This window comes from Streptomyces sp. NRRL F-5650 (genome assembly GCF_000721365.1).
Lineage (GTDB): Bacteria > Actinomycetota > Actinomycetes > Streptomycetales > Streptomycetaceae > Streptomyces > Streptomyces ardesiacus.
The window spans coordinates 172,598-287,301 of the sequence record NZ_JOGV01000016.1 but is presented as its reverse complement, the minus strand read 5'-3'; the positions used below and the strand labels follow the sequence as shown (position 1 = coordinate 287,301).

The window sequence follows — 114,704 nt, the reverse complement described above, 5'->3', positions numbered from 1 at the left end:
GCCCGGCACCTCGGGACAGCCGCCGAAACAACCCGCTCCCGAAGACGACACCCCCACCCGCCCCACGCCCGGCCAGGCCGGCAGCGGCACCCCCCACCGCTCCGAGGCCCACACCCCCGGCCCCGGCGGACCGGGACGGCCACCGCAGCGCCGGCCCGAACCCGGAGGCGGACTGCTCATGGGCCGCCCCTTCGGCGTACCCGTCTACGTCGCCCCGAGCTGGTTCCTCGTCGCCGCCCTCATCACCTGGGTCTTCGGCGGCCAGCTCGACCGCGTCCTGCCCGAGCTGGGCGCCGCCCGCTATCTCGTCTCCCTCTTCTTCGCCGTCGCCTTCTACGCCTCCGTCCTCGTCCACGAACTCGCCCACACCGTCGCCGCCCTCCGCTTCAAACTCCCCGTCCGCCGCATCCAGCTCCAGTTCTTCGGCGGCGTCTCCGAGATCGAGAAGGAAGCCGAGACACCCGGCCGCGAATTCGTCCTCGCCTTCGTCGGCCCCCTGCTCTCCCTCGTCCTCGCCGGCGTCTTCTACGCCGCCCTGCTGCCGGTCGAACCCGACAGCGTCCCCGGCGTCATCCTGGCCGGACTCATGGTCTCCAACCTCATCGTGGCCGTCTTCAACCTCCTGCCCGGCCTCCCCCTCGACGGCGGCCGCATGCTCCGCGCCGTCGTCTGGAAGATCACCGGCAAACCGATGAGCGGCACCGTCGCCGCCGCCTGGGTCGGCCGCGCCCTCGCCATCGCCGTACTGGTCGGCCTGCCGCTGGCCACCCAGTCCCTCGGCAGCAAGGCCGCCGACGACGTCGGCATGGACACCGTCATGGACGCCCTGCTCGCCGCCATCCTCGCCGCGATCATCTGGACCGGCGCCGGGAACAGCCTCCGCATGGCCCGCCTGCGCGAACACCTCCCCGAGCTGCGCGCCCGCGCCCTCACCCGGCGCGCCGTCCCCGTCCGGGCCGACACCCCCCTCTCCGAAGCCCTCCGCCGCGCCAACGCCTCCGGCGCCCGCGCCCTCGTCGTCGTCGACGCCGACGGCACCCCCGCCTCACTGGTCCGCGAGGCCGCCATCGTCGGCGTGCCCGAGCACCGCCGCCCCTGGGTCGCCGTCAGCACCCTCGCCCAGGACCTCACCGACGGCATGCGCGTCTCCGCCGAGCTCTCCGGCGAGGAACTCCTGGACGCCCTGCGCGCCAACCCCGCCACCGAATACCTCGTCGTCGAGGAGACCGGCGAGATCTACGGCGTCCTGTCCGCCGCCGACGTCGAGCGCGCCTTCGTCAAGGCCATGGCCCGGCCCTCCTGAGCGCAGCCCGCCCACAGCCGTGGTCGGCGGCCCCCGCCAGGACCGGTAGGCTGGTCACATGTCCGAACCGACCGGTGCCGCCCGCAGGCGCGGGCCCTTCAAGGTCGGGGACCAGGTTCAGCTGACCGACCCCAAGGGCCGCCACTACACGTTCACGCTCGAGGCCGGGAAGAACTTCCACACCCACAAGGGTTCCTTCCCCCACGACGAACTGATCGGTGCTCCCGAGGGCAGCGTCGTCCGCACCACCGGAAACGTCGCCTACCTCGCGCTGCGCCCCCTGCTCCCCGACTACGTCCTGTCCATGCCCCGCGGGGCAGCCGTCGTCTACCCGAAGGACGCGGGGCAGATCCTCGCCTTCGCCGACATCTTCCCCGGCGCACGCGTCGTCGAGGCCGGCGTGGGCTCCGGCTCCCTGAGCAGCTTCCTGCTGCGCGCCATCGGCGACCAGGGCATGCTGCACTCCTACGAGCGCCGCGAGGACTTCGCCGAGATCGCCCAGCAGAACGTGCAGCGCTACTTCGGCGGCCCGCACCCCGCCTGGCAGCTCACCGTCGGCGACCTCCAGGACAACCTGTCCGACACCGACGTCGACCGCGTCATCCTCGACATGCTCGCCCCCTGGGAATGCCTCGACGCCGTCTCCAAGGCCCTCGTGCCCGGCGGCATCCTGTGCTGCTACGTCGCCACCACGACCCAGCTCGCCCGGACCGTGGAGTCCATCCGCGAGATCGGCTGCTTCAACGAGCCGACCTCCTGGGAAACCATGATCCGCAACTGGCACGTGGAAGGTCTCGCCGTCCGCCCCGACCACCGGATGATCGGCCACACCGGCTTCCTCCTCACCGCCCGCCGCCTCGCCGACGGCGTCGAGCCGCCCATGCGCCGCCGCCGTCCCGCCAAGGGCGCCTACGGCGAGGACTACGACGGCCCCAACGCCGGCGGAGGCACCGGCCGCTGAAGCCGCCCCCGCACCGCGCACAACGCACCGACGCCGTGGTGGAGTTCCGGCAGCGTCCCGGAACTCCACCACGGCGTCGTCGTGTTGACCGCACCGGGCGCGCCGAGGCGACCCGCGGAAAACAGAACCAGTCCCCCCCCCGCCGTTCCCCCGCACTGTGACGTGTGGCACGATGCAGGCCACCCCCACCGGCACAGCCCTCACAGGAGACACTCCTCGTGCAGCACCCCGCCGTTCCGGACCTCTCGCACACGCACACCCGGCCCATCCACTGGGTCGCCACCGCCACGGCCCTCGCCGGCGTGGTCGCCCTCTCCTCGGTCCTGCAGCCCGACGCCGCGACAGCCGCCCAGACCGGCGGCCACACGACCGCGGCCGGACCCCGGAGCGGGCCCGCACACCTGGCGCCGCCCGACCCCGCCGCCGTTTCCTTCCCCCTGGAATGCGGCCCCGTCAAGGCCGTCGTACAGAAACAGGCCTCCGGCGACCTCGACGGAGACGGCCGCCCCGAGACCGTGGCCGTCGTGCACTGCGACGCCCCCATGGGCACCCCGCCCGACGGCGTGTACGTCGTCACCCGGAACGCCGACGACGGCAAGCCCCGCGTCGTGGCCACCCTCGTCGACCCCAAGGACCGCCGCACGGCCACCGCACTCGCGGTCCGCGACGGCGCCGTCCACGCCACGCTCCTCGGCTACTCCTCGGCCGACGTGCCCAGTTGCTGCCCCGACGTCACCGACGACGTGAAGTGGCGGTGGAAGGACGGCGCGTTCGTCAGCGACACGCCCTCACAGGCACGCACCGTCTGACCGGTGCTCCCGGGACGAACGGTGTGACACACCAGACGATCGTCACGGAGCGTGCACATCACGTTACGATTCGGTCACTCCGCGTCCGGGCCGTAGACCTCGGTCCTGTCCGAAACGCGGCGCACGTGGATGCACTCGCCCGGACACTCCTTCGCCGAATCCACCACATCCGTGAGAAGCGGCAACGGCACGGGCGTTGTCGCCCCGGGTGCCTGCAGCAGTTCGTCGCCCGCGCCCTTCACATAGGCCAGACCGTCGATGTCCAGCTCGAACACCTCGGGCGCGTACTGGGCGCAGATACCGTCACCGGTACACAGGTCCTGGTCGATCCAGACCTCCAGAGCCTCGCCGTCGACAACGGCCTCCTGCTGCACGCTCATCTCTCCTGCCGTTTCCTGCGTCGAGCCCTTCGGGAATCCGGCCAGCTCTGACGGGTGTTGAACACTTCGACCCTACCCCCGCCGGGGTTCCCTCCACGTTCCGTGGGTATTCCCCTGGCGTGAGGGAGAGCGCAAGGGTGAAGATCGGACACACCCCGACAGTCTTTGTGATCTAGGGGTTTCAATCGACACCCACCCAGGTAGGGTCTGGAAGCGTCCAGCTCCCCTTGGAGGAGGTGAGGACCGTGGCAGCCCACGACGACGACATGAACCGCGGCATCCGCCCGGGACGCGGGTCCGAGGACCCGGCCGGGCAGGTGGCCTACCTTGAGCAGGAGATCGCCGTCCTGCGACGCAAGCTCGCCGAATCTCCGCGACACACGAGAATTCTCGAAGAGCGGATCGTCGAACTGCAGACCAACCTCGCCGGCGTGTCCGCCCAGAACGAGCGACTCGCCGGCACCCTCCGTGAGGCCCGCGACCAGATCGTGGCCCTCAAGGAGGAAGTCGACCGGCTGGCCCAGCCGCCGGCCGGCTTCGGCGTCTTCCTGCAGGCGAACGAGGACGGCACCGCCGACATCTTCACCGGCGGCCGCAAACTGCGGGTGAACGTCAGCCCGAGCGTCGAGCTCGACGAGCTCCGACGCGGCCAGGAAGTGATGCTCAACGAAGCACTCAACGTGGTCGAGGCCATGGAGTTCGAGAGCATCGGCGACATCGTCACCCTCAAGGAGATCCTCGAGGACGGCGAGCGCGCCCTGGTCCTCGGCCACACCGACGAGGAAAGGGTGGTACGGCTCGCCGAGCCCCTGCGCGGCCTCACCATCCGCCCCGGCGACGCCCTCCTGCTCGAACCCCGCTCCGGCTACGTCTACGAGGTCGTCCCCAAGAGCGAGGTCGAAGAACTCGTCCTCGAAGAGGTCCCCGACATCGGCTACGAGCAGATCGGCGGCCTCGGCGGACAGATCGAGATGATCCGCGACGCGGTCGAGCTCCCCTATCTCTACCCCGACCTGTTCAAGGAGCACGAGCTGCGTCCCCCCAAGGGCGTCCTGCTCTACGGACCCCCCGGATGCGGCAAGACGCTCATCGCCAAGGCCGTCGCCAACTCGCTGGCCAAGAAGGTCGCCGAGGTCACCGGCCAGGCCGCCGGCAAGAGCTTCTTCCTCAACATCAAGGGCCCCGAGCTCCTCAACAAGTACGTCGGCGAGACCGAGCGGCAGATCCGCCTCGTCTTCCAGCGGGCCCGCGAGAAGGCCAGCGAGGGCACTCCCGTCATCGTCTTCTTCGACGAGATGGAATCCCTCTTCCGTACGCGCGGCTCCGGCGTCAGCTCGGACGTGGAGAACACCATCGTCCCCCAGCTCCTCGCCGAGATCGACGGCGTGGAAGGCCTGCAGAACGTGGTCGTCATCGGCGCCTCCAACCGCGAGGACATGATCGACCCCGCCATCCTCAGGCCCGGCCGGCTCGACGTGAAGATCAAGATCGAACGTCCCGACGCCGAAGCGGCCAAGGACATCTTCGGCAAGTACCTCACCGAACGCCTTCCCCTCCACTCCGACGACCTCGCGGAGCACGAGAAGGACAAGGCGGCCACCGTCCAGAGCATGATCCAGACGGCGGTGGAACAGATGTACGCCGAATCCGAGGAGAACCGCTTCCTGGAGGTCACCTACGCCAACGGCGACAAGGAAGTCCTCTACTTCAAGGACTTCAATTCCGGCGCCATGATCGAGAACATCGTGGGCCGCGCCAAGAAAATGGCGATCAAGGACTTCCTCGACAAGAACCAGAAGGGCCTTCGCGTCTCCCACCTCCTCCAGGCATGCGTGGACGAGTTCAAGGAGAACGAGGACCTGCCCAACACCACCAACCCGGACGACTGGGCCCGCATCTCCGGAAAGAAGGGCGAGCGGATCGTGTACATCCGTACGCTCGTCACCGGAAAGCAGGGCGCGGACACCGGACGCTCCATCGACACGGTGGCGAACACCGGTCAGTACCTGTAAAACGCGGGGCGGCTGCGGGTGCCCTCACCGGGTACCCGCAGCCGACTGTTTTCCGGAGGCCCCCGGCTGGAGCAAGGCAATGACGCAAATGATCTCCCCGCCGGCGCAAAGGCGTTCTAGGCTCTTCCTTACCGCCGAGTCGCGCAGCGCGGGGACGGGCACCGCACACGCATCGGAGCGCCAGCGGTACTTGAGCGTCGCCCACTACGGGCGCCGCCGGGCAAGGAGGGCCGCATGACCGTACGGCGAGTAATGGGCATCGAGACGGAGTACGGAATCTCCGTCCCCGGCCACCCGAACGCCAATGCCATGCTCACCTCGTCCCAGATCGTCAACGCCTACGCGGCGGCGATGCACCGGGCCCGCCGGGCCCGCTGGGACTTCGAGGAGGAGAACCCGCTGCGGGACGCCCGAGGCTTCGACCTCGCCCGCGAGGCCGCCGACTCCAGCCAGCTCACCGACGAGGACATCGGCCTCGCCAACGTCATCCTCACCAACGGGGCACGGCTCTACGTCGACCACGCCCACCCCGAATACAGCGCTCCGGAAGTCACCAACCCCCGCGACGCCGTCCTGTGGGACAAGGCCGGCGAACGCATCATGGCCGAGGCCGCCGAACGAGCCGCAGCACTGCCCGGCGCCCAGCCCATCCACCTCTACAAGAACAACACCGACAACAAGGGCGCCTCCTACGGCACGCACGAGAACTACCTGATGAAGCGGGAAACCGCCTTCTCCGACATCGTGCGCCACCTGACGCCCTTCTTCGTCTCCCGCCAGGTCTTCACCGGCGCCGGCCGCGTCGGCATCGGCCAGGACGGCCACGAACACGGCTTCCAGCTCAGCCAGCGCGCCGACTACTTCGAGGTGGAAGTCGGCCTGGAGACGACGCTCAAGCGCCCCATCATCAACACCCGCGACGAACCGCACGCCGACGCCGAGAAGTGGCGCCGCCTGCACGTGATCATCGGCGACGCGAACCTGTCGGAGATCTCGACGTACCTTAAGCTGGGCACGACGGCCCTGGTCCTGTCCATGATCGAGGACGGCTTCATCGCCGTCGACCTCGCCGTCGACCAGCCCGTACGCACCCTCCACCAGGTCTCGCACGACCCGACGCTCAAGCACCTGGTCACCCTGCGCAGCGGCCGCACACTGACCGCCGTACAGCTCCAGATGGAGTACTACGAGCTGGCCCGCAAGTACGTCGAGGAACGGTACGGCGCGGACGCCGACGACCAGACCAAGGACGTCCTCGGCCGCTGGGAGGACACCCTCAACCGGCTCGAGAACGACCCCATGAGCCTCGCCGGCGAACTGGACTGGGTCGCCAAGCGGGAGCTGATGGAGGGCTACCGCCGCCGCGACAACGTCGACTGGGACGCCCCCCGGCTGCACCTCGTCGACCTCCAGTACGCCGACGTACGGCCCGACAAGGGCCTCTACAACCGCCTCGTGGAGCGCGGCCGCATCAAGCGCCTGTTGGACGAGAACGAGGTCGAGCGGGCCCGTACGAAGCCCCCGGAGGACACCCGCGCCTACTTCCGCGGACGCTGCCTGGAGCAGTACGCGGACGACGTCGCGGCGGCCTCCTGGGACTCGGTGATCTTCGATCTGCCGGGACGGGACTCGCTCCAGCGGGTCCCAACCCTGGAACCGCTTCGCGGAACGCGTAATCACGTCAAGGAGCTCCTGGACCGCTGCCGCACCGCGGACGACCTGGTCAGGGTCCTGTCCGGCGGGTGAGGAACCCGAGCGGGTACCGGGGAGTAGACAGCCGGACGGGGTGGAATATCCCAGGTCCGGGAACCATGGAGATGGTCTCCGTACGTTGGAGGAAGTGCGGGGCCGATGTCGGACCGGACTTGTAGGGTCTGATCTTGACCGAGCAACTGTGTCGGGCGAACCGAGCGGGGTGAGGGTTATGGCGACCAAGGACACCAGCGGCGGGCAGCAGAAGGCCACGCGGTCCACCGAGGAGGTCGAGGAGCAGGCGCAGGACGCGCAGACCTCGGAGGACCTCAAGGAGCGTCAGGAGAAGCTGAACGACGACGTGGACTCGGTCCTGGACGAGATCGACGACGTACTCGAGGAAAATGCCGAGGATTTCGTGCGAAGCTTCGTGCAAAAGGGTGGCCAGTAAAGGCTTCGAGGCCGCTTTCCCTTTGAAATGACGGCAACGGGGGGTTTCGGGGTGGTTGGGTCATCGGGCGAGAAGCAGTGCACAGGCTGCAAGCGGAATCTGCCCGTGTCCGAGTTCGCCCGGGACAAGAACCGTAGTGACGGGCTGCAAGTCCGGTGTCGGGAGTGCGTGGCGAGATACAGCGCCGCGCACTACCGGCGCCGCCGTGAGGCCATGGGGCTGACCGTCCGGGAGAAAGCCGACGTCCCAGCGGGGCACAAGCTCTGTCGGACCTGCGGCGAAGTCAAGCCGCACAGCCAGTGGCACCGCAACGCGACCGCCTCGGACGGCCTGGCGACCCGCTGCAAGGCATGCCGGGCCGTCCAGGGGCGGGAAGGGCATCTGAGGCGCCACTATGGCCTGACCGAGGCCGAGCGTGACCAGTTGATCGCCGACCAGGCCGGCGTCTGCTGCATATGTCTTGCCGCTCCCGCCGCACATGTGGATCACTGCCACGAGACGGGTAGGGTCCGTGGCGTACTGTGCTTCAGCTGCAACGCTGCGCTGGGGCAGTTCAAGGATCGGCCCGATGCCATAAGGCGGGCTGCCGCTTACGTGGAGGGAATCGCGTGGAAGCCAACACTCGTAGCACCGGGCGTCTACCGGCTGCCTTCCTGACGCCCGGGTCCTCCTCCTTCATGGACTTCCTCGGCGCGCACCAGCCGGAGATGCTTCCGGGCAACCGGCAGCTCCCGCCGGTGCAGGGCGTCGTCGAGGCGCCGCACGGTACGACGATCGTGGCGGTCACGTTCCCCGGCGGTGTCGTCCTCGCCGGTGACCGGCGGGCCACGATGGGCAACATGATCGCCCAGCGGGACATCGAGAAGGTCTTCCCGGCCGACGAGTACTCCGCGGTGGGCATCGCCGGTACGGCGGGGCTGGCCGTGGAGATGGTGAAGCTGTTCCAGCTTGAGCTGGAGCACTTCGAGAAGGTCGAGGGCGCGCAGCTCTCCCTGGAGGGCAAGGCGAACCGCCTGTCGACGATGATCCGGTCCAATCTGGGCATGGCGATGCAGGGGCTGGCCGTGGTGCCGCTGTTCGCCGGGTACGACGTGGACCGGGGCAGGGGCCGCATCTTCTCGTACGACGTGACGGGCGGCCGTTCCGAGGAGCGGAACTACGCGACCACGGGGTCGGGCTCGGTCTTCGCGCGCGGTGCGATGAAGAAGCTGTTCCGTGACGACCTGACCGAGGAGCAGGCCACGACGCTCGTGGTGCAGGCGTTGTACGACGCGGCTGACGACGACTCGGCGACCGGCGGTCCCGATGTCGCCCGCCGGATCTATCCGATCATCACTGTGATCACCGAGGACGGTTTCCGCCGGCTCGGTGAGGAGGAGTCCGCGGAGCTGGCGGGTTCGGTGCTGCAGGCCCGGCTCGAGCAGCCCGACGGTCCCCGGGCCGCGCTGCTGTAGCGGGCGCGGTCTTCGTTGTCAGGTGGTCCAGTGATTTCGACAGGAAGGGACGGATAACCGGTGTCGACGCCGTTCTATGTATCTCCTCAGCAGGCGATGGCGGACCGGGCGGAGTACGCCCGCAAGGGCATCGCGCGGGGCCGCAGCCTGGTGGTGCTGCAGTATGCCGACGGCATCGTGTTCGTCGGTGAGAATCCGTCCCGTGCGCTGCACAAGTTCAGCGAGATCTACGACCGGATCGGCTTCGCGGCCGCCGGCAAGTACAACGAGTACGAGAACCTGCGGATCGGCGGGGTGCGCTACGCCGACCTGCGGGGTTACACGTACGACCGGGACGACGTGACGGCGCGGGGCCTGGCGAACGTGTACGCCCAGACGCTGGGCACGATCTTCTCCAGTCAGGCCGAGAAGCCGTACGAGGTGGAGCTGGTCGTCGCGGAGGTCGGTGACAGCCCGGAGAACGATCAGATCTACCGGTTGCCGCACGACGGTTCGATCGTGGACGAGCACGGCTCGGTCGCGGTCGGGGGCAACGCGGAGCAGATCAGTGGGTATCTGGACCAGCGGCACCGGGACGGGATGACGCTGGCCGAGGCGCTGAAGCTGGCGGTGCAGGCGCTGTCCCGCGACACCAACGGGAGTGAGCGGGAGATTCCGGCGGAGCGGCTGGAGGTCGCCGTGCTGGACCGGACCCGTCCGCAGCAGCGCAAGTTCAAGCGGATCGTGGGCGCGCAACTGTCGCGGCTGCTGGAGTCGGGGGCGGGTGCGGTCGCCGACACCGCCGAGCCGTCCGCGGCGGACGAGGCGGACACCGGCTCCGGGTCGGACGAGGAGTAGGCGCTCGTCTCAACGAGGCGGGGCCGTGGAGCCCCGTACCACCAGGCTGACCGGCAGGTCCCCCTCTTCGGGGGGCCTGCCTTCCAGTACCGCCAGCAGGGCGCGCATGCCGCGTTCGCCGAAGGCTTCCGCGTCGAGGCGGACGGTGGTGAGTTCGGGGTCGATGGCGGTGGCGAGGCCGAGGTCGTCGAGGCCGGTGACGGAGAGGTCGTCGGGGACGCGGAGTCCGGCCCGGCGGATGGCCTTGTAGGCGCCGGCCGCGAGTTTGTCGTCGTCGCAGACCAGTGCGGTGGGCCGGGGGCCGGGCGCGGCGAGGGCGGCCTCGGTGGCGGTCAGGGCGCCCTCGATGGAGATGGGGGCGTGGACGGTGCGCAGTTCGGTGCCGGGGACGTCGGTGAGCCGTGCGGCGAGTTCGCGGGCGCGTACGTCGAAGGTCCAGGAGGGGACGTCCGCGGCGAGGTGGAGGAAGCTGCGGTGGCCGAGGGAGAGCAGGTGTTCGGCGACCTGGCGGATGCCGTCGGCGATGTCGAGGTTGACCGTGGCGGCGCCCAGGCTGCCGTCGGGGTCGCTGTCGAGCATGACGAGGGGGAGCTGGTCGCCGCGGATGGCGGTGAGGGCGTCGGCGGCCATGGAGGAGGCGATGACGCCGTCGAGTGCGGCCTGTGCGGAGGCGAAGGGGTCCCGGGCGGGGCCGACGCCTTCGGGTGAGGGGTAGAGGACGACGCCGAAGCCGTGTGCGGCGGCGACTCGTGCCGCGCCGGTGTAGACCTCGGCGAAGAACTCCGTGGTGAGCGCGGGGACGACGAGCAGGACGGTGCGGGTGCGGCCGAGGCGGAGGTTGCGGGCGGCGAGGTTGGGGCGGTAGCCGAGTTCGGACGCGGCTTCGCGGACGCGTCGGGCCGTGGGTTCGGAGACCCTGCCGCGCCATTTGTCGCCGAGGACCAGGGAGACGGCTGCCTGGGAGACGCCGGCGGCCCGGGCGACGTCCCGGCTTGTGGGGCGGGTGCTGCCTCGTGCCACCGTTCGCCTGCGCTTTCGTCTGGACTGCTGAACAGGCGACATGGTACGTATGGCTGCGGACGTTATACGTAACACTTGCATGAGTGGGGACAGGGAGGCGGGTCGTGGTCGCCGGTTATCTGGGCATTCTCCGGGCGCGGCATGCCGTACGGCTGCTCGCGGGCACGCTGGTCGGGCGGTTGCCCAACGCGACCGCGGCGATCGCGATCGTGCTGTTCGTGCGGGCCGAGGGCGGTTCGTACAGCCTCGCGGGGGCGCTGGCGGCCGTGTACGGCGTCGCGAACGCCGTGGGGCAGCCGGTGCTGGGCCGGCTGGTGGACCTGCACGGGCAGCCGCGGGTGCAGTTGCCGGCCGCGGTGCTGTCGGCGCTGGCGATGGCGGCGTTCGCCTTCGCGGGCACGGGGACGGCCGTGCTGGCCTACGCGTCCGTGGGCGCCGCGGGGCTGTTCACGCCGCCGTTGGAGGGCGGGCTGCGGGCGTTGTGGCCGAGTGTGCTGGGCGAGGAGGACCAGGTGCACACGGCGTACGCGATGGACGCCGTGGCGCAGGAGGTCATGTTCACCGTGGGGCCGCTGCTGGTGACGGTGTGCGTGTCGCTGTGGTCGCCGCAGGCGGCCCTGCTGGTGCTGAACGGTCTCGGTGTGCTGGGCGCGCTGTCGGTGGTGGTGTCGCCGCCCTCGCGCGCGTGGCGGTCGGCGCCGCGGGAGGCGCACTGGCTGGGGGCGTTGCGTTCGGGCGGGCTGCTGGCGCTGCTGGGGGCCTTCCTGTTCGTCGGGATGGCGCTCGGGTCGATCACGGTGGCCTCGGTGCCGTACGCCGACGAGCACGGCGGCGACGCCGTGTACGGCTGGCTGATGGCGGCGCTGGGGCTGGGAGCGCTGGCCGGGGGAGTGGTGTACGGGGCGCGGCGGTGGGCGGGTGAGCCGGCGCGGCGGCTGCGGGTGCTGGTGGCGTTGCTGGCGGTGTGTTACCTGCCGTTGATGCTGATGCCCGGCGCAGTGGCGATGGTGCTGCTGACGGTGGTGGCGGGGGTGTTCCTGGCGCCGTGCATCGCGTGTGCGTTCGTGCTCGTCGACGTGCACGCGCCGCGTGGGACGGTGACGGAGGCGTTCTCGTGGCTGGTGACGACGTTCACGGTGGGCGCCTCGGTGGGTACGGGCCTCGCGGGGCCGGTCGTGGAGCACGGCGGGGCGCTGTGGGGGTTCGCGGTGCCGGGGGCTGCGGGGTGCGTCTCGTTGCTGGTGCTGGCGTGCACGGGGCGGGTCCTCGCAGCTCCCGCGCGGGATGCGGTGGTTGCGGCTTCATCGGAAAATGATCCAAACCGTGCCGTCGAACCCCGTTTCAGTTCGGGTCATCAGGCGTAATGTTCAGTCATGGACCGCCGCATTTTCGGGCTGGAGAACGAGTACGGCGTCACGTGCACGTTCAGGGGACAGCGCCGCCTGTCGCCTGACGAGGTGGCGCGGTACCTCTTCCGCCGTGTCGTGTCATGGGGCCGCAGCAGCAACGTCTTTCTGCGCAATGGCGCCCGCCTGTATCTCGACGTGGGATCACATCCGGAATACGCGACACCCGAGTGTGACAACGTGACCGAACTCGTCACCCACGACAAGGCGGGCGAGCGCATTCTCGAAGGACTCCTGGTGGACGCCGAACGACGCCTGCACGAGGAGGGAATCGCGGGCGACGTCTACCTCTTCAAGAACAACACCGACTCCGCGGGCAACTCGTACGGCTGTCACGAGAATTACCTCGTGGCCCGGCACGGCGAGTTTTCGCGGCTGGCGGACATCCTGATTCCGTTCCTGGTGACAAGGCAGTTGCTCTGCGGCGCCGGCAAGGTGCTGCAGACGCCGCGCGGTGCGGTGTACTGCGTCAGCCAGCGGGCCGAGCACATCTGGGAGGGCGTCTCCTCGGCGACGACCCGGTCCCGGCCGATCATCAACACGCGGGACGAGCCGCACGCCGACGCGGAGCGCTACCGGCGCCTGCACGTCATCGTGGGCGACTCGAACATGTCCGAGACGACGATGCTGCTCAAGGTCGGCGCCACCGACCTGGTACTGCGCATGATCGAGGCGGGCACGGTGATGCGGGACCTGACCCTGGAGAACCCGATCCGGGCGATCCGCGAGGTCAGCCACGACATCACCGGGCGGCGCAAGGTGCGCCTGGCCAGCGGCCGGGAGGCGTCCGCGCTGGAGGTGCAGCGGGAGTACTACGAGAAGGCCGTCGACTTCGTCGACCGCCGCGGCATCCGCACCGGCACGGTGGAGCGGGTGCTGGAGCTGTGGGGCCGCACGCTGGAGGCGATCGAGGCGGAGGACCTGGACCGCATCGACACCGAGATCGACTGGGTCATGAAGTACAAGCTCCTGGAGCGGTACCGGGCCAAGCACAACATGACCATGTCGCATCCCCGGGTCGCGCAGATAGACCTCGCCTACCACGACATCCACCGCCGTCGTGGTCTGTACTACCTGCTCGAGAGGAAGGGCCAGGCGGCCCGGGTCGCCAACGACCTGAAGATCTTCGAGGGCAAGTCCGTTCCGCCGCAGACCACTCGGGCCCGGCTGCGCGGCGACTTCATCCGGCGGGCCCAGGAGCAGCGCCGGGACTTCACGGTCGACTGGGTCCACCTCAAGCTCAACGACCAGGCGCAGCGCACCGTGTTGTGCAAGGACCCGTTCCGTTCGGTGGACGACCGGGTGGAGAAGCTGATCGCCGGGATGTGACCCCGCACGGGGTGAGAGCCGGGCTTTCCGCGCGACAGGGCGGAACGCCACACGGGCACCGTACGTTAGCCGTACGGTGCCCTTCTCACGCCGTAGAGTTGCGCGCACGCCAGCCATCAGGACCGACCCGATACCGATACGAGGCCCCCACCGTGCGCCGACGCTCACTCCTCATCGCCGTCCCCGCGGGACTGGTCACGCTCTCCGCCTGCGGTGACGACGACTCCGGCTCATCGAGCAACGCGAGCGACAGTGCGTCGCCGCAGGCGTCGGCCGGGTCCGCGCCGCCGCCGAAGATCGTCGACGGTCCGCTGCCGGCGATCACCGCGGGGACGAAGTTCGGCGAGAAGCCGACCGTGGCCAAGGGCAGCGGCGAGCCGTCCAAGGACGTCGCGGTCAAGACGGTCGTCGCGGGCGGCGGCAGGGCCGTCGCGGAGAACGACTTCATCGCGGCGGACTACCTGGGCCAGGTCTGGTCGAGCGCGAAGGTCTTCGACAACTCCTACGACCGCAAGACCCCGCTCGTCATCCAGCTCGCCCAGGGCAGCATCATCGACGGCTGGCGGTACGCGCTCACCGGCAAGAAGACCGGCAGCCGCGTCGAGTTCTCCGTGCCGCCCACGTGGGGGTACGGGAAGCAGGGCAACGAGCAGGCCGGCATCAAGGGTGACGACACGCTGGTGTTCGTGGTCGACATCAAGGACACCTTCAACGCCAGGAGCAGCGCCGACGGCAAGAAGGTCCCGCAGGACGACGCCGCGCTGCCGAAGGTGGGCACCAACACGGACGGCGCGGCGCCGTCCATCGAGGTGCCGAAGGCCGGCGCGCCGAAGAAGCTCGTCGCGCAGTACGTCCTGGAGGGCGACGGCGCCGAGGTGGGCGCCCAGGACAGTGTGCTCGTGCAGTACAAGGGCGTGCTGTGGGACGGCGGCAAGGAGTTCGACTCGACGTACGCCAGAAAGCAGCTCACGTCGTTCTCGCTGCAGCAGGTGGTCAAGGGCTGGGCGCAGGGCCTGACCGGCAAGAAGGTCGGCAGCCGCGTCCTCGTCGTCATCCCGCCGGACCTGGGGTACGGGGACAATCCGCCGCAGGGCAGCGACATCAAGAAGGACTCCACGCTGGTCTTCTCCGTGGACATCCTGGCGAAGATGTGACCTGCCGGGGATGCGAGACTTGGGCCGTTGCCTTTCCGCAGACAAGCAGGAGCTGAACACGTGAGCATCGACAAGCCCGAGGTCGACTTCCCGGAGGGGGAGCCCCCCGCGGACCTCGAGATCAAGGACATCTGGGAGGGCGACGGCCCGGTTGCCGAGGCCGGGCAGACCGTGACCGTCCACTACGTGGGCGTGACCTTCAGCACGGGCGAGGAGTTCGACGCGAGCTGGAACCGCGGTGCTCCCTTCCGCTTCCCGCTCGGTGGCGGCCGCGTCATCAAGGGCTGGGACCAGGGCGTGCAGGGCATGAAGGTCGGCGGCCGCCGCCGGCTGACCATCCCCCCGCACCTCGCCTACGGCGAGCAGAGCCCGACCCCGGCGATCCCGCCCGGCTCGACGCTGATCTTCGTGGTCGATCTGCTCGGAGTCTGAGCGCGGTCCGAACGGACGGCGGTCGGAGCCGGTCACCTGGGGCCCATGCCCGTCCGGGCGTGGGCCCTCGGCTTTTGCCGCGCCACCGCGGGACGGTACGGTCATCCGTCGTAAGCACCACAGGGAGAAGGGCGTCGATGGCCATTGCCAAGGCCGAGCGGCTGATGAACCTGGCGCTGTGTCTCCTCGGGACGCGGCGGCCACTCAGCAAGCGTGAGCTGCGCGAGTCGGTCGAGGCCTATCTCGAGGCGGGCTCCGACGACTCCTTCAACCGCATGTTCGAGCGCGACAAGGACGACCTGCGCGAACTGGGGCTGGTCATCGAGACCGTGGAGAGCCTCGACGGCGAGATCGGCTACCTGGCCCGCCGGGACAGCAACCGGCTGCCGCCCATCACCCTGGACGCGGAGGAGGCCGCCGCGCTGGGGCTGGCCGCGAAGGTGTGGCAGCAGGCCCGGCTCGCCGGTGCCGCGAGCGGCGCACTGCAGAAGCTGCGGGCGGCCGGGCTGCCCGAGGACGTCGACCCGTACGAGGCGCACGGTGCGCTGGAGCCCCGCATCCCGGTGCACGAGACGGCCTTCGAGCCGCTGATGCTGGCCTGCCGCGACCGCCGGCCCGTCGTCTTCGACTACCGCAAGGCGAACGCCGCCCAGCCCGAGTCCCGGCACGTGGAGCCGTGGGCGCTGGAGTGCTGGCGCGGCCACTGGTACTTGGCCGGATTCGACCGCGACCGCGGTGCCGAGCGGGTCTTCCGGCTGTCGCGGATCACGGGGAAGGTCCGCTCGCGCGGCGCGCGGTTCACCGCACCCGTGCCGGACGTCGTCACCGTGCGGGAGACGGTCGCGAGCTGGGCGGGGGAGAGCGCCGACCGGTCCGCGCTCATCCGGCTGCGCGCGGGCGCGGGGTACCCCCTGCGGGCGAAGGCCACCGGGGTGCGGGAACTCGGTGACGGCTGGGACGAGTTGGAGATTCCGTACGGGCACGGCCTGGACGCCTGGCTGGTGGAGTTCGGGCCGGACGTGGTGGTGCTGGAGCCCGCGGAGTTGCGCGCGGACGTGGTGGACCGGCTGCGTGCCGTCGCCAAGGGCTGAGGGGGAGCGGACAACACTGTGGCAGGCAAACCGGTCAGGCCCGTGAACGCCATCGACCAGACCCGGCGGATGCTGTCCCTGGTGACGTATCTGCGCGAGCGCCCCGGGGCCCGTGTCGAGGACGTGGCGCGCGCATTCGGGATCACCGAGGACGAGCTGGTCTCCGACCTCGACGTGCTGCCCATGTGCGGCACGAGCTTCCGCGGCGGCGACCTCCTCGACATCGACACCGACGGCGAGCGCATCTGGTGGCACAATCCCGCCGCGCTCGGCGCGGACGCCGCGGAGCCGCTGCGGCTGGCCGCGGACGAGGCGACCGCGCTGCTGGTCGCCGCCCGGGCCGTGGCGACCCTGCCCGGGCTGCGGGAGAGCGACCGGCAGGCGCTGCTGCGGGCGACGGCGAAGGTGGAGACCGCGGCCGGCGAGGCCGCCGGTGCCAGCTCGCGGCTGTCCGTCACCTTCGAGTCCGAGGGCGGTGTCTTCGCCGACGTCGACCGGGCCATCTCGGAGCGCCGCCGGCTGTGGATCCGCTACTACTCGCCGGCCCGCGACGAGGTCACCGAGCGGGAGATCGACCCCATCCGGCTGGTCAGCGTCGGGCACACGTACGTGGAGGCGTGGTGCCGCCGCTCCGAGGCACGGCGCACCTTCCGGCTGGACCGGGTGGCCGAGATCCGCATCCTGGACGAGCCGTCCGCGCCGCCGGAGGTGGAGCTGCGGGACCTGTCGGAGGGCCTGGTGCAGCCCGCCGCCGAGGATCCCGAGGTGGTCGTGGAGGTCGGCCCGGGCGGGCGCTGGGTGGCCGAGTACTACCCGCACGACAGCGCGGACGAACTCCCCGAGGGCGGGCTGCGCATCACCCTGCGCACGCCCGACCCGGCCTCGCTGCGGAGGCTTGCGCTGCGGCTGGGGCGCGACGGGCGGATCGTCTCCCCGTCCGCGCTCGCCGACAGCGCCCGGCAGGCCGCCCGTGAGGCGCTGGCCGCGTACGACGGGCCGGAGGCGACCGGGGCGGTCGGCGCGGTCGGTGCGCGGCACGACAGGCAGGAGCACGCACGGTGAGCAATCCCCTTGGACCTTCCGGACCTTCCGGACCGTCCGGGCCTTCCCGGCCGTCCGACTCTTCCGGGCCATCTCGACTTTCCGGACCTTCCGGTCCCTCCGGATCTGCCGGACCGGGGATGACGGCGGCGGTCGCGTTCGCCGGGATGAGACGTGTGTCACCGGTCGTCTTCAAGGCGGGCTGCCCGGAGTGCCGGGGCCGCTTCGAACTCGCCGCGAGCGCGCTGCGCCTGGCCATCGGCGCCACGAGCCGGACCACGTTCTACTCGTTCACCTGCCCCGAGTGCGGTTCGGCCGTGCGCAAGCCGGCGGGGGAGCGGGTCGTGGAGCTGCTCACCGGCGGCGGGGTCAGGACCCTCCGGCTGCACTCCACCGTCTAGTCTCGACCTCATGTTCTGGCCGATGTTCGCGGTTGCCGCGGGATTCCTGGGTCTTGCCGTCCTCGCGGTGTTCGCCGTGAAGGTGTTCGTGGAGGCGCAGCGCCTCGGCCGGCAGGTCTCGGACTCCGCCCGCCGGATCAGCCGGGCCGCGGAGGACCTGGAGCGGGCGACCGAGAGCGCGGCCCGTGCCGTGGACGCCTTGTGACCGTGTGAACCCGGCCGCGAGGCCCGGCCGGCGCCCCGAGGGACGGGTGTGAGTTATGTTTTGGGGCACTTCGCCCTGTCACCTCGCGGGTTTCGGGCGGTACGCTGCTGGTCGCGGCCAGGAAAACGAGGCCCGGTCGCGGACGGGAGTACGCACGGGGATTGCCTCGCGTTCACCCCTGAGCGTTACGATCGCTGCACAAGTCGATCGATCGGGCACATGTCCGGCCGGTCGGACAGCACCCCCACCCAGCCGCCTCGGTGAGAAGGTAAAGACTTATGTTCGGAAGGCTCGGCGCCCCCGAGATCATTCTCATCCTCGTCGTCATCATCCTGCTGTTCGGCGCGAAGAAGCTTCCGGACATGGCGCGCTCGCTCGGGAAGTCGGCGCGCATCCTCAAGAGCGAGGCCAAGGCGATGAAGAGCGAGGGCAAGACCGACGAGGCCGCCCCCGCCGACCCGCCGAACCCGGAGCAGTCCGCGGCGCAGCGCACCATCCAGGCCGCCCCCGGCGACGTGACCAGCTCGCGGCCGGTCACCGAGCCGACGGACACGACCAAGCGCTGACGCAGGGCCGGTGACCTCCGGCCCGCCGCACGAGATGGGAACGTGGGTTGCTGAAGTCTGCCCGCAACAAGGAGAAGGATCCCGAGGGGCGGATGCCTCTCGCGGAGCACCTTCGTGAGCTCCGCAACCGGCTTGCGAAGGCCGTGCTGGCCATCGTCGTCGTCACCGTGGTCGCCGCCTTCTTCTATCAGGAGATCATCAACGTCCTCACCGAACCGATCCTCAAGTCGGTCGGCTGTGACAAGTCGTTCGGTGAGCTGGCCAAGGCGAGCGCAGGCTCCGAACCCTGCGCGCAGATCACCATCAACGGTCTGCTCGGCCCCTTCACCCTGGCCCTGAAGGTCTCCCTGACGGCGGGAGTCGTGCTGGCCTCGCCGGTCTGGCTCTACCAGCTCTGGGCGTTCGTCGCCCCGGGCCTGCACAGGAACGAGAAGAAGTACGCCTACGCGTTCGTGGCCACCGGCGCCCCGCTCTTCCTCGTCGGCGCCTACTTCGCCTACGCGGTGCTGCCCACCTCCGCGAAGGTGCTGATCGAGTTCACCCCGAGCGACGTCGACAACCTGCTGCCGCTGGACGACCTGCTCGACCTCGTCACGCGCATGGTGCTCGTCTTCGGCCTCTCCTTCGAGCTGCCCCTGCTGCTGGTGATGCTCAACCTCACCGGCGTGCTGTCCGGCAAGCGGATGCTCGGCTGGTGGCGCGGGATGATCATGGGCATCACCGTGTTCGCCGCCGTCGCCACCCCCAGCACGGACCCCCTGACCATGCTCATGCTGGCCGGGCCGATCTGGGTCCTGTACTTCGGCGCGGTCACCATCGCGCTGCTGAACGACCGCCGCAAGAGCCGCCGCGAGGCCCTGGAACCCGACGACGACGAGGCCTCCGACCTGGACCTCACGCCCGAGGACATCGGTGAGATCGAGCCCGTGACCACCGCCCGCGCCCTGCCCGAGCAGGCCACGAAGGACCGGGTCAACGGGTACGACGACGTGACCTGAGGGCCGCCGGGGCGGTGACGCAGGGCGCCGCCGCCCCCACGGAACCCCCACACGGCCGATCCCGATAATGATCGTCCGGTTGTCAGTGCGGCCCGGTACGCTCGAAAGCACGATGACAGAGGACCTCTCACCGGCCGAGCGGTACGCGGCAGCCCGTCAGCGCGCTGCCGAGCAGGCCACCGCGCTCGCCACCTTCCGCGAGATGTACGACTTCGGCCTCGACCCCTTCCAGATCGAGGCCTGCCAGGCGCTCGAGGCGGGCAAGGGCGTACTGGTGGCCGCGCCCACCGGCTCCGGCAAGACGATCGTCGGCGAGTTCGCCGTCCACCTCGCCCTCCAGCAGGGCCGGAAGTGCTTCTACACGACACCCATCAAGGCCCTGTCGAACCAGAAGTACGCCGACCTGTGCCGCCGCTACGGCACGGACAAGGTGGGCCTGCTCACCGGCGACAACAGCGTGAACTCCGACGCCCCGGTGGTCGTGATGACCACCGAGGTCCTGCGGAACATGCTGTACGCGGGCTCGCAGACCCTCGTCGGCCTCGGCCACGTGGTCATGGACGAGGTGCACTACCTCTCCGACCGCTTCCGCGGTGCCGTGTGGGAGGAAGTGATCATCCACCTCCCCGAGTCCGTGACCCTGGTGTCCCTGTCGGCGACCGTGTCGAACGCGGAGGAGTTCGGCGACTGGCTCGACACCGTGCGCGGCGACACCCAGGTGATCGTCTCCGAGCACCGGCCCGTGCCGCTGTTCCAGCACGTGCTGGCCGGGCGCCGGATGTACGACCTGTTCGAGGAGAGCGAGGGCCACAAGAAGGCGGTCAACCCGGACCTGACGCGCATGGCCCGTCTGGAGGCGAGCCGCCCTTCCTACCAGGACCGCAGGCGCGGACGCGCCATGAAGGAGGCCGACCGGGAGCGGGAGCGCAGACAGCGCTCGCGGGTGTGGACGCCGAGCCGCCCCGAGGTCATCGAGCGGCTGGACTCCGAGGGGCTGCTGCCCGCGATCACCTTCATCTTCAGCCGGGCCGGCTGCGAGGCCGCCGTCCAGCAGTGCCTGTACGCGGGCCTCCGGCTCAACGACGAGGCCGCCCGGGAGCGGGTCCGGGCCCTCGTCCAGGAGCGGACCGCCTCCATCCCGCGCGAGGACCTGCACGTCCTGGGCTACTACGAGTGGCTGGAGGGCCTGGAGCGCGGCATCGCCGCCCACCACGCGGGCATGCTGCCCACCTTCAAGGAGGTCGTCGAGGAGCTGTTCGTCCGCGGCCTGGTGAAGGCCGTCTTCGCGACCGAGACCCTCGCCCTCGGCATCAACATGCCCGCCCGCTCGGTCGTGCTGGAGAAGCTCGTCAAGTGGAACGGCGAGCAGCACGCCGACATCACCCCCGGCGAGTTCACCCAGCTCACCGGCCGGGCCGGGCGCCGGGGCATCGACGTCGAGGGACACGCCGTGGTGCTGTGGCAGCGCGGCATGAACCCCGAGCACCTCGCGGGACTGGCCGGCACCCGCACCTATCCGCTGCGCTCCAGCTTCAAGCCGTCGTACAACATGGCGGTCAACCTGGTCGAGCAGTTCGGCCGGCACCGCTCGCGGGAACTGCTGGAGACGTCCTTCGCGCAGTTCCAGGCGGACAAGTCGGTCGTCGGGATCTCCCGGCAGGTGCAGCGCAACGAGGAGGGACTGGAGGGCTACAAGGCCTCCATGACCTGCCACCTCGGCGACTTCGACGAGTACGCCCGGCTGCGGCGCGAGCTGAAGGACCGCGAGCAGGAGCTGGCCCGCCAGGGAGCCAACCAGCGGCGTGCCGAGGCCGCCGTCGCCCTGGAGCGGCTGAAGCCGGGCGACGTCATCCACGTGCCCACCGGCAAGTACGCGGGCCTCGCCCTGGTCCTCGACCCGGGGCTGCCCGCCGGGCGGTCCAACGGCCACCGCGGCTTCGACCACCACGACGGGCCCCGCCCGCTGGTGCTGACCGCCGAACGGCAGGTCAAGCGGCTGGCGTCGATCGACTTCCCGGTGCCCGTCGAGGCACTGGACCGGATGCGGATCCCGAAGACGTTCAACCCGCGCTCGCCGCAGTCCCGCCGCGACCTCGCCTCCGCGCTGCGCACCAAGGCCGGGCACATCCCGCCGGAGCGGGCCCGCAAGAAGCGCTCGCAGGCGGCCGACGACCGGGAGATCGCCCGGCTGCGCAAGGCGATCCGCGCCCACCCCTGCCACGGCTGCGACGACCGCGAGGACCACGCCCGCTGGGCCGAGCGCTACCACCGGCTGCTGCGCGACACCTCGCAGCTCGAGCGCCGGATCGAGGGCCGCACGAACACCATCGCCCGCACCTTCGACCGGATCGTGGCGCTGCTGACCGAGCTGGACTACCTGCGCGGCGACGAGGTCACCGAGCACGGCAAGCGCCTGGCGCGGCTCTACGGCGAGCTGGACCTGCTCGCCAGCGAGTGCCTGCGCGAGGGCGTCTGGGAGGGGCTGTCCCCGGCCGAGCTCGCCGCCTGCGTCTCGGCGCTGGTCTACGAGTCCCGGGCCGCCGACGACGCGATGGCGCCGAAGGTGCCCTCGGGCAAGGCCAAGGCAGCGCTCGGCGAGACGGTCCGGATCTGGGGCCGGCTCGACGCCCTGGAGGAGGACTTCCGGATCAGCCAGACCGAAGGGGTGGGCCAGCGCGAGCCCGACCTCGGCTTCGCCTGGGCGGCGTACATGTGGGCGTCCGGCAAGGGCCTCGACGAGGTGCTGCGCGAGGCGGAGATGCCGGCCGGCGACTTCGTGCGCTGGTGCAAGCAGGTCATCGACGTCCTCGGCCAGATCGCGGCCGCCGCGCCCGGCACCGGCTCCACCGTGCCGAAGAACGCGCGCAAGGCCGTCGACGAGCTGCTGCGCGGAGTGGTCGCCTACTCGTCCGTGGGCTGACCCGGCCTGACACCCCACAGGCCCGGCGGGAGACCCCGCCGGGCCTTTCGCACACCCTGGGCGTGCTACACCATGTGTTCGAACGACTCCGTGGCGTGCAAATGGGTCCGACCCTACTCCAGTGGCCGGGTCCGTTTCAGGTGCTCGCCGAATATGACACCGCGATGATCCGGTCGGACTAAGCTCGCCCGCAGCGCACCGAGTTGAGGTGAAATCGCGCGCTTGTTCCCCATGCGCCGAAGCTCCCGGAAACTCCCCGGCCTACCCCGCCGCACGCGTGCCCATCCCCGCCGATTCGTTTTCAGAGGGCCTACATGGTGAGTGTTGATTCCCCTCCAGGTCGCCGCGAACTTCCCTACGCGCGCGTGCTCCTGCTGCCGGTCATAGTGATGGCCGCGGCCACCGGGGCCGCCGTCGCCCTCGTGACGGAACCGGCGCGGCTCGCCGTCGGCCTGTGCGGCGCCGTCGCCACCCTCCTGGTGCTCACCGCGGCGGCCGAAGCCGTACGCCGTGGCCGCGTGCTCCGGGCCGAGCGCGCCGAGCACGCCCGTCACGCCGCCTACCTGGACCACCGGGCTGCGGGCCACCACGAGGAGATGGTCCGCCTCGGGGCCGAGGTCATCCCGGACGTCCTGCGGTTCATGCGCCGGGGCGCCACGCCCCGCGAGGTGCTGTACCGGCTCGGCGAGGTGGACCCCTCGTACGCCGAACTCGGCGAGCCGCAGCGCCAGTTGGTCCGGATGGTCTGCGAGATCGTCGACCACGAGGAGGCCATGCGGGAGTCCGCCGAGCGCTCCTTCGTCGACATCGCCCGCCGCGTCCAGGCGATCGTCCACCAGCAGCAGAAGGAACTGCGCGAGATGGAGGAGGACCACGGGCGCAACCCCGAGGTCTTCGACGACCTCCTGCGCATCGACCATGGCACCTCGCTGATCGGCCGCCTCGCCGACTCCATCTCCGTGATCGGCGGCGGCCGGCCCGGACGCCAGTGGCCCGAGCCGGTCGCCCTCTACAGCGTGCTGCGCGGCGCCATGTCCCGGATCCTCGAGTACCGCCGGATCAACCTGGCCTCCATCGCCAAGGTCAACGTCAAGGGCACCGCGGTCGAACCCGTCATCCACGCCGCGGCCGAACTCCTCGACAACGCCACCCGTTACTCGCCGCCCGCCGCCAAGGTGCACGTCACCGCGACCGAGGTGCAGAGCGGTGTGTGCATCGAGATCGAGGACGCCGGCGTCAGCCTCAGCGAGGAGTCCCGCGCCCGCATCGAGGGCCTGCTCGAACAGGCCAAGCGCGGCACCGACGTCCAGGACCTCGCCCACCACCCGCGCCTGGGCCTGTCCGTGGTGGGCCGGCTGTGCACCCAGTTCGGCATGGACGTCTCACTGCGCGCCTCCGCGTACGGCGGCGTCCGCGCCATCCTCATCGTGCCCAGCAAGATGCTCACCACCGAGCCCGGCGTCGGCCTCGCCCACGGCATCGGCGCCACATCGATCCCCACCCCGGGGCCCGACGCCCTGCCCGGGCCGCAGCGCCGGCCCAAGAAGCGACGCCCCACCAGCCCCCGCGTCCCCGCCACGGTCTCCCTGGAGGACGACGTTCCCGAGGTGACCGAGTGGACGGCGGGCGGCCTCCCGCAGCGCCGCAGCCGGGTCAGGATGCCGCTCAGCCAGCGCCTGGCCGAACAGGCCGCCTGGGAGCGGGAGGACGCCGAACGTGAGGCGCGCAGGACCGCCGAACACGGCCGGGACGGCATCCCGGCCCCCACCGGGCCCGAGGCCGCGCCGAAGAAGCAGGACCAGGGCCTGCCGCCCGGGCACTTCATCGGCGCCTTCTGGGAGGGACTCAAGCAGCACTCCGGCACCACCACCCAGACCCACCCGCAGTCCAGCAGCAACGAGCCGGCCCACGCCCCGGCAGACGACGAGGGGAACCTCAAGTGATCGAGCAGCAAGGCAAGTTCGACTGGATGCTCCGGGACCTCTACGACGGCGTCCCGGGCATCGAGATGATCGTCGTGCTCTCCGCCGACGGCCTGCGCATCGCCCGCTACTCCGGCGACCCGGACGCCGCCGACCGCGTCGCCGCCGCCTGCGCCGGCCTGCAGAGCCTCGCCAGTGCCGTCAGCCAGGAGATCCCCACCAGCGACGGCGACATGAAGATGGTGCTCATCGAGATGAACGGCGGCTACTTCTACCTGATGGCCGCCGGACCCAACGCCTACCTCGCCGTCCTGTCCGACGTCCGCTGCGAACCCGGCCGGATGGGTCTGAGCATGGCAGACCTGGTCGCCCGGATCGGCCCCCACCTCACCAGTCCCGCACGGCGCAACGGGCAGACCGTATGACCCCTCCCCAGCGCCAGAGGCGATCCCCCGGGGCGGCCCCCGACCGCGCACCCGCCAAGGAGGGCGAACTCCGCAACCCCGAGCGGCTGTTCGTCATCGGCGGCGAAGGGGGCGGCGAACGCGCCGACATCGACCTCGTCACCCTGATCGTGGCCCGCGCCGACCCCCCGGTGTCCGCCACACCGGAGCAGGCCGCCCTGCTGCGGCTGTGCGCGGCCCCGCTGTCCACAGCCGAGCTGTCGGCCTACCTGAGCCTGCCGTTCAGCGTGGTGACCGTGCTCCTCACCGACCTGCTGGCGAAGGAACTGGTGCAGGCCCGCGCCCCGATCGTCCGCCAGAAGGTCGCCGACCGAAACCTCCTCGAAGCGGTGATGCATGGACTTCAAAAGCTCTGACACGATCCCGGGCCCGCGGACCGAGGACCGGCTGCCCCACACCGCCGAGGCCGCCGTGAAGATCGTCATCGTGGGCGGCTTCGGGGTCGGCAAGACCACCATGGTCGGCTCGGTCAGCGAGATCAGACCGCTGACCACCGAGGAGACGATGACCCAGGCCGGCATCGGCGTCGACGACAACTACGGTTCCGCGTCCAAGACGGCCACCACCGTCGCCATGGACTTCGGCCGCATCAGCATCACCGACGAACTGGTGCTCTACCTCTTCGGCACCCCCGGCCAGGAGCGCTTCTGGTTCCTGTGGAACGGCCTGTTCGAAGGCGCCCTCGGCGCGGTCGTCCTGGTGGACACCCGCCGCCTGGAGGTCAGCTTCGACGTCATGGGACGCCTGGAGGAACGCGGTGTGCCCTTCGTCGTCGCCGTCAACAGCTTCCCCGACGCGCCCCGCTACCCCGTCGCGGAACTGCGCACCGCGCTCGACCTGCCCGAGGAGATCCCCATCCTCGACTGCGACGTACGGCGCCGGGCCTCCAGCCGGGACGTCCTGATGACCCTGATGCGCTTCCTGCACTCCCTCGCCGTGAAGGGCGCGCTGACCTGAGCCGCGCGCCCACCGACACCCCTCTTCTTCCGACGTGACCCACACCTTTGCCGCGGAGCGAGACTGTGACGCCTGAAAGCCACTCCCCGACCGGAACGGGCGACCCGATGCTCGGACCACCGCCCGCCTGCCCCGCACACGGCCTCGGACCGGGCGGGCTGCACCGGCTGCACGAGGCGGCCGACCTGGAAGCGCTGTACGAGCGACTGCGCGAGCAGCACGGGCCGGTGGCGCCGGCGCTGCTCCACGACGACGTACCCGTGTGGGTGGTCCTCGGGCACGCCGAGAACCTGCACATGGTGAGCACCCCCTCCCAGTTCAGCCGCGACAGCCGGATCTGGACCGCGCTCAACGAGGGCATGGTCAAGCCCGACCACCCGCTGATGCCGCACATCGCCTGGCAGCCCATCTGCTCCCACGCCGAGGGCGAGGAGCACAAGCGGCTGCGCGGGGCGGTCACCAGTGCCATGTCCGACCTCGACTACCGGGAACTGCGCCGGCACATCAACCGCTACACCCAGCGCGTCGTCAACCGGTTCTGCGAGGAGGGCCGCGCCGACCTGGTCGGCCAGTTCGCCGAGCACCTGCCGATGGGCGTGATGTGCCATCTGCTCGGCATGCCCGAGGAGTACAACGACCGGCTGGTGGAGGCCGCCCGCGACACCCTCAAGGGCACCGACACGGCGATCGCCAGCCACGCCTACGTCATGGAGGCGCTGGGCCGGCTCGCCGCCGCCCGCCGGGCGGAGCCGGCCGACGACATCGCCGGCCGGCTCGTCACCCACCCGGCCGGGCTCACCGACGACGAGGTCCGCGAACACCTGCGGGTGGTCCTGCTGGCCGCCTACGAGGCGACCGTCAACCTCATCGCCAACGTGCTGCGGGTGGTCCTCACCGACCCGGGCTTCCGCGCCCAGCTCAGCGGCGGGCAGATGACGGTGCCCCAGGCGGTCGAGCAGTCCCTGTGGGACGAGCCGCCGTTCAGCACCGTCTTCGCCTACTTCGCCAAACAGGAGACGGACCTCGGCGGCCAGCGCATCCGCGCCGGTGACGGCCTCCTGTTCGGCATCGCGCCGGGCAACGTCGACCCGCGCATCCGCCCCGACCTGAGCGCGGACATGATGGGCAATCGTGCCCACCTCGCCTTCGGCGGCGGCCCGCACGAGTGCCCCGGGCAGGACATCGGGCGGGCCATCGCCGACGCCGGAATCGACGCGCTGCTGATGCGGCTGCCCGACGTCCGGCTCGACTGCGACGAGGACGAGCTGCGGTGGCGGTCGTCGATCGCGTCGCGCCACCTGGTGGAACTGCCGGTCCGGTTCGAACCCAGGGCGCAGCAGGACATCAGGGAGCAGCCGAGCCACGCCCCCGCCCAGGCCCGGCGCACCCCCTGGCACGTCGGCATGCCTCAGCCGGAACCCCGCACGCAGCCGCCGCTGCCGTCCCAGCCGCCGCAGCCCGTGCCGGTGACGGCCGCCGAGCCGCAGCAGGGGCCGGCCGGGGCGGCCGGGCCGGCCGCGGGGGAGCAGCCGCCCCGGGGGGCCTGGCAGCGCTTCCTGCGCTGGTGGCGCGGCTACTGACGGCCGCCGTGGTCCCCGCACGCCGCCCAGTCCTCGTACGCCGTCCAGGCGCCGAGGGACCGGCCGCTGCGGAAGCGGTGCGCGCTCCCCGTGACCGGATCCGTGAACGCCAGCTCCCGCGCGAGCAGTTGCAGCGGGCGCCGGAAGTCACCGGCCGGTACCGGAGCGGCCACCTCCGGGTAGAGGGGGTCGCCGAGGATCGGGACGCCGAGCCCGCTCATGTGCACGCGGAGCTGATGCGTCTGGCCCGTGCCGGGCACCAGCCGGTACCGGCCGAGGCCGCGGTCCGGCCGGTGGCCGAGCAGTTCGACACGGGTCACGGCGTTCGGCTCGCCGTCCACCTCCCGGGCGGCGAGCACCCCGCGCTCCTTCAGGATCCGGCTGCGGACGGTCCGGGGGAGCGCGAGCGCGGGATCGTACGGGGCGACGGCCTCGTACTCCTTGTCCACCCGCCGCTCGGCGAACAGCCTCTGGTAGGCGCCGCGTTCCTCCGGACGCACGGTGAACAGCACCAGGCCCGCCGTGAGCCGGTCCAGGCGGTGGGCGGCGCCGAGCGCCGGAACGCCCAGCTCCCGGCGCAGGCGTGCCAGCGCGGTCTGCGCGACGTGGCCGCCGCGCGGGGTGGTGGCCAGGAAGTGCGGCTTGTCGACGACCACGATGTGCTCGTCGCGGTACACGATCTCCACGGGGAAGGGCACGGGGACCTCGGCGGGCAGCTCGCGGTGGAACCACACGAACAGGCCCGGCTCGTACGGCGCGTCGCCCGCCACGGGGCGCCCGTCCGCCCGGACGAACGCCCCGGCGTCGAACATGCCGTCCACCACGCCGGCGCCCGCGCCCGACAGCCGCTCCTCCAGGTGCTCCCGCACCGTGGACCACGGCCCGTCCGCGGGCAGCCGCACCCGTACCGCGTCGATGCCGTCGCGCTGCGGCAGGGGCGAGGGCGGGGGAGGGGTGCGGCGTCTCATCACCTGCCAGCGTACGAGGCCGTGACCCGCGGTGGCGGGCCGAGGTGGCGGGCCGAGGCGGCGGCGCCCGGGAAAACCGCTGGGCCGCCCGTGGCCCCCGTTGGCAGGATGCCGCCCATGCCCTACCTGACCCGCCCGGTCCTCGACGCCGGCACCCTCTCCCGCACCCCGCAGCCCACCCTCCGCACCGGCGACGGACTGCTGCTGCGCCCGTGGCGCACCGAGGACGCGCCCGCCGTGCACGCGGCCTTCCAGGACCCGGTGATGCACCAGTGGCACATCCGCGCCGCCGACTCCGAGGAGGAGGTGCGGGGCTGGATCACCCAGTGGCAGCGGGCGTGGGAGCGGGAGCGCGACGCCCAGTGGGCCGTGGCCGACGCGGCCGACGACCGGCTGCTGGGCCGGGTCGCCCTGCGGCAGATACTGCTCGGCGACGGGGTGGCGGAAGTCGCCTACTGGACGACGGCGGGCGCACGCGGCCGGGGCGTCGCCGCGCGGGCCACGCGCACCCTCGCCCACTGGGCCCTGGACGAGATCGGCTTCCAGCGCCTGGAACTCTCCCACGCGGTGGCCAACGAGGCCTCGTGCCGCGTGGCCCACAAGGGCGGCTTCGCCCTGGAGGGCACCAAGCGCCGTGCCCTCCTCCACCCCGACGGCTGGCACGACATGCACCTCCACGCGCGCGTACGGGGCGACTGAGGACCCACGGCCCGCCTGCGCCGGGGGGCTCGCCGGGGGAAGCCGGAGTATCGGGCGCGGGGGCCCGGCGTGGCGCGGGGGAGCACGATTCCGGGCGTGGGGGGGATCAGCCCACGCTGCCCCCCCGGGCTCGGCGTGCGGCTCCGGGCGGAGCGCTTCGGGACGCCGGGGCCGACGCCGCGCGGGTGGCGCGTGTCCGCGGCGGGTTGCTGGGCGCCGGTCGCGTGCGAGGGCCTGCCGGCCGGGCTCCGGGGGCGCGTGTGCCGGGACGGGGTGGTGTGGTGCGTGGGTGTGTCGCGCCGGGGTGGTGTGGGGCGTGGGTGGGTGGAGCGCGCCGGATGTGGTGTGCGGTTCTCCCCGTGGCCCCGTGGCCCCGTGGCCCCGTGGCCCCGTGGCCCCGTGGCCCCGTGGCCCCGTGGCCCTGAGGTCCGGAGGCGGGTTGGTGGGGGCCTCGGTCGTCAGGGTGCGGTGTGCGCGGCTCGCGAGGGTGGGTGTGCCGCGCCGGGGCTGCGTGGTGCGCGGTGCGGCACGGAGGCGGCGGGCGGCGCGGTGTGGGGGCGGGTTACGCCGTCGTCGGGGCTTCCTGCTCCGCCTCGATGCGGGCGTTCCACTCGCGCTTCGACGCCTGCCAGCCGTCCTCGTTGTGGCCGAGGCGCCAGTAGCCGGAGATGGACAGGTCCTCGCGGGGGATCTCGCGCTCCACCCGCAGGTACCGGCGCAGTTCCTTCACGCAGGCGGCCTCGCCGTGGACGAAGGCGTGCAGCCTGCCCTCGGGGAACTCCAGCGCGCGCACGGCCTCGACCAGGGCCTGCCCGGCCGGACGGCCCGCGCGGTGCAGCCAGACGACCTCCACGTCGGAGTCGATCTTCTGCTCCTCCTCGGGACCCTCGACCTCGACGAAGGCGAACGCGCGGGCTCCGTCGGGCAGCGCCTCCAGGGAGCGGGCGATCGCGGGCAGCGCGCTCTCGTCACCGGCGAACAGATGCCAGTCGGCGGCCGGGTCCGGGGCGTAGGCACCGCCCGGACCCATGAAGTGGATCCTCTCGCCCGGCCGCACCCGCGTGGCCCACGGCCCGGCGAGGCCCTCGTCGCCGTGGATGACGAAGTCCAGCGTCATCTCCCGGTGCTCGGCGTCCCAGTGGCGCACGGTGTACGTCCGGGTCACCGGCCACTGCTCGCGGGGGAAGTCCTCGCGGATCCGCTCCATGTCGAAGGGCTCCGGGTAGGTCGCGCCTCCGGAGGGGAAGAGCAGCTTCACGTAGTGGTCCGTACAGGTGTCCGCGGAGAACGCGGACAGTCCCTCACCGCCGAGCACCACGCGCTGCATGTGCGGGGTCAGCCGCTCGGTGCGGACGACCTGCGCCGTGTGCGGCCTGCGCGGCCTGCGTGCCGGACGCTCTGCCATGACGGCCTCCCTGTTCCCTGCCGCTTCCCTGAGTTAGGTATGCCTAAGCTAGCATCTGCCCGCCGCTCGGGGCACGGGCGCCCGTCCGGCGCCCGTCCGGCGCGCTTCAGGCGCCGAGCGTGGCCAGCAGCCGCTGCAAGGACCCGCCGAGCCCCCAGCGGGCGGCCAGCGCGTCCAGCGCCCCGGCGTCGCGGGGGCCGTGCGGCAGCGCCGTGCCGGTGTCCGGCAGCGGAACGTCGTCCGCCACCCGTACGACCTTCGGGGCGACGTCGAGATAAGGCGCCGCCTCGGTGAGCCGCTTGCGCTGCGTGGGCGTGAGCTTCGCCCCGGGATCGCCGGCCGCGGCGCGGATCCCGGCCAGGTCGCCGAACTCGGCGAGCAGCTTGGCCGCCGTCTTCTCGCCGATGCCGGGCACGCCGGGCAGGCCGTCGCTCGGGTCGCCCCGCAGCAGCGCCAGATCGGCGTAGCCGCGGCCGTCGACGCCGTACTTCTCGCGCAGCGCGGCCTCGTCGACGAGGTTGAGCGTGCCGACCCCCTTGACCGGGTACAGCACGCGCACGCCGCGGGCGTCGTCGACGAGCTGGTAGAGGTCCCGGTCGCCGGTGACGATGTCGACCGGACCGGTGGCCCGTGCGGTGTACGTGCCGATGACGTCGTCCGCCTCGTACCCGGCAACGCCGACGCGGGCGATGCCGAGCGCGTCGAGGACCGCCTCGATGACCGGCACCTGCGGGGACAGCGTGTCGGGCACCTCCTCCTCGTCGGGGCCCGCCGGACGCTCCTCGGCGACCCGGTGCGCCTTGTAGGAGGGGATCAGCTCCACCCGCCAGTGCGGGCGCCAGTCGGCGTCCATGCACGCCACCAGATGGTCGGGGCGGTGGTCCTTCACCAGGCGGTCGATGAAGTCCAGCAGCCCGCGCACGGCGTTCACCGGCGTGCCGTCGGGCGCCCTCACCGAGTCCGGCACGCCGAAGTAGGCGCGGAAGTACAGGGAGGCGGTGTCGAGAAGCATCAGTCGTCCGGTCACGCCTCGCAATCATGCCGCAGGTCATGTGGGCGAACGAGGGAGGACGTGTGAACTGGCTCACTTAAATGTTTGGCGCATAAACATCGGGGCAGGCGCGCAGCCGGGCCGAAGCTGGTTGATGCATTCAACTGTTGGGAGGTTTCGCGCCCTGTCCCTGCCCCCGATTCAAGAGGTAAGCGTGTCAGCCAGACTAGAGGCCGAGCACCTGTACAAGGTCTTCGGCAGGAAACCGGACCAGGCAGTCGAACGACTGCGCCATGGGGATGTCCGCGAGGACGGGGGAGACGTCCGGGACGACCAGGGTGACGTCCGGGAGGAGCTGCGCGCCGGCGGCACCACCGCCGCCGTCATCGACGCGTCCTTCACCGTCGAGCCCGGCGAGATCTTCGTGGTCATGGGCCTGTCGGGATCCGGCAAGTCCACGCTGCTGCGCATGCTCAACGGTCTGTCGGAGCCGACCGCCGGACACGTCCGCTTCGGGGGCCAGGACCTTACCGAGCTCAGCGACCGCGAGCTGCGCGAGGTCCGTTCCAAGAAGATCAGCATGGTCTTCCAGCACTTCGCGCTCTTCCCGCACCGCAGCGTCCGTGACAACGCCGCCTACGGTCTGGAAGTGCAGGGCGTGCCCCGCGCCGAGCGCGAACGCCGCGCCGACGAGGCGCTCGCCCTGTGCGGCCTGGCCGGCTGGGAGAAGTCCTGGCCCGACGAGCTGTCCGGCGGCATGCAGCAGCGGGTCGGCCTGGCCCGCGCGCTCGCCACCGACGCCGACCTGCTGCTGATGGACGAGTCCTTCAGCGCCCTCGACCCGCTGATCCGCCGGGACATGCAGGACCAGCTCCTGGACCTGCAGAAGACCCTGAAGAAGACCATCGTCTTCATCACCCACGACCTCAACGAGGCCATGCGCCTGGGCGACCGCATCGCCGTGATGCGCGACGGCCGGATCGTGCAGATAGGCACCGCGCAGGACATCCTGATCCGGCCGGCCAACGACTACGTCGCCTCCTTCACCAAGGACGTCGACCGCTCCCGCGTCCTGACCGCCGCCGCGGTCATGGAGACGGAGCTGAACGGCGACGAGGCCGACTGCGACTGCGAGACCGCCGCGCCCGGCACGCCGTTCTCGGAGCTGTGCGCGATCAGCGCCCGCGTGCCCCACGCGGTGGCCGTGGTCGACGGCGACCGGCTCGTCGGCGTCGTCCCGGCCCAGCGCCTCATCGGCTTCCTCGGCGACGAGGACGTCGTTCCCGGCGTCTGCCAGTCCCGCCGGGACAAGGGCGGCAAGAAGGTGATCAGCCGTGCCTAGGATTCCCCTCGGTGACTGGGTCAACAGCACCGTCGACTGGCTGCTCGACAACGTCTCCTGGCTCTTCACCTTCTTCAAGAGCATCTTCACCGGCGCCTACGACGGCATCAACGCCCTCCTCCAGGCGCCCGAGCCGCTGCTGCTCGCCGGCATCTTCGCCGTGATCGCCTTCTGGCTGCGCGGCACCTTCGCGGGCGTCCTCTCCTTCGTCGGGTTCGCCTTCATCGACTCCCTCGGTCTGTGGGAGAACGCGATGGTCACCCTGGCGCTCCTGCTGGTCGCCACGATCATCGCGCTGGTCGTCTCGGTGCCGGTGGGCATCTGGGCGGCACGCTCGGACCGGGTGAGCGCCTTCGTGCGCCCGGTCCTGGACTTCATGCAGACGCTGCCCGCGATGATCTACCTGATCCCCGCGATCCTGTTCTTCGGGACCGGCTCCGCCCCGGGCATCGTGGCCACGCTGATCTTCGCGCTCGCCCCCGGTGTCCGCATGACCGAGCTGGGCATCCGCCAGGTTGACAAGGAACTGGTCGAGGCCGCGGAGGCGTTCGGCACCACTCCGCGCAACACCCTGCTGCGCGTCCAGCTCCCGCTGGCGCTGCCCACGGTGATGGCGGGCGTCAACCAGGTCATCATGCTCGGCCTGTCCATGGCGGCGATCGCCGGCATGGTCGGCACCGGCGGCCTCGGCGGCGACGTCATGGAGTCCATCGGCCAGCTCAACGTCGGCCTCGGCGCCGAAGCCGGCGTCGCCATCGTGATCCTGGCGATCTACCTGGACCGCATGACCAGCGCGCTGGGCACGCACGTCTCCCCGCTGGGCCGCCGTGCCGCCGCCAAGGCGCGCGCCGCCAAGGGTCTGAAGATCTGGTCCTACCGTCCCCAGCCGCAGGTCGCCGTCATCGGCATCGTGATCCTCGCCCTCGTGGCCGGCGGCATGGGCATGTTCGGCGGCGGCTCCGACGACGCCGACACCGCGGGCGGCGGCACGAACGTCGGCAACGGCAAGAAGGTCTCCATCGGCTACATCCCCTGGGACGAGGGCGTCGCCTCCACGTTCCTGTGGAAGGAGGTCCTGGAACAGCGCGGCTTCGAGGTCGAGGCCAAGCAGTTCGAGGCCGGCCCGCTGTACACCGCGCTCGCCCAGGGCAACATCGACTTCCAGACCGACTCGTGGCTGCCCACGACCCACGAGCAGTACTGGAAGAAGTACGGCAAGCAGCTCGAGGACCTCGGCTCCTGGTACGACGAGACGTCGCTGGAGCTGACCGTCCCGTCGTACATGAAGGACGTCAACTCCCTGGAGGACCTCAAGGGCAAGGCCGGCGTCTTCGGCGGCAAGATCACCGGCATCGAGCCCAGCGCCGGTGAGATGAACCTGCTCAAGAGCAAGATCCTCAAGGAGTACGGCCTCGACAAGGAGTACAAGGTCGTCGACAGCTCCACGCCGGCGATGCTGGCCGAGCTGAAGCGGGCCTACAGCAAGAAGGAACCGATCGTCGTCACCCTGTGGTCCCCGCACTGGGCGTACAACGACTACGACCTGAAGAAGCTGAAGGACCCCAAGGGCGCCTGGGGCAAGGGCGACGGCGTGCACTCGCTGTCCCGCAAGGGCTTCTCGGACGACAACCCGGTCGTGTCCAAGTGGCTGAAGGACTTCTCCATGTCGGAGAAGCAGCTCACCAGCCTCGAGGCCGAGATCAACAAGGCCGGCAAGGGCCAGCAGCAGCAGGCCGTCCGCACCTGGCTCAAGGCCAACCCGGGCATCGTCGACAAGCTTGCCCCGGTGGAGAACGGCGGCGGTGCCACCCCCGCCGAGGCCAAGCGCACGCTCGACGTGGCCTGGTTCCCCTGGGAGGAGGACGTGGCCGTCACCTACCTGTGGAAGAACGTCCTCGAGCGCCGCGGCTACAAGATGAACCTGAAGCAGATGGACGTCGGCCCGGTCTACACCGGCCTGGCCTCCGGCGGCATCGACCTCAACTTCGACGCCTGGCTGCCGCACGCCCAGAGCAACTACTGGAACAAGCACAAGGACAACCTCAACGACCTCGGCACCTGGTACGAACCGACCTCCCTGGAGATCGCCGTGCCGTCGTACGTGAAGGACGTCAAGTCCCTGGAGGACCTCAAGGGCAAGGCCGACCTCTTCGACGGGAAGATCATCGGCATCGAGCCCGGCACCGGACAGATGCAGCTCGTCAAGAACGACGTCATGCCGGCCTACGGCCTGGAGGACGAGTACAAGGTCGTCGACGGCTCGACGCCCGCGATGCTGGCCGAGCTCAAGCGCGCCCTGGCCAAGAAGGAGCCGGTCGCGGTCACCCTATGGTCCCCGCACTGGGCCTACAGCGACTACGAGCTGACCAAGCTGAAGGACCCCAAGAAGGCCTTCGGCGAGGGCAACACCATCCGCACCATCTCCAGCAAGAAGTTCCCCGAGCAGTACCCGCAGCTCACGAAGTGGATCAAGAACTTCAAGATGAGCGAGGACGAGCTGGGCAGCCTGGAGGCGGAGATCAAGGACCGCGGCCAGGGCCACGAGGAGGCCGCCGTCGCGGCCTGGCTCAAGGAGCACCCGGACATGGTCGGCCGGATGACCCCGTAGCGACCCGGGCCGGGGTACCGCGCGGCACACCGCAGTGCCCCGGTATTCCGTGACGGTCACCCCGAGGGGTGGCCCGGCGGCGCCTCCTGACGGCGCACCGCCGGGCCACCCCTCGCGCCGTTCCGGCACCGTCGCGGAATCGGACACCGTAAGGATTCGGCCAACCACGGAGTGCCAACCCCGCCCCTGAGCAGGGCCGCGCCGTGGGTGGAACGCCTGTCGGGAACAGGGAGGGGCGTCCACGCCTTGAACCGGTAGGAGGCGTGGACCGGCCCGCCGGTGGCGAGAAACGTGAGGTCGCGGCCACCGCACCGTGACATCGACGTGACGGCCGCATGAAACGGTTTGCCGAACATGCGTAGGGTGCAGAGAACTCATCAGGAGGACGGCGCCCCGCGCGGGGCACGTCGACGGCGCGGGGACGGGTGAAGGAGGGAGCCGGAGCGATGGGCGACCACAAGGATCAGCACCTCCGGGTGGGCGCGGCCGTGCGGCGCCGGCGCCGGGATCTCGAACTCACCCTCGCCGTGGTGGCCGAGCGCAGCGGTCTGTCCGTGCCCTTCCTGAGCCAGATCGAGAACGACCGGGCACGGCCCAGCCAGACCTCCCTGGAGAAGGTGGCCGACGCGCTGCGCACCACCGCCGTGGAACTGCTCGCCGCGGCCGACCCCGCGTGCAGCGTCGACGTGGTCCGCGCCGAGGACCCCGACCCCGAGCTGGCCCCCAAGGTGCGCTCGCTGGTGCGCGGACACCACCAGATGCACGCCTCCGAGTTCACCGGCGACCACGACGCCGGGCGGGAACTGCAGTACCGCAACGACCAGTTGATGTTCGTGGCCGAGGGTGCCGTGGAGATCGAGGCCGAGGGCCGCGCCTACCGGCTCGGGCGGGGCGACACGCTGTACCTCACCGGCGGGGTGCGGCACCGCTGGCGGGCCACGGTGCCCGACACCCGGCTGGTCGTCGTCGCCGTCGCCGAGCACATCGAGGCGGTCCGCGAAGGCCCCCGCCGGTGAGGGCGGGCCGGTGAGGGTCGTCTCGCTGGTGCCCTCGCTCACCGAAGCGGTGGCCCGTACCGTCCCCGGGGCGCTGGTGGGCGCGACCGACTGGTGCACGCACCCGGCCGGCCTGGACGTCGTACGCGTGGGCGGCACCAAGAACCCGGACACCGGCCGGATCCTCTCCCTCGCCCCCGACCTCGTGATCGCCAACGAGGAGGAGAACCGCGCCCCCGACCTCGACGCCCTGCGCGCCGGGGGTGTCGAGGTGCTGGTGACCGAGGTGCGCACCGTCCCGCAGGCCTTCGCCGAGCTGGACCGGACCCTCATCGCCTGCGGTGCGCGCTCCCGCCCCGGCTGGCTGGACGAGGCGGAGGCCGCCTGGGCCGGCCCGCCCGTGGCCGGCCGGTGCGCCACGGCCGTCGTGCCGGTCTGGCGCAGACCCTGGATGGTGCTGGGCCGCGACACCTTCGCGGGCGACGTCCTGGCCCGGCTCGGTGTCGACCACCTGTACGCGGCGCACCCCGAGCGCTACCCGAAGGTCCCGGTGGACGAACTGCGGGCGGCCCGCCCGGACGTCGTGGTGCTGCCGGACGAGCCGTACCGCTTCACCGCCGACGACGGCCCGGACGCCTTCCCGGGCCTGTCCTGCGCCCTCGTCGACGGCCGGTACCTCACGTGGTACGGGCCGTCACTGGCAGAGGCGCCCCGGGCACTGGCCGCGGCCCTGCGGGCAGCGCGCCGCTGAGCAGACCCCGCGCGGTGCGCACGGCGGCCACGGCCCAGGCGGCGACGAGGAGGGCGTACAGGGCGACGCAGAGCCCGTCGTAGACGGCGAGGCCCGTCTCCCGGGCCAGCGCCTCGGCGCCGGTGACGCAGGTGCCCACCGGGAAGGTGAACGACCACCACGTCATCGAGAAGCCCATGCCCTGGCGGCGGGCCCGGACGACGTGCGCGGCGGCGAGGGCCAGCCACATCACAGCGAAGCCCATCACGGGCACTCCGTACAGGACGGCGAAGACGGAGAAACCCCCGGCGTACGGCGCCGGCACGACCCCCGGCGCCGCCTCCGCGAACTTCCCCACGGCGGTCGTCGACTGCCCGAGCGGGCCCAGGACGAGGAACAGCGACGGGGTGAGCGCGAGCGGGAGCGGTCCGCCGGTGAGCAGCCGGCCGAAGACCACCGGCAGTGTCACCAGCGTCGCGAACAGGCTCACCCCGAACATCGCGACACAGCCCAGCAGCAGCGTCTCGCGGGGCTGCCCCGGCGGCAGGTGCGGCACCAGCAAGGGTCCGACAGCCGCGGACACCATCGGCGCCACCAGGGGGAGCAGCCACACCGGGCTGGCCTGCCCCGGCTCGATCCGGTGCCGTACGGCCATCAGGTACGGCACGGCGACCGCCGCCACGAGCCCGATCACCGTGCCGGCGGTGAACAGCACGGTGTCCAGGGCGACCGCGGCCGGGGTGCCGATCCAGTCCCGGCCGAGGGCCAGGGCACCGCCGCCGACGGCCAGCAGGGCCATCGACAGGCAGCCGTAGAACGGGGCCGCGGCCGGGTCGAGGAGGTGGGCGCGGGCCTGGTCGCGGTGGTGCAGCCAGTGCAGGGAACGGGCGGCCAGCAGGACCAGCAGCAGGACCAGGGAGAGCGCCCAGACCGCGGTGCACACGGCACGCAGACCGGGTACGTGCCCGGGCAGCGCGGCTCCCGCCGTGCCGACGATGGCGGTGCCCATGACGCAGGCGTACCAGTTGGGCCCGAGATGACGGACGGCCGGGAAGCGCGGGAGGGCCCGGCCGGCGGCCGGGGAGGAGGAAGCGGAAGGGGGCTGGGCTGCGGTGACCATGGCTCAACGGTCCCGGCCGTCGAACGCCCTGACCAGGGACCATGTCTCTATGAGGGCATAAGCTGGAGTTATGAGCAGCGGTATGGGCGGCGGTGCGGGAAGCGGACCGGGCGGCGCGCGTCGCACCGGTGGCGGGGGCCGGGACGGCGGCCGGGAACGGTCCGGGGCGGGCTCGCTGGCGCACCGGGTGCCGGACCTCGGGGCGCTGGAGCTGCTGCTGGCGGTCGCGCGCCTGGGCAGCCTCGGCGGAGCCGCGCGCGAGCTGGGCATCACCCAGCCCGCCGCCAGCAGCCGCATCCGCTCCATGGAACGGCAGCTCGGCGTCGCCCTCGTGGACCGCTCCCCGCGCGGTTCCCGGCTCACCGACGCGGGCGCCCTGGTCACGGACTGGGCGCGGCGGATCGTCGAGGCCGCGGAGGCGTTCGACGCGGGCGCGCAGGCGCTGCGGGACCGGCGGGACTCACGGCTGCGGGTCGCGGCGAGCATGACGATCGCCGAGTACCTGCTGCCGGGGTGGCTGGTGGCACTGCGGGCCCAGTTGCCCGACACCGCGGTCTCGCTGCTCGCGGGCAACTCGGCGGCGGTCGCCGAGCGCCTGCTGGCCGACGACGCCGACCTCGGCTTCGTGGAGGGGGTGAGCGTGCCGGCCGGCCTCGACTCCGCGGTCATCGCGCACGACCGGCTCGTCGTCGTGACCGCGCCTGGCCACCCCTGGGCCCGCCGCAGGCGCCCGCTGGCGGCCGCGGAGCTGGCGTCGACCCCGCTGATCCTGCGCGAGAAGGGCTCGGGCACCCGGCAGGTCCTGGACGCGGCGCTGGGCGGCCTGGCCCGCCCCCTGATCGAACTGTCCTCGACCACGGCGGTGAAGGCGGCCGCGGTGGGCGGCGCCGGCCCCTCCGTCCTCAGCGAACTCGCCGTCGGCGAGGAACTGACCACGCGCCGGCTGGTCAGCGTCCCCGTGGCGGACGTCGTCCTGGCCCGCGACCTGAGAGCGGTCTGGCCCACCGGCCACCGCCCCACGGGCCCGGCCCGGCGCCTGCTGTCCCTGACGCGTGCGTAGGCGCGGCGACGAGGGCCGCCGGGTGCGGTGCTTGCCCGGTTCTGGTCCGCCGGGTGCGGCGGTGTCGAGGGTGGGCGGTGGTGTCGGGGCGTGCGTGTCGCTTTCAGGGGCTTTGGCGGTGGTCCCAGGGACTTGGTCCGGTGTCTGCCGTGTCTGACGTGTCTGACGGGTGTGTGGGTGGGTGCTGCGACGAGGCCCGCGGGTGCGGTGTTTGTCCGGTTCTGGTCTGCCGGTGCGGTGGTGTCTGGGGTGGGCGGTGGTGTCGGGGCGTGCGTGTTGCTGCCAGGGGGCTGGCGGTGGCCCCGGCATGTGGTCGGGGGGCCGGGCACCGTTCCGGCGGGGCGGGGGTGTGCCGTCAGGTCGGGCGGCCGGGGCGGGCCGCGTCCACCAGGGCCTTCATCACGCGGACGTCCTCGCCCATCTCCGGGTGCCACTGCACGCCCAGGACCCAGCCGGGAGAGGACGGCAGCTCCACGGCCTCCACCGTGCCGTCCGTCGCGTGGGCCGAGGGGACCAGGCCCCTGCCGAGCCGGTCCACCGCCTGGTGGTGGTACGTCGGTACGAAGGTCTCCTCCGGGACGGCAGCCGCGTACAGCGTGCCCGGCACCGGCCGGACCGGGTGGCCGCCGAACACGCCCACTGTCTCGGCGTGCCCCTCGATGTGCTGGACGAGGGTGCCGCCCAGGGCGACATTGAGCAGTTGCATGCCCCGGCAGACGCCCAGCAGCGGGACGCCTGCCGCCAGGGCCGCCTCGACCAGGGCCAGCTCCCAGCCGTCCCGGGTCCGGGCCGGCGGGCCGGTGCGCGGGTCGGGCACGGCGCCGTAGCGGACCGGCTCCACGTCGGGGCCGCCGGCGATCACCAGCCCGTCCACGCGGGCGACGGCCGCGGCGGCGTGCTCGGGCGCGTCCGGCGGGAGCATCACGGCCAGCCCGCCCGCCCGCTGCACCAGCCGCGGGTACCCGGCCGGCAGCAGCGCCGCCTCCAGCTCCCACACGCCCCAGCGCGCCGCGGACTCCAGATACGTACTGACACCGATCAGCGGCCGCTCGGCCATCCGTCCTCCAGGCAATGAACCGTTCCCACACCTTTGCCGCGGGGCCGGACCCACGGCAAGCCCTCACGCCAGGAACCCGCGCAGCAGCGCCGCCGTCCCCGCGCAGTGCTCCCGCGCGATCTCCCGCGCCCCGTCCGCGTCCCCGTCCAGCACCGCCCCCACCAGCGCCGCGTGCTGCCGCTGGGAGTGCTCCAGGTTGCGCACCAGCAGCGGGATGCAGTCCAGCAGGTCGTTGAGGCTGGCCCGGACGGCCGCGTACTGCGCCGCCAGCGCCGGTGAGCCGCACAGCTCCGCGAGGGTGAGGTGCAGCATCGTGTCCCGCCGCCGGTACTGCCCCAGCGGCGCGTCCCGCGTACCGGCCAGCGCCCCGCGCAGCCGCGCCTCCTGCGCGCCGGTCAGCCCGTGGGCCGCGCACAGCCCGGCCGCTCCCGTCTCCAGCACCTCCCGGAAGCGCAGCACGTCCTCGATGTCGACCCCCGCCACCCGGCGCCGCAGCTCGTCCTCACCGGCCGCGTCCGCGCGCGGCAGCACGAACGTTCCGCCGTACCGCCCCCGCCGGGCCCGGACCAGCCCCTGGTCCTGGAGCACCCGCAGCACCTCCCGCAGCGTCACCCGGCTGATCCCCAGCCGCCGTGCCAGCTCCCGTTCGGCCGGCAGCCGCTCGCCGCCCGCCACCAGACCCAGCCTGACGACCTGGAGGATCTGCTCCAGCGCCTCCTCGAAGCCGTTGCCCGCCCGTACCGGCCGCAGCACCGGCGCCAGCCGGTCCGTCACGCTCCCGGCACCCCCGGATTCCTCCCGCACGCGGCCGCGCCCCCTTCCCAACCAAAGGTTCCCCGCCATACCTTATGGCTCCCGGCCAGAAGGAGGCTCTCCCCGTGGCAGACCGCACACCCCCGCTCGGGGTCGAGGAACTGCACGCCCTCGTCGCCGCCGGAGACATCGACACCGTCGTCCTGGCCTTCCCCGACATGCAGGGCCGCCTCCAGGGCAAGCGGTTCGCCGCGCGCTTCTTCCTCGACGAGGTCCTGGAACACGGCACCGAGGGCTGCAACTACCTCCTCGCCGTCGACGCCGACATGAACACCGTCGACGGCTACGCCATGTCCTCCTGGGACCGCGGCTACGGCGACTTCGCCCTGCACACCGACCCCGCCACCCTGCGCAGGCTGCCCTGGCACGAGGGCACCGCACTGGCCGTCGCCGACCTCGCCTGGGAGGACGGCTCCCCGGTGCCCGCCGCGCCCCGGCAGATCCTGCGCCGCCAGTTGGAGCGGCTCGCCGCCCACGGGTACCGCGCCCGGGCCGGCACCGAGCTGGAGTTCGTCGTCTTCCGCGACACCTACGAACACGCCTGGGACACCGGCTACCGCGGCCTGACCCCGGCCAACCAGTACAACGTCGACTACTCCGTCCTCGGCACCGGCCGCGTCGAACCCCTGCTGCGCCGCATCCGCAACGAGATGGCCGGCGCCGGTCTCACCGTCGAGTCCGCCAAGGGCGAGTGCAACCCCGGCCAGCACGAGATCGTCTTCCGCTACGACGATGCCCTGGTCACCTGCGACCAGCACGCGGTCTACAAGACCGGCGCCAAGGAGATCGCCGCCCAGGAGGGCATGTCCCTCACCTTCATGGCCAAGTACAACGAGCTGGAGGGCAACTCCTGCCACATCCACCTCTCGCTCGCCGAAACCGGACCCGACGGCCGCAGCGTCATGGCCGACGGAGGCGAGGGCCGGGAGATGTCCGAGGTCATGCGGCACTTCCTCGCCGGACAACTCGTCGCGCTGCGGGAGTTCGCCCTCCTCTACGCCCCCCACATCAACAGCTACAAGCGGTTCCAGCCGGGCTCCTTCGCCCCGACCGCCGTCGCCTGGGGCCACGACAACCGCACCTGCGCCCTGCGCGTCGTCGGCCACGGCCCCTCCCTCCGCTTCGAGAACCGGCTCCCCGGCGGCGACGTCAACCCCTACCTCGCGGTGGCCGGCATGGTCGCCGCCGGACTGCACGGCATCGAGCAGCGGCTGGAGCTGCCCGAGCCCTGCCCCGGCAACGCCTACGCCGCCGACTTCGCCCACGTCCCCACCACCCTGCGCGAGGCCGCCGAGCTGTGGGAGAACAGCACCCTCGCCAAGGCCGCCTTCGGCGACGAGGTCGTCGCCCACTACCGCAACATGGCGCGCGTCGAACTGGACGCCTTCGACGCCGCCGTCACCGACTGGGAACTGCGCCGCTCCTTCGAACGCATGTGAGGCACCGGTTGTCCGAGGAACTCCCCGACGAGCTACGGGTACTGAACCCCGCCACCGAAGAGGTCGTCGCCACCGTCCCCGCCGCCTCCGCGGCCGACGTGGACGCCGCCGTCACCCGCGCCGCCCGGGCGCAGACCGCCTGGGCCGCCCTCGCCCCCGGCGACCGGGCCCGCCTGCTGCGCCGCTTCGCCGCCGTCGTCGACGACCACCTGGAGGAGCTGGCCCGCCTGGAGGTCCGCGAGGCCGGGCACCTGCTCGGCAACGCCCGCTGGGAGGCCGGCAACGTCCGCGACCTGCTCGACTACGCCGCCGGAGGAGTGGAACGGCTCACCGGACGCCAGATCCCGGTCGCCGGCGGCCTGGACGTCACCCTCCTCGAACCCCTCGGCGTCGTCGGCGTCGTCGCCCCCTGGAACTTCCCGATGCCGATCGCGGCCTGGGCCGCGGCACCGGCGCTCGCGGCGGGCAACGCGGTCCTCCTCAAGCCCGCCGAGACGACCCCGCTCACCGCGCTGCGCCTGGCCGAACTCGCCCTCGCGGCGGGCCTTCCCGAGAACCTGTTCCAGGTGCTGCCCGGCCACGGGCCGGTCGCGGGCGACGCGCTCGTCGGGCACCCGGGCGTCGCCAAGATCGTCTTCACCGGGTCAACGGCCGTGGGCCGCCGGGTGGCCGCCAAGGCCGCGGCGCTCCTCAAGCCCGTCACCCTCGAACTCGGCGGCAAGAGCCCGAGCATCGTCTTCGCCGACGCCGACCTGGACGCCGCCGCGGCGGCCACGCCCATGTCCTTCCTGGACAACGCGGGGCAGGACTGCTGCGCCCGCACCCGCATCCTCGTCCAGCGGTCCGTCCACGACCGCTTCCTCGCCCTCCTCGCCCCCGCGATCGAGGCCGTCCGCGTCGGCGACCCGGCCGACGGGAGCACCGAGATGGGCCCGCTGATCTCCCGCGCCCAGCTCGAGCGCGTACGCTCCCGCGTCCCCGCCGACGCCGCCGCCATCCGCGGCAAGGCACCCGAGGGCGGCCCCGGCTTCTGGTTCCCGCCGACCGTCCTCACCGGCGTCGACGCGCACGCGCCCGTGGCCGTCGAGGAGGTCTTCGGACCCGTCGCCGTCGTCCTGCCCTTCGAGGACGAGGCCGACGCGATCCGCCTGGCCAACGCCACCGACTACGGCCTGTCCGGCTCGCTGTGGACCCGGGACGTCGGCCGCGCCCTGCGCGTGTCGGGCGCGGTGCGCGCCGGGAACCTGTCGGTCAACTCGCATGCCAGCGTCCGCTACTGGACACCGTTCGGCGGGTTCAAGCAGTCCGGTCTCGGGCGTGAACTGGGCCCGGACGCGCTGACCGCGTTCACCGAGACCAAGAACGTCTTCATCAGCGACACCTCGTCGAGCACGGAGGACCCCGCACAGTGAGCGAAGACATCGTCTGCCGCAGGCTCGTCGGCCGCACCGCCGTCGTCACCGGCGCGGGCAGCGGCATCGGCCTCGCCTCCGCCCGCCGGCTCGCCTCCGAGGGCGCCCACGTCGTCTGCGGCGACGTGGACGAGACCCGGGGCCGGGCCGCGGCCGAGGAGACCGGCGGCACCTTCGTCAGGGCCGACGTCACCGACGCCGGACAGGTCGAGGCGCTGTTCGCGGCGGCGTACGACACCTACGGCAGCGTCGACGTCGCCTTCAACAACGCCGGCATCTCACCGCCCGACGACGACTCCATCCTGGAGACCGGCCTGGAGGCGTGGAAGCGCGTCCAGGAGGTCAACCTCACCTCCGTCTACCTGTGCTGCAAGGCCGCCATCCCCTACATGCGGCGCCAGGGCCGGGGGTCGGTCATCAACACGGCGTCCTTCGTGGCCCGGATGGGCGCGGCCACCTCCCAGATCTCGTACACCGCCTCCAAGGGCGGGGTCCTCGCCATGTCCCGGGAACTGGGCGTGCAGTTCGCCCGGGAGGGCATCCGCGTCAACGCGTTGTGCCCCGGGCCGGTCAACACCCCGCTGCTTCAGGAGCTGTTCGCCAAGGACCCCGAGCGGGCCGCACGGCGCCTCGTCCACATCCCGCTCGGACGGTTCGCCGAGGCCGACGAGATCGCCGCCGCCGTCGCCTTCCTGGCCAGCGACGACTCCTCCTTCGTCAACGCCACCGACTTCCTGGTGGACGGCGGGATCTCGGGGGCGTACGTCACACCGCTGTAGAACGGCGCGGGCGGCGTTCTACAGTGCCGGGATGAGCATGACTCCGCCGCCCGGCTGGTACCGCGACCCGTCGGCCCCGCACCGGGAACGCTGGTGGGACGGCACCGCCTGGACGGAGCACCGGCGCACCCCGGAACCCGCCGGGTTCGGGCCCGCGCCGGTCCCGTACCAGGAGCCGGAGGCCGGGACGGGCACCGGCGGACGCGCGAAGGCCGTCGCCGTGACCACCGCCGCGGCCGTGCTGGTCGCGGCGATCGTCACCGGCGTACTGGTGCTGGGCGAGGACGACGACGGCAGCCCGCGCACGCAGACCCCGCCGGTCACGGCGACCGCCGGCGACCCGGCGCCGGTGAGCGACCCGCCGTCCCCGGCACCGACCGCCTCCGAACCCGCCGCCGACGACCCCTCCGTGGTCGAGGACCAGCTCAACGGCATCACCTTCCCGCTGCTGGACGGCTGGGTACGACCACGGTACGTCGCCGAGGACGACGTCATGATGACCACCGACGGAACCTACGACTGCCCCGCCGACGGCAGCGTGTGCCGGCACGGCCTCGTCATCTCCCGCACCGTCACGGCGAACGCCGAGTCCTCCCCGAAGGCACTGGCGCGGCAGGACATCGAGGACGCCGCCGACGACGCGTACGACGTCGACCTGATCGGCAACAAGCCCTTCGGCGGCATCGAGTCCCACGAGGAGGTGGCGTCCGGCCCCGTCGCGGTCGCCGGACGCGCCGGGTACTACGTGCGCTGGCGGGTGAAGACCGCCAAGGGGCCCGGCGGTTACGTGCAGTCGATGGTGTTCCCCTCCACCGTCGGCACCGAGTCCCCGATCCTCGTCCGCTACGTCTTCGACGCCGGCGAGGACGGGCCGCCGCCGGCCGGCATGGACACCATCACCAAGGGCATCCGGCCCATCGGCGACGCCGACACGGGAGGCGGCGTGGGCAGCGGCCTGGGTCCGGCCGGCTGACCCGTCCGGGGGCGACCCGCCCACAGGCCGTGACACAGGCCGCGCCACAGGGCACCGCAGGCCGCACTACAGGAAGGTGTGCCCCTCGCCCCGGTACGTCGGCACGGTCGCCGTCACCGTGTCCCCCTCCACCAGGTGCAGCGTGTCGAACCGCTCGCACAGCTCCCCGGCCTTGGCGTGCCGGAACCACACCTTGTCGCCGATCAGCAGGTCGTCGGCGGGCGGGCCCAGCAGCGGCGTCTGCACCTCGCCGGCGCCCTCCTGGGGGTCGTAGCGCAGCCCCTCGGGCAGGTACGGCACCGGCAGCCGGTCGGCGCCCGCCGCGCCGGAGGCCGGATAGCCGCCGCCGAGGACCGTCACGGCCCCGACCCCCGGCCGCCGTACGACGGGCTGCGCGAACAGCGCCGCCGGACGGCCGCGGAAGGACGTGTAGTTGTCGAACAGCCGCGGCACGTACAGCCCGGAACCGGCCGCGATCTCCGTGACCGCGTCCTCCGCGGCGGTGTGCTGCACGCTGCCCGTGCCGCCGCCGTTGACGAACTCCAGGCCGGGCACCACGGCCCGCACCGCCCGCACCACCGCCGCCCGCCGCTCGGCCAGTTCGCGGCGCGCGGCGGCCTGCATCAGCCGCACGGCACGCGAGCGCAGCGGACGCCCGGCGACCGCGTCCCCCACCCCGGCGACATGCCCCTCGTACGCCATGATGCCGACGACCTCGAACCCCGGCCGGCGGGCCACCGCGCGGGCCAGGTCGGCGACTTCGCCGGGGGAGTGCAGCGGCGAGCGCCGGGCCCCGACCCGCACCCGTCCCCCGAACAGCTTCAGCGAGGTGTCCAACTCCAGGCAGACCCGCACGACTTCCCGCCCGCCGTCGCGGGCCGCGTCCACGAGGTCGAGCTGCGCCGGATCGTCGACCATCACGGTCACCGCCGAGGCGAGCTTCGGGTCGGCGGTCAGCTCCGCGTACCCGGCGCGGTCCGCCGACGGATAGGCGAGCAGCACGTCCTCGAAACCGGAACGCGCCAGCCACAGGGACTCGGCCAGCGTGAACGACATGACGCCCGCGAAGCCGTCCCTGGCCAGGGCCCGTTCCAGCAGCGCACGGCAGCGTACGGACTTGCTGGCGACCCGGACCGGCTTGCCGCCGGCCCGGCGGACCAGGTCGTCCGCGTTGGCGTCGAAGGCCTCCAGGTCCACGATCGCCACGGGGGCGTCCAGGTGGGCGGTGGCCCGGTCGTAACGGGCCCGGTCGGCGGCACGTGCGGTCATGACGGCAGCCTGCCAGACAGGATTACCGCAGGGTAGGGGGACGATCCGGGCCAATGCCACGGGCGTGCGGACTGGTTCCCCCTACGGCGGGGTCACGCCGTAGAGTGACGCGCACGCACGGCGGGCCCGGACCCCGCGGCGGGGCCCCGCGGCCCACGCCGGGATGGCGGCCCTCCCGCGCGGGTATGCGTGCCCGGGACGGAACGGTTCCGCGCCGGGCCGGGGCAGGAGACCACATCACCGGCCCGCGCCGGAGAAACGGCCCGGGCCAGAGGAACGGGGGGTGCATGAGCACGGAAGCGCGCCGCGCCTCCCTCCCCCCGTACCCGCCCCGCCCCGAGACACCGCCACGCGCCGCCACGTCCCCGCACCCCCGGACACCGCCGGGCGCGGACACACCGTCCCGGCCGGACGCACCTCCCCACGCCGCGCCGCCACCGGCCGTAGACCCGCCGCGGCACCCCGGGCCGGAGCCGCACCCCGAGGCACCGCCGCGTCCACTCACGCCGCCCCACCGCCCGTCGTCGCCGGACCCGGTGACGCCGTCGGCCCCCGACCTGCCGCCCAGCACCGGGGCACCGCCGAGCACCGGGGTGCCGCCGCGTCCCGGTAAGGCGCCGGGTGGGGAGGTGCCGCCGCGTTCCGGTGCGGCGCCGCGTGCTGGTGTGCCGTCGGGTGGGGCGTCCTCGTCGCGTCCCGGGACGGTGCGTCGCCGGGAGACGGCTCCGGGTGCGGAGGTGCCGCCGCGTTCCGGGGTGTCCTCCAGTCGTCCGGCGTCGCCCGGTTCTCGTCCGGCGTCGCCCGGTTCGGGGGTGCCGTCGGGTGCCGGGATACCGTCGGGTGCGGACGTGCCGCCGCGCCCCGGCATGTCCCCCCGTTCTCCGGCGTCGCCGGGCGTGGAGGCATCGGCACGCGCTGAGTCGCCCCGGCATCCCGGGATCCCGCCCCACCCCGGGCCCGAGCCGGAGGGGATGGCCCCCGCCGCGGAGGACGGTGTCTCCGGCGGGCCGGTGGTTCCCTCCCGCCCGCCGACACCGCCGCGTCCCGGCACTCCGCCCGGACAGGTGCCCGCGCGTTCCGGTTCGAGCGGGCACCTCGGCGCCCCCTCCTCCACCCCGGCGCAGCGTACGGACGGCGCGGACGGGACCACGGAAACCGCCGGGCGCGGGCCCCGCTACCCGCGTTTGCGGCTCGGCGACTCCCGGGCCGGGGACCCCGAGCCCGCGCCGCCCCGGGCCTCCGCCCGTTTCCCCGACACCGCGCCGACCGTCGGCACGCCGGCCCACCGCACCGGTGCGCCCGCGCAGACGCCGACGGAGACGACCGCCCGCCTGCGCCCGGTCCCGGCGGAGACGGTCCCGGCGGAGACGGGGGAGGAGCCGACATCGGAGCCGGTGTCCCGGACGCACCTCCCCACGCCGCGTCCCGACCCCGCCTTCTCCTGGGGCACCCCGGACCCGCCGGCGCCCCCCGCCGGTGTACGGCCCCGGGTCTCCTTCGGCGAGCCCGAGGGATACGACGGACCGGCCCGGCCGCGTCCGCTCGGTCGGCGTCCGCGCCCCCAGGCCCTCGCCGCCGCCGTATGTCTCGTGCTCGGCGTGGGACTCCTCACCGGAGCCGTCACCGGGAGCTGGCTCGCCGGGGACTCCGGCGACGACGGCGCGCGCAGCGCGTACGCGCAGGCCGGGGAACTGTGGCACAGCGTGCCCGTCGACGAGCTGTTCCCGCCCACGGTCCAGGGCAAGGGCGCCGGCCCCGGCGGAGCCGACCGCACCTGGACGCGGGTCGCCGTCGCACCGGACGGCACCTGCGCCGGCGCCTTCGACCGGCTCCTGGCCAAGGTGCTCGACCCCGTCGGCTGCGCACGCCTGCTGCGCGCCACGTACACCGACGCCACCCAGAGCCACGTCACCACCGTCGGCCTGCTCTTCACCAAGGCCGACGCCGCCGCCATGACCTCGCTGGCCGGCCGTTTCGAGAAGGAGGGCCTGGGCCGCCGGACCGACCTCATGCCGCTGCCGTACGCGGCGGACAACACCGTCGCCGAGGGCTTCGGCGCCCGGCAGCGGGCGTCGTGGACCGTTTCCGTGCTCACCGACGCCCCCGTCGTCGTCTACGCCGTGTCCGGCTGGGCCGACGACCGCACCGTCGACGTACCCGAACCCGCCGAGGAGGCCGTCGAGTCGGGCGCCGCGTCCGCCCCCGCCCAGGCCGGCCTCGGCCACGAGGCCAAGGGCCTCGCCGACCGCGTCGAACGCGCCCTGCGCAAGAACGTCGGCGCCCCCACGGAGCACCCGTCGTGACCCCCGCAGACCTCCGCCGCGGGACCGGGGCCCTGAGCCTCCTCCTCGCCGCCGCCCTCGCCCTCGCCCCGGCGCCCGCCGCGCACGCCGACGGCATCCGCGCCCGGCAGTGGGCCCTGGACGCCCTGCACACCCAGGAGGCGTGGCGCACCACCAAGGGTGCCGGCGTCACCGTCGCCGTCCTGGACACCGGCGTCGAGGCCGACCACCCCGACCTGGTCGGCAACGTCCTGGCCGGCACGGACCTGGTCGGCTTCGGCGCGAGCGAGGGCGACCGCTCCTGGGCCCGGCACGGCACCGCCATGGCCGGGATCATCGCCGGTCACGGACACGGCCCCGGCAACGCCGAGGGGGTCATGGGCATCGCCCCGGAGGCCAGGATCCTCCCCGTGCGCGTGATCCTGGAGGACGGCGACCCCTCCCGCGCCAAGGCCCGCAAGACCCGCGGCAACGCCCTGGCCGAGGGCATCCGCTGGGCCGCCGACCACGGCGCCGACATCATCAACCTCTCCCTCGGCGACGACTCCGCCTCCGCCCACCCCGAGCCCGGCGAGGACGAGGCCATCCAGTACGCCCTGAAGAAGGGCGTGGTCGTCGTCGCCTCGGCCGGCAACGGCGGCGAGCTCGGCGACCACGTCTCCTACCCGGCCGCCTACCCGGGCGTGATCGCCGCGACCGCCGTCGACCGCTACGGCACCCGCGCCGCCTTCTCCACCCGCCGCTGGTACGCCACGGTCAGCGCCCCCGGCGTCGACGTGATCATCGCCGACCCCGACCACCGCTACTACGAGGGCTGGGGCACCAGCGCCGCCTCCGCCTTCGTCTCCGGAGCCGCCGCCCTGGTGAAGGCGGCCCACCCGGACCTCACCCCGGCCCAGGTCAAGGCCCTCCTGGAGGACACCGCCCGCAACGCCCCGGCCGGGGGCCGCGACGACTCCCGCGGCTTCGGGTTCGTCGACCCGGTCGCCGCCATGGAGGCCGCCGGACGGCTGAAGCCCGAGGGCCTCAAGGCGGCGGCGTACGGAGACGAGTACTTCGGCCCGGGCCCCGACGTCCCCGACTCCGGCGACGGCACCGCGGCCTGGGCCGCACCGCTGGCCGGCGGCGCGGGCAGCGTCCTGGTCGTCGCGGCCGTCGTCCTGTGGCGGGGCCGCCGCGAACGCCCCGGCGACGGATTCTGATCCGGCGGAGCAGCCCGGTCCGCCCCTACGGGGTCCGGGTGCCGTCGTCGGCGAGGACCTCCACCGCAGCCCGGGCCGCCGCCTCCGTCAGCGCGATCCCCTGCGCCTGCGTGCCACTGCCCCGCGACACCACCGCCACCAGACAGCCGCGGCCGCCGGACTCGACCCGCCCGATGCTGTTGACGACCCACAGTCCGGTGGTGCTGCGCCGCAGCCAGCCGTTCTTCAGCGCCCACGCCGAACCGCCGGCCCCGTCGGCCGCCGCCGACACCCCCCACCGCTGACCGTCGGAGACGTGCTCCATCAGCCCCCGCACATACGCGCGGGACGCCTCGCTCAACGCCGAGCCGTCCGCCACGAACACCTGACGCAGCAGCGTCACCTGATCGGCCGCGGTGGTCTGCGTCAGGCCCCACAGCGGACCGGCACCGCCCGCCGTCCCCGTCAGCCCGAAGCGCGCGTTCGCGGCGTCGAGCCCGTCGGCCGTCCCGATCGCCCGCCACAGCGCCGAGGCCGAGTCGTTGTCGCTGTCCTCGATCATCGCGGTGGCGTACGCCTTCTCCGCGGCGGTCGGCGTACGCCCCGCGTCCTGTGCCTGGAGCAGCAGCGCCGCCAGGATGTCGACCTTGACGATGCTCGCCGTGTCGAAGGCGCCCGTGCCGTACGAGGCGCTCCGGCCGGAGTCCGGGTCCAGCACCGCCACCGACACCTCCGCGCCGTCGGCCACCGGCACCGAGGCCATGGCCGCCGCCAGCAGTGCGTCACCGTCGGCCGCCGGACGGGCCGCCTGCGTCGGTTCGACCGTCTCCACCGATTCCTCCTCGCCCGAGGGTGCCGAGGACGCCGACGACACGGCGCCGCCCGCGCCCTGGCGCGCGTGGCCCTGCCAGTACACCGCGCCGGTGGCCGTGGCGGCGACGACGACGGCGGACGCGATCAGGGCGGTACGGACCCGGGCGGGCCGCCGGGGTGCCCGCCGGCGGCCTCTGGAGGATGCCATGGCCGCGATGGTCCGGGCGGTTGCTGTGCGGGCCGTGGGGCTGGGGTGAGAACCGGCTCAGAGTTCCGTCAGAGGCCGGTGAGGAACGCCTCGCACACCCCGATAGGGTCGGGGACCGTGGCGAACAAGAACATCCCCGACTCCGCCTTCTCCGACGACGACGGCTCCGCCGACCCCCGGCTGAGCGCCGCGCTCGCCGCCTGGGCCGAGGACCGCACCGCCGTGCCGCCGGTCCTCGAAGCGCTCAAGGGCGCCCGGCTGCTCGTGCCCGTCGTCGCCGTGCTCGGAGAGGTGGAGGAGGACGAGAACGGGCTGCGCCGCGAGAAGACCAGCGACATGGCCGTACCGACCCTGAAGGCGGGCCACCGCACCGCGCTGCCCGCCTTCACCTCCACGGAATCGCTCGCCCGCTGGGACCCCGCGGCCCGCCCCGTCGCCGTACCCGTGCACCAGGCGCTGGAGGCCGCCGCGCACGAGAAGGCCGACACCGTCGTACTGGACCTGGCGGGGCCGGTGCCGTTCGAGCTGACCGGACCGGTGCTGCTGGCGCTGGCCGAGGGGCGTACGACGGCCGACCCGCTCGCCGACCCGGCCGTGGCCGAAGCCGTGCGCGCCGCACTGGCCGGCGAGCCCGCGGTGCGCCGCGCCCACCTCGGGCCCGGACGGGCCGACGGCACGCTCGCGCTGGTCCTGGACCCGGACGCCGACGCGGCGAGGGCCGCCCGCGCGGTCGCCGAGCGGCTGGCCGCCGACGACACACTGAGGGCCCGCCTGGTGCGCGGCCTCGACCTGGCACTGCTGCCGGCCGGGGCGACGCCACCGGGCGAGCCCTTGTACGTGCGGGGGTAGCTTCCGGGGCCGAACCCGGGGCGGGGCGGCGGTCAGCCGTAGACCGCGCCCGTGTACTTCTCGCCCGGCCCCTGGCCCGGCTCGTCCGGGACCAGCGAGGCCTCGCGGAAGGCCAGTTGGAGCGACTTCAGACCGTCGCGCAGCGGCGCCGCGTGGAACGAGCTGATCTCGGTCGCGGTCGCGTCCAGCAGACCGGCCAGCGCGTGCACCAGCTTGCGGGCCTCGTCCAGGTCCTTGTGGTCCTCGCCCTCCTCGGTCAGGCCCAGCTTCACGGCGGCGGCGCTCATCAGGTTGACGGCGACCGTCACGATCACCTCGACCGCCGGGACCTCGGCGATGTCGCGGGCCATGGCGTCGAAGTCGGGATTCGCCGAGGATTCAGCAGGGGTCTCACTCATGCCGCACACGATAGGCGCAGCGGGGGAGCGGACCCCACCCGGACTCGGTTAGCCCTCGCTCCGCCGAGCTGCTAACCTTGTGTAACGACCGGTCGGACACGTACGCCCACGGCAGCGTATCCGGCCCACAAGTGGAGGCTTCGAACTCCCACCTGGCCGTCCTCAGGACGGCGGGTCACCGGTCAGGCGGTCCCGTCCCAGCGGCGGTGACCAGCCCGAAATCGCGCCCCGCGGTCATCGCGGCGGTGCTCCGGTAGCAGTTCGAGGAGCCCCGCCTGTGATCGTCCGGGGCATTTTTTGTGTGCCGGCGCGGTTAGGTCTATCGAACACAGACGTTACGCGGCTGTCCGCCAGACCGTCGCGTGGTGCTACCGAGGAGGATCCATCAGCGCCGAGCCCCGCATCAACGACCGGATTCGCGTTCCCGAGGTGCGACTTGTCGGTCCCAGTGGCGAGCAGGTCGGGATTGTCCCGCTTGCCAAGGCCCTGGAGCTTGCGCAGGAGTACGACCTCGATCTCGTCGAGGTCGCGGCGAACGCCCGTCCGCCCGTGTGCAAGCTCATGGACTACGGGAAGTTCAAGTACGAGTCGGCCATGAAGGCCCGTGAGGCGCGCAAGAACCAGGCGCACACGGTCATCAAGGAGATGAAGCTCCGGCCGAAGATCGACCCGCACGACTATGACACCAAGAAGGGTCACGTCGTCCGGTTCCTCAAGCAGGGCGACAAGGTCAAGATCACGATCATGTTCCGCGGTCGCGAGCAGTCCCGGCCGGAGCTCGGCTACCGGCTGCTGCAGCGTCTCGCGGAGGACGTCCAGGACCTCGGCTTCGTGGAGTCGAACCCGAAGCAGGACGGCCGAAACATGATCATGGTCCTCGGTCCGCACAAGAAGAAGACCGAGGCGATGGCCGAGGCCCGCCAGGCGCAGGAAGCGCGCAAGGCGGACGCGAAGGCGAACCCCGGCAAGTCGCAGAACGCCGCGGAGGCCGACGTCGCGGAGGCCGAGGCCCCGGCCGAGGCACCCGCCGAAGCGTGACCCCGGGGGACCGCCAGTCCCCAGGACACAACCGATACCAGAGCGACGCTCCACCCGTGCCCGGTTTCACGACCGGGCACCGGAGCGCCACCGACGAGGAGAGAACGGCGCTATGCCGAAGAACAAGTCGCACAGCGGTGCCAGCAAGCGCTTCAAGATCACCGGCTCCGGCAAGGTGCTCCGTGAGCGCGCCGGCAAGCGCCACCTGCTCGAGCACAAGTCGTCCCGCGTGACGCGTCGCCTCACCGGCAACGCCGAGATGGCCCCGGGCGACGCCGCGAAGATCAAGAAGCTTCTCGGCAAGTGACGTACGGGCGCCGCTGAGCGCCGTACGGCAGGACCGGGACCCATTCGATACCGGGCCGCGTGAGGACCACCGCGGCCCCGCTACAAGGAGTTAACAAGTGGCACGCGTCAAGCGGGCAGTCAACGCCCACAAGAAGCGCCGGGCGATCCTCGAGCAGGCCTCCGGCTACCGCGGTCAGCGTTCGCGCCTGTACCGCAAGGCCAAGGAGCAGGTCACCCACTCGCTGGTCTACAACTACAACGACCGCAAGAAGCGCAAGGGTGACTTCCGCCAGCTGTGGATCCAGCGCATCAACGCCGCTGCCCGCGCCAACGGCATCACGTACAACCGCTTCATCCAGGGCCTGAAGGCCGCCAACGTCGAGGTCGACCGCAAGATCCTCGCCGAGCTGGCCGTCAACGACCCGAACGCCTTCGCCGCGCTCGTCGAGGTCGCGCAGAAGGCGCTGCCGAGCGACGTGAACGCGCCGAAGGCGGCGTGACGCTGCGCCGGCTTTAGCCGGTTGTCGAAGGGACCCGCAGGCTGGAGCCTGCGGGTCCCTTCGGTTGCCCGCCGCCTTGGCCCGTCGTTCGGCTGCGGAGCCGTCGTGGCTGGTCGCGCAGTTCCCCGCGCCCCTGACGGGGCGCCCCAGCCCGCGTCGATTCATATGTGAAGGTGAGAAGAGTGCGCCCAGCCGCCCCCGAGCTGATCTCCCCCCGTTCCCCCCGTGTCGCCGCCGCCCGGCGGCTCGGGAAGCGGAACTTCCGGGGGAAGGAGCGGCTGTTCCTGGCCGAGGGGCCGCAGGCCGTGCGGGAGGCGGCGGAGTACGGGCAGACGCTGGTCGAGCTGTTCGCCACCGTGGAGGCCGCCGAGCGGTACGCCGACATCGTCGGGGCCGCCCGTGACGTCGGCGCCCGGGTGCACCTCGCCGCCGACTCGGTGATCGAGGACATCTCCACCACCGTCACCCCGCAGGGGCTGGTCGGGGTCTGCCGGTTCCTGGACACGCCGTTCGAGGAGATCCTGGCCGCGCGGCCCCGGCTCGTCGCCGTTCTCGCGCACGTCCGGGACCCCGGCAACGCCGGGACCGTGCTGCGGTGCGCCGACGCCGCCGGCGCCGAGGCGGTCGTGCTCACCGACGCCTCCGTCGACCTGTACAACCCCAAGGCCGTACGCGCCTCCGTCGGCTCCCTGTTCCACCTGCCGGTCGCCGTCGGCGTACCCGTCGAGCACGCCGTCGCCGGACTGCGCGACGCGGGTGTGCGGGTGCTGGCCGCCGACGGCGCCGGCGAGCACGACCTGGACGCCGAGCTGGACGCGGGCACCATGGGCGGGCCCACGGCCTGGGTGTTCGGCAACGAGGCCTGGGGACTCCCGGAGGAGACCCGCGCCCTCGCCGACGCCGTCCTGCGGGTCCCGATCCACGGGAAGGCGGAGAGCCTGAACCTCGCGACCGCCGCCGCCGTATGTCTCTACGCGTCGGCGCGTGCACAGCGCGCCGCCGGAGGGTGCCGCTCCGTCACCGCGAACTAGTAGAGTGACCAGCTCAGGGCCCCTGCGCGGTTGAGAGGTGGGGTACGGGAATGAGCGTCGGCACGAGCAGCGCCCCGGGAGCACGCCAGGTGCCGCGTCCGCCCGCGCCCCGCGCCCCCGGTGAACTCGCCGACCTCGGCCTCGATCCGGACCAACTGCCCGACGGCCTCGTCGTCGCCGACGAGCACGGACGGGTGATCTGCTTCAACGCCGCCGCCGTCCGCATCACCGCCACCCCCGCCGCCGAAGCCCTCGGGCAGCGCCTGGAGAGCGCGCTGCCCCTGGAGGACCTGGAGGGCCGCCGCTGGTGGCAGCTCACCGACCCCTACGGCGGCCTCGCCATCCGCGTCCGGCAGCCCGAGCGCAACCTCCTGCTCCCCGGCGGCCGGGAGGTCCTGGTCACCGCCCGCTACGTCCGCACCGAACGCCTCGGCCCCGTCCACCGGGTCGTCGTCACCCTGCGCGACACCGAGGCCCGCCGCCGCACCGAGCGCAGCCACGCCGAGCTGATAGCCACCGTCGCCCACGAACTGCGCTCCCCGCTCACCTCCGTCAAGGGCTTCACCGCCACGCTGCTGGCCAAGTGGGAGCGGTTCACCGACGACCAGAAGCGGCTGATGCTGGAAACCGTCGACGCGGACGCCGACCGGGTCACGCGGCTCATCGCCGAGCTGCTGGACATCTCCCGGATCGACTCCGGGCGGCTGGAGGTCCGCCGCCAGCCCGTCGACATCGGCGCCGCCGTCGGCCGGCACATCCAGGCGTACGTCGCCGCGGGCCAGGAGGCCGACCGGTTCCTGCTCCGCCTCGCGCATCCGCTGCCCGGCCTGTGGGCCGACCCCGACAAGATCGACCAGGTACTCAGCAACCTGCTGGAAAATGCCGTGCGGCACGGCGAGGGAACCGTCACCATTGACGTCACGCCCACGGCGTCCCCCCGCGAAGGGGAGGACACCGGCACGTCGGTCACGGTGAGCGACGAGGGGGCGGGCATCCCGGAGGAGTCCATGAACCGCGTCTTCACCCGCTTCTGGCGGGGCAGCAAACGCGGTGGCACCGGCCTCGGGCTGTACATCGTCAAGGGCATCGTCGAGGCCCACGGCGGCACCATCACGGTCGGCCGCGCCCCCGGAGGCGGCGCCGAGTTCCGATTTACGTTGCCCGTGGCGGCACCGGCGTACCTCACCTGAGAAGCACCAGAGGCGGCCGACGACCCCACGGGCGTGATCCGCGTTCCACCGCCCCGTTAGACTCGGTCTTTGGCACCTTTGCGTCCGGATCCGGAGACGAAGCGTCTCAGCTCGTCCCCGGACCGTAGACGGGGCGTCCCAGCCAGCCAATCGGAAGCACGGGAAGAGATGTCGGCACCGAATAAGTCGTACGACCCTGTCGAGGTCGAGGCGTTGAAACCGGAAGAGATCGAGCGCATGCGGGACGAGGCGCTCGCCGCCTTCGCCGCCGCGGGCTCCCTCGACGCGCTCCAGGAGGCCAAGGTCGCCCACACCGGCGGCACCTCTCCGCTGGCCCTGGCCAACCGCGAGATCGGCGCCCTGCCCCCGCAGGCCAAGGCCGAGGCCGGCAAGCGCGTCGGCATGGCCCGCGGCGCCGTCAACAAGGCGCTCGCCGCCCGCCAGGCCGAGCTGGAGGCCGAGCGCGACGCGCGCGTCCTGGTCGAGGAGGCCGTGGACGTCACGCTGCCCTACGACCGCGTACCGGCCGGCGCCCGCCACCCGCTCACCACCCTGTCCGAGCGCATCGAGGACATCTTCGTCGCCATGGGCTACGAGGTGGCCGAGGGCCCCGAGGCCGAGACCGAGTGGTTCAACTTCGACGCCCTCAACATCGGTCCGGACCACCCGGCCCGGGGCGAGGCCGACACCTTCTTCGTCCGGGCCCCCGACGGCGGCTCCGAGTCCGGTGTCGTGCTGCGCACCCACACCTCGCCCGTGCAGATCCGCTCCGCGCTCACGCGCGAGCTGCCGGTCTACGTGATCTGCCCCGGCCGCGTGTACCGCACCGACGAGCTGGACGCCACGCACACCCCCGTCTTCCACCAGGTCGAGCTGCTCGCCGTCGACGAGGGCCTGACCATGGCGGACCTCAAGGGCACCCTGGACCACATGGTCCAGTCGCTGTTCGGCGCGGAGATGAAGACCCGGCTGCGGCCCAACTTCTTCCCCTTCACCGAGCCGTCCGCCGAGATGGACATGCTCTGCTACGTCTGCAAGGGCGCGTCCGTCGGCAACCCCGACCGGCCCTGCCGCACCTGCTCCAGCGAGGGCTGGATCGAACTGGGCGGCTGCGGCATGGTCAACCCGCGGGTGCTCGTCGCCTGCGGCATCGACCCCGAGAAGTACAGCGGCTTCGCCTTCGGGTTCGGCATCGAGCGGATGCTGATGTTCCGCCACAACGTCGAAGACATGCGAGACATGGTCGAGGGTGACGTCCGGTTCACCCGGCCGTTCGGGATGGAGATCTGATGCGGGTCCCGCTTTCCTGGCTGCGGGAGTACGTCGACCTGCCGGCCACCGAGACCGGCCGCGACGTGCAGGCCAAGCTGATTTCGGCCGGCCTCGAGGTCGAGACCGTCGAGCACCTGGGCGCCGACCTCAAGGGCCCCCTCGTCGTCGGCCAGGTGCTGACCATCGAGGAGCTGGAGGGCTTCAAGAAGCCCATCCGCTTCTGCACCGTCGACGTCGGGCAGGCCAACGGCACCGGTGAGCCCCAGGAGATCGTCTGCGGCGCCCGCAACTTCGCCGTCGGCGACAAGGTCGTCGTGGTCCTGCCCGGCGCCACCCTGCCCGGCGGCTTCTCGATCAGCGCCCGCAAGACCTACGGCAAGGTCTCCCACGGCATGATCTGCTCCAGCGACGAGCTGGGCATGGGCGACGACGGCACGCACGGCATCATCGTGCTGCCGCCGGAGACCGAGGTCGGCAAGGACGCCATCGAGCTGCTCGAACTGGTCGACGAGGTCCTGGACATCGCCGTCACCGCCAACCGCGGCGACTGCCTGTCCATCCGCGGCGTCGCCCGCGAGGCCGCCATCGCCTACGGCAAGCCGCTGCGCGACCCGGCGCTGCTCGACGTGCCCGCGCCGAACGCCTACGGCTACCCGGTGAAGATCGCCGACCCGACCGGCTGCGACCGCTTCACCGCCCGGACCGTGACCGGCCTGAGCCCCGAGGCCCGCTCCCCGATCTGGCTCCAGCGGCGCCTGCAGAAGGTCGGCATGCGCCCGATCTCGCTCGCCGTCGACGTCACCAACTACGTGATGATGGAGCTGGGCCAGCCCCTGCACGCCTACGACCGAGGTCTGGTCCAGGGCACCATCGGCGTCCGCCGGGCCGAGGAGGGCGAGAAGATCGTCACCCTCGACGGCGTCGAGCGGAAGCTGCACGCCGAGGACCTGGTCATCACCGACGACCGCGGCCCCATCGGCCTCGCGGGGGTCATGGGCGGCGCCGACACGGAGATCGCCGACCACGGGGACGCCGAGAAGGCGACGAGTGACGTGGTCATCGAGGCCGCCCACTTCGACCAGGTCGCCATCGCGCGCACCGCCCGCCGGCACAAGCTGTCCTCCGAGGCGTCCCGCCGCTTCGAGCGCGGGGTCGACCCGCAGGCCGCCGCCGCTGCCGCGCAGCGCACCGTCGACCTGCTGGTGCTGCTCGCGGGCGGCACCGCCGAGTCCGGCGTCACCGAGATCAGTGCCCCGCCCGCGCCGCACACGATCACCGTGGCGGCCGACCACCCGGACAAGGTCGCGGGGGTGGCCTACGGCCGCGAGACCGTCGTACGCCGCCTCCAGGAGGTGGGCTGCGACGTCTACGGCCAGGACGAGCTGATCGTCACCGTGCCGTCCTGGCGGCCCGACCTCACCGACCCGAACGACCTGGCCGAAGAGGTCATCCGCCTGGAGGGCTACGAGAACCTGCCCTCCACGCTGCCCCGGCCCCCGGCGGGCCGCGGCCTCACCGCCCGCCAGCGGCTGCACCGCCGCGTCGGGCGGGCCCTGGCCGGTGCCGGGTACGTCGAGGCGCTGAACTACCCGTTCGTCGGCGAGCAGGTCTTCGACCAGCTCGGTCTCGACGCCGACGACCCGGCCCGCCGCGTCGTCAGGCTGGTCAACCCGCTCAGCGACGAGGAGCCCGCGCTGCGGACCTCGCTGCTGCCGGGTCTGCTGGGCGCGCTGCGCCGCAACGACGGCCGGGGCGCGCACGACCTGGCGCTCTTCGAGACCGGCCTGGTCTTCCACCCGCGCGACGAGCAGCGTGTCGCCGCCAATCTGCCCGTCGACCGGCGCCCCGGCGAGGACGACCTCGCCGCGCTGGACGCCGCGCTGCCCGACCAGCCCCGGCACGTCGCCGTGGTCCTGGCCGGCGCCCGCGAGCAGGCCGGCTGGTGGGGCAGGGGCCGCCCGGCCGACTGGGCCGACGCGGTCGAGGCCGCCCGCACCGTCGCCCGCGAGGCCGGTGCCGAACTGGGTGTCCGCAAGGGCCAGTACGGGCCGTGGCACCCGGGCCGCTGCGCCGAGCTGTTCGTCACCGTGGACGGCGAGGAGCGGGTCGTCGGGCACGCGGGTGAGCTGCACCCGCGGGTCCTGAAGACGCTGGGCCTGCCCGCGCGCACCTGCGCGATGGAGCTGGACCTCGACGCGGTGGCGCGGGTCGGCGACGACACCCCGCAGGCGCCGGGCATCTCCACGTTCCCGGTCGCCACGCAGGACGTCGCCCTGGTCGTCGACGCCTTCGTCCCGGCGGCCGACGTCGAGGCGGCGCTGCGCGAGGGCGCGGGTGAACTGCTGGAGTCCATCCGGCTCTTCGACGTCTACGACAACGCGGAGCAGCTCGGGGAGGGGCGCAAGTCCCTCGCGTACGCGTTGCGCTTCCGCGCGGGGGACCGGACGCTGACGGTCGACGAGGCGTCGGCCGCGCGCGACGCGGCGGTCGCCCTCGCGGGCGAGCGGGTCGGAGCGGTGCTGCGCAGTTAGCGGTTCGCCCGAGGGGCGTGGGGTTCTCGCCGGTCGGCGGCTGCGGGTGCGCGGCGGCCGGTCGCGCGGTTCCCCGCGCCCCCGGTGCATCACCTGGACGGCGTTCGACCGCCTCTCCGGCCGGCGGAGCCGTCCGCCCCGCCACGGAGTGTCGGGCAGGCGGCCGGGCGGACGGCGCTGGTGCGGGCCGCCGCACTGTACGAGGGGGAGCCGGCGGCCCGGCCGGCCTCTTTCGAGGCCCTTCAGTCAACCGGCCCGGAACTCTCCGCGACAGCGCGCACACGCTGCGGATGCGCGCACTGCGTTCACACCCCGTGTGAAGTCCGACGCACTACGCTGTCGGCACCGATGCACCGGGGGGCACCATGCAGCCCAACACCCTGCTCGACGCGATCCTCGACGAGGCCGGGATCTCACACGCGGGACTGGCCGCACACGTCAACCAGGCGGGACGGGCGCGCGGGCTCGCACTGAGATACGAACACACCGCCGTCGCCCGGTGGCTGAAGGGGCAGCGGCCACGCGGCCAGGTCCCCGACCTGATCTGCGAGGTCCTCGCCTCCCGGCTGCACCGCCCCGTCACCCTCGACGACATCGGCCTGGGCGTACCCGGCGAACCCGCCGCCCCGCACACCGGCTCGCTGTCCGGGTTCGTGGAGCGCGCCACCGCCCTGTGGCGCTCCGACCAGCAGCAGCGCCCGCACATCCGCGGCGCCCCCGCCCTCACCGGCACGCCCGCCGTGCTGCCGGTGTGGGAGTGGGAGAACCCGCCCGAGGACAGGGACGTCTCCCGCGGCGGACGGCACCGCGTCACCGCCGCCGACCTGGAGACGGTGCGCTGCGCCCGCACGCACTACGAGCAGATGTACCGCAAGGCCGGCGGCATCGCGACCCGCGCCCGCATCGTCGGCTTCCTCAACTCCGAGGCCGCCCCACTGCTGCGCGGCAGTTACACCGACGCCACCGGACGCCAGTTGCACCGGGCCACCGGGGGCCTGGTGGCCGTCGCCGGGATCTGCGCGTACGACTCCGACGCGCACGGCCTCGCACAGCGCTACTTCCACCAGGCGCTGCGCCTCGCCAAGGCCAGCGGCGACCGGGGACTCGGTGCCTACGTCATCGCCCTCCTGGTCAACCAGGCGCTGTTCGTGCGGGAGTACCGGCAGGCCGTCGCCTTCGCCGAGGCCGCGCTGCGCGCCGCCGGCCGGCACATCACCCCGGCGCTCGCCTCGGACCTGTACGCGATGCAGGCGAAGGCGTACGCGCACCTCGGCGACGGCAGCAGCGCCCTGTCCTGCATCCGCCGGGCCGAGCAGGCCGCCGAGCGCATCCGGCGCGGGTACGAGCCCGACGAGACCGGCTACGTCCAGCCGGGCCTGGTCAACGTCCAGGTGGCGGAGGCGCTGCTGAGCCTCGGGGAACTCACGGCGGCCGGGGAGCACGCGGCGGCAGCGGTCGACACCCCGGCGCACGACCGGGGGCGCGTGCACCGGCTCGCGATGCTCAGCACCGTCGAACTTCGTCAGGGCCACGTCGACAAGGCGGTGGCGACGGCCGTGCGGATGGCCGAGCAGGCCCGGGGCATGGAGTCCCAGCGGCTGCGGGACCGGTTGCGCGCGGTGCGCGAGCACCTGGTGAACAGCGGTTGCGCGGGCACGGCCGAGGCCGCCGAACTCATCGACGGTGCGCTGCGCGTCCCCCTGTAGGCCGCCCGGCCGTACGCGCTCTGCGCCCGCCCCTGCGCCGTGAGCGGTCGTCGTACGCCTGCTGCCGGAACGGCGGCTGCTGCGATATTGCCACCTACTCAAAGAGAGGCGGCAAAACCGTGCAGTGGACGAAACAGAGCGAACAGAATGTGTACGCAAATCGCTGGTTCAGCGTCAATCTGGCCGACGTGGCCCTCCCGGACGGACGGCACCTCGACCACTTCCTGATCCGGATGCGCCCCGTGGCCGCCGCCACGGTCGTGAACGGGGCGGGCGAGGCCCTGCTGCTGTGGCGGCACCGCTTCATCACCGACAGTTGGGGCTGGGAACTCGCCGCCGGCGTCGTCGAGGACGGCGAGGACGTCGCGGTGGCGGCGGCCAGGGAACTGGAGGAGGAGACCGGCTGGCGGCCAGGACCACTGCACCACCTGATGAGCGTGGAGCCCTCCAACGGCCTCACCGACGCCCGGCACCACATCTACTGGGCCGACGAGGGCACGTACGTGGGACCCCCCGTGGACGGCTTCGAGTCCGACCGCCGGGAATGGGTGCCCCTCGAGCTCGTGCCCGGTCTCGTCGCCCGCGGCGAGGTCCCGGCCGCCAACATGGCGGCCGCGCTGCTCCTCCTGCACCACTACAGGGCGAGCACCGTGTCGCTGCACTCGTAGTCGCAGCTCGTCGAGGCCACCTGGACCGTCCACAGGCCGGGTTCCAGCCGCAGGGTGCCCCGGAACTCCTGGTCGCCGCACGGCGTCATGGGCGTCTCCTGCAGGATCCGGCCGTCCCCGGCCACCTTCCTGACCACCAGCCGCATGGCCGCCTCGGCCCGCAGGGCCAGCACCTCGAACTCCTCTCCCGCCGTGACGGTGTCCGGCAGATCGATCCCCGTGTCGTAGTCGTCGGCCAGTTCCTGGAGGAGGGGGCGCCCGTCACAGACGTTGCGCATCTGCTCCCGCACCCGCGCGGCGTCGAACATGGACGCGTGCCGCGAAGAGCACCACTGCGTCCGGGTGCTGTCGTCGCTCATCAGCGGCTGGGCGGAGTGCCGGGACACCGTGCTGTCGCCCCACCAGTCCGCGGCCCCCCAGGGACTGCCGGAGACGCGGTCGAGGTACTGGAGCGGCTCGTCCGGGCCGTGGCGCACACCGTAGGTGGTGGGGTGCTTGTCACCGCCCACGACCAGCAGGTCGTACGCCGGAGTGCCCGTCCTCTCGTGCTCCTCCACCGCCTGCTCGATCTGCCAGGCGAACCGGGCCGCGTCGTCGAGCACCCCGGCCGGGATCCCCTCGACCGGTCCCACGGCCTTGAGCGGGATACGGCCGAAGTCCCGGTGTTCCACGACCTCGTAGGTGGGCAGCAACTGGCCGATGGACGGGTAGGTCGCGCACACCTCACGCACGAGCGAGCGCCAGGGCCGCAGGGCGCCCGAGGCATGGCCGGTCAGCATCCTCATCGCCTTGACGCTGCCGCGGTAGGGCGTGCCCAGGGTGACGACGGCCCGGGCCTCCGTCCGGCCGCCCAGCACCTCGAGGTAGTAGCGGGCGACCAGACCGCCCATGGAGCGGCACAGGAAGACCGCCTTGGCGTTCCGGGCCTCCGGGTACCGGCGCGGATCGGCCGTCCTGCGCCACCGGTCGAGGTGCTCCGCCACGAACCGCTGGAGCTTGCGGGCCGAGTTGCGGTTGCTCAGCCGCCAGTCGTAGGGGAAGACGACCAGGCGTCCGGGGTCGATGCCCAGGTGCCTGGCGAGGTTCGCGTGCCCACCGTGTCTTCCCCAGCCGGGCAACTGCCGCAGTGTCCTGACGGGTTCCCCGACATCCAGCGCGTACGGGCTCTCCGGCTCGCCGTCGCCGATGCCGTCCTGCAGACGCAGCCGTTCGGCGATCCTCGACGGGGCGGTGAGCGCGTCGCGCAGCATCGCCAGGCTGGTGTTCCAAACGTCTTCCCCGTCCCGGGTCAGCGAGGTCCCCATGATGCCCGGAACCACCACGACGAGATCATGCTTCATGACGTGTCTTCCTCGTTGATCCATCGGGAGCGGCCGTCCGCTGCCCGGGGATGTCCTGCGGTCCGTCCCACCACGGGGCGATGCGGTCCTGCCGGAGCAGCACCTGGTCGCAGCGCAGACCGGCCTGCTCCGTGCCCTGGACCATGAGCGTGAGGCCCCTGTCGTCGCAGAAGGTGCCGACGTCCGTGACGTGGTAGCCGCGGGACTCCAGGGCAGGCAGGTCCCGGTCCTCGACCAGGTCGCGCAGCATGATCCGTCCGGAGTCGTTGCGCCAGCCCACCAGGACGAGCCGGTCCGGCGGTCCGGCCAGGGCCAGGCGGTCGACCACCATGCCGTCGGGGGGACGGAACGCCTTGGCGTGGGGGTAGTCGCCGATCCACCGGACGACGTACACCCGCCGGGCGCCCGGGTAGGCGATCAGCGGGACCCGGGCCCTGCCCAGGCGCACGAAGCCGGTCACCCCGCCGTCCGCGGCGATCGGCCGGTTGTCCGGCTCGTTGAACCCGAGGGGACCGGCACCGAGGTCCGCCAGGTCCCAGAGCCGGACCACGGCCCCGCCCCACCCGGCGAGCCGGGCCACGCCACCGGGGCCGTTCACCACGGCCAGCCGGTCCACGGTGCCGGCCCCGGTCACGTGCACGACGGCCCTGCCGTCGTCGCGCCACCGGCTGCCCGCGCCCGCGGGCCGCTCCCAGCAGCGCACCCCTTGGTCCCGGGGCCAGAACAAGCGGACGCGTCCGTCCGGGTCGGCGTGCAGCGCGACGGAGTGGACCGGGTCGTCGTCGGTCCCCTGCAGCGGGAGTTCGTCACGGTGGACCACCCGCATACCGCGGTCGCACGTCCAGGCCACGGCCTGCCTGCGGCCGACGGCCACGACCACGGCCCCCTGGTCCGTGCACAGCGCGCTCACCGCGGTCAGCTCGGTCACCCGGGAGCCCGGATGCTCCAGGACCGGCCCGTCGGTGACGTCCCCACCCGTCGTGTGCCTGCTCAGCAGGACGGAACGCCCCTGCGCCCGGACGGCCAGGAAGCCGCCGTCCGGTGCCGGGGCCACGTGCACCCGCGGGTTGCCCCGGCGGGCCGACGACACCGGCGCCCGCCTCGCCCCGGTGCTCCGGCCGGGCCCGTGCGGGTCCCAGACCCGCACCCGCGTCTCGTCCGCCACGGCCAGCCGCCCGGAACCCAACGGGTCGAAGGCCAGCGACTTGTGCTCGTGGTCGCAGGGCAGCGGTACCTGCTCGGCCCCCTCGCCGGTCCAGAGCCGGATGTGTCTGTCCTCCTGCACGGCCACCACGAGGCCGGACGCCGTCCGCCCCAGGGCCAGCGCCGACGCCTGGGCCCTGCTCTCCCGGCGCAGCAGCAGGCGGCAGTCGTCGCGGTAGAGGTCGGGAACCTCCCAGACCCGGAGGTTCACACCGTCCAGCGCGGCGATCGTCGCCCCGGCGCCGTCGGGGGAGGGGATCGCCCTGACCGTGTGCATCGGGGGAGTGCCCTCCCACACGTACCTCGGAGTCCTCTCGCCCGACTCCCTGCCGGTGAGCCTGCGCAGCCGGATGCCCCGCGCACCGGCGATCACCGCGAAGAGGTCGTCCGGGAGCGGCACCAGCGCGGCGGACTCCACGTCCGGGATCCGCTGCACACCGATGTCCCGCCGTGCGGGCCGTCCGTCACCCGTCCAGTGCCACAGCCACAGCTGCCCGTGCACGGTCGCGGCCAGCCACGACCTCCCCTCCCACCGGGCCATGTCCAAGGACTCGACGCGGCCGCCCCAGTAGAACTCCTCCGAGGGGCGGCGCTCCTCGCCCCACCACACCCGCACCGCACGCCCGTCGTGCGCGGCGACCACGCGCTGCCGGCCGGCCCCCGTGGCGACGACACCGGCGAGGTGCACGGGTTCACCGGGGCGCGGTGTCCCCGTCTCGCGCAGCCGTGCCTCCCGGCCGGCCCAGGTCCACGAGGTGATGTCCCCCCTGCCCGCCGCGTGGATGAGCCCGTCCCCGTCGCGTTCCCAGTGGACCGCGCACGCGCCCCCGGAGGGCGCCGGCCAGATGCGCTGCGACGGCAGTCGTTCGGCACTGGTCCACAGGTCGTCCCAGAAGGCCCCCGGAGCGCGGGGAACGTCTCGCACGTGCTGGGCGGAGAACATCACCAGTGCGGTGGCCCTGAGCACCGCCCACCGGCCGGCGATCAGCCGCTCCCTGCCCACCTCCGGGCCCGTCCGGAACTGATCGGCGACGGTCAGGTACAGCGCTGCCTGGGGGCTGTTCGCCACCCGGGCGGCGACCAGGGGTTCCAGCACCTCGGGGGACGCGTGGACGAGGAAGCGCCAGTCCGAGAGCAGGTCCTCCAGCACCCGGTCGCCGGCCAGGGCGGCGTGCGCGGCCAGATAGTGCGCCGCGTAGGGAGCGACCGCGTCCCAGTCGCCGTCGGAGGCGGGCCTGAGCGCGCGCTGGGTCCGGGCGTGCAGGCGCCGTTCGTCGAGGCCGGCCAGCAGGTGGCCGCCGAAGCTCGGGTGGTGGAACCGGTACACCGGCTCGCCGAACTCGGCGTCCCTGGCCAGGACGACACCGTCCGCACGGCCGACGACGAGTTGCAGGTCCGCCTCGTCGTACTCCCGTTCCGCGTCACGCGTCGCGTTGGCCACGGCCAGCCAGAGCGGGCCCGGGGGAAGGCCGTTGCCCTGGGCGAGGGCCAGCGGGCGCAGCAGGTCGCGGATCCGGCAGGGGTCCTCCGGGTCCAGCCGGCGCAGCTCCTGCGCCAGCAGGGAGTCGAGGGCCGCGGCCCCGTGCCGCAGCTCCGCGTCGAGCCGGTCCGGTCCGGGCAGCGTGTCCAGCTCCGCCAACTGCCGCGCCCACAGGGTGGCGACCAGGAAGAGCCCGTTGCTGCTCGCGGCGACGTGCCGGGCGACGGCATCGCGCGCCACCTGCTCCTCGGGCGTCGCCGGGGAGGGGCGCCCGCGGCGCAGGAGGTCCTCGACGTACCGGGCGAGGTCGAGCTCCGTCCCGGCGAGCCGGTCCAGCTCCAGCACCCGTTCCCCGGCCAGTACGTCGACCAGCGACTCCGGGGACGCCTCTCCCGGCAGTGCCCGTCTGGCGTTGGCCCGCGTGGCCACCACCACCTTGACCCTGGGCAGCAGGGCCAGCGGGTTGAGCAGTTCCCTCGCCACCCGGAACGCGTGACCGACGGCGCACTCGTCCAGTCCGTCGAGGAGAAGGGTGAGCGTTCCCTTGTAGTCGGCGAGTTCGGAGACCGCCTTGACGAACGAGGGCACCGTGCCGCGGGCCGCGTGCCGGTCGAGGCCCAGGTACTCGAGCCTGGCGGCCAGTTCCTGGCACAGCGACGCCAGGGTGCGCCCCCGGCAGTGCAGTACGGCATGGACCGAATGCAGTTCCGGCTGGACGGGAGGCAGCCGTTCCAGAGCGGCGGCGAACGGCTTCGTGGTCAGGTGGGCGACGTAGCGCAGGAGCGTGGACTTGCCCGCCCCGGACGCCCCGGTCACCACGTACATCCCCGTACTGCGGACGTTCATCCAGGTCACCAGGGAGCCGAGGGCGCCGTCCCGGGGCGAGAAGTCCCGCAACTGCCAGGTCTCGCCGCCCCCGGCGAAGAGGGGGCTCGAATCGCTCCGGAACTCCTCGCCGATCCAGGACTCGTCGTCCTCGGGGCGCGTCGCGGGCCGGACCCGGTCCGAGCAGTACGGATTGACCAGGAAGAGCGGCCGCAGCGTCCGTACGACGGCGATCCTCGGGGCCTGCCCGCCCCGCATCCTCGCGGCGATGGCCCCGTGCAGGTAGTCCAGCGGCAGGTCCGGCTGCTCCCGCGCGAAGATCCGGTGCTGGCGGTACTCCAGGTCAGGGGTGTCGAGCACCTGCTCCAGGCAGTCCACCCAGCGTGTCTCCGTGGCCCGTTCGTCGGCGCCCGCGGTGGCGACGGCGACGAAGCCACCCGCCGGATCGTCCCCCACCTCCTGCTTCCTGGCGCGCTTCATCCGGTCCTCCACGGCGTCCAGTGCCGCTCCGGAGAAACAGGCGTCCAGCACCAGCCAGGTGTCGGTCAGGTCGTTGCCCATCCACGACGCCAGCTCCTGTGCGGAGACGGCGCGGGAAGGGTCCAGGCGCCCGTCCACGTAGCTGTCCTCGCAGGCGAGGTAGAAGGTGTCCCCGTCCTCGTGGCCGTGGCCCGTCCAGTAGAGGATCTTCCGGCTGGCCTGCACCTTGCGCAGCCGCGCGATCAGGTCCCGGATCTGCTCCCGGCCCGCCGTCACCGGGCCCGCGTCGTCCCTGCTGCTCGTCACACCGATCGGCTCGGTCACGAAGCCCAGCCGGCGGGTCTGCTCCACGAACTTCGCCGCGGCTCCCCGCAGGTAGTCGCGGTTCCTGCCGCTGTGCGCGGCCTCCCGGTACCTGTCCACCACGACCGTGGCCACCAGTCCGTCATGCTGAACGGCTTCCACCGGAGCTCTCCCCTCGAAGCCCGATACAGACAACCACAGATCCAACACGCCTATTGCCACATGTATTTGATGATTAGTCAGGAGCGCTCGACCGGTAATAACCTACCGGGACACCACCGGGAGGTTCACGTGGAGGAACGCGGAGACCGCGACAAGTTCATCATCGGCAACCTGGTCACGGACTGCCACGTCCTGGAGGGCGACGGGACGCGTCCCATCCGTGAGGACGACGTGCGGATCATCTACGAAGCCGGTCAACGACGGGTGCAGTTGCCCGCCGAGGTCCAGCGGTGGCGCGGGGAGATCGAGGCCGAGCAGCAGCGCAGGAAGGCGGCCGGTGAGCACTTCGCCTGGAACAACCCCCGGTTCGCCGTGGAGAGCGTCGTCGTCTCACGTACGAACGAGGCCGAGTTGCCCTTGATCCAGCTCAGTCTGTGCGACGCGGACTACTACGACTTCCTGGCCACCTCCGTCAACCTCGACACACCTCTGCGTGCGGGCTCGGACGCCACCCTGCGCTCGCAGTACCTGGAGAACGCGGACCCGGTCAAGGCGCCCGCGTTCCTCTCGTGCAGCTTCGGTGTCAACGTGGCGGTCGAGACCGCTGCCGACGGCAAGATGGTCTTCGCCCGCCGGAGCACCGTCGTCGAGGGCCACAACAAGGAGCGGTGGAACTCGTCGGTGAACGAAGGGCTCGCGGCGATCCACGACCTGCCCGGGGACGGCTCACCGATCAGGCTGCACTCGGTGGCCCGCCGCGCGCTGCGCGAGGAACTCGCCGTCCAGGACGGCGACGCCGTGGAGCTGGAACTGCTCGCCTTCGGCCTGGACCTCCGCAATCACCAGTGGGCGGCCTTCTACCGCGCGGTGCTCACCGACCTGAGCGCCGAGGACCTGCTCGCCCGTCGCAGCAAGGGCGTGGAGGACAAGTGGGAGCACGACAAGTTCGCGTTCGTGCCCGCGGACCCGGACCACGTGCTCGACTTCCTGCTCACCCCCGGCCGGAACTGGACCCCCTGCGCCCCCGCGCTCTTCTACCTGGCGCTGGTCCGCTCCGCCGTCCTCGCCCGCGGCGGCGACCCGTCCGGGCGGCTGGACGTCGAAGCCGCCGAGCGCCGCGCGCTGAAGCGGCTGCGGGAAGCGCGAGCCGCCCGGTAGGCCGCCGTCCCGCCACGCCGGCCGGACCAGGGTCAGAAGATGTTGCGCTCGCGGTGCTGCTGGCGCAGTTCCAGGAACTTGGCGCGGATCTGCTCGGTGGACATGCCGTCCTCCGCCTGGATCATCAGATCCGCGAGCGCGTCCCGCGACTCCATGAACCCCCGCCACTTCTGCTGCGGCTTCAGCCAGGTGTCGAACGCCGTCAGAATGGCGACGCCGAGGGCGAGCGCCGGCACCCACTCGGTCAGCCAGCTCCCGTGGCCGCCGTTGAGGTTCTGGTCGGCGGCCACCACCGCCGTGGCGGCGATCAGCAGAATGCGGCTCAGGTAGTACGTCACCCCGTAGTTCAGGGTGGCGATGCGCCAGCGCCGCCACTCGCGCTGCATCTCCTCCCGCAGCACCCGGGGCAGTCGCCCCGCCTCACCGCCCGGTCCCGAAGCCACTGCCTCCGGTGCCTCCTCGGCCACAGATGTCCCCCTCGCGGTCGCACGCCTGCCTGCGGGGGGCCATTGTGGCCGATGGGCGAGCCCCGCACGGCCGGGTTCAGGAGATCCGCCCGTTGTGGTGAGGACGGGCGGGCCGAGCGGGGCTCAGGTGCCGGGCGGTCAGCCGTAGGCGTAGAAGCCGGACCCGCTCTTGCGGCCGAGGCGGCCCGCGTCGACCATGCGCTGGAGCAGCGGGGGAGCGGCGTAGAGCGGTTCCTTGTACTCCTCGTACATCGAGTAGGCCACCGAGGCGACCGTGTCCAGGCCGATGAGGTCGGCCAGCTTCAGCGGGCCCATCGGGTGGGCGCAGCCCATCTCCATGCCGTTGTCGATGTCCTCGCGGCTGGCGATGCCCGACTCGAACATCCGGATCGCGGAGAGCAGGTACGGGATCAGCAGCGCGTTGACGACGAAGCCGGAACGGTCCTGGGCGCGGATCGCGTGCTTGCCCAGCACCTTCTCGGCGAAGAGCTGGGCCCGGCTGAGCGTGCCCTCGGAGGTGGTGAGCGCCGGGATCAGCTCGACGAGCTGCTGCACCGGGGCCGGATTGAAGAAGTGGATGCCGATGACGTGGTCGGGCCGCGAGGTGGCGACCGCCAGCTTGACCAGCGGGATCGAGGAGGTGTTGGAGGCCAGGATCGCGTCCGGCCGGGTCACGACCTGGTCGAGCACCTGGAAGATCTCGGTCTTGACCTGCTCGTTCTCGACGACGGCCTCGATCACCAGATCACGGTCGGCGAACTCGCCGAGATCGGTGGTGAAGCCGAGGCGCGCCAGCGTCGCGTCCCGCTCCTCCTCCGTGATCTTGCCGCGCTCGGCGGCCTTGGCCAGCGAGTTGTACAGCCGCGTGCGGCCGATCTCCAGGGCCTCGCCGGTGGTCTCGGCGACCACGACCTCCAGGCCCGAGCGGGCGCACACCTCGGCGATGCCCGCCCCCATCTGACCGCAGCCCACCACGCCGACGCGTGTGATGTCTCCCGAGATGCCGGTCACATCGTCCCTTTCGCTGACTCCACGGCTGGCAGCAGGCCTGCCGGGGTCCCCGTCGCCTGCTCCGATCGAGCACGTTACCCCCGAATGGTCACGGATCCGTCTCCCGGGTCGGGCATGCTGAGGCCCCGTACACGATCCGTGACCGCGCGGGTCCGCAGCGTTCAGGAGGTTGTTCCCATGGGCGGTGTCTCGCGCCGTGCCTTCACGGTGGCGGCGTTGTCGGCGTTCACGCTGGTGCCCGGGGCGTCGGCGGCGGCCCCCGAGCCCGCGACGCCGCAGCCCTCGCGCGGCGCCGCCGCCGGGATGCGGGGGATGTGGCTGGCCACCGTGGCCAACCGCGACTGGCCCACCCGCGCCGGGCTGCGCGCCGCCGAGCAGCGCGCGGAGCTGATCGAGCACCTCGACAACGCGGTACGGCACGGCCTGAACACGGTGATGTTCCAGGTACGGCCGTCGGCCGACGCGCTGTGGCCCTCGGCCCACGAGCCGTGGTCGCAGTACCTGTCGGGCAGCCAGGGCCGCGACCCGGGCTGGGACCCGCTGGGCACGGCCGTGACGGAGGCGCATGCCCGCGGTCTGCAACTGCACGCCTGGTTCAACCCGTACCGGGTCGCCACCCACGACGACCCGTCCCGTCTCGTCTCCTCCCACCCCGCGCGCAAGAACCCCGGCTGGGTGGTGCCGTACGGCGGGCAGCTCTACTACGACCCCGGACTGCCCGAGGTCCGGGCCTTCGTGCTGGACGCGATGATGGACGCGGTGGCGAAGTACCCGGTGGACGGCGTCCACTTCGACGACTACTTCTACCCCTATCCGGTGGCGGGCCAGAGCTTCGCCGACGGCGGGACCTTCGGCGCGCACGGCTCCGGCTTCGCCACGAAGGCCGACTGGCGGCGGGACAACGTCGACCGGCTGGTGCGCGAGACCGCGCAGCGCGTCAGGGAGATCCGCCCGGCCGCCCGCTTCGGCGTCAGCCCCTTCGGCGTGTGGCGCAACGCCGCCACCGACGAGCGCGGCTCGGACACCCGCGCGGGCGTGCAGACGTACGACGACCTGTACGCGGACACCCGCACGTGGGTGCGCGAGGGCTGGATCGACTACGTCGTGCCGCAGATCTACTGGCACATCGGCATGGACGCGGCCGACTACGCGAAGCTGGTGCCCTGGTGGGCCGAAGTGGCCAGGGGCAGCCGCACCCAGCTCTACGTGGGCGAGGCGCTCTACAAGGCCGGGGACCCGGCCCAGCCCGCCGCCTGGCAGGACCCGGCCGAGCTGTCCCGGCACCTGACGCTGGCCGCGCGCCACCCGGAGGTCCGCGGACACGTCTACTTCTCCGCGAAGGACGTCGCCCGGGACCCCGGCGGCGCGATGGCGAAGCTGGCCGCCGACCACTACACGCAGCCGACGGCCGTCCCGCGCTGAACGCCGTCCGCGACGGCTCTAGAGCTGGATCTCCCTGTGCCGGATCTCCGAGTCGGGGCCGGGCGAGCACACGGCCTCGTGCCCGTCCTCGAACCGGACCCGGTACGGGGGAGTGCCCCGGTCGCCCATGACTTCGACGATCTCCGCGACCTTGTCGTGCTCACCGACCACCCGGCCGTGCTGGACCAGTTGGTCGCCCTTGGTTGCTCGCATCCGTGAGGCCTCCTCACCTGTATGCCGCGCTCAGCCCCGGGCCCGCTGGGTGACCGCGATGCACACCAGTACGGCCGCGGCCGTCAGCGGAGCGGCCACCGTCAGGTGCTCGCCCAGGAGAAGTACCGACCACACCAGTGTGAGCAGCGGCTGCGCGAGCTGCAACTGGCTGGCCTTCGGGATGCCGATCGCCGCCATGCCCCGGTACCAGACGACCAGACCGAGGAACTGCGAGCCCATCGCCACCCACAGCAGCCCGGTCACACTGTGCGCCGTCAGCGCCACCGGCTCGTACGCCAGCGCCACCGCCGTCATCGGCACCGTCAGCGGCACGCACAGCACCAGCGCCCAGCCGATGACCTGCCAGCCCGGCATCACCCGGGCCAGCCGGCCGCCCTCCGTGTAACCGGCCGCGCACACCAGCAGCGCCGCGAAGAGGTAGGCGTCGGCCGAGGTCAGTGCGCCGCCGCTCTGCTGCACGGTGAAGGCGACGACGGCCGCCGCGCCCGCCAGGGCCGCGGCCCAGAAGGTCCGCGAGGGGCGGGTGCCGAAGCGCAGGGCGGACAGCAGCGCGGTGGTCAGCGGAAGCAGGCCCACCACGACGGCGGCGTGCGCGGTGGTCGAGGTCCGCAGCGCGAGCGTGGTCAGCAGCGGGAACCCCAGCACCACCCCGGCGCCGACCACCGCGAGGCCGGGCAGGTGCCGCCGCTCGGGCGGTGCCACCCGCAGCACCAGCAGGCAGGCGCCGGCGACCGCGGCGGCCAGGACACTGCGCACGGCGATCAGCGACCAGGGGCCGAAGCCCTCCAGGCCCCAGGCGGTGGCGGGGAAGGTGAGGGAGAAGGCGACGACACCGAGGGCGGCCTGGAGGGTGCCGAGCGACCTGCCGCCGGGGTCCGCGCTCGCGGTGCCGACTGCTATCCGGGACGGAGCGGTAGCGCTACTCTGTGCTCTCATGCAAGAGCGTAGCAGCGTCGCTGACCTGGTGGCCGTGTTGCGGCGAGAGCTGGAGCGCTACTCGCCGGGTGGAAAGCTCCCGTCCAGCCGCGCCCTCGTCGACCGCTTCCGGGTGAGCCCGGTGACGGTCTCCCGCGCCCTGGCCCAGCTCGCCGCCGAGGGGCTGGTCGTCACCCGGCCCGGCGCGGGTGCCTTCCGCGCCCGGCCGCGGCCCTCGGCGGTGCCGGTCGGGGACACCTCCTGGCAGGAGGTCGCGCTCAGCGCCGACGGTGCCGCCGACCTCGTGCCCCGCTCCGTCGACGCCTCCGGGGTGCTGGTCTCGCTCGCCGCGCCGCCGCCCGGGGTCGTGGAGTTCAACGGCGGCTACCTGCACCCGTCGCTGCAGCCGGAACGGGCGATGTCGGCGGCGCTGGCGCGGGCCGGACGGCGGCCCGGGGCCTGGGGGCGGCCGCCGATGGAGGGGCTGCCGGAACTGCGGGAGTGGTTCGCACGGGGCATCGGCGGGGCCGTCACGGCGGCCGAGGTGCTGATCACCGCGGGCGGCCAGTCCGCGCTGGCCACCGCCCTGCGCGCGCTCGCCCCGCCCGGTGCCCCCGTCCTCGTCGAGTCCCCGACCTACCCGGGCATGCTGGCCATCGCCCGGGCGGCCGGGCTGCGCCCCGTACCGGTCCCCGTGGACGCCGACGGGGTGCGGCCCGCCCTGCTCGCCGACGCCTTCCGCGCCACCGGCGCCCGCGTCTTCGTCTGCCAGCCCCTCTTCCAGAACCCCACCGGCGCCGTACTCGCCCCCGAGCGGCGCGGCGAGGTGCTGCACATCGCGCGGGCGGCCGGCGCCTTCGTCGTGGAGGACGACTTCGTACGCCGGCTCGTGCACGAGGACGCGGGCCCGCTGCCCGCCCCGCTCGCCGCCGACGACCCGGACGGCGTCGTCGTCCACGTCTGCTCGCTCACCAAGGCGACCTCGCCCAGCTTCCGGGTCAGCGCCCTGGCCGCGCACGGGCCGGTGCTCGAGCGGCTGCGGGCCATCCAGGTCGTCGACACCTTCTTCGTCCCCCGGCCGCTCCAGGAGGCCGCGCTGGAACTCGTCGGCTCGCCCGCCTGGCCGCGCCATCTGCGGGCCGTCTCCGCCGAGTTGAGGGCCCGCCGGGACGCCATGACCTCCGCGCTGCGGCTGCTGCTCCCCGAGATCTCCCCGGCCCACGTCCCCGCCGGCGGCTACCACCTGTGGCCGCGCCTGCCGGAGGGCGCCGACGAGAGCGCCCTGACCGCGGCCGCCCTGCGCGCGGGCGTCGCCATCACCCCGGGCCGCCCCTACTTCAGCGCCGAACCCCCAGCCGCCCACATCCGGCTGAGCTTCGCGGCGGTCGCGAACACCGGGGAGATCGCGGAAGGGGTGCGGCGCCTGCGCACCGCCTGCCGGGAGGTGTGGGGAGGCTGACCAAGGCCGGGGGCGGTTATCCGGTCGACGCGCTCCCCACCGCCCTGCGAGCATCCCGGCATGACCGACACACCGAGGCTCCCCGAGGGCTACGAGATCTCCACCGACCCGCGCCGCATCGATGCCGGGCGCGTGCACCACTGGCTGTCCACCGACGCGTACTGGGCCCTGGGGCGGACCCGCGAGAAGCAGGACCGGGCCGTCGAGGGCTCGCTCAACTTCGGGGTGTACGACGCGGTCTCGGGCGAGCAGGTCGCCTACGCCCGGGTGGTCACCGACCTGGCCACCTTCGCGTGGCTCTGCGACGTGTACGTCGACCCGTCGGTGCGGGCCAAGGGCCTGGGCACGGCACTGGTCGCGGCCGTGCGCGAACACCTGGCGCCCCACGGGCTGCGGCGCATCCTGCTGGCGACGCACGACGCGCACGGGGTGTACGAGAAGCTCGGGTTCACGGCACTGGACCGGCCCGAGCAGTGGATGGCGCTCGCCCTCGGCCGGTGAGCCGGGGCACACCCTCGGTGAACTCCGGGTAACACCCCTTGACCCCGGTACCCGAGCGCTCCACCATCACCGCATGGCGCTCCGGGTGACGTTCGTCGCGGCAGCACGCAGCTCACCGCTGCTCGCGGAGCGCTTCGACGACGACCGGCCGCTGGACCGTGCCGGGTGGGACGAGGCGCTGCGCGCCGCGGGCGCCCTCCTGCCGCTCGCGGCGGCCGAGTTGCGCTACTGCTCGCCCACGCCCCGCAGTCGCGCCACCGGGGACGCACTCGGGTGCGCTCCGCTGGTCCAACCCGCCCTGCGGGACTGCGACATGGGCCGGTGGCGCGGCCTGACCCTCGGTGAGGCGATGGCCCGCGAGCCGGAGGCCGTGGACGCCTGGCTCGCCGACCCGCGCTCGGCCCCGCACGGCGGGGAGTCGCTGCTGGGCTTCATCACCCGGGTCGGCGGCTGGCTCGACACCCGTCCCGGCGAGGACGGCGACCGCGTCGTCGCCGTCGCCGAACCCGCCGTGATCCGGGCCGCGCTGGTCTACGCCCTGAAGGCACCGCCCGGCACGTACTGGAACCTCGACGTCCGCCCGCTGTCGGCGACCACCGTGACGGGCCGCGCGGGCCGCTGGAGCCTGCGCCTCTAGGACCGGCCCGGGCCGGGGTGCCGCCCGCCCGGCGTTTCGCGCACGTAATCCGTCGTGAGCAGCAGGTCCTTGGCCGGGCCGCCCACTCGCCACACCGTCCGCCAGCGGTCGGGTCCGCGCACCGTGAACTCGCCCCGGTACAGGTCGGCGGCGCAGGGGTGGTCGGCCACGTGGTGCCCCGCGGTCAGGTCCAGGCCGTGGAAGGGGCGGCCGTCGGCGAAGCGCACGTCGGCCCGCCCCGGCCCGGCGCCCGGCTCGTAGCGCAGCGTGCGCTCGGCGGGCCGGGTCACGCCCTGCCAGGTGAAGGCGCCCGACTCGCGGCTGATCAGTCCGCCGGTGTCCAGCGGGCCGAAGGCCGTGACTCCCGTGAACCGGCCCTCCAGGCCGTTCGCCAGGTCCCGCACCGACCGCTCGGTGCGCCAGCGCCCCGCGAGGTACGCCAGTACGTCGGGCACCGGCCACAACTCGCCCATTTCCACTCGCTTTCCCGCTCCGGCCCACTGGTTGCCGCGCGACCCATTGACGCACCCGACCCCCCTCCCTATCTTGCCGTTCGAAGTGCTGATCAACGTCCGATATCCCGAACGACTGACGACTAGAACGCCCCCTAGCGAGAGCCGCGGAGTATCCATGTCACGCACCCGCTGGAGACTCGGTCTCAGCGCCACCGCCCTCCTGACGGCATCCGCCCTGCTGCCGTCCCCGGCACACGCGGAGGCCGCCGCCGACTACACGATCACCGTCGACCCGTCCGCCCGGGGCGCGGCGATCGGCGACACCATGTACGGCGTCTTCTACGAGGACATCAACCGCGCCGCCGACGGCGGCCTGTACGCGGAACTGGTGCAGAACCGGTCCTTCGAGTACTCCACCGCCGACAACGCCTCGTACACCCCGCTCACCGCCTGGACCGCCGACGGCACGGCCCAGGTCCTGAACGACGGCGGCCGCCTCAACGAACGCAACCGCAACTACCTCTCCCTGGCCGCCGGTTCCACCGTCACCAACGCCGGCTACAACACCGGCATCCGGGTCGAGAAGGGAGAGAGGTACGACTTCTCCGTCTGGGCCCGCGCCGAGAGCGGCACCACCCTCACCGTCACCCTCAAGGACGCCGCGGGCACGCTCGCCCGGGTGCGCCAGGTGGCCGCCAGGGGGAAGTGGCGCAAGTACACCGCCACCTTCACCGCCACCCGCACCAGCAACCGCGGCCGCCTCGCCGTCACCACCACGGCGCCCGCCGCCCTCGACATGGTGTCCCTCTTCCCCCGCGACACCTACCGGCACCAGCCGAACGGCCTGCGCAAGGACCTCGCGGAGAAGATCGAGGCCCTGCACCCCGGTTTCCTGCGCTTCCCCGGCGGCTGCCTGGTCAACACCGGCTCCATGGAGGACTACAGCGCGGACTCCAACTGGCAGCGCAAGCGCTCCTACCAGTGGAAGGACACGATAGGTCCGGTCGAGGAGCGCGCCACCAACGCCAACTTCTGGGGCTACAACCAGAGCTACGGCCTCGGCTACTACGAGTACTTCCGCTTCGCCGAGGACATCGGCGCCATGCCGCTGCCCGTCGTCCCCGCCCTGGTCACCGGCTGCGGCCAGAACAGGGCCGTCGACGACGACGCGCTGCTGAAGCGGCACATCCAGGACACCCTGGACCTCATCGAGTTCGCCAACGGCCCCCGCACCAGCGAGTGGGGCCGGAAGCGCGCCGAGATGGGCCACCCCCAGCCCTTCCACCTCACCCACCTGGAAGTCGGCAACGAGGAGAACCTCCCCAAGGAGTTCTTCGCCCGCTTCGAGCAGTTCCGCGCCGCCGTCGAGGCGAAGTACCCGGACGTCACCGTCGTCTCCAACTCCGGCCCCGACGACTCCGGTGCCGTCTTCGACACCGCCTGGCAGCTCAACCGCGACGCCGGCGTCGCCATGGTCGACGAGCACTACTACAACAGCCCGCAGTGGTTCCTGCAGAACAACGACCGCTACGACTCCTACGACAGGAACGGTCCCAAGGTCTTCCTCGGCGAGTACGCCTCCCAGGGCAACACCTGGAAGAATGCGCTGGCCGAGGCCGCGTTCATGACCGGCCTGGAGCGCAACGCCGACGTGGTCGAGCTGGCCTCCTACGCCCCGCTGCTCGCCAACGAGGACTACGTGCAGTGGAACCCGGACCTGATCTGGTTCAACAACCACGCGTCCTGGGGCTCGGCCAACTACGAGGTCCAGAAGCTGTTCATGAACAACACCGGTGACCGCGTCGTCCCCTCGCAGGCCACCGGCACCCCCGCCGTCAGCGGCCCCATCACCGGCGCCGTCGGCCTGTCGACCTGGGCGACCAGCGCGGCGTACGACGACGTGAAGGTCACCTCCGCCGACGGCAGGACCCTGCTGTCCGACGACTTCTCCGGCGACGCCTCGCAGTGGAAGCACAGCGGCGCCGGGAGCTGGACCGTCCAGGACGGACAGTACGTCCAGACCGACACGGCTGCCGAGAACACCCTGGTCACGGCGGGCGACCCGGGGTGGCAGGACTACGACCTGCACGTGCGGGCCACGAAGAAGTCCGGCAAGGAGGGCTTCCTCGTCGCCTTCGGCGTCAAGGACACCGGCAACTACTACTGGTGGAACCTCGGCGGCTGGAGCAACACCCAGTCGGCGGTGGAGCAGGCCACCGACGGCGGCAAGTCGACGCTCGTGTCCAAGGCCGGGTCGATCGAGACGGGCCGCGCCTACGACATCGACGTCAAGGTGAGGGGCCGTCAGGTCACCCTCTACCTCGACGGTGAGGAGTGGGGCGGCTTCACCGACGACAAGCCGGCCGAGCCCTTCCGCCAGGTCGTCACGCGCGACGACCGCACCGGCGAGCTGATCGTCAAGGTCGTCAACGCCCAGGACACCGCGGCCCGCACCGCCGTCGACCTCGGCGGCGCCAAGGTCGCGCCCAAGGCCCGGGTCACCACGCTGGCCGCCGCCCAGGATGCGGTCAACACCGGGACGGACACACCGGTGACGCCGGTGACCTCGACCTTCTCGGGGGCGGCGAGCGAGTTCGCGTACACCTTCCCGGCGAACTCGGTGACGTTCCTGAGGATCAGGCAGCGGTAGCCCGGCGGCACACCACCCGGACCGGCGACGGAACCGTTCCCGCCCCGCCGCCGGTCCGGGCTAGCCTGCGGACGCATGATCGTATGGCTGAACGGGACCCACGGCGCGGGCAAGACCACGACGGCCGCGTCGGTGCAGAGGCTGCTCCCCGGCTCCCGGGTGCTCGACGCCGAGAAGGTCGGCGAGACCCTCATGGACATCACGCCGGGACTGCCCGACACGGACAACTTCCAGCACTGGCCGCCGTGGCGGCCGCTCGTCGTGGAGACCGCCCGCCGGGTGCTCGACTACGCCGGCGGGACGCTGGTGATGCCGATGACGGTGCTGGTCGAGGAGTACTGGCGGGAGATCGCCGCCGGTCTCGCCGGGCACGGGATTCCCGTGCGGCACTTCGTCCTCCACGCCGACCAGGACACCCTGCGGGAGCGCATCGCGGGGGACACCGTCGTCGGACCGAACTCGTCGTTCCGGCTCCGGTACCTCCAGCCCTATGCCGAGGCGGCCCGCACCTGGCTGCACGCCGAGGGCGAGGTCGTCGACACCACACACCTCACCCCCGGCCAGGCCGCACTGCGGGTCGCGGAGGCCGTCAAGGGCTGAGGTCCCGACGGTCCGGCCACGGGTGCGTATGCACTGGATTGCATAAACGTGCAGCGAAACGTATAGTCATGCCATCCAGGAGGAGGGTTTCCCATGGCGGTACGTGCGGCGGTGGCCGGAGCGAGCGGGTACGCGGGCGGTGAGCTGCTGCGGCTGCTCCTGGCCCACCCCGAGGTCGAGATCGGCACCCTGACCGGCAGCTCCAACGCGGGCCGGCGCCTCGGCGCGCTGCAGCCGCACCTGCTGCCGCTGGCCGACCGCGTGCTGGAGGCGACCACGCCCGAGGCGCTCGGCGGTCACGACGTCGTCTTCCTCGCGCTGCCGCACGGGCAGTCCGCCGCCGTGGCCGAGCAGCTCGGGCCGGACGTCCTCGTCGTCGACATGGGCGCCGACTTCCGGCTGAAGGACGCCGGTGACTGGGAGCGGTTCTACGGCTCCCCGCACGCCGGGACCTGGCCCTACGGCCTCCCCGAACTTCCGGGTGCCCGCGCCGCGCTGGAGGGGTCCAAGCGCATCGCGGTGCCCGGTTGCTACCCCACCGCCGTGTCCCTGGCCCTCTTCCCGGCCTACGCCGCGTCGCTGGCCGAGCCCGAGGCCGTGATCGTCGCCGCCTCCGGCACGTCCGGCGCGGGCAAGGCCGCCAAGCCGCACCTGCTGGGCAGCGAGGTCATGGGCTCCATGTCGCCGTACGGCGTCGGCGGCGGCCACCGGCACACCCCCGAGATGATCCAGAACCTCGGCGCCGTCGCCGGGGAGCCCGTCACCGTGTCCTTCACGCCGACCCTCGCGCCGATGCCCCGCGGCATCCTCGCCACCTGCACGGTGAAGGCGAAGCCCGGGGTCACCGCCGAGACGGTGCGCGCCGCCTACGAGAAGGCGCTGGCCGACGAACCGTTCGTGCACCTGCTGCCCGAGGGGCAGTGGCCCGCGACCGCCTCCGTGTACGGCTCCAACGCCGTCCAGGTGCAGGTGGCGTACGACGCCGCCGTGCACCGGATCATCGCCATCAGCGCCATCGACAACCTGGCCAAGGGCACCGCGGGCGGTGCCGTCCAGAGCATGAACCTCGCCCTGGGTCTCGACGAGACCACCGGACTGACGACGATCGGAGTTGCGCCGTGAGTGTGACGGCAGCAAAGGGATTCACGGCGGCGGGCATCGCCGCCGGGATCAAGGAGAGCGGCAACCCCGACCTGGCCCTCGTGGTCAACACCGGCCCCCGGCGCTCCGCCGCCGGGGTCTTCACCTCCAACCGCGTCAAGGCCGCGCCGGTCCTGTGGTCCGAGCAGGTCCTCAAGAGCGGTGAGCTGACCGCCGTCGTGCTCAACTCGGGCGGCGCCAACGCCTGCACCGGGCCCAAGGGCTTCCAGGACACCCACGCCACCGCCGAGAAGGCCGCCGAGGTGCTCGGCACGGGAGCGGGAGAGGTCGCCGTGTGCTCCACCGGGCTCATCGGCGTGCTGCTGCCCATGGACAAGCTGCTCCCCGGCGTGGAGACGGCCGCCGGCCAGCTCTCCGAGCACGGCGGCGAGAAGGCCGCCATCGCCATCAAGACCACCGACACCGTGCACAAGACGTCCGTGGTCGCCCGGGACGGCTGGACCGTCGGCGGCATGGCCAAGGGCGCGGGCATGCTCGCCCCCGGCCTCGCCACCATGCTCGTCGTGCTCACCACCGACGCCGACCTGGAGACCGGGGCCCTGGACCGCGCCCTGCGCGCCGCCACCCGGGTCACCTTCGACCGGGTCGACTCCGACGGCTGCATGTCCACCAACGACACGGTGCTGCTGCTCGCCTCGGGCGCCTCGGGCGTCACCCCGGAGTACGCCGACTTCGCCGAGGCCGTCCGCACCGTCTGCGACGACCTCGGACAGCAGCTCGTCCGGGACGCCGAGGGCGCCAGCAAGGACATCAAGATCGAGGTCGTGAACGCCGCGACCGAGGACGAGGCCGTCCAGGTGGGCCGCACCATCGCCCGCAACAACCTGCTCAAGTGCGCCATCCACGGCGAGGATCCCAACTGGGGCCGCGTGCTCTCCGCGATCGGCACCACCGACGCCGCCTTCGAACCCGACCGTCTCAACGTCGCCATCAACGGCGTCTGGGTCTGCAAGAACGGCGGCGTGGGCGAGGACCGCGAGCTGGTCGACATGCGCTACCGCGAGGTGCACATCGTCGCCGACCTCGCCGCCGGCGACGCCACGGCCACCATCTGGACCAACGACCTCACCGCCGACTACGTCCACGAGAACAGCGCGTACTCCTCATGAGCAACGGAAAGAGCAACGGACCCACGCGGAAGCACACCGCGCTGCCCAAGGCGCAGATCCTCGTCGAGGCGCTGCCCTGGCTGACCCGGCACCACGGCAAGACCGTCGTCATCAAGTTCGGCGGCAACGCCATGGTCGACGAGGACCTCAAGGCCGCCTTCGCCCAGGACGTCGTCTTCCTGCGCCACGCCGGCCTCAAGCCCGTCGTCGTGCACGGCGGCGGCCCGCAGATCAGCGCCGCCCTCGACAAGCACGGCATCGTCAGCGAGTTCAAGGCCGGCCTGCGGGTCACCACCGAGGACGCCATGGACGTCGTACGGATGGTGCTGGCCGGGCAGGTGCAGCGCGAGCTGGTCGGCCTGCTCAACCAGCACGGCCCGCTCGCCGTCGGCCTCACCGGCGAGGACGCGCACACCCTCACCGCCACCAAGCACCAGCCCGAGATCGACGGCGAACTCGTCGACATCGGGCGGGTCGGCGAGATCACCGAGATCGACACCGGCGCCATCGAGGCGCTGCTCGCCGACGGCCGCATCCCGGTCGTCTCGTCCATCGCCCGCTCCCAGGACGACCACCATGTCTACAACGTCAATGCTGATACGGCGGCTGCGGCACTCGCTGCGGCGCTCGGCGCCGAGACGCTCATGGTCCTCACCGACGTCGAGGGCCTCTACGAGGACTGGCCGCACTCCGACGAGGTGATCAGCCGCCTCACCGCGTCCGAGCTGGAGAAACTGCTGCCCGACCTGTCCAGCGGCATGGTGCCGAAGATGGAGGGCTGCCTGCACGCCGTGCGCGGCGGCGTCACCACCGCCCGCGTCATCGACGGCCGGGTCCAGCACTCGATCCTGCTGGAGATCTTCACCGACGAGGGGATCGGCACGATGGTCGTGCCGGACGAAGAGGGGGAGTCGTGAGCAACACAGGAGCCGCCGCCGGAGCGGCGGGCAACGCCGGGCTGACCGAGCGGTGGCGGGGCACGCTCATGAACAACTACGGCACACCGCGCCTGCCCCTGGTGCGCGGTGCGGGCTCCCGGCTCTGGGACGCCGACGGCACGGAGTACCTCGACTTCGTCGGCGGCATCGCGGTCAACGCGCTCGGCCACGCCCACCCGGCGGTCGTCGACGCCGTGAGCCGGCAGATCGCCTCCCTCGGCCACGTCTCCAACCTCTTCATCGCCGAGCCGCCCGTCGCCCTGGCCGAACGGCTGATCCAGCACTTCGGCCGCGACGGCAAGGTCTACTTCTGCAACTCCGGCGCCGAGGCCAACGAGGGCGCCTTCAAGATCGGCCGGCTGACCGGGCGGCCGCACATGGTCGCCACCGAGGGCGGCTTCCACGGCCGCACCATGGGCGCCCTGGCCCTGACCGGCCAGCCGGGCAAGCAGGAACCCTTCCTGCCGCTGCCCGGCGACGTGACGCACGTGCCGTACGGCGACCCGCAGGCACTGGCCGCGGCGGTCACCGAGGAGACGGCGCTGGTGGTCATCGAGCCGATCCAGGGCGAGAACGGCGTCGTCGTCCCGCCCCCCGGCTACCTGAAGGCGGCCCGCGCCATCACCGCCGCCACCGGTGCGCTGCTCGTCCTGGACGAGGTGCAGACCGGCATCGGCCGGACCGGGCACTGGTTCGAGTACCAGGCCCACGAAGGCGTCCTGCCGGACGTCGTCACCCTCGCCAAGGGCCTCGGCGGCGGACTGCCGCTCGGCGCGACGGTCGCCTTCGGCCGCGCCGCCGACCTGCTCCGGCCCGGCCAGCACGGCACCACTTTCGGCGGCAACCCGGTCGCGTGTGCCGCCGGACTCGCGGTGCTCGACACCATCGCCGACGAGGGGCTGCTCGACAACGTCAAGCGGCAGAGCGAGAAGCTGCGCGGCGGCATCGAGGGCCTGGGCCACCCGCTCGTCGCCCACGTCCGGGGCGCCGGACTGCTCCTGGGTATCGTGCTCACCGAGCCGCTCGCCGCCCAGGTGCAGCAGGCGGCTCAGGACGCCGGAATCCTGGTGAACGCGCCCGCGCCCGATGTCGTACGGCTGATGCCCGCGCTGAACCTCGGCGACGACGTGGTGGAGGCGTTCCTCGGGGCGCTGCCCGGCATCCTTGACCAGGCCGCCGAGACGGCCCACGGGGACGGACGATCCGGAGAATGAGACGACGATGAGCCACGCGCAGGAGCACGAGCAGACGGCCGGGCCCGCCCTGCCGCAGACCCGCACCGCACGCCACCGCCGGATCGTGGACATCCTCAACCGGCAGGCGGTGCGCTCGCAGAGCCAACTGGCGAAGCTGCTCGCCGACGACGGGCTCACCGTCACCCAGGCGACGCTCTCCCGGGACCTGGACGAGCTGAACGCGGTCAAGATCCGCAACACCGACGGCGACCTCATCTACGCGGTGCCCAGCGAGGGCGGTTTCCGCACCCCGCGGGCCCCGCTCGGGGAGTCGGCCAAGGAGGAGCGGATGCGGCGGCTCTCCGCGGAGCTGCTGATCTCCGCGGAGGCGTCCGCCAACCTCGTGGTCCTGCGGACCCCTCCGGGTGCGGCGCAGTTCCTCGCCTCGGCGATCGACCAGGCGGAACTGCACGACATCCTGGGGACGATCGCGGGCGACGACACGCTGCTGCTGATCAGCAGGGAGCCGGCGGGCGGGCAGGCCCTGGCGGACCACTTGCTGCGGCTGGCCCAGAACGGGGGCTGAGCGGCGCGGCGGCTACCCCTGTCCGTCGGCTGCGGGCAGCCGGTGGCCGGTCGCGCGGTTCCCCGTGCCCGTGAGGGCGTTGCAGCGAGGCGGGCCACAACGTCATTCCCCCCCCCGCAACCTGCGGGCATTCGCGCCTCCCCCCAGTGCCTGAACGGCCCGGGAGGTGCCCCCCCAGGCAGCACGGGTGGGCGAGGCGGCACCCGCCGACGCGGGCCATTGCCGCGCCGGTGCCTCAGCCCAAGCGGGCCGCCAGCCCTCCCGTGCAGCGCACCTCGTCCCCCGCGGTGATCAGCAACGCCTCCACCCCGTCCAGAGCCTCCAGCCACCGCAGTCCCTCCCGCGCCCCCATCGCGAACGCCGCCGTCGCCCAGCAGTCCGCCCACGTCAGCCGGGGCGCCACCACCGTCACGGACAGCAGGTCGGTCACCGCCGACCGCCCGGTGCGCGGATCGACGACGTGCGCGCCCCGCTCGGCGGAGCCGGACGTCGCCACGGCCAGCTCCGCCACCCCCGCCGCCGAGACGACCGCCGCGAGCCCGCCCGGACGCAGCGGGTCCGCCACCCCGACCCGCCACGGCCGCGCCGCACCCGGCACCCCGAGCAACTGCACGTCCCCGCCCCCGTTGACGCTGACGCCCCTCGCGCCGGCCACCGCCGCGACGTGCCGTGCGGCACGCTCCACGGCCCAGCCCTTGACGATCCCGGTCGGATCGAGCCGGCCCGCGTACCGCGTGCTGAACCAGCCGTCGCTCACCCGCTCCGCCTCGGCCGCCAGCTCCAGCACCTCGGCGACCTCCGGCGCACAGGCGCCGAGGGCCAGTTCCCCGCGCGCGAGCCGCGAGATCTGGCTGTCGTCCCGGTAGGTGCTGAAGACCTCGTCGGCCCGGTGCAGCCCGGCCACCGCCTCGTCCAGCGCCGCCCGGACAGCCGACGGCTGCCCGCCCCGGGCGTCGAAGGAGAAGACGGTCCCCATCGCCTCCACGACACGACGCACCGCGGCGGGAGCCCGCGCGCCGTCAGCCACCGGCCCGGTCCAGCGCGGACTGGAGGGACTGCCGGTACCCGGCGCTGGTGTAGGTGGCGCCGGAGACCGCGTCGATTTCGGCGCTGCCCGCGGCGACGGCCGCCCGCTCCAGTTTCGGCACGGCGTCCCGGGTGACCTGGCCGCTCCGGCCGCCCTCGGGTGTCCGGAGGGCCTCGACCCCGGTGATCCTCCCGCCGCTGACGGTCACCCGGACCTGCACGGGCCCGTACGGGGTCCGCACGGCGTCGCCGGTGAGCACCCGCGTGCCCCGCCCCGGCCCGGCACCGGACCCGGAACCGGTCGAGGCCGCCGCCTTGTCCAGGGCGGACTGGAGGGACTGCCGGTACCCGGCGCTGGTGTAGGTGGCTCCCGAGACCGCGTCGATGTCCGCGCTGCCGGCCGCGACGGCCGCCCGGTTCAGCTTCGGCACGGCGTCCGCGGTGACCCGGTCGCTCTGCCCGCCCGCGGGCGCCTGCACGGCCTCGGCCCCGGTGATCCGCCCGCCGCTCACCGTGAGGCGGACCTGCACGGGCCCGTACTGCGTCCGCACGGCCTCTCCCGTGACCGTGCGGGCCCCGGCGTCCCGGCCGCCCTGCGGCGACTGCGCGGCCACCGGCGGGGCCGCGCCGCCCGCCGCCGGGGCGGACCCCGGGCCGGACGCCGGTTTCAACGACAGCAGCAGCACGATCCCGGACACCGTGGCGGCCCCGGCGAGCACGGCACGCCGTACGGGGTGGCTTTTCCTCATCTCTCCGGACTCCCGATGTCCGTCGCTCACATCTCGAACGACTCGTGGTGGATACGGCGAGCGGGGACCCCCGCGCCGCGCAGTGCCTCGTACACAGACTGGGCGAAGCCGGGCGGCCCGCACAGGAAGACGTCGTGCCGCTCGACGTCCGGGATCTTCCGGGCCAGGGTCTCGGCCGAGATGTCCGGGCGCTCCCCGTCCGGGCTGTTGACCGCGTACATCAGCCGGGCCCCGCGCTCGTCGGCGATCCCGGCCAGTTCGTCCCAGAGCGCCAGGTCCTGGGTGCTGTTGGCCCGGTAGAGCAGCGTGATGTCGCCGGCGGCGCCGGGCAGCGTCTCGAACAGCGCCCGCATCGGCGTGATCCCCACCCCGCCCGCCACCAGCAGCACTTTGCCGCGGCTGCGGCGCTGGGCGGTCAGGGCGCCGTACGGGCCCTCCGCCCACACCCGGGTGCCGGGCTCCAGCTCGCGCAGCCGGGCGCTGTGGTCGCCGATCGCCTTCACGGTGATCCGGAGCAGGTCCGGGCGCGGCGCCGCCGACAGCGAGTACGGGTGGGAGCTGAACCGCATCCCGGGCGCGAGGAACCGCCAGCGGAAGAACTGCCCGGCCTCCGCGCCCATCCGGTGCAGCCGGCGCCCGCCGATCAGCACCGACACGATGCCGGGGGTCTCCTCGATCACCGCCTCCACCCGCATCCGGTGCCGCAGGTTGAGGCGGAGGGGGGTCAGCACCCGGTACCAGAGCACCAGGGCGGTCACCGAGCCGTACAGCGCGTACCAGAGGGTCCCGGCAAGCGGCTCGACGGCGAAGTCGTTGCCGGTGGTCAACTGGTGCCAGAAGGTCAGGAACACCGCCGCGTAGGTGAGCAGGTGCAGGTGGTACCAGAGGTCGTACGGGATGCGGCGGCGCACGGGGCCGGCGGACAGCAGCCCGACGACGACCAGCAGGCCGGTGCCGACGGCCGCCTTGCCCATGTCCGGCAGCCGGTTCACCGAGTCCACCGTCCGGGCGACGACGTCACCGAGGCCCTGGCCGGCCTGGGCCGAGTAGCCCCACATGATCAGAACGACGTGGGCGAGGACCAGACAGAGGGTGTAGCGGCCGGTCATGGCGTGCCAGCGGGCGACCCGGTCCGAGCCCACGCGCCGCTCCAGCGCCGGCACCCGCGCCATCTGCAGCACCACGAGCGCCATCAGGTACCCGGCGAGCAGGCCGGTGATCCGGCCCGCGCCGAGGATCCTGCCGGTGTCGTCGGAGATGGCGGGCGTGTTGCGCCACCACAGCCACAACACGCCCGCCGCGCCCGCCCACACGGCGAGCAGCAGGGGGACGGCGGGGGAGCGGCGCGGACGGATGCGCCGCATGGTCTGACGGCGGGCGGCACGGCCGCCGGCGAGCGTGGTGGTCACGGTTCCTCCGTGGGACTCGGCCCTGGGCCCACAGATACGCGCCGCGCCGGGCGGGCGTTCAGCCCGCGCCGGTCCCGCCGTCCGGGGTCAGTACCGGGTGATCGCCGTCGCCCCGCCCCGGGTCCCGATCGCGATGTGCGGCCGTTCGTCCGGCTCGGCCCACCGCAGGATCCGCCGCATCGCCTCCCTCGGCACCGACACACAGCCCGCCGTGGCCCCGCGTCCGTCGACGTGCAGGAAGATGCCCGCGCCCCGGCCGCGCACGGGGCGGTCGTAGTTGAAGCCGACGACGAGGGCGTGCGCGTACTGCGTCCGGTAGGTGATCAGGTGCTCGGCCTCGGCGGCCCGGCAGTCGGCGGGGCGGGGTTCGGTCCAGCGGTTGTAGGAGCGGGAGGCGTTGTCCTGGCACCACCAGGAGTTCTGGCGCACCGGGCGGTACCGGTACGCCGTCCCGTGCGGCGGCGCCTCGGTGCCGAACGCGTACGGCAGGCCGTACAGCCCCGTCGGCGTGGTGTTCGTGCCCTGGACGCGGCCGGCCCCTTCGGCGAGTCCGCCGGAGCCGAAGCGGGCGGGCGCGGAACCGGCCGCCACCCACCGGCCGTCGCTCCCGCCCCTGCGGTCCCACCAGGTGACGGTGCCCGTGGTCGAGCCGGTGTCCGGCGCGACGGCGGTGATCAGTTGGGTGCCGCCCCCGGTGTCCGCCATCCGCGCCGGCAGCGGCCGGGGGGCGGCACCGCCGTCGGGGGCGGCACCGAGCGTGAGGAGACAGGCGGAGACGAGGACGGCGACGAGGACACCGGGGCGCATGGCTCAGACGGTAGAGGGAGGCAGCGGGAGCGGCAGCCCGGGAAGACCGTCGATGCTGTGGGCGACGTGCTCCTTCTTGGTGAAGTACGCGTTCAGCGAGGCGTCGTCCTCACGGGCGAACCGCTTGCCGTGCAGGTCCCGGTCGCCCTCGTACGCCATGAAGGGGACGGCGTAGCCGCAGGTGTCGCGGATGAGTTCGGCGCGCACGACGACGACCGCGCGCAGCCCGTGCGAGGCGGGGTCGATGTCCGGGAAGTGCGTCAGCAGCCCCGGGAAGCGGGGGTCGTCGCGGAAGACGGGCTCGCCGCGGCCGTGCACCCGCACGATGTTCGGCGGGCCCTGGAAGGCGCACCACATCAGGGTGATGCGTCCGTTCTCCCGCAGGTGGGCGATGGTCTCCGCGTTGGAGCCCGCGAAGTCGAGGTAGGCCACGGTCAGTTCGTCGAGCACCGCGAAGCTGCCCGTGAGGCCCTTGGGGGAGAGGTTGACCGTGCCGTCGCCGGCCAGGGGAGCGGTGGCGGTGAAGAAGAGGGGCTGGGCCTCTATGAAGGTGCGGAGTCTGCCGTCGATGCGCTCATAAGTCTTTCCCATGTCTAACGATTATGGGGGCGAGTGACGCGCCGGGCGCCGCCCTGCGCAGGATTGACGAATCATGCAGACTTCTGCATACTCATGCAGGACAGTGATCGTACGGTTGAGGAGCGACCCAAGTGAGCAGCAACAGCGGTGACGTCCGGCTCTGGGGCGGCCGTTTCGCCGACGGTCCCGCCGAGGCCCTGGCGAAGCTGTCCGCGTCCGTCCACTTCGACTGGCGGCTCGCGCCCTACGACATCGCCGGTTCCCGTGCCCACGCGCGCGTGCTGCACAAGGCGGGCCTGCTCACCGAGGACGAGCTGACCCGGATGACCGCCGGGCTGGACCAACTGGAGGCGGACGTCGCCGACGGCTCCTTCACCGGCACCGTCGCCGACGAGGACGTCCACACCGCGCTGGAGCGGGGGCTGCTGGAGCGGCTCGGTCCCGACCTCGGCGGCAAGCTGCGCGCCGGGCGCTCCCGCAACGACCAGGTGGCGACCCTCTTCCGGATGTACCTGCGCGATCACGCCAGGGTCGTCGGCGGTCTGATCGCCGACCTCCAGGACGCGCTGATCGGCCTCGCCGAGGCCCACCCGGACGTGGCCATGCCCGGCCGCACCCACCTCCAGCACGCGCAGCCGGTGCTCTTCGCCCACCACGTCCTCGCCCACGCCCAGGCGCTCGGCCGGGACGCGGAGCGGCTGCGCCAGTGGGACGAGCGCACGGCCGTCTCCCCCTACGGCTCGGGCGCCCTCGCGGGCAGCAGCCTCGGCCTGGACCCGGAGGCCGTCGCCCGCGACCTCGGCTTCGAACACGGCAGCGCCGGCAACTCCATCGACGGCACGGCCTCGCGCGACTTCGTCGCCGAGTTCGCCTTCATCACCGCGATGATCGGCGTCGACGTCTCCCGGATCGCCGAGGAGATCATCATCTGGAACACGAAGGAGTTCTCCTTCGTCACCCTCCACGACGCCTTCTCTACCGGCTCCTCGATCATGCCGCAGAAGAAGAACCCCGACATCGCCGAGCTGGCCCGCGGCAAGTCCGGACGGCTCATCGGCAACCTGACCGGCCTGATGGCCACCCTCAAGGCCCTCCCGCTCGCGTACAACCGCGACCTCCAGGAGGACAAGGAGCCGGTCTTCGACTCCATCGACCAGCTCGAGATCCTGCTGCCCGCCTTCACCGGCATGATGGCCACCCTCACCGTGCACCGCGAGCGGATGGAGGAGCTGGCCCCGGCCGGGTTCTCGCTCGCCACCGACATCGCCGAGTGGCTGGTCAGGCAGGGCGTGCCGTTCCGGGTCGCCCACGAGGTGGCCGGCGAGTGCGTGAAGGTCGCCGAGGCCGACGGCAAGGAGCTGGACGAGCTGACCGACGAGCAGTTCGCCAAGATCTCCGAGCACCTCACCCCCGAGGTGCGCACCGTCCTCGACGTCCCCGGCGCCCTCGCCTCCCGCAGCGGCCGCGGCGGTACGGCGCCCAGTGCGGTCGCCGTCCAGCTCGCCGAGGTGAAGGCGGACGTGGCGGCCCAGCACGCGTGGGCGGACGCCAAGAAGTAGCGGCAGGCGGCGGCAGCCGGTGTGTCCCGGGGGCATCGCGGTTACGTTGGTCAACAGCTCAGCAGCCCGACCGCTTCAGCAGCCGACCGAACGGAGTCCGCGATGCCCTTCGCCCGCCTGGCCGCGGCGACCACCCCCACCTGCCACATCGGACTGGGTCTCGCCGCCGTCGGCCGCCCCGGCTACATCAACCTCGGCCGCGACCGCGACCTCGGCGAGGACCGCACCGTCGAGGCGCTGCGCGAACGCACCCACGACCTCCTCGACGCCGCCTACGCCCAGGGCGTGCGCTACTTCGACGCGGCCCGCTCCTACGGGCGCTCCGAGGAGTTCCTCGCCGACTGGCTCCGGGAGCGCCCCGACGCCGACGACGTGGTCGTCGGCAGCAAGTGGGGCTACACCTACACCGCCGACTGGTCCACCGACGCGGAGACGCACGAGGTCAAGGACCACGGCGTCGCCACCTACGACCGCCAGCGCGCCGAGACCGACGCCCTGCTCGGCGACCGGCTCGACCTGTACCAGATCCACTCGCTGACCCCGGACAGCCCGGCCCTCGGCGACAAGGAGCTGCACGCCAGGCTCGCCGAGGCCGCCGCGCAGGGCCGCACCATCGGCTTCTCCACCAGCGGCCCCGCCCAGGCCGACGCCATCCGCGCCGCACTCGCCGTGACCGTCGACGGCGAGCCCCTCTTCCGTACCGTCCAGTCGACGTACAACGCGCTGGAGACCTCCGCCGGACCCGCGCTGGCCGAGGCGCACGAGGCCGGCCTCACCGTGATCGTCAAGGAGGGCATGGCCAACGGCCGCCTCGCCGACCGGCACGCCCCCGACGTCCTCAGGGCCGTCGCCGAGGAGACGGCGCTGGGCTGCGACGCCGTCGCCCTCGCCCTGGTCCTGCGCCAGCCCTGGGCCGGTGTCGTGCTGTCCGGGGCCGCGACCGTCAACCAGCTCGGCTCCAATCTGCACGCCGCCGTCGTCGACCTCGACGACGACCAGGTGGCCCGCCTCGGCACCCTCGTCGAGGCCCCGGAGGCCTACTGGGAGCGGCGCGGGCAACTGCCCTGGCACTGAGACGGACATCTCTCCCTGTCCCTTCCTTCCTCTCTCCGCTCCGGATGCGTGACCGCCCAAGAACGGTGAGTCACGCATGCCCTGGGTGAGACAATCATGTCTCATGTGGGTTACCGTTGTCTCATGGCCGTCGATCGAGAACAGGTACTGCGCAGCGCCGCGGCCCTGCTGACCCGCAAAGCCACCGCGACCATGGACGAGGTCGCCCGGGCCGCCGGGATCAGCCGGGCCACGCTGCACCGGCACTTCGCCGGGCGCGACGCCCTCGTGCGGGCTCTGGAGTCGCTGGGCATCGCCGAGTGCGAGGCAGCCCTCGAAGAAGCCCGCACCGACGAGGGCCCGGCGGCCGAAGCGGTGCGCCGGCTGGTCCGCGCGGTGGAACCCTCCGCCGCCCTGCTCGCCTTCCTCTACACCGAGAACCAGCTCTTCGAGGGCGAGGAGCAGAACGAGGGCTGGGCCCGCATCGACGCCGGGCTCACCGAGCTGTTCCGCAGGGGCCAGGAGAGCGGCGAGTTCCGCATCGACCTCACGCCCGCCTGGCTCACCGAGGCGCTGTACGGCCTGCTGGCCTCCGGCGCCTGGGCCGTGGCCGAGGGCCGCGTGGCCCGCAACGACTTCACCCGCATGATCGCCGAGCTGCTGCTCGGCGGCGCGCTCCGGAGAGAGGAACCATGAACCGCACCCTGCAGCCGGCCCGCCCGACCGAGGCGGTGAGGCGGCCGGGCCGCTGGCTGGCGCTGTCCGTCCTGGTGCTGGCCGTGCTGCTGGTGGCCGTCGACGCGACCGTCCTCGGTCTCGCGACCCCCTACATCAGCGAGGACCTCGCCCCCTCCGGCACCCAGTTGCTGTGGATCGGCGACGTCTACTCCTTCGTCATCGCCGGTCTGCTCGTCTCCATGGGCAGCCTCGGCGACCGCATCGGCCGCAAGCGGCTCCTGCTCGTCGGCGCCACGGCGTTCGGCGCGATATCCGTCCTCAACGCCTACGCGCACACCCCCGAGGTGATGATCCTCGCCCGGGCCCTGCTCGGCGTCGCGGGCGCCACCCTGATGCCCGCCACCCTGGCCCTGATCCGCAACCTCTTCCACGACCCGCGCGAACGCAGCCTGGCCGTCGGCATCTGGGGTGCGGCGGCCTCCGCCGGTGCGGCGGTCGGCCCGGTCGTCGGAGGGTTCCTGCTGGAGCACTTCTGGTGGGGCTCCGTCTTCCTGATCAACCTGCCCGTGATGGCCGTCCTGGTCGTCGTCGGCGTCAAGCTGCTGCCCGAGTCCCGCAACCCCGACCCGGGCCCCTGGGACCTGCCCAGCGTCGCCCTTTCCCTGGTCGGCATGGTCGGTGTCGTGTATGCCGTCAAGGAGACCGCCGCCCACGGGTTCGCGTGGGTCCCGCTCGCCGTGGGCCTGCTGGGTGCCGCCGCCCTCTACGGCTTCGTCCGCCGCCAGTTGACCATGCCGGTCCCGCTGCTCGACATGCGGCTGTTCCGCAACCGCGGCTTCAGCAGCGCGGTCCTGGCCGACCTGCTGACCGTCCTGGGCCTGTCCGGGCTGGTGTTCTTCCTCTCCCAGTACCTGCAACTGGTCCAGGGCAGGCGGCCCTTCGAGGCGGGCCTTGCCGAACTGCCCGCCGCCGTCGGCGCGGTGGTGGCCGGCCTGCTCGCGGGCCGTGCGGCGCGGCGCTTCTCGGTCCGTGCCGTGGTCTCCGGCGGGCTCGCCGCCGTCGGCCTCGCCCTCGCCGCGCTGACCGTCGTGGGCCAGCACACCGGCTACCCGCTGCTCGGCACGGCCCTGCTGGTCGTCGGCCTCGGCGCGGGCTTCGCGTTCACCGTCACCGCCGACGTCATCCTCTCCAGCGTCCCCGGGGAGCAGGCGGGCGCCGCGTCCGCGGTCTCGGAGACGGCGTACGAACTCGGCGCCGCCCTCGGCATCGCGGTGCTCGGGTCCATCGTGACCGGCGTCTACCGGGACTTCACCGGGCCCGCCGGTACCCCGGACGCGGCCCACGAGTCACTGGGCGGCGCTGTGGAGGCCGCCGCGCACCTGCCCGCCCCCACCGCCGGGGCGCTCCTGGACTCCGCCCGGCAGGCATTCGTCGACGGACTGGCCCTCGCGGCGGGCGTCGGGGCCGTGGTCCTGCTGGCCGCCGCCGTTGCGGCCTGGTTCCTGCTGCGGGGCCAGCGCCTGGAGGACGGGGTGGAACACCCGTAGCCCCAGGGCGCGCGCGAACGCGGGACGGCGGGCCACTCGCTGAGCGGCCCGCCGTCCTCGTACCCGGCGCGGGGCTACGCCGCCTTCGCCTTGCTGGCGTACATGTCCACGTACTCCTGGCCGGACAGCCGCATGACCTCGGTCATCACCGAGTCGGTCACCGCCCGCAGGACGTAGCGGTCGCGGTCCATGCCCTCGTAGCGGGAGAACTCCATCGCCTCGCCGAAGCGGACCGTGACCCGGCCCGGCCGCGGCAGGCCCGCGCCGCCCGGCTGGAGCTTGTCGGTGCCGATGACGGCGAACGGGACGACCGGGGCGCCCGTCATCAGAGTGAGCCGGGCGATACCGGTGCGACCGCGGTACAGGCGGCCGTCGGGGGAGCGGGTGCCCTCCGGGTAGATGCCGAAGACGTGGCCCTCCTCGAGGATGCGGCGGCCGGTCATCAGCGCCGCCACCCCGCCCCGGCCGCCGTCCCGGTCGACCGGGACCATGCCGACCCCGGTGAAGAACCAGGCCATCAGCCGGCCCTTGAGGCCCTTGCCGGTGACGTACTCGTCCTTGCCGATGAAGAAGACCTGCCGGTCACAGGTCAGCGGCATGATCACCGAGTCGATGAAGGTGAGGTGGTTGCCGGCCAGGATCACCGGACCGTCGCCGGGGATGTTCTCCACACCCTCCACCCGTGTGCGGAACATCAGGCGCATGATCGGACCGAGCACTGCCTTGATGAACACGAAGCGGGACAACGGGCCCTCCGGTGTCGGGGATGCGGTATGAGTCTGTGCAGGTGAGGACATTACTCGCGGTCCGGGGGGTCGCGCACCCCGGGTTGCCCCGGCCCCTGCGCGGTATTGACGCGCGTTCACCTGCGAAGCCGTGGCGTCGCGCGGCCGGCGCGCCCCCACCCGGGTGTGAGGCAGGTCGCGCCCGCGGGCGCCGGAGCAGCGCCGACGGCGCGGACCCGGGCCGGATCCAAGCACGCCCGGCGCACGCAACGCGTGAGGCGCGCCGCACCCGCGCAACGCGTGAGGCGCGCCGCCCGGAGGCCGCCGCCCGATTCCGTTCCTCCTCCTCGCCTGCCCCGCACGCCGTACGGCATGCCGCCCGCCCGGGGCACGGCGCCGTCGCGCAATCCCCGCGCACCCGGGTGTTCCGGCGGCGGTCTCCCGCTCGTCATGTACGCGCCCCTACGATCGGCCCGCACGGGACGGTCGACGGCAGGAGGACCCATGGGAACGCAGGAGTCGGACGAGCAGCGGACGGCCGGCGGCGGCACGGGACGCCGGGCGCTCCTCGGCGCGGCGGTGCTCGGCGCGGGCGGCGCCGTGCTCGGGCTGCCCGGAGCGGCGAGAGCAGCCGACGCCCGGCACGGCGGCGGACGCGGCGGCGGGCTGAAGAGCCTGCCCGTCCCCACCGTCATCGGCCACCGCGGCGCCAGCGGCTACCGCCCCGAGCACACCTTCGGCTCCTACGAGCTGGCCCTCGACCTCGGCGCCGACATCGTGGAGGCGGGCGACCTCGTCCCGACCCGGGACGGCCACCTGGTCTGCCGGCACGAACCGGAGATCGGCGGCACCACCGACGTCGCCGGCCACCCCGAGTTCGCCGACCGCAAGCGCACCAAGCTGCTCGACGGCGTCTCCACCACCGGGTGGTTCACCGAGGACTTCACGCTCGCCGAACTCAAGACGCTCCGCGCCACCGAGCGCATCCCGGCCAACCGGCCGCACAACACCCTCTACGACGGCCGCTGGGAGATCCCCACCTTCGAGGAGGTGCTGCGCTGGCAGGACGAACAGACCCGCAAGCGCGGCCGGCAGGTCTGGATCTACCCCGAGCTCAAGCACCCCACCTACTTCCGCAAGCTGGGCCTGGGCACGGAGGAGCGCCTGGCGAAGCTGCTGCGCGCGCACGGCAAGGACCGGAAGAACTCGCCCGTCATCGTCCAGTCCTTCGAGCCCACCAGCATCCAGCGGATGAGCAAGCTGGTCCGCAACCCCCTGGCCGTCCTGCTCTCCGGCGCCGGCAGCCGCCCCTGGGACTTCGTCGAGACCGGCGACCCGCGCACGACCGCCGACCTCGTCACGCCGCGCGGCCTGAAGGAGATCGCCTCCTACGCGCAGGGCATCGGCCCCACCCTCGACCTGATCGTGCCGAAGGACTCCGCCGGCCGCCTCACCGAGCCGACGACGCTCGTCCGCGACGCGCACCGCGCGGGTCTCGTCCTGCACCCGTACACCATGCGCAACGAGAACCCCTTCCTGCCCGCGGAGTTCCGCAAGGGCGGCGATGCCGACGCGTACGGCGACGCCTTCGGCGCGTTCCGGGCCTACTTCGCCACCGGCATCGACGGAATCTTCACGGACAACCCGGACACGGGCGTACTGGCCCGCGAGGACTTCGTCAACGGCTGAGCCACCGCCACCGGTTGGGGTGAGCCACGGCCGCCCGGGCAACCCGGCGCCCGGGCGGCCGCGTCGACGTGCGTATGACGCACGACCTGGTCGCCTCCCTGCGCCCCCTCCTCACCGCCGAGGCCACGGCCGAGGCCCACGCCTCCGGAGCCGAGCCCGGCGACCTGGAACAGGCGGTCTGGCTGCGCCTGTTGGAACGCCTGGAGACCGAGGGGCCGCCCGCCGACCCGCACCGCTGGCTGCGCTGCGCCGTGCGCGCCGAGGCCCGCCGCGCCCGGCGCAGGACCCGCGACGAGCGGCCCTACGGAACCGAACCCGCCTCAGCCGCCGAGTATGCCCACGAGCCCGAGCGCCTCGCGCTCGCCGCGGCCCGGCACCGGGCCCTGCGGGACGCCGTGCGCCGGCTGCCGGGTCGCTGCCCCCAGGTGCTGGAGGCCCTGTTGTCGCCCAGAGACCTCACATACCGGGAAATCGCGGGGGAGTTGGGTATCTCACAGGGAAGTCTTGGGCCGGAACGCTCCCGATGTCTGGGATGTCTGCGTCGATTGCTGACGCCGGAGGTTGCGGCCGGCTGAGGACGGGGATAGGAGTGGGGGACCCACAGGTGATCAGGTGAGCGGGAGGCATGCGCACATGGGCATGAGCGTGACCATCTCGGCGGCGACCGAACAGGATGCCGAGCAGATCTTCCGGCTGCAGTACCTCTGCTTCCAGAGCGAGGCGGCGCTGTACGCCAACTACCGCATCGACCCGCTCGTCCAGACCCTGGACTCCGTGCGCGAGGAGGTCGCCGCCGACTGTGTCTTCGTGGCGCGGCTCGGCGACGAGGTCGTCGGCTCGGTCCGGGGACGGGTGACCGAGGACGGGGCGGCGTCCATCGGCAAGCTCTGCGTCCACCCCCGCCTCCAGGGCCACGGCATCGGGGCCCGGCTGCTGCGGGCCGCCGAGTCCGCCCTCGGCGGGGAGCGCGGCGCCAAGCGCTTCCGGCTGCACACCGGGCACCGCAGCGAGAGCAACCTGCGGCTGTACCGCCGGGTCGGCTACGAGACGGTGGGGACCGCCGAGGGCGCCGACGGCGTACCCATGATCGTCCTGGAGAAGCCGGCGGAGACGTACGCGACCACGGCCTGAGCCGCCGCCGGGCCCGGCGGCGCTACGCGGTGCGGGCCCGGCGCAGCCAGTACAGGGCGGACAGCGGCAGCAGGACCGGAATGAAGAGGTACCCCATCCCGTAGTCCGACCACACGGTCGCGTCGGGGAAGGCGGACGGCTCCACCAGTGTCCAGGTGCCGACCGTCAGGACACCCGCCAACTCGGCGGCGCAGCACACCAGCGCCGCTCTGCGGGCCTTCTCGCCGCCGCGCACCAGGGTGTACGTGATGAATCCGTAGACGACGCCCGCGACGGCCGACAGCGAGTAGGCGAGCGGCGCCCGGTCCAGCTCGGTCGCGATCTGGTACACGGACCGCGACACCGCGCCGACCACCATCACGCCGTACAGCCACACCAGCAGGATGCCCGGCCCGCTGATCAGGCGCTGCCGGGTCTGCTTCTCCCGCGCGGCCGTCGTGTTCTCCTGCGTGGCCATCGAGTCAGCCTCCCCAGATGTCATAGAGCCGGACCTCCAGGACGGCGAGGACGACACCGCCGGCCGCGACCGTCACCGAGCCCCAGCGGGTGCGCTCGGCCAGCGACATGAACCCCGCCGCCGGCACACAGGCGAAGGCGCCCAGCAGATACGCCACGAAGATCGTCGTGCCCTGCGCCGGTTCCTCGCCCCGTGCGAGCTGCACGACACCGACCACGAGCTGGACCAGTGCCAGGACCGAGACCACGGCCATGCCGATGAAGTGCCAGTCCTTCGTCGGCTGGTCACGGTAGGCGGCCCAGCCGCACCAGGCGGCGAGCAGCAGCGCGGCGACGCCGGTCACCAGCGTCAGGACGTCAAGCATGGCAGCGAGCCTATTACGGCCGAACGGGCCCGCCGCCCCCGACCCCGTGGGCCCGCCGCCCCGGCCCCGGGGGACCGCGGGGCCGAGGCGCGGACCGTGGCGTTGGCCACAGCCGCCGGGCCGGTGGACCCGGCACCGCCCCGGACGCCGGCGGGCTCCCGCCCCCGTCCGCACTGGTCACCGAGGACGGGACCGGGATCCCCGTGCGGGACCGCGCCGCGCCCCCGCGTCCGTCCACCGTCCAGCACTGTCCACCATGCGGACGGCGATGCCCGCTCGCGGGAGCCGGTCTGCTTTACTGATCCGCATGAGCACCACGAGCGACCGCACCCCTGCGACCGAGGCGACCACGACGCCCGGTGCTCGTTGTATGTGCCGCCGAATGTGCGCCTTCTAGAGGGCCCCCGCACCACCTGAGCCTCGCGCCCCGAAGCGAGCGCCCGGCCCTGTCCGCCCGCGCCCGGCGCGGGACGCGGCCGGGCCACGCCCCGCGCACACGTTTCTCCCCGGTCCCACCGCCAGGGCGCACCGCCACCGCGAGAACCGTGCCGCGTTCCGAAGGACCCCGAGCACCCGAAGAACAACGCCCCGTGCCCGGCGCACACCACCGCGCCGCGCACTCGACAGTGACGGAAACCCACGTGATCACCACATCGGGCCTGACCAAGGTCTATCGTTCACGCGGCCGTGAGGTCACCGCCCTGGACGGCGTCGACCTGCACGTCCGCGAGGGCGAGGTGTACGGCGTCATCGGCCAGTCCGGCGCCGGCAAGTCCTCGCTCATCCGCTGCGTCAACCTCCTGGAGCGCCCCACCGCCGGCACGGTCACCGTCGCCGGCCAGGACCTCACCGCGCTGGCCGGGCGCGGCCCCCGCGCCGGCCGGGAACTGCGGCAGGCGCGCAGCCGTATCGGCATGGTCTTCCAGCACTTCAACCTGCTCTCCTCGCGGACCGTGCAGGACAACGTCGAACTGCCGCTGGAGATCCTCGGCACGTCGGGGAAGGAACGTTCCCGCAAGGCGCTTGAGCTGCTCGACCTCGTCGGCCTCGCCGACAAGGCCCGGGCCTACCCCGCCCAGCTCTCCGGCGGCCAGAAGCAGCGCGTCGGCATCGCCCGCGCCCTGGCCGGCGACCCCAAGGTCCTGCTCTCCGACGAGGCCACCAGCGCCCTCGACCCGGAGACCACCCGCTCCATCCTGCAGTTGCTGCGCGACCTCAACCGGCAGCTCGGGCTCACCGTCCTGCTCATCACCCACGAGATGGACGTCGTCAAGAGCATCTGCGACTCGGCCGCCCTCATGGACCGGGGCCGCATCGTCGAGTCCGGCACGGTCGGCGAACTCCTCGCCACCCCGGGCTCCGAACTGGCCGCCGCGCTCTTCCCGGTCGGCGGCGAGGCCACCGGGGACGACCGCACCGTCCTCGACGTCACCTTCCACGGCGAGGCCGCCACCCAGCCCGTCATCTCCCAGCTCTCGCGCACCTACAACATCGACATCTCGATCCTCGGCGCCGCCATCGACACCGTCGGGGGCCTCCAGGTCGGCCGGATGCGCATCGAACTGCCCGGCCGCTACGAGGACAACGTCGTGCCCGTCGGCTTCCTGCGCGAACACGGCCTGCAGATCGACGTGGTGAACGACAAGCCCGACGAACCGGCCACGCCGGCTCCGCTGGTGAAGGAAGGTGCCAAGTGACCTGGTCGCAGATGCAGCCGCTGCTGGAGCAGGCCTCCTGGGAGACCCTGATCATGGTCGGCTGGTCCACCGTGATCGCCGTGGTCCTCGGGCTCCCGCTCGGCGTGCTCCTCGTCCTCACCGACCGCGGCGGCCTGTTGCAGAACGTCGTGGTCAACAAGGTCATCGGGCAGGTCGTCAACATCGGCCGCTCGATGCCGTTCATCATCCTCATGGTCGCGCTGATGAGCTTCACCCGCTGGGTCACCGGCACCACCATCGGCAGCGAGGCCGCGATCGTGCCGCTCGCCATCGGCGGCATCCCCTTCTTCGCCCGGCTCGTCGAGACCGCCGTGCGCGAGGTCGACGGAGGGCTCGTCGAGGCCGTCCAGTCCATGGGCGGCAACACCTGGACCGTCGTCCGCAAGGTCCTGGTCCCCGAGTCGCTGCCCTCGCTGATCGCCTCCACCACCACCACGGTCATCGCCCTCATCGGCTACTCCGCCATGGCCGGCACCGTCGGCGGCGGCGGCCTCGGCGACCTCGCCGTCCGCTACGGCTACCAGCGCTTCGAACCCGGCTTCATGTGGATCACCGTCGCGCTCCTCGCCGTCGCCATCTCGCTCATCCAGCTCGCCGGCGACTACGCCGCCCGCACCCTGCACCGCCGCGGCGGACGCGGCGGAGCGGCGCCCCGGCTCCGGCTGCTCCGGGCCAAGGAGCCCGCCCCGGCCGACGTGAGCAAGGCCGCGTAGCCCGAACCCCCACCAAGACTCCCCGTCCGTCACCCGGACGGGGCGGCACCACCTCAGGAAAGGCACTTTTCGTGCGTAACACCGCCAAGATCACCACCGCTGTCCTCGCCGCCGGAGCCCTCACCCTGGGGCTGAGCGCCTGCGGCTCGGACAAGGACTCCGCCTCCGACACCTCCGGCCCGCTGGTCGTCGCCGCGAGCCCCACCCCGCACGCCGAGATCCTCAACTACGTCAAGGACAACCTGGCGAAGAAGGCGGGCCTCGACCTCGAGGTCAAGGAGTTCACCGACTACGTCACGCCGAACACGGCGACGGAAGACGGCTCCGTGGGGGCCAACTACTTCCAGACCCAGCCCTACCTCGACGACTTCAACAAGAAGAACGGCACGCACATCGTGTCCGTCGTCGACGTGCACCTGGAGCCCCTCGGCCTCTACTCCCACAAGGTGAAGAAGGCCGACGACCTGAAGAGCGGCGCGACCGTCGCCGTTCCCAACGACACGGTCAACGAGGGCCGCGCGCTGCAGTTGCTCGCCGCCAACGGGATCATCGGCCTCAAGGACGGCGTCGGCACCGCGGCAACCCCGGCGGACATCACCAAGAACCCGAAGAACCTGAAGTTCAAGGAGCTGGAGGCGGCCCAGACCCCGCGCTCCCTGGACGACGTGGACGCGGCGGTGGTCAACGGCAACTACGCCATCGAGGCCGACCTGAAGCCCGCCCAGGACGCCCTCGTCCTGGAGAGCGCCAAGGGCAACCCGAACAGCAACCTCCTCGCCGTGAAGGAGGGCCACGAGGACGACCCGCGGGTCGAGAAGCTCGCGAAGCTCCTCAACTCGCCCGAGGTGAAGAAGTTCATCGAGGACAAGTACGACGGCGCGGTCCTGCCCTCGTTCTGACCCCGGCCCCGGCCCGCGCCCGCGGGCCGGACACCGCGTCACCCACCGGGTCCGCTCCGTGCCTGCGGGGCGGACCCGGTGGTGCGGTTGAGTGCTTTCATGCTGCATGCTGGGCAGTTCGAGCAGGCCCTGACGGTTACACAGGTTACGGAGCGGCGCATGACGAGCACCTTCCCCAACATCTCCATCAGCACGGAGCGGTTGGTGCTGCGCCCCCTCGACGAGGACGACGTCCCCGCGCTGGCCGCCATGATGAACGACGAGCAGGTCGCCGCCTGGACCGACGTCCCGCAGCCCTTCACCGAGGCCAACGCCGCCACCTGGATCGGCGAGTACGCACCCACCGAGCGCACCGCGGGCCGGGGACTCGACCTCGCGGTCACCGAGTTCCTCACCCAGCGGCTGGTCGGCGTCATCCAGCTGACCAAGACCAACTGGCACGTGCGCTCCACCGAGCTGTCGTACATAGTCGCCTCCTGGGCCCGGGGCGAGGGGTACGCCTCCGAGGCGGCGCTCGCCACCGCCCAGTGGCTCTTCGGCGACCAGAAGTTCGAACGCGTCGAGCTGCGCACCGCGGCCGACAACACCGCCTCCCAGCAGGTCGCCCAGAAGATCGGCTGCATCAGCGAGGGCGTGCTGCGCGGCGCCTGCATGGCGCGCGCACGCACCGACGACGGCGTCTGGACGGACGTACGCACCGACTTCATCGTGTGGAGCCTGCTGCCGGAGGACCTCGAAGGCGCCACCGGAGAGCTGACCGGCGCCGACGGTTTCACCACCTTCACGGACTGGAACTGATACACGGGGGCCACCCGCGCCACCACCCGAGCCCAGGCCGCACCGGGTAACCTCCCGGAGCGCGCCCGCGAGGGCCGCGCGACCACCACCTGCGAAAACCCTGGAGACTGACGACGATGGCCGACCGGGTCACGGTGATCGGCTGGGACGGTTCGCCGCTGACCGCCGCGGCACGCTCCGCACTGGGTGCCGCCACGCTGGTGGCCGGCGCCGCACACCACCTGGCACTTCCCGAGGTGCCGCCCGCCGCCGAACGCATCCGTCTCGGCAGCGTCGCCCTCGCCGCCCGCCGCCTCGCCGCCCACCGCGGTACGACGGTCGTCCTGGCCGACGGCGACCCCGGCTTCTTCGGCGTCGTACGCACCCTGCGGGCCCCCGAGTTCGGCCTGGAGGTCGAGGTCGTCCCCGCCGTCTCCTCCGTGGCCGCCGCCTTCGCCCGCGCCGGAATGCCCTGGGACGACGCCCAGGTCGTCGTCGCCCACCCCCGGACGCTGCGCCGCGCGGTGAACGTGTGCCGCGCCCACCCCAAGGTCGCCGTCCTCACCTCGCCGGGTGCCGGGCCGGCCGAACTCGGGCTGCTGATGGAGGGCGTCCACCGCACCTTCGTCATCTGCGAGGAACTCGGCACCACCCGGGAACGCGTCACCGTCGTCACCTCCGACAAGGCCGCCGACCACACCTGGCGCGACCCGAACGTCGTCATCGTGGCCGGCGGCAGCACCGGCCCGGCCACCGCGGGCGACGGCGCCGGCTGGATCGCCGGCCGCGACCCCGCAGCCGGCCCGCGCGGCTGGTCCCTGCCCGCCACGGCGTACGACGGTGACCTCGGCGAGGGCGAGACCGACCTGCTCCGCACGGCCCAACTCGCCCGGCTCGGGCCCCGCCTCGGCGACCTCGTGTGGGACATCGGCTGCGGCAGCGGCGCCTTCGCCACCGAGGCCGCCCGGGCCGGCGCCGCCGTCATCGCCGTCGACCGGGACCAGGGCGCCTGCGCCCGCACCGAGGCCGCCGCGCGGCGCTTCGGCGTCCAGCTCCAGACCGTCAACGGCACCGCGCCCCACGTCCTGGAGAACCTCCCCGAACCGGACGTCGTCCGCGTCGGCGGCGGGGGCGTGGCCGTGGTCTCCGCGGTCGCCGACCGCCGCCCCCAGCGCATCGTCGCGCACGCCGCCACCCGCGACGCGGCCGAACTCGTGGGCAGGGACCTGACGGAGCACGGATACCGCGTCGAGTGCGCCCTGCTCCAGTCCGTCGGACTCGACACCCGCGCCTGGACGGAGACGGAGCGGAGCGTCGCCTTCCTGCTCAGCGGAGAGATCGTGCGGCGCGAAGCACCCCGCTGAGGACCGGCGACGACCGCGCCCCGTGATCGGTTGTTCATACTGCGCGGGGTAGGCTGGCGGATTGTTGTACCGCGTGCGGACACCCGGCAGTTCGTCGGGCGATGTCCGTAAAGAGCCGTTCCCGCGGGGGCGGGTGTGGTACGGCAGAACCGGAGGACGCGCAACGTGGCGCAGTCCACAGCGGGCCGTCGCGGATCAGGCTGTCGTGGCGGGGGAACGGCCGCGACAATGCCACTCAATGGCTTTGTCGTCTTTTCCTGCGGGTCGTTCGTGCCGCTGGGCACGCACGCTCGTTCTTCACTGTGGGGCGGTCGGTGCGCCGTCCCGGGTGAGCTGGTCGTAGAAGCACTAACCGATGGGCGAGGGGTTACGCATGACCGACACCGGCCAGATCCCGGGCGAGGGGCTGCCGGAGAACGCAGGCATGGTGGAGCAGCCGGGCGTCCCCGCACCCGGCGCGTACACCTACCTCTCCGAGGCCACCGCCGAGGACGAGGACCTGTTGTTGCTGCCGGGAGCCCAGAGTGCCTGGGGCAACGAGGTCGCGCCGCCGGCGCCGGAGCCGGTCGTCGAGACCGTCCACCAGCCCGGCCCGCACGAGATGTCCGGCCGTGACAGCGGCTCGGTCGACCTCGGGGGCGTCCGCCTGCCGGACCCGGCGCAGGACACCGCGTCGGCCCCGGTCCCGCCGCGCCGGCCCCTCCACCTCGGCCCGCCGATCCCGGACACCTCGGCGAGCCCGGTCCGCTCCCTCGCCGACCGCGGCCCCGCCGACGTGCCGGTACGGCAGTCCGGCCCGCCGACCGTGGGGCCCGAGTACCTCGACGTCCCGCAGGCCGCCGTGGCGGCCCCGCAGGCGGCGGCACCCTGGGGCGCACAGCCGGCGCCCGCCCCGCAGGCGCCGGTGCCCGCCGGGGCGGGACATGCGGAAACGGTTGTTCCGGTACCGGAGCAGACAGCCGACCAGGCAGCCGCCCAGGCAGCCGAGCCGGGGGGCGCCGCCGAGGCGCTCGTCGCCCGAGTGGCGACGGAGGCCGTGGCGGCGACGGGTGCACCGGCCACGACTGCGGCCGCCGGTGAGCCGGGCGAATCGCCCGAGCAGCCCGCACCGCAGGCGGCCCGGACCGAACAGGCCGAGCAGACCGAACAGGCGGAGCAGACCGAACAGGCGGCGCCGGTCGAGCAGGTGGACGAGCCGCGGCCGGCCGTGCAGGGCGGACAGCCCCAGCCGGTCGTCCAGGCCGAGCAGGCGGAACGGCCCGAGCAGGCGGAACGGCCCGAGCAGGCGGAACGGCCCGAGCAGGCGGAACGGCCCGGGCAGCCGGAGCAGGGCGGTGCGGCCGTGCAGGGGGTGCCGGAAGAAGCCGTCGTGCCGCCGGTCCCGGACGCCGACGCGCAGCAGGCCGCCGCTCCCGCACAGGACGCCGTACCGGCTCCGGCCCAGGACGGCGGCGTACCCGCCCCCGAAGCGATCGCCGTCGCACCCGCTCCGGAGGCCCAGGAGATCCCCGGGCAGCAGTCCGCACCGGAGGCGGCACCGGCCGACGCCTCGGAGGACGACGCGGAATCCGAGGCGGCCGACGCCCCCGAGGCCCCCGCGGCGCAGGAAGCCGCACGGCCCGAGGCACCCGGACCCGAGGCACCCGAGCCCGGGACCGCCGAAGCAGAGCCCGAGGGCGCCGATGCCCGGGGTACGGACGCGCCCGAGCCCGCGGCGGCGCCCGAAGCGGCGGCCCCCGAGCCCGCCCCGGAGGCCCCGGAGGCCCCGGAGGCCCCGGAGGCCCCGGAGTCCCCGCAGCAGCCCGCGCCCCCGGTCCAGACGCAGCCCGCCCAGGGCCCCCAGTCCCTCGCGGACACCGGCGTACGGCAGGAGCAGGAGCCCGCGCACGAGCAGGAACCCGCGCACGAGCAGGAGGTGACCGTGGCCGAGGGCACGCACGAGACCGCCGGGACGGCCCCGGCCGCCACCGGCGCCCCCGTGCCGGAGCCGCAGCCCGCTCCCGCCCAGGCTCCCGCCGCCCCGTCGGCGCAGCCCGGGGAGCCCGTCGGCCGGTTCGTGCCCGTCGACGGCGCCCAGGTGCCCACCACCCCGCACCTCGCGCCCACGCCGCCCGAGTCCGTACTGGTCCCGCCGGAGGCCCCGGCTCCGGAGCAGGCCGCCGTACCCGCACCGCGCGAGTCCGGCCCCGCACTCCTCCAGAGCGCCGACGACCTGGACACCCGCGGTGCGGGTCAGGAGGACCACGCGACGGAAGCGCCGCCCGAGGCCACGCACCCGGCGCCCGCGGCCGTCCCGGACGCGTCCGCCGCGCAGGAAGCCACCGCGCCGCAGGAACCCGCGCACGACGCGCACACGGCCGCAGCCGCCGAGGCACGACGGTCCGCCGGCCCCGCGGCCCCCGCCTACGACGACGCCGAACGCGAGGCCGTACTGAAGGTCATGCGCGAACGCCGCGACATCCGCAACGGCTTCCGCAGCGACCCCATCCCGCACGAGGTGCTGCTCCGCGTCCTGGAGGCCGCGCACACCGCGCCCTCCGTCGGCCACTCGCAGCCCTGGGACTTCGTCGTCATCCGCAGCGCCGACACCCGCCGCGCCATGCACGAACTGGCGATGCGCCAGCGCGACGCGTACGCGAAGTCGCTGCCCAAGGGCCGGGCCAAGCAGTTCAAGGAACTGAAGATCGAGGCAATCCTCGACACCCCGGTCAACATCGTCGTCACCGCCGACCCGACCCGCGGCGGCCGGCACACCCTCGGCCGCCACACGCAGCCGCAGATGGCGCCGTACTCCTCCGCCCTCGCCGTGGAGAACCTCTGGCTCGCCGCCCGCGCCGAGGGCCTCGGCGTCGGCTGGGTCAGCTTCTTCGACGAGCGCGAGATGGTCCGCGCCCTCGGCCTGCCCGAGCACCTGGACGTCGTCGCGTACCTGTGCGTCGGATACGTCGACGAGTTCCCGGACGAGCCCGAGCTGATGCAGGCCGGCTGGTCCAAGCGCCGCCCGCTGTCCTGGGTGGTCCACGAGGAGACGTACGGCCGTCGCGCGCTGCCCGGCGAGGCGCCGCACGACCTGCTCGCCGAGACCGTCGCGCAGATCCGCCCGCTGGACGCCAAGGCGCTCGGCGAGGCATGGGAGCGGCAGAAGCGGATGACCAAGCCGGCCGGCGCGCTCGGCATGCTGGAGATCATCTCCGCCCAGCTCTCCGGACTGTCCCGGCAGTGCCCGCCGCCCGTCCCGGAGCCCGCGGCCGTCGCGGTCTTCGCCGGTGACCACGGCGTGCACGCCCAGGGCGTCACCCCCTGGCCGCAGGAGGTCACCGCCCAGATGGTGGCCAACTTCCTGGGCGGGGGAGCCGTGTGCAACGCCTTCGCCACCCAGGTCGGTGCCGAAGTGTGCGTCGTGGATGTCGGCGTCGCCACCGACCTGCCCGCCACGCCGGGCCTGCTCCCGCGCAAGGTCCGCGCGGGCACCTCCGACATGACCACCGGTGCCGCGATGACCCGCGAGGAGGCCAAGCAGGCCATCGAGGTCGGCATCGAGACCGCCCGCGACCTGGTGGCGGCCGGCAACAAGGCGCTGCTGACCGGTGAGATGGGCATCGCGAACACCACCGCGTCGGCCGCGCTCATCTCCGTGTTCACCGGCGCCGACCCGGCCGAGGTCACCGGCCGCGGCACCGGCATCAACGACGAGACGCTGGCCCGCAAGACCGAGGTGGTCCGCCGCGCCCTCGAACTCCACCAGCCGGACCCCGCCGACCCGATCGGCGTGCTCGCGGCGGTGGGCGGCTTCGAACACGCGGCCATGGTCGGCCTGCTGCTCGGCGGTGCCTCCCTGCGCACCCCGGTGATCCTGGACGGCGTGAGCGCCGGCGCCGCCGCCCTGGTGGCCCGCGCGATCGCCCCCGAGGTCCTCGCGGCCTGCATCGCCGGCCACCGCAGCGCCGAGCCCGGTCACGTCGCCGCGCTCAACAAACTGGGCCTGCGTCCGCTGGTCGACCTGGACCTCCGCCTGGGCGAGGGCACCGGCGCGCTGCTGGCGCTCCCGATGGTGCAGAGCACGGCGCGGGCCATGCACGAGGTGGCGACGTTCGACTCGGCGGGGGTCACCGAGAAGTAGCGGCCGCACGCCACGGGGCCCGGAACCACGGTGCCGGGCCCCGCCGGTCTGCCGTACCCGCAGTACCCACCCGCGACCCGCAGTACCGCGGTACCCACCCGCAACCCGCAGTACCGCAGAACCCACCCGCAGTCCCCGCCCGCAGTCCCACCCGGCGTCCGTCCACCGACCGGACCAGTGGTCCACCCACCGGACCGTCCGGGCCCCCACGGGCCACCCCGCCGTAAAATCCGCACGTCAGCGCCACCGCCGCAAGAGGAGCCGTCCCCTCATGGCCGAACACCCCGCCTACCCCGTAGGCCTCCGCCTCACCGGCCGTCGCGTGGTCGTCCTCGGCGGCGGGCAGGTCGCCCAGCGCCGCCTGCCCGCCCTCATCGCGGCCGGCGCCGACATCCGCCTCGTCTCCCCGGCGGCGACCCCGTCCGTCGAGGCCATGGCGGACGCGGGCGAGATCGCATGGGAACGGCGTCCCTACGCGGAAGGGGACCTCGCCGACGCCTGGTACGCCCTGATCGCCACCGGCGACACCGCCGCCAACAACGCCGCCTCCGCCGAGGCCGAGCGGCACCGCGTCTGGTGCGTCCGCTCCGACGACGCCGACCGCGCCACGGCGTGGACCCCGGCGACCGGACACAGCGAGGGCGTCACCGTCGCCGTGCTCACCACCGACGCCCGCCGGCGCGACCCCCGCCACACCGCCGCCGTCCGCGACGCGGTGGTGGAGGGCCTGCGCGACGGCACCCTCGTCGCCCCGCACCGGCGCACCCGCACCCCCGGCGTCGCCCTGGTCGGCGGCGGCCCCGGCGACCCGGACCTCATCACCGTCCGCGGCCGCCGCCTGCTGGCCGAGGCCGACGTCGTCATCGCCGACCGGCTCGGCCCCCGCGACCTGCTAGCCGAACTGCCGCCGCACGTCGAGGTCATCGACGCGGCGAAGATCCCGTACGGCCGTTTCATGGCCCAGGAGGCCATCAACAACGCGCTGATCGAACACGCCAAGCAGGGCAAGTCGGTCGTACGGCTGAAGGGCGGCGACCCGTTCGTCTTCGGGCGGGGCATGGAGGAGGCGCAGGCGCTGGCCGAGGCGGGCATCGCGTGCACCGTGGTCCCCGGCATCTCCAGCTCGGTCTCGGTTCCCGGCGCGGCCGGCATCCCGGTCACCCACCGGGGTGTCGCCCACGAGTTCACCGTGGTCAGCGGGCACGTAGCCCCCGACGACGAGCGCTCCCTGGTCGACTGGCCTTCCCTGGCCAGGCTGACCGGGACACTCGTGATCCTCATGGGCGTCGACAAGATCGGCCGGATCGCCGAGACCCTGGTCGCGCACGGCAAGTCCCCCGACACCCCGGTCGCCCTCGTCCAGGAGGGCACGACGGCCGCCCAGCGCCGGGTGGACGCCACCCTCGCCACCGTCGCCGAAGTGGTCGTCGCCGAGGAGGTCAGGCCGCCCGCCGTCATCGTCGTCGGCGCGGTCGTCGCCGTGGGCCCGCACGGGACGGTCTGACGTGGCCGGCCTCATCACGATCGACGACCCCGACGACCCGCGCCTGTACGACTACACGGGCCTGACCGACGTCGAGCTGCGCCGCCGCCGGGAACCCGCCGAGGGCCTCTTCATCGCCGAGGGCGAGAAGGTGATCCGGCGGGCCGGTGAGGCGGGCTACTCGATGCGCTCGATGCTGCTGTCCGCCAAGTGGGTCGACACCATGCGCGACGTCATCGACGCCGCCCCGGCCCCGGTGTACGTCGTCGATCCGGCGCTCGCCGAGCAGGTCACCGGCTACCACGTGCACCGCGGCGCCCTCGCCTCGATGCGGCGCAAGCCGCTGCCCACGGCGGCCGGTCTCCTGACGGCCGCCCGTCGGGTCGTCGTCATGGAGTCCGTCAACGACCACACCAACATCGGCGCGATCTTCCGCTCCGCCGCAGCCCTCGGCATGGACGCGGTCCTGCTCTCCCCGGACTGCGCGGATCCGCTCTACCGACGCAGCGTCAAGGTCTCGATGGGCGCGGTCTTCTCCGTGCCGTACGCCCGCCTCGACGTCTGGCCGGCCGGCCTGCGGGAGGTCCGCGAGGCGGGCTTCAGGCTCCTCGCCCTCACCCCCGACGAGCGGGCCGAACCCCTCGACGCGGTCGCCCCGCACCGCATGGACCGGGCCGCCCTCATGCTGGGCGCCGAGGGCAGCGGCCTGTCGCGGCGGGCCCTGGAGGCGTCCGACACGTGGGTGCGCATCCCGATGTCCCACGGCGTCGACTCCCTGAACGTGGGCGCGGCGGCCGCGGTCGCCTTCTACGCGGTGACGGCGGGACGCCCTCCGGCGTAGACCGTCGGGCGACCCGAGCCGGGTCCGCCCGCCGGCTGTGAACCGTCCGTGGTCTCGGAGCCGGGTCCGTCTGCCGGTCGTGAACCGTCCGTGGTCTCGGAGCCGGGTCCGTCTGCCGGTCGTGAACCGTCCGTGGTCTCAGAGCCGGGACGCCCGCTGCTCCGGAAGGCCGCCGGGCGGAGCATCCGTCCGCTCCTGCTGGGCCGCCCGCACGCCGCCCCGGTCGTCGCCGAGCCCGCGCGAGGGTCCCTGACAGCCCTGTGCGGCGGCGATGCCCAGCGCGACCAGCAGCGTCACCACCACGAACACGAACAGGCGCTGGCGCAGCAGCCGCGGATTGGCGGGCCGCCGCCAGCCGGTCCCCGTCGTCCGCGGCGCCGTACGGCCGGCCCCGCTGCGGGGTGCGGGACGGCCACCGTCGTGGCGCGAGCCGTTCCGGCCGGTCGTGTCGCGGGAGGGGTGAGCGGACCTGGACCCGGACCGCGCCCCCGAAGCACCGCCCCGCGACGGCGCGCCACCGCGCGGGGCCCCACCGCCGCGCGAGGGCGCCCCACCGCGCGACGGCACGGAACCCCGGGACGCGGACCCCCGCGACCCCGACGTGCCGCGCGGTGCCGGAGTGCCCTGCGCACCCGCCCGGCCCTGCGGACGCCGCTGGGCGCGCTCCGGGTAAGTGTCGGCGAGCCGGCCCGTGGGCACGTCCGCCTCCCCGGCACGCGGCGCGGGCGGCCGTACGTCGGCCATGCCCTGGGCCTCCCGGGCGGCGATCTCCTTGAGCCGCAGCGACAGTTGCAGTGTGCTGGGGCGTTCCTCGGGGTCCTTGGCCAGACACGCCCGCACCAGAGGGGCGAGCGCGTCCGGGACGCCGTGCAGCATGGCCTCCTCGTGCACCACGCGGTAGAGCATCACCTCGGAACTGCCGTGCCCGAAGGGCGAGTCGCCCATCGAGGCGTACGCCAGCGTGGCGCCGAGCGAGAACACGTCCGTCGCCGGAGTGACCGCCGCCCCGCGCACCTGCTCCGGAGCGAGGAACCCGGGGGAGCCGACCGCGGTGCCGACGTGCGTGAGCGTGGAGGCGCCGGTGGCCCAGGCGATGCCGAAGTCGATGATCCGCGGCCCCTTCGGGGACAGCAGGATGTTGGACGGCTTCAGGTCCCGGTGCACCACCCCGGCCTCGTGCACGGCGACCAGGCCCTCGGACAGCGCGGCGCCCACGGCCGCGACATCGGCCGCGACGAGCGGGCCGCCGTCGACGACCTTGTCGTGCAGGGAAGGGCCGGGCACGTACTGCGTGGCGAACCAGGGACGGTCCGCCTCCAGGTCCGCGGCGACCAGCCGCGCGGTGCAGCCGCCCCGGATGCGCCGGGCCGCCGACACCTCGCGGGCGAACCGCGACCGGAACTCCTGGTCCTCGGCCAGGTCAGGCCGGATCACCTTCAGCGCGACCCGCTGCCCCTTCTTGTCGGAGCCCAGGTAGACCACGCCCATCCCACCCGCGCCGAGCCGCCTGTGAAGCCTGAACGAGCCGACGACGCGCGGGTCCTCGCGCCTCAGGCGCATCATCGCCATGTTCATCCCCGCTGCCCGGTCCCTTTGACGTGCCACAGCTTACGTTTCCACGGCCGCCCGCGCGCAGAGGCCGCGCCCTCTCGGGACAACGGATTGTCAGTGCCCGGCGCGAGAGTTGAGGCGGGGTCAGCGAACGCCGGTCCGCACCCGCCGCGCACCGCCCGTGATCCCAACCCGCCGCCGCGGCCGGGGGATTGGCACGGGCAAGAGGGAGGGGGAGAGAGCGGGCGAGCGGGGCGGCACGACGCCGTACGGCCGACGCGCGGGGGCGGACGGAGCGGGACCGGGGGCGGCGGCGGAGGCGTACGGGAAGACGGCCGAAGTGAGCGAAGTCACCGGACACCACGGAGATACCCGGACACGGTGGGCACCCCGTCCGGGAAGACCCCGAGACCCGCTGGCCGGTCTCCACCCAGGGGAGTACGCGGCAGGTCGTGGCTCATCCTCCGGGAGGCCCGGCATTCGGTACGAGGGCATGACGTCGGACGATCGCCCGGCGCCTAGATTTGAGGTCAAGCGGCGGGTGCGGTACTCGTCCCCCGAGGTTCGGACACCCGCCGCTGCAACGAGACACCAGACACGAGACCGAAACAACGAACGGTCAGGAGAGGGACCATGGCCCAGACGGTTCCGCGGACGCTGGTCCGCAGCAGGCAGAGCCGCCGTCAGGGCCGTCGCCACCCCGCGGTGGCGACGCTCATGGCCCTGCCCCTGGCGGTCCTGCTCCTCCTCGTCTTCGACGGGTGGGAGACAGTGGCCACACAGGCGTCGTCCGTGGGTGTGGTGCTGGGGCGCTGAGCGGCGACCCCAGGCCCGGAAGAGCGGTCCGGGCGGGGACACCCATCCATGAAACCCCGTGGGGACGGGGGTGCGGCGGACGGCAAAATGCCGGCGCAGCTGGGGAGCTGCGCCGGCATTGCATTTCCCCCTCCCTCTCGCCCCTCCCTGTCTCACACCGCCCGGTTCCTCCCTCCCCGTTCCTCCCTCCCTGTTCCGGCCCGCCCCGTCCGGCACCGCACCGGCCGAGGAACCGGCGCCACCGGGCCCTGCGTACCCTCACCCGCGTGACCACGGACGCCCCCGCTCTCCTCCCCGCCCTTGAAGCCCGCGCCAGGGAGACGGCCCACGCCCTGAGCCCGGACTGCCCCTGCGGTGCGGCCACCCTCGCCGACCGCCCCGACGCCACCGTCGTCCGGCACGCCGGCACCGTCGCCAAGGCCCACGCCGCGGACGCCGACCCCGCCGAACTCGCCCTCCGTGTCACCGCCGCATCCCGCCTGCCCGGCATACTCCTGCCCCCGCTCGCCCCGGCCCCCGCCGTCCTGCACGGGAGGCTCGTCACCTACTGGCCCCACGGCACGCCCGTGGACCCCGACGACCCGGACGCGGCACCGTGGGAGGCCGCGGCCACCCTCCTCGCCCGCCTCCATCGCGCGCCGGCGCCGACCGCCGTACCCGTCATGCGCGGCCCCGCGAAGGCGGCCCTGGCCGTCGCCCGCCTCCACGACACCGCCCCCGGCCACCCCGGCACCGCCCCCGTGCTGCGGGCCTGGTCCGCGCTCCCCGCCTGGGCGCGCGGCGCGGCCGCCCCGCCGGACACGACCACCCTCTGCCACGGCGACCTCCACCTCGGCCAGCTCGTACGCCACCCCGCCCCCGACGGCCCCTGGCTGCTGATCGACGTCGACGACCTCGGCACCGGCGTCCCGGCCTGGGACCTGGCCCGCCCGGCCGCCTGGTACGCCTGCGGGCTGCTCCCGCCCGAGGAGTGGCACCGCTTCCTGACCGCCTACCGCGCGGCCGGCGGCCCCGCCGTCCCCGCCGCCGGCGACCCCTGGCCCGCCCTGGACGTCCCGGCCCGCGCCCTCACCGCGCAGACCGCGGCCAGGGCCGTCACCAAGGCGGTCCTGGCGGACCGGCCGCTGGACGAGGTGGAGTGTTCCCTCGTCGACGCCTGCACGCGCATGGCGGCCGTCCGGCCCGCTGACCCACGGGGTTGAGGCCAGGTTCCCCGCAGTAGGGTGCAACCGACCCGCGGCGGGACAGAGTCTGTCCTGGCGAGACGCGAAGCAGGACCGACCGGCGAGGAGTTGAGCCGAGCATGCAGTGCCCCAAGTGTCACGCACCGATGCACACCTACAACCGCAACGGCGTTCAGATCGAGCAGTGCAGCGGC

The 114,704-nt window shown here is 72.9% G+C and carries 104 protein-coding genes (1 of these 104 cut by a window edge); 77 read left to right on the top strand and 27 right to left on the bottom strand.

Translation table 11 applies throughout. The features are described from left to right. The 3 genes from IG88_RS0117705 to IG88_RS0117695 all read left to right on the top strand — a co-directional run. Window positions 1-1,303: site-2 protease family protein (locus IG88_RS0117705; protein ID WP_234332177.1), on the top strand; the 1,303-nt coding region annotated here is incomplete at its 5' end. A 58-nt stretch (window positions 1,304-1,361) separates the two neighbouring features. Next, the gene (locus IG88_RS0117700; RefSeq protein ID WP_031041627.1) at window positions 1,362-2,264 is read left to right on the top strand and encodes a tRNA (adenine-N1)-methyltransferase; all 903 of its coding nucleotides are present in this window, start codon (window positions 1,362-1,364) and stop codon (window positions 2,262-2,264) included. A gap of 218 nt (window positions 2,265-2,482) precedes the next feature. Beyond that, window positions 2,483-3,073, top strand: coding sequence for a hypothetical protein (locus IG88_RS0117695; RefSeq protein WP_031041624.1), 591 nt, complete (start codon window positions 2,483-2,485; stop codon window positions 3,071-3,073). Between the two features lie 74 nt (window positions 3,074-3,147). Here the strand turns inward: IG88_RS0117695 and IG88_RS0117690 are convergent, their stop codons facing one another. After that, window positions 3,148-3,453: a ferredoxin gene (locus tag IG88_RS0117690; protein ID WP_030404679.1), complete on the bottom strand. Its 306-nt coding sequence runs from the start codon at window positions 3,451-3,453 to the stop codon at window positions 3,148-3,150. Between the two features lie 245 nt (window positions 3,454-3,698). Here IG88_RS0117690 and arc point away from each other — a divergent pair, with 245 nt between their 5' ends. The 6 genes from arc (at window position 3,699) to prcA (ending at window position 9,899) form a co-directional block, all read left to right on the top strand. Further along, window positions 3,699-5,465 (top strand): proteasome ATPase, encoded by a 1,767-nt coding sequence (arc, locus tag IG88_RS0117685; RefSeq protein WP_030404680.1) that lies wholly within the window; start codon window positions 3,699-3,701, stop codon window positions 5,463-5,465. A 234-nt stretch (window positions 5,466-5,699) separates the two neighbouring features. Further along, window positions 5,700-7,211, top strand: a complete 1,512-nt coding sequence (dop, locus tag IG88_RS0117680) for a depupylase/deamidase Dop (RefSeq protein ID WP_420712088.1) — start codon at window positions 5,700-5,702, stop codon at window positions 7,209-7,211. Window positions 7,212-7,389: 178 nt separating this feature from the next. Then, window positions 7,390-7,608, top strand: coding sequence for a ubiquitin-like protein Pup (locus tag IG88_RS0117675; RefSeq protein WP_030404682.1), 219 nt, complete (start codon window positions 7,390-7,392; stop codon window positions 7,606-7,608). A gap of 27 nt (window positions 7,609-7,635) precedes the next feature. Beyond that, window positions 7,636-8,265 (top strand): endonuclease VII domain-containing protein, encoded by a 630-nt coding sequence (locus IG88_RS0117670; protein WP_031041619.1) that lies wholly within the window; start codon window positions 7,636-7,638, stop codon window positions 8,263-8,265. Next, window positions 8,217-9,062, top strand: a complete 846-nt coding sequence (prcB, locus tag IG88_RS0117665) for a proteasome subunit beta (RefSeq protein ID WP_031041617.1) — start codon at window positions 8,217-8,219, stop codon at window positions 9,060-9,062. The genes IG88_RS0117670 and prcB overlap by 49 nt, the downstream gene beginning before the upstream one ends. A gap of 60 nt (window positions 9,063-9,122) precedes the next feature. Next, window positions 9,123-9,899 (top strand): proteasome subunit alpha, encoded by a 777-nt coding sequence (gene prcA / locus IG88_RS0117660; protein WP_031041614.1) that lies wholly within the window; start codon window positions 9,123-9,125, stop codon window positions 9,897-9,899. 9 nt (window positions 9,900-9,908) lie between these two features. Here prcA and IG88_RS0117655 read toward each other — a convergent pair whose 3' ends face one another. Continuing rightward, window positions 9,909-10,919 carry a LacI family DNA-binding transcriptional regulator gene (locus tag IG88_RS0117655; RefSeq protein ID WP_031041611.1) on the bottom strand — a complete coding sequence of 337 codons (1,011 nt, stop codon included), beginning with the start codon at window positions 10,917-10,919 and terminating at the stop codon, window positions 9,909-9,911. A gap of 104 nt (window positions 10,920-11,023) precedes the next feature. On the opposite strand from IG88_RS0117655, the gene IG88_RS0117650 reads away from it, so the two are divergent. The 16 genes from IG88_RS0117650 (at window position 11,024) to IG88_RS0117575 (ending at window position 27,385) form a co-directional block, all read left to right on the top strand. Further along, a complete protein-coding gene (locus tag IG88_RS0117650) occupies window positions 11,024-12,283 on the top strand; it encodes an MFS transporter (RefSeq protein ID WP_031041607.1) in 1,260 nt (419 codons plus the stop codon). Between the two features lie 9 nt (window positions 12,284-12,292). Then, window positions 12,293-13,654 carry a Pup--protein ligase gene (gene pafA, locus IG88_RS0117645; RefSeq protein ID WP_030404688.1) on the top strand — a complete coding sequence of 454 codons (1,362 nt, stop codon included), beginning with the start codon at window positions 12,293-12,295 and terminating at the stop codon, window positions 13,652-13,654. Between the two features lie 152 nt (window positions 13,655-13,806). Next, the gene (locus IG88_RS0117640; RefSeq protein WP_031041604.1) at window positions 13,807-14,808 is read left to right on the top strand and encodes an FKBP-type peptidyl-prolyl cis-trans isomerase; all 1,002 of its coding nucleotides are present in this window, start codon (window positions 13,807-13,809) and stop codon (window positions 14,806-14,808) included. A gap of 60 nt (window positions 14,809-14,868) precedes the next feature. Continuing rightward, window positions 14,869-15,240: an FKBP-type peptidyl-prolyl cis-trans isomerase gene (locus IG88_RS0117635; protein ID WP_031041600.1), complete on the top strand. Its 372-nt coding sequence runs from the start codon at window positions 14,869-14,871 to the stop codon at window positions 15,238-15,240. 137 nt (window positions 15,241-15,377) lie between these two features. Continuing rightward, window positions 15,378-16,331, top strand: coding sequence for a helix-turn-helix transcriptional regulator (locus tag IG88_RS0117630; RefSeq protein WP_031041596.1), 954 nt, complete (start codon window positions 15,378-15,380; stop codon window positions 16,329-16,331). 18 nt (window positions 16,332-16,349) lie between these two features. Beyond that, a complete protein-coding gene (locus IG88_RS0117625) occupies window positions 16,350-17,393 on the top strand; it encodes a helix-turn-helix transcriptional regulator (RefSeq protein WP_063760622.1) in 1,044 nt (347 codons plus the stop codon). Window positions 17,394-17,512: 119 nt separating this feature from the next. After that, window positions 17,513-17,773 carry a hypothetical protein gene (locus tag IG88_RS0117620; protein ID WP_030404693.1) on the top strand — a complete coding sequence of 87 codons (261 nt, stop codon included), beginning with the start codon at window positions 17,513-17,515 and terminating at the stop codon, window positions 17,771-17,773. A gap of 10 nt (window positions 17,774-17,783) precedes the next feature. Beyond that, window positions 17,784-17,978 carry a hypothetical protein gene (locus tag IG88_RS0117615; RefSeq protein ID WP_030404694.1) on the top strand — a complete coding sequence of 65 codons (195 nt, stop codon included), beginning with the start codon at window positions 17,784-17,786 and terminating at the stop codon, window positions 17,976-17,978. Between the two features lie 278 nt (window positions 17,979-18,256). Next, window positions 18,257-18,544 (top strand): Sec-independent protein translocase subunit TatA, encoded by a 288-nt coding sequence (gene tatA, locus IG88_RS0117610; RefSeq protein ID WP_030404695.1) that lies wholly within the window; start codon window positions 18,257-18,259, stop codon window positions 18,542-18,544. A 47-nt stretch (window positions 18,545-18,591) separates the two neighbouring features. Beyond that, entirely contained in the window at window positions 18,592-19,542 is a 951-nt protein-coding gene (tatC, locus tag IG88_RS0117605) for a twin-arginine translocase subunit TatC (RefSeq protein ID WP_031041590.1), read from the top strand. 67 nt (window positions 19,543-19,609) lie between these two features. Continuing rightward, complete coding sequence (locus tag IG88_RS0117600; protein ID WP_031041587.1) at window positions 19,610-22,462, top strand: DEAD/DEAH box helicase; 2,853 nt, start codon at window positions 19,610-19,612, stop codon at window positions 22,460-22,462. A gap of 314 nt (window positions 22,463-22,776) precedes the next feature. Then, window positions 22,777-24,405, top strand: a complete 1,629-nt coding sequence (locus IG88_RS0117595) for an ATP-binding protein (RefSeq protein ID WP_051851937.1) — start codon at window positions 22,777-22,779, stop codon at window positions 24,403-24,405. Between the two features lie 26 nt (window positions 24,406-24,431). Beyond that, complete coding sequence (locus tag IG88_RS0117590; RefSeq protein WP_167308645.1) at window positions 24,432-24,809, top strand: roadblock/LC7 domain-containing protein; 378 nt, start codon at window positions 24,432-24,434, stop codon at window positions 24,807-24,809. Next, on the top strand, window positions 24,806-25,204 hold the full coding sequence (locus IG88_RS0117585) for a DUF742 domain-containing protein (protein ID WP_031041584.1): 399 nt from the start codon (window positions 24,806-24,808) through the stop codon (window positions 25,202-25,204). The genes IG88_RS0117590 and IG88_RS0117585 overlap by 4 nt, the downstream gene beginning before the upstream one ends. Next, complete coding sequence (locus IG88_RS0117580) at window positions 25,185-25,805, top strand: GTP-binding protein (RefSeq protein WP_030404700.1); 621 nt, start codon at window positions 25,185-25,187, stop codon at window positions 25,803-25,805. The genes IG88_RS0117585 and IG88_RS0117580 overlap by 20 nt, the downstream gene beginning before the upstream one ends. Window positions 25,806-25,870: 65 nt before the next feature. After that, window positions 25,871-27,385: a cytochrome P450 gene (locus tag IG88_RS0117575; protein WP_031041582.1), complete on the top strand. Its 1,515-nt coding sequence runs from the start codon at window positions 25,871-25,873 to the stop codon at window positions 27,383-27,385. Here IG88_RS0117575 and IG88_RS0117570 read toward each other — a convergent pair. Next, on the bottom strand, window positions 27,379-28,353 hold the full coding sequence (locus IG88_RS0117570) for an RluA family pseudouridine synthase (RefSeq protein ID WP_031041580.1): 975 nt from the start codon (window positions 28,351-28,353) through the stop codon (window positions 27,379-27,381). The two genes, IG88_RS0117575 and IG88_RS0117570, sit on opposite strands and share 7 nt — an antisense overlap. A gap of 117 nt (window positions 28,354-28,470) precedes the next feature. Between IG88_RS0117570 and IG88_RS0117565 the strand changes: the two genes are divergently transcribed. Beyond that, window positions 28,471-29,052 carry a GNAT family N-acetyltransferase gene (locus IG88_RS0117565; RefSeq protein WP_031041579.1) on the top strand — a complete coding sequence of 194 codons (582 nt, stop codon included), beginning with the start codon at window positions 28,471-28,473 and terminating at the stop codon, window positions 29,050-29,052. Between the two features lie 562 nt (window positions 29,053-29,614). Here the strand turns inward: IG88_RS0117565 and IG88_RS0117560 are convergent. Together IG88_RS0117560 and IG88_RS0117555 are read right to left on the bottom strand one after the other, a co-directional pair. After that, complete coding sequence (locus tag IG88_RS0117560; RefSeq protein WP_031041578.1) at window positions 29,615-30,457, bottom strand: siderophore-interacting protein; 843 nt, start codon at window positions 30,455-30,457, stop codon at window positions 29,615-29,617. Between the two features lie 106 nt (window positions 30,458-30,563). Next, window positions 30,564-31,469 (bottom strand): 5'-3' exonuclease, encoded by a 906-nt coding sequence (locus IG88_RS0117555; RefSeq protein ID WP_031041577.1) that lies wholly within the window; start codon window positions 31,467-31,469, stop codon window positions 30,564-30,566. Window positions 31,470-31,662: 193 nt separating this feature from the next. Between IG88_RS0117555 and IG88_RS0117550 the strand changes: the two genes are divergently transcribed. The 4 genes from IG88_RS0117550 to IG88_RS0117535 all read left to right on the top strand — a co-directional run bounded on the left by IG88_RS0117550 (window position 31,663) and on the right by IG88_RS0117535 (window position 37,144). Continuing rightward, window positions 31,663-32,790 carry a quaternary amine ABC transporter ATP-binding protein gene (locus IG88_RS0117550; RefSeq protein WP_031041576.1) on the top strand — a complete coding sequence of 376 codons (1,128 nt, stop codon included), beginning with the start codon at window positions 31,663-31,665 and terminating at the stop codon, window positions 32,788-32,790. After that, complete coding sequence (locus IG88_RS0117545; RefSeq protein WP_031041573.1) at window positions 32,783-35,398, top strand: ABC transporter permease/substrate binding protein; 2,616 nt, start codon at window positions 32,783-32,785, stop codon at window positions 35,396-35,398. The genes IG88_RS0117550 and IG88_RS0117545 overlap by 8 nt, the downstream gene beginning before the upstream one ends. 446 nt (window positions 35,399-35,844) lie before the next feature. Beyond that, complete coding sequence (locus tag IG88_RS0117540; RefSeq protein WP_031041570.1) at window positions 35,845-36,414, top strand: helix-turn-helix domain-containing protein; 570 nt, start codon at window positions 35,845-35,847, stop codon at window positions 36,412-36,414. Between the two features lie 10 nt (window positions 36,415-36,424). Next, on the top strand, window positions 36,425-37,144 hold the full coding sequence (locus IG88_RS0117535) for a helical backbone metal receptor (RefSeq protein ID WP_031041567.1): 720 nt from the start codon (window positions 36,425-36,427) through the stop codon (window positions 37,142-37,144). Here IG88_RS0117535 and IG88_RS0117530 read toward each other — a convergent pair. Further along, entirely contained in the window at window positions 37,071-38,243 is a 1,173-nt protein-coding gene (locus IG88_RS0117530) for a TDT family transporter (RefSeq protein ID WP_031041564.1), read from the bottom strand. The genes IG88_RS0117535 and IG88_RS0117530 overlap by 74 nt on opposite strands. Window positions 38,244-38,325: 82 nt before the next feature. Here IG88_RS0117530 and IG88_RS0117525 point away from each other — a divergent pair, with 82 nt between their 5' ends. Next, window positions 38,326-39,303, top strand: coding sequence for a LysR family transcriptional regulator (locus tag IG88_RS0117525; RefSeq protein WP_031041562.1), 978 nt, complete (start codon window positions 38,326-38,328; stop codon window positions 39,301-39,303). A gap of 355 nt (window positions 39,304-39,658) precedes the next feature. Here the strand turns inward: IG88_RS0117525 and IG88_RS0117520 are convergent, their stop codons facing one another. Together IG88_RS0117520 and IG88_RS0117515 are read right to left on the bottom strand one after the other, a co-directional pair. Next, a complete protein-coding gene (locus IG88_RS0117520) occupies window positions 39,659-40,360 on the bottom strand; it encodes a gamma-glutamyl-gamma-aminobutyrate hydrolase family protein (RefSeq protein ID WP_031041559.1) in 702 nt (233 codons plus the stop codon). A gap of 63 nt (window positions 40,361-40,423) precedes the next feature. Further along, window positions 40,424-41,134, bottom strand: coding sequence for a FadR/GntR family transcriptional regulator (locus IG88_RS0117515; RefSeq protein ID WP_031041556.1), 711 nt, complete (start codon window positions 41,132-41,134; stop codon window positions 40,424-40,426). A 104-nt stretch (window positions 41,135-41,238) separates the two neighbouring features. Between IG88_RS0117515 and IG88_RS0117510 the strand changes: the two genes are divergently transcribed. The 4 genes from IG88_RS0117510 to IG88_RS0117495 are packed head-to-tail and all read left to right on the top strand — an operon-like array spanning window position 41,239 to window position 45,776. Next, complete coding sequence (locus IG88_RS0117510) at window positions 41,239-42,612, top strand: glutamine synthetase family protein (RefSeq protein ID WP_031041553.1); 1,374 nt, start codon at window positions 41,239-41,241, stop codon at window positions 42,610-42,612. An 8-nt stretch (window positions 42,613-42,620) separates the two neighbouring features. Continuing rightward, the gene (locus IG88_RS0117505; protein WP_031041549.1) at window positions 42,621-44,024 is read left to right on the top strand and encodes an aldehyde dehydrogenase family protein; all 1,404 of its coding nucleotides are present in this window, start codon (window positions 42,621-42,623) and stop codon (window positions 44,022-44,024) included. Beyond that, window positions 44,021-44,803, top strand: a complete 783-nt coding sequence (locus IG88_RS0117500; RefSeq protein WP_031041546.1) for a 3-oxoacyl-ACP reductase — start codon at window positions 44,021-44,023, stop codon at window positions 44,801-44,803. The genes IG88_RS0117505 and IG88_RS0117500 overlap by 4 nt, the downstream gene beginning before the upstream one ends. Window positions 44,804-44,840: 37 nt before the next feature. Then, window positions 44,841-45,776: a DUF2510 domain-containing protein gene (locus tag IG88_RS0117495; RefSeq protein WP_031041543.1), complete on the top strand. Its 936-nt coding sequence runs from the start codon at window positions 44,841-44,843 to the stop codon at window positions 45,774-45,776. A gap of 66 nt (window positions 45,777-45,842) precedes the next feature. Here IG88_RS0117495 and IG88_RS0117490 read toward each other — a convergent pair whose 3' ends face one another. After that, window positions 45,843-47,045 (bottom strand): amino acid deaminase/aldolase, encoded by a 1,203-nt coding sequence (locus IG88_RS0117490; RefSeq protein WP_031041539.1) that lies wholly within the window; start codon window positions 47,043-47,045, stop codon window positions 45,843-45,845. Between the two features lie 1,064 nt (window positions 47,046-48,109). Between IG88_RS0117490 and IG88_RS44295 the strand changes: the two genes are divergently transcribed. Further along, window positions 48,110-49,348, top strand: coding sequence for a hypothetical protein (locus IG88_RS44295; RefSeq protein ID WP_234332176.1), 1,239 nt, complete (start codon window positions 48,110-48,112; stop codon window positions 49,346-49,348). Beyond that, the gene (mycP, locus tag IG88_RS0117480) at window positions 49,345-50,529 is read left to right on the top strand and encodes a type VII secretion-associated serine protease mycosin (RefSeq protein ID WP_031041535.1); all 1,185 of its coding nucleotides are present in this window, start codon (window positions 49,345-49,347) and stop codon (window positions 50,527-50,529) included. Before IG88_RS44295 ends, mycP begins: the two co-directional genes overlap by 4 nt. Before the next feature lie 25 nt (window positions 50,530-50,554). Here mycP and IG88_RS0117475 read toward each other — a convergent pair whose 3' ends face one another. Next, window positions 50,555-51,529, bottom strand: a complete 975-nt coding sequence (locus tag IG88_RS0117475) for a serine hydrolase (RefSeq protein WP_031041532.1) — start codon at window positions 51,527-51,529, stop codon at window positions 50,555-50,557. Between the two features lie 117 nt (window positions 51,530-51,646). Between IG88_RS0117475 and IG88_RS0117470 the strand changes: the two genes are divergently transcribed. After that, window positions 51,647-52,378 carry an SseB family protein gene (locus IG88_RS0117470; RefSeq protein ID WP_031041529.1) on the top strand — a complete coding sequence of 244 codons (732 nt, stop codon included), beginning with the start codon at window positions 51,647-51,649 and terminating at the stop codon, window positions 52,376-52,378. Between the two features lie 32 nt (window positions 52,379-52,410). On the opposite strand, the gene IG88_RS0117465 is transcribed toward IG88_RS0117470, so the two are convergent. Then, a complete protein-coding gene (locus IG88_RS0117465) occupies window positions 52,411-52,776 on the bottom strand; it encodes a DUF1844 domain-containing protein (protein ID WP_030399193.1) in 366 nt (121 codons plus the stop codon). Between the two features lie 384 nt (window positions 52,777-53,160). On the opposite strand from IG88_RS0117465, the gene infC reads away from it, so the two are divergent. The 9 genes from infC (at window position 53,161) to IG88_RS0117420 (ending at window position 63,000) form a co-directional block, all read left to right on the top strand. Beyond that, the gene (gene infC / locus IG88_RS0117460) at window positions 53,161-53,814 is read left to right on the top strand and encodes a translation initiation factor IF-3 (protein ID WP_063760623.1); all 654 of its coding nucleotides are present in this window, start codon (window positions 53,161-53,163) and stop codon (window positions 53,812-53,814) included. 112 nt (window positions 53,815-53,926) lie between these two features. After that, window positions 53,927-54,121 (top strand): 50S ribosomal protein L35, encoded by a 195-nt coding sequence (gene rpmI, locus IG88_RS0117455; protein ID WP_003977225.1) that lies wholly within the window; start codon window positions 53,927-53,929, stop codon window positions 54,119-54,121. A 97-nt stretch (window positions 54,122-54,218) separates the two neighbouring features. Further along, window positions 54,219-54,602 (top strand): 50S ribosomal protein L20, encoded by a 384-nt coding sequence (gene rplT / locus IG88_RS0117450; protein ID WP_003977226.1) that lies wholly within the window; start codon window positions 54,219-54,221, stop codon window positions 54,600-54,602. Between the two features lie 182 nt (window positions 54,603-54,784). Continuing rightward, entirely contained in the window at window positions 54,785-55,633 is an 849-nt protein-coding gene (locus IG88_RS0117445; RefSeq protein WP_031041526.1) for a TrmH family RNA methyltransferase, read from the top strand. A gap of 50 nt (window positions 55,634-55,683) precedes the next feature. Continuing rightward, window positions 55,684-56,823: a sensor histidine kinase gene (locus IG88_RS0117440; protein WP_031041523.1), complete on the top strand. Its 1,140-nt coding sequence runs from the start codon at window positions 55,684-55,686 to the stop codon at window positions 56,821-56,823. 168 nt (window positions 56,824-56,991) lie between these two features. Continuing rightward, on the top strand, window positions 56,992-58,113 hold the full coding sequence (gene pheS / locus IG88_RS0117435) for a phenylalanine--tRNA ligase subunit alpha (RefSeq protein WP_037836080.1): 1,122 nt from the start codon (window positions 56,992-56,994) through the stop codon (window positions 58,111-58,113). Beyond that, window positions 58,113-60,626 carry a phenylalanine--tRNA ligase subunit beta gene (pheT, locus tag IG88_RS0117430; RefSeq protein ID WP_031041519.1) on the top strand — a complete coding sequence of 838 codons (2,514 nt, stop codon included), beginning with the start codon at window positions 58,113-58,115 and terminating at the stop codon, window positions 60,624-60,626. Before pheS ends, pheT begins: the two co-directional genes overlap by 1 nt. 365 nt (window positions 60,627-60,991) lie before the next feature. Beyond that, complete coding sequence (locus tag IG88_RS0117425; RefSeq protein WP_031041517.1) at window positions 60,992-62,332, top strand: hypothetical protein; 1,341 nt, start codon at window positions 60,992-60,994, stop codon at window positions 62,330-62,332. Window positions 62,333-62,451: 119 nt separating this feature from the next. After that, window positions 62,452-63,000 (top strand): NUDIX hydrolase, encoded by a 549-nt coding sequence (locus IG88_RS0117420; protein ID WP_031041514.1) that lies wholly within the window; start codon window positions 62,452-62,454, stop codon window positions 62,998-63,000. On the opposite strand, the gene IG88_RS43395 is transcribed toward IG88_RS0117420, so the two are convergent. Together IG88_RS43395 and IG88_RS0117410 are read right to left on the bottom strand one after the other, a co-directional pair. Continuing rightward, window positions 62,967-64,340 carry an esterase/lipase family protein gene (locus IG88_RS43395; RefSeq protein WP_051851936.1) on the bottom strand — a complete coding sequence of 458 codons (1,374 nt, stop codon included), beginning with the start codon at window positions 64,338-64,340 and terminating at the stop codon, window positions 62,967-62,969. The genes IG88_RS0117420 and IG88_RS43395 overlap by 34 nt on opposite strands. Then, window positions 64,330-68,793, bottom strand: a complete 4,464-nt coding sequence (locus IG88_RS0117410) for an NACHT domain-containing protein (protein WP_031041506.1) — start codon at window positions 68,791-68,793, stop codon at window positions 64,330-64,332. The genes IG88_RS43395 and IG88_RS0117410 overlap by 11 nt, the downstream gene beginning before the upstream one ends. A 129-nt stretch (window positions 68,794-68,922) precedes the next feature. Between IG88_RS0117410 and IG88_RS0117405 the strand changes: the two genes are divergently transcribed. After that, entirely contained in the window at window positions 68,923-69,951 is a 1,029-nt protein-coding gene (locus IG88_RS0117405; protein WP_037836079.1) for a hypothetical protein, read from the top strand. 32 nt (window positions 69,952-69,983) lie between these two features. Here IG88_RS0117405 and IG88_RS0117400 read toward each other — a convergent pair whose 3' ends face one another. After that, window positions 69,984-70,394, bottom strand: coding sequence for a hypothetical protein (locus tag IG88_RS0117400; RefSeq protein ID WP_234332175.1), 411 nt, complete (start codon window positions 70,392-70,394; stop codon window positions 69,984-69,986). A gap of 162 nt (window positions 70,395-70,556) precedes the next feature. Continuing rightward, window positions 70,557-71,429 (bottom strand): 3-hydroxybutyryl-CoA dehydrogenase, encoded by an 873-nt coding sequence (locus IG88_RS0117395; protein ID WP_031041498.1) that lies wholly within the window; start codon window positions 71,427-71,429, stop codon window positions 70,557-70,559. 177 nt (window positions 71,430-71,606) lie between these two features. Between IG88_RS0117395 and IG88_RS0117390 the strand changes: the two genes are divergently transcribed. Next, complete coding sequence (locus IG88_RS0117390; RefSeq protein ID WP_031041495.1) at window positions 71,607-72,851, top strand: glycoside hydrolase family 10 protein; 1,245 nt, start codon at window positions 71,607-71,609, stop codon at window positions 72,849-72,851. Window positions 72,852-72,869: 18 nt separating this feature from the next. Here IG88_RS0117390 and IG88_RS0117385 read toward each other — a convergent pair whose 3' ends face one another. Further along, entirely contained in the window at window positions 72,870-73,064 is a 195-nt protein-coding gene (locus IG88_RS0117385; protein ID WP_031041492.1) for a DUF1918 domain-containing protein, read from the bottom strand. Between the two features lie 30 nt (window positions 73,065-73,094). Then, window positions 73,095-74,021 carry a DMT family transporter gene (locus tag IG88_RS0117380; protein ID WP_031041488.1) on the bottom strand — a complete coding sequence of 309 codons (927 nt, stop codon included), beginning with the start codon at window positions 74,019-74,021 and terminating at the stop codon, window positions 73,095-73,097. On the opposite strand from IG88_RS0117380, the gene IG88_RS0117375 reads away from it, so the two are divergent. From IG88_RS0117375 to IG88_RS0117365, 3 genes are all read left to right on the top strand, one after another. Next, window positions 74,020-75,459, top strand: coding sequence for a PLP-dependent aminotransferase family protein (locus tag IG88_RS0117375; RefSeq protein ID WP_031041486.1), 1,440 nt, complete (start codon window positions 74,020-74,022; stop codon window positions 75,457-75,459). The genes IG88_RS0117380 and IG88_RS0117375 overlap by 2 nt on opposite strands. Window positions 75,460-75,519: 60 nt before the next feature. After that, window positions 75,520-75,960, top strand: a complete 441-nt coding sequence (locus IG88_RS0117370; protein ID WP_031041484.1) for a GNAT family N-acetyltransferase — start codon at window positions 75,520-75,522, stop codon at window positions 75,958-75,960. Between the two features lie 73 nt (window positions 75,961-76,033). Continuing rightward, window positions 76,034-76,597 (top strand): histidine phosphatase family protein, encoded by a 564-nt coding sequence (locus IG88_RS0117365; protein WP_031041482.1) that lies wholly within the window; start codon window positions 76,034-76,036, stop codon window positions 76,595-76,597. Here the strand turns inward: IG88_RS0117365 and IG88_RS0117360 are convergent. Continuing rightward, window positions 76,594-77,070, bottom strand: a complete 477-nt coding sequence (locus IG88_RS0117360) for a DUF6314 family protein (RefSeq protein WP_078861518.1) — start codon at window positions 77,068-77,070, stop codon at window positions 76,594-76,596. The two genes, IG88_RS0117365 and IG88_RS0117360, sit on opposite strands and share 4 nt — an antisense overlap. A gap of 157 nt (window positions 77,071-77,227) precedes the next feature. On the opposite strand from IG88_RS0117360, the gene IG88_RS0117355 reads away from it, so the two are divergent. From IG88_RS0117355 to IG88_RS0117325, 7 genes are all read left to right on the top strand, one after another. Then, complete coding sequence (locus IG88_RS0117355; protein WP_031041478.1) at window positions 77,228-79,702, top strand: alpha-L-arabinofuranosidase C-terminal domain-containing protein; 2,475 nt, start codon at window positions 77,228-77,230, stop codon at window positions 79,700-79,702. Window positions 79,703-79,777: 75 nt separating this feature from the next. Then, window positions 79,778-80,302, top strand: coding sequence for an AAA family ATPase (locus IG88_RS0117350; RefSeq protein ID WP_031041475.1), 525 nt, complete (start codon window positions 79,778-79,780; stop codon window positions 80,300-80,302). Between the two features lie 93 nt (window positions 80,303-80,395). Next, a complete protein-coding gene (gene argC, locus IG88_RS0117345) occupies window positions 80,396-81,424 on the top strand; it encodes an N-acetyl-gamma-glutamyl-phosphate reductase (protein WP_031041473.1) in 1,029 nt (342 codons plus the stop codon). Further along, window positions 81,421-82,572, top strand: a complete 1,152-nt coding sequence (gene argJ, locus IG88_RS0117340; protein WP_031041470.1) for a bifunctional glutamate N-acetyltransferase/amino-acid acetyltransferase ArgJ — start codon at window positions 81,421-81,423, stop codon at window positions 82,570-82,572. Before argC ends, argJ begins: the two co-directional genes overlap by 4 nt. Next, entirely contained in the window at window positions 82,569-83,489 is a 921-nt protein-coding gene (gene argB / locus IG88_RS0117335) for an acetylglutamate kinase (protein ID WP_031041467.1), read from the top strand. Before argJ ends, argB begins: the two co-directional genes overlap by 4 nt. After that, a complete protein-coding gene (locus IG88_RS0117330) occupies window positions 83,486-84,724 on the top strand; it encodes an acetylornithine transaminase (protein ID WP_078861517.1) in 1,239 nt (412 codons plus the stop codon). Before argB ends, IG88_RS0117330 begins: the two co-directional genes overlap by 4 nt. A 7-nt stretch (window positions 84,725-84,731) precedes the next feature. Continuing rightward, window positions 84,732-85,271, top strand: a complete 540-nt coding sequence (locus IG88_RS0117325) for an arginine repressor (protein WP_030399142.1) — start codon at window positions 84,732-84,734, stop codon at window positions 85,269-85,271. 235 nt (window positions 85,272-85,506) lie between these two features. On the opposite strand, the gene IG88_RS0117320 is transcribed toward IG88_RS0117325, so the two are convergent. From IG88_RS0117320 to IG88_RS0117300, 5 genes are all read right to left on the bottom strand, one after another. Further along, window positions 85,507-86,247: an FAD:protein FMN transferase gene (locus IG88_RS0117320; protein ID WP_031041461.1), complete on the bottom strand. Its 741-nt coding sequence runs from the start codon at window positions 86,245-86,247 to the stop codon at window positions 85,507-85,509. A gap of 43 nt (window positions 86,248-86,290) precedes the next feature. Next, complete coding sequence (locus tag IG88_RS0117315) at window positions 86,291-87,046, bottom strand: FMN-binding protein (protein WP_031041457.1); 756 nt, start codon at window positions 87,044-87,046, stop codon at window positions 86,291-86,293. Window positions 87,047-87,072: 26 nt separating this feature from the next. Continuing rightward, window positions 87,073-88,455, bottom strand: a complete 1,383-nt coding sequence (locus tag IG88_RS0117310) for a ferric reductase-like transmembrane domain-containing protein (protein WP_031041454.1) — start codon at window positions 88,453-88,455, stop codon at window positions 87,073-87,075. 87 nt (window positions 88,456-88,542) lie between these two features. Beyond that, window positions 88,543-89,262, bottom strand: coding sequence for a L,D-transpeptidase family protein (locus IG88_RS0117305; protein WP_031041452.1), 720 nt, complete (start codon window positions 89,260-89,262; stop codon window positions 88,543-88,545). Window positions 89,263-89,265: 3 nt separating this feature from the next. Continuing rightward, window positions 89,266-89,853, bottom strand: a complete 588-nt coding sequence (locus IG88_RS0117300) for a pyridoxamine 5'-phosphate oxidase family protein (RefSeq protein ID WP_031041449.1) — start codon at window positions 89,851-89,853, stop codon at window positions 89,266-89,268. A gap of 119 nt (window positions 89,854-89,972) precedes the next feature. Here IG88_RS0117300 and argH point away from each other — a divergent pair, with 119 nt between their 5' ends. From argH to IG88_RS0117280, 4 genes are all read left to right on the top strand, one after another. Next, a complete protein-coding gene (gene argH, locus IG88_RS0117295; protein ID WP_031041446.1) occupies window positions 89,973-91,400 on the top strand; it encodes an argininosuccinate lyase in 1,428 nt (475 codons plus the stop codon). A gap of 102 nt (window positions 91,401-91,502) precedes the next feature. Then, window positions 91,503-92,474, top strand: a complete 972-nt coding sequence (locus IG88_RS0117290; protein WP_031041444.1) for an aldo/keto reductase — start codon at window positions 91,503-91,505, stop codon at window positions 92,472-92,474. 123 nt (window positions 92,475-92,597) lie between these two features. After that, window positions 92,598-93,149 (top strand): TetR/AcrR family transcriptional regulator, encoded by a 552-nt coding sequence (locus tag IG88_RS0117285; protein ID WP_031041442.1) that lies wholly within the window; start codon window positions 92,598-92,600, stop codon window positions 93,147-93,149. Beyond that, entirely contained in the window at window positions 93,146-94,678 is a 1,533-nt protein-coding gene (locus tag IG88_RS0117280; RefSeq protein WP_031041439.1) for an MFS transporter, read from the top strand. The genes IG88_RS0117285 and IG88_RS0117280 overlap by 4 nt, the downstream gene beginning before the upstream one ends. Before the next feature lie 74 nt (window positions 94,679-94,752). Here IG88_RS0117280 and IG88_RS0117275 read toward each other — a convergent pair whose 3' ends face one another. Beyond that, on the bottom strand, window positions 94,753-95,373 hold the full coding sequence (locus tag IG88_RS0117275; protein WP_231909120.1) for a lysophospholipid acyltransferase family protein: 621 nt from the start codon (window positions 95,371-95,373) through the stop codon (window positions 94,753-94,755). Between the two features lie 534 nt (window positions 95,374-95,907). Here IG88_RS0117275 and IG88_RS0117270 point away from each other — a divergent pair. From IG88_RS0117270 to IG88_RS0117260, 3 genes are all read left to right on the top strand, one after another. Continuing rightward, entirely contained in the window at window positions 95,908-97,092 is a 1,185-nt protein-coding gene (locus IG88_RS0117270; RefSeq protein ID WP_031041436.1) for a glycerophosphodiester phosphodiesterase, read from the top strand. Window positions 97,093-97,166: 74 nt separating this feature from the next. Continuing rightward, window positions 97,167-97,667: a sigma-70 family RNA polymerase sigma factor gene (locus IG88_RS0117265; RefSeq protein WP_031041434.1), complete on the top strand. Its 501-nt coding sequence runs from the start codon at window positions 97,167-97,169 to the stop codon at window positions 97,665-97,667. 58 nt (window positions 97,668-97,725) lie between these two features. Next, window positions 97,726-98,223, top strand: coding sequence for a GNAT family N-acetyltransferase (locus IG88_RS0117260; RefSeq protein ID WP_031041432.1), 498 nt, complete (start codon window positions 97,726-97,728; stop codon window positions 98,221-98,223). 22 nt (window positions 98,224-98,245) lie between these two features. Here the strand turns inward: IG88_RS0117260 and IG88_RS0117255 are convergent, their stop codons facing one another. Together IG88_RS0117255 and IG88_RS0117250 are read right to left on the bottom strand one after the other, a co-directional pair. Further along, a complete protein-coding gene (locus IG88_RS0117255; RefSeq protein WP_031041429.1) occupies window positions 98,246-98,680 on the bottom strand; it encodes a hypothetical protein in 435 nt (144 codons plus the stop codon). A gap of 4 nt (window positions 98,681-98,684) precedes the next feature. Further along, window positions 98,685-99,044 carry a hypothetical protein gene (locus tag IG88_RS0117250; protein ID WP_031041426.1) on the bottom strand — a complete coding sequence of 120 codons (360 nt, stop codon included), beginning with the start codon at window positions 99,042-99,044 and terminating at the stop codon, window positions 98,685-98,687. Window positions 99,045-99,685: 641 nt separating this feature from the next. Here IG88_RS0117250 and IG88_RS0117245 point away from each other — a divergent pair. The 8 genes from IG88_RS0117245 (at window position 99,686) to IG88_RS0117210 (ending at window position 110,959) form a co-directional block, all read left to right on the top strand. Further along, entirely contained in the window at window positions 99,686-100,741 is a 1,056-nt protein-coding gene (locus tag IG88_RS0117245; protein ID WP_031041423.1) for a methionine ABC transporter ATP-binding protein, read from the top strand. Continuing rightward, entirely contained in the window at window positions 100,738-101,475 is a 738-nt protein-coding gene (locus tag IG88_RS0117240; protein WP_031041420.1) for a methionine ABC transporter permease, read from the top strand. Before IG88_RS0117245 ends, IG88_RS0117240 begins: the two co-directional genes overlap by 4 nt. Before the next feature lie 71 nt (window positions 101,476-101,546). Next, window positions 101,547-102,374 (top strand): MetQ/NlpA family ABC transporter substrate-binding protein, encoded by an 828-nt coding sequence (locus IG88_RS0117235; protein WP_031041417.1) that lies wholly within the window; start codon window positions 101,547-101,549, stop codon window positions 102,372-102,374. Between the two features lie 159 nt (window positions 102,375-102,533). Continuing rightward, on the top strand, window positions 102,534-103,172 hold the full coding sequence (locus IG88_RS0117230; protein WP_031041415.1) for a GNAT family N-acetyltransferase: 639 nt from the start codon (window positions 102,534-102,536) through the stop codon (window positions 103,170-103,172). A 116-nt stretch (window positions 103,173-103,288) separates the two neighbouring features. Next, entirely contained in the window at window positions 103,289-104,515 is a 1,227-nt protein-coding gene (gene cbiE / locus IG88_RS0117225; RefSeq protein ID WP_031041411.1) for a precorrin-6y C5,15-methyltransferase (decarboxylating) subunit CbiE, read from the top strand. 373 nt (window positions 104,516-104,888) lie between these two features. Then, window positions 104,889-108,635, top strand: a complete 3,747-nt coding sequence (gene cobT / locus IG88_RS0117220; protein ID WP_031041409.1) for a nicotinate-nucleotide--dimethylbenzimidazole phosphoribosyltransferase — start codon at window positions 104,889-104,891, stop codon at window positions 108,633-108,635. Window positions 108,636-108,906: 271 nt separating this feature from the next. Further along, entirely contained in the window at window positions 108,907-110,139 is a 1,233-nt protein-coding gene (gene cobA, locus IG88_RS0117215; RefSeq protein ID WP_031041406.1) for a uroporphyrinogen-III C-methyltransferase, read from the top strand. A 1-nt stretch (window position 110,140) separates the two neighbouring features. Continuing rightward, on the top strand, window positions 110,141-110,959 hold the full coding sequence (locus IG88_RS0117210; RefSeq protein ID WP_031041403.1) for a TrmH family RNA methyltransferase: 819 nt from the start codon (window positions 110,141-110,143) through the stop codon (window positions 110,957-110,959). 138 nt (window positions 110,960-111,097) lie between these two features. Here the strand turns inward: IG88_RS0117210 and IG88_RS0117205 are convergent, their stop codons facing one another. Next, window positions 111,098-112,534, bottom strand: a complete 1,437-nt coding sequence (locus IG88_RS0117205; protein ID WP_037836071.1) for a serine/threonine-protein kinase — start codon at window positions 112,532-112,534, stop codon at window positions 111,098-111,100. 609 nt (window positions 112,535-113,143) lie between these two features. Here IG88_RS0117205 and IG88_RS0117200 point away from each other — a divergent pair. The 3 genes from IG88_RS0117200 to IG88_RS0117190 form a co-directional block, all read left to right on the top strand. Continuing rightward, complete coding sequence (locus IG88_RS0117200) at window positions 113,144-113,326, top strand: hypothetical protein (protein ID WP_031041398.1); 183 nt, start codon at window positions 113,144-113,146, stop codon at window positions 113,324-113,326. Window positions 113,327-113,592: 266 nt separating this feature from the next. After that, window positions 113,593-114,528, top strand: a complete 936-nt coding sequence (locus tag IG88_RS0117195) for a phosphotransferase family protein (protein ID WP_031041397.1) — start codon at window positions 113,593-113,595, stop codon at window positions 114,526-114,528. A 101-nt stretch (window positions 114,529-114,629) separates the two neighbouring features. After that, a protein-coding gene (locus IG88_RS0117190; RefSeq protein WP_031041394.1) for a zf-TFIIB domain-containing protein crosses the window boundary here: on the top strand, window positions 114,630-114,704 show its 5' portion. Its footprint extends 210 nt past the window's final position; the window shows 75 of its 285 coding nt (coding positions 1-75); it begins with the start codon at window positions 114,630-114,632; the stop codon falls past the right edge of the window.

Bases quoted from the DNA above. Each gene is read 5' to 3' on its own strand.
- IG88_RS0117700 (WP_031041627.1), top strand. From the start codon at position 1,362: ATGTCCGAACCGACCGGTGCCGCCCGCAGGCGCGGGCCCTTCAAGGTC.
- IG88_RS0117690 (WP_030404679.1), bottom strand. From the start codon at position 3,453: ATGAGCGTGCAGCAGGAGGCCGTTGTCGACGGCGAGGCTCTGGAGGTC.
- dop (WP_420712088.1), top strand. From the start codon at position 5,700: ATGACCGTACGGCGAGTAATGGGCATCGAGACGGAGTACGGAATCTCC.
- IG88_RS0117675 (WP_030404682.1), top strand. From the start codon at position 7,390: ATGGCGACCAAGGACACCAGCGGCGGGCAGCAGAAGGCCACGCGGTCC.
- IG88_RS0117670 (WP_031041619.1), top strand. From the start codon at position 7,636: ATGACGGCAACGGGGGGTTTCGGGGTGGTTGGGTCATCGGGCGAGAAG.
- pafA (WP_030404688.1), top strand. From the start codon at position 12,293: ATGGACCGCCGCATTTTCGGGCTGGAGAACGAGTACGGCGTCACGTGC.
- IG88_RS0117630 (WP_031041596.1), top strand. From the start codon at position 15,378: ATGGCCATTGCCAAGGCCGAGCGGCTGATGAACCTGGCGCTGTGTCTC.
- IG88_RS0117620 (WP_030404693.1), top strand. From the start codon at position 17,513: ATGACGGCGGCGGTCGCGTTCGCCGGGATGAGACGTGTGTCACCGGTC.
- IG88_RS0117615 (WP_030404694.1), top strand. From the start codon at position 17,784: ATGTTCTGGCCGATGTTCGCGGTTGCCGCGGGATTCCTGGGTCTTGCC.
- tatA (WP_030404695.1), top strand. From the start codon at position 18,257: ATGTTCGGAAGGCTCGGCGCCCCCGAGATCATTCTCATCCTCGTCGTC.
- IG88_RS0117600 (WP_031041587.1), top strand. From the start codon at position 19,610: ATGATCGTCCGGTTGTCAGTGCGGCCCGGTACGCTCGAAAGCACGATG.
- IG88_RS0117595 (WP_051851937.1), top strand. From the start codon at position 22,777: ATGGTGAGTGTTGATTCCCCTCCAGGTCGCCGCGAACTTCCCTACGCG.
- IG88_RS0117590 (WP_167308645.1), top strand. From the start codon at position 24,432: ATGCTCCGGGACCTCTACGACGGCGTCCCGGGCATCGAGATGATCGTC.
- IG88_RS0117585 (WP_031041584.1), top strand. From the start codon at position 24,806: ATGACCCCTCCCCAGCGCCAGAGGCGATCCCCCGGGGCGGCCCCCGAC.
- IG88_RS0117580 (WP_030404700.1), top strand. From the start codon at position 25,185: ATGGACTTCAAAAGCTCTGACACGATCCCGGGCCCGCGGACCGAGGAC.
- IG88_RS0117570 (WP_031041580.1), bottom strand. From the start codon at position 28,353: ATGAGACGCCGCACCCCTCCCCCGCCCTCGCCCCTGCCGCAGCGCGAC.
- IG88_RS0117565 (WP_031041579.1), top strand. From the start codon at position 28,471: ATGCCCTACCTGACCCGCCCGGTCCTCGACGCCGGCACCCTCTCCCGC.
- IG88_RS0117560 (WP_031041578.1), bottom strand. From the start codon at position 30,457: ATGGCAGAGCGTCCGGCACGCAGGCCGCGCAGGCCGCACACGGCGCAG.
- IG88_RS0117555 (WP_031041577.1), bottom strand. From the start codon at position 31,469: ATGCTTCTCGACACCGCCTCCCTGTACTTCCGCGCCTACTTCGGCGTG.
- IG88_RS0117540 (WP_031041570.1), top strand. From the start codon at position 35,845: ATGGGCGACCACAAGGATCAGCACCTCCGGGTGGGCGCGGCCGTGCGG.
- IG88_RS0117530 (WP_031041564.1), bottom strand. From the start codon at position 38,243: ATGGTCACCGCAGCCCAGCCCCCTTCCGCTTCCTCCTCCCCGGCCGCC.
- IG88_RS0117525 (WP_031041562.1), top strand. From the start codon at position 38,326: ATGGGCGGCGGTGCGGGAAGCGGACCGGGCGGCGCGCGTCGCACCGGT.
- IG88_RS0117520 (WP_031041559.1), bottom strand. From the start codon at position 40,360: ATGGCCGAGCGGCCGCTGATCGGTGTCAGTACGTATCTGGAGTCCGCG.
- IG88_RS0117495 (WP_031041543.1), top strand. From the start codon at position 44,841: ATGACTCCGCCGCCCGGCTGGTACCGCGACCCGTCGGCCCCGCACCGG.
- IG88_RS0117490 (WP_031041539.1), bottom strand. From the start codon at position 47,045: ATGACCGCACGTGCCGCCGACCGGGCCCGTTACGACCGGGCCACCGCC.
- IG88_RS0117475 (WP_031041532.1), bottom strand. From the start codon at position 51,529: ATGGCATCCTCCAGAGGCCGCCGGCGGGCACCCCGGCGGCCCGCCCGG.
- IG88_RS0117465 (WP_030399193.1), bottom strand. From the start codon at position 52,776: ATGAGTGAGACCCCTGCTGAATCCTCGGCGAATCCCGACTTCGACGCC.
- rpmI (WP_003977225.1), top strand. From the start codon at position 53,927: ATGCCGAAGAACAAGTCGCACAGCGGTGCCAGCAAGCGCTTCAAGATC.
- IG88_RS0117440 (WP_031041523.1), top strand. From the start codon at position 55,684: ATGAGCGTCGGCACGAGCAGCGCCCCGGGAGCACGCCAGGTGCCGCGT.
- pheS (WP_037836080.1), top strand. From the start codon at position 56,992: ATGTCGGCACCGAATAAGTCGTACGACCCTGTCGAGGTCGAGGCGTTG.
- pheT (WP_031041519.1), top strand. From the start codon at position 58,113: ATGCGGGTCCCGCTTTCCTGGCTGCGGGAGTACGTCGACCTGCCGGCC.
- IG88_RS0117425 (WP_031041517.1), top strand. From the start codon at position 60,992: ATGCAGCCCAACACCCTGCTCGACGCGATCCTCGACGAGGCCGGGATC.
- IG88_RS43395 (WP_051851936.1), bottom strand. From the start codon at position 64,340: ATGAAGCATGATCTCGTCGTGGTGGTTCCGGGCATCATGGGGACCTCG.
- IG88_RS0117390 (WP_031041495.1), top strand. From the start codon at position 71,607: ATGGGCGGTGTCTCGCGCCGTGCCTTCACGGTGGCGGCGTTGTCGGCG.
- IG88_RS0117385 (WP_031041492.1), bottom strand. From the start codon at position 73,064: ATGCGAGCAACCAAGGGCGACCAACTGGTCCAGCACGGCCGGGTGGTC.
- IG88_RS0117375 (WP_031041486.1), top strand. From the start codon at position 74,020: ATGCAAGAGCGTAGCAGCGTCGCTGACCTGGTGGCCGTGTTGCGGCGA.
- IG88_RS0117380 (WP_031041488.1), bottom strand. From the start codon at position 74,021: ATGAGAGCACAGAGTAGCGCTACCGCTCCGTCCCGGATAGCAGTCGGC.
- IG88_RS0117370 (WP_031041484.1), top strand. From the start codon at position 75,520: ATGACCGACACACCGAGGCTCCCCGAGGGCTACGAGATCTCCACCGAC.
- IG88_RS0117365 (WP_031041482.1), top strand. From the start codon at position 76,034: ATGGCGCTCCGGGTGACGTTCGTCGCGGCAGCACGCAGCTCACCGCTG.
- IG88_RS0117360 (WP_078861518.1), bottom strand. From the start codon at position 77,070: ATGGGCGAGTTGTGGCCGGTGCCCGACGTACTGGCGTACCTCGCGGGG.
- IG88_RS0117355 (WP_031041478.1), top strand. From the start codon at position 77,228: ATGTCACGCACCCGCTGGAGACTCGGTCTCAGCGCCACCGCCCTCCTG.
- IG88_RS0117350 (WP_031041475.1), top strand. From the start codon at position 79,778: ATGATCGTATGGCTGAACGGGACCCACGGCGCGGGCAAGACCACGACG.
- argC (WP_031041473.1), top strand. From the start codon at position 80,396: ATGGCGGTACGTGCGGCGGTGGCCGGAGCGAGCGGGTACGCGGGCGGT.
- argB (WP_031041467.1), top strand. From the start codon at position 82,569: ATGAGCAACGGAAAGAGCAACGGACCCACGCGGAAGCACACCGCGCTG.
- IG88_RS0117325 (WP_030399142.1), top strand. From the start codon at position 84,732: ATGAGCCACGCGCAGGAGCACGAGCAGACGGCCGGGCCCGCCCTGCCG.
- IG88_RS0117320 (WP_031041461.1), bottom strand. From the start codon at position 86,247: ATGGGGACCGTCTTCTCCTTCGACGCCCGGGGCGGGCAGCCGTCGGCT.
- IG88_RS0117315 (WP_031041457.1), bottom strand. From the start codon at position 87,046: ATGAGGAAAAGCCACCCCGTACGGCGTGCCGTGCTCGCCGGGGCCGCC.
- IG88_RS0117305 (WP_031041452.1), bottom strand. From the start codon at position 89,262: ATGCGCCCCGGTGTCCTCGTCGCCGTCCTCGTCTCCGCCTGTCTCCTC.
- IG88_RS0117300 (WP_031041449.1), bottom strand. From the start codon at position 89,853: ATGGGAAAGACTTATGAGCGCATCGACGGCAGACTCCGCACCTTCATA.
- IG88_RS0117290 (WP_031041444.1), top strand. From the start codon at position 91,503: ATGCCCTTCGCCCGCCTGGCCGCGGCGACCACCCCCACCTGCCACATC.
- IG88_RS0117285 (WP_031041442.1), top strand. From the start codon at position 92,598: ATGGCCGTCGATCGAGAACAGGTACTGCGCAGCGCCGCGGCCCTGCTG.
- IG88_RS0117280 (WP_031041439.1), top strand. From the start codon at position 93,146: ATGAACCGCACCCTGCAGCCGGCCCGCCCGACCGAGGCGGTGAGGCGG.
- IG88_RS0117275 (WP_231909120.1), bottom strand. From the start codon at position 95,373: ATGTTCCGCACACGGGTGGAGGGTGTGGAGAACATCCCCGGCGACGGT.
- IG88_RS0117270 (WP_031041436.1), top strand. From the start codon at position 95,908: ATGGGAACGCAGGAGTCGGACGAGCAGCGGACGGCCGGCGGCGGCACG.
- IG88_RS0117265 (WP_031041434.1), top strand. From the start codon at position 97,167: ATGACGCACGACCTGGTCGCCTCCCTGCGCCCCCTCCTCACCGCCGAG.
- IG88_RS0117260 (WP_031041432.1), top strand. From the start codon at position 97,726: ATGGGCATGAGCGTGACCATCTCGGCGGCGACCGAACAGGATGCCGAG.
- IG88_RS0117255 (WP_031041429.1), bottom strand. From the start codon at position 98,680: ATGGCCACGCAGGAGAACACGACGGCCGCGCGGGAGAAGCAGACCCGG.
- IG88_RS0117250 (WP_031041426.1), bottom strand. From the start codon at position 99,044: ATGCTTGACGTCCTGACGCTGGTGACCGGCGTCGCCGCGCTGCTGCTC.
- IG88_RS0117230 (WP_031041415.1), top strand. From the start codon at position 102,534: ATGACGAGCACCTTCCCCAACATCTCCATCAGCACGGAGCGGTTGGTG.
- cbiE (WP_031041411.1), top strand. From the start codon at position 103,289: ATGGCCGACCGGGTCACGGTGATCGGCTGGGACGGTTCGCCGCTGACC.
- cobT (WP_031041409.1), top strand. From the start codon at position 104,889: ATGACCGACACCGGCCAGATCCCGGGCGAGGGGCTGCCGGAGAACGCA.
- cobA (WP_031041406.1), top strand. From the start codon at position 108,907: ATGGCCGAACACCCCGCCTACCCCGTAGGCCTCCGCCTCACCGGCCGT.
- IG88_RS0117205 (WP_037836071.1), bottom strand. From the start codon at position 112,534: ATGAACATGGCGATGATGCGCCTGAGGCGCGAGGACCCGCGCGTCGTC.
- IG88_RS0117200 (WP_031041398.1), top strand. From the start codon at position 113,144: ATGGCCCAGACGGTTCCGCGGACGCTGGTCCGCAGCAGGCAGAGCCGC.